The sequence below is a fragment of the Methylobrevis albus genome (genome assembly GCF_015904235.1).
GTDB lineage: Bacteria > Pseudomonadota > Alphaproteobacteria > Rhizobiales > Pleomorphomonadaceae > Methylobrevis_A > Methylobrevis_A albus.
The window spans coordinates 57212-170014 of record NZ_JADZLT010000050.1 but is presented as its reverse complement, the minus strand read 5'-3'; the positions used below and the strand labels follow the sequence as shown (position 1 = coordinate 170014).

Annotated in this window: 102 protein-coding genes (2 of these 102 only partly in view); 47 read left to right on the top strand and 55 right to left on the bottom strand. The window is 70.5% G+C overall.

Annotation, left to right across the window (positions count from 1 at the left end; all coding sequences use genetic code 11):
• The 6 genes from I5731_RS10520 to I5731_RS10495 all read left to right on the top strand — a co-directional run.
• Window positions 1–812 carry the 3' portion of an energy transducer TonB family protein gene (locus I5731_RS10520; RefSeq protein WP_197311345.1) on the top strand. Its footprint begins 199 nt before the window's first position, so the window shows 812 of its 1011 coding nt (coding positions 200–1011); the start codon falls outside the window, past its left edge; its stop codon occupies window positions 810–812.
• A gap of 62 nt (window positions 813–874) precedes the next feature.
• On the top strand, window positions 875–1435 hold the full coding sequence (locus I5731_RS10515) for a sigma-70 family RNA polymerase sigma factor (RefSeq protein ID WP_197311344.1): 561 nt from the start codon (window positions 875–877) through the stop codon (window positions 1433–1435).
• A complete protein-coding gene (locus I5731_RS10510; RefSeq protein ID WP_197311343.1) occupies window positions 1425–2186 on the top strand; it encodes an anti-sigma factor family protein in 762 nt (253 codons plus the stop codon). The genes I5731_RS10515 and I5731_RS10510 overlap by 11 nt, the downstream gene beginning before the upstream one ends.
• Before the next feature lie 72 nt (window positions 2187–2258).
• The gene (locus I5731_RS10505; protein ID WP_197311342.1) at window positions 2259–2981 is read left to right on the top strand and encodes a Bax inhibitor-1/YccA family protein; all 723 of its coding nucleotides are present in this window, start codon (window positions 2259–2261) and stop codon (window positions 2979–2981) included.
• A gap of 108 nt (window positions 2982–3089) precedes the next feature.
• Window positions 3090–3680, top strand: a complete 591-nt coding sequence (locus I5731_RS10500) for a DUF2076 domain-containing protein (RefSeq protein ID WP_197311341.1) — start codon at window positions 3090–3092, stop codon at window positions 3678–3680.
• Between the two features lie 134 nt (window positions 3681–3814).
• Window positions 3815–4735, top strand: coding sequence for a LysR family transcriptional regulator (locus tag I5731_RS10495; RefSeq protein ID WP_197311340.1), 921 nt, complete (start codon window positions 3815–3817; stop codon window positions 4733–4735).
• Here I5731_RS10495 and I5731_RS10490 read toward each other — a convergent pair.
• The 7 genes from I5731_RS10490 to I5731_RS10460 all read right to left on the bottom strand — a co-directional run bounded on the left by I5731_RS10490 (window position 4660) and on the right by I5731_RS10460 (window position 10520).
• Window positions 4660–5883 carry an aminotransferase class III-fold pyridoxal phosphate-dependent enzyme gene (locus tag I5731_RS10490; RefSeq protein ID WP_197311339.1) on the bottom strand — a complete coding sequence of 408 codons (1224 nt, stop codon included), beginning with the start codon at window positions 5881–5883 and terminating at the stop codon, window positions 4660–4662. The two genes, I5731_RS10495 and I5731_RS10490, sit on opposite strands and share 76 nt — an antisense overlap.
• A 5-nt stretch (window positions 5884–5888) precedes the next feature.
• A complete protein-coding gene (locus I5731_RS10485) occupies window positions 5889–7175 on the bottom strand; it encodes a TRAP transporter large permease (RefSeq protein WP_197311338.1) in 1287 nt (428 codons plus the stop codon).
• The gene (locus I5731_RS10480) at window positions 7172–7708 is read right to left on the bottom strand and encodes a TRAP transporter small permease (protein ID WP_235981744.1); all 537 of its coding nucleotides are present in this window, start codon (window positions 7706–7708) and stop codon (window positions 7172–7174) included. Before I5731_RS10480 ends, I5731_RS10485 begins: the two co-directional genes overlap by 4 nt.
• A 92-nt stretch (window positions 7709–7800) precedes the next feature.
• Window positions 7801–8796, bottom strand: a complete 996-nt coding sequence (locus I5731_RS10475; RefSeq protein WP_197311336.1) for a TRAP transporter substrate-binding protein — start codon at window positions 8794–8796, stop codon at window positions 7801–7803.
• Window positions 8797–8911: 115 nt separating this feature from the next.
• Entirely contained in the window at window positions 8912–9586 is a 675-nt protein-coding gene (locus I5731_RS10470) for an SCO family protein (RefSeq protein ID WP_197311335.1), read from the bottom strand.
• The gene (locus I5731_RS10465; protein WP_197311334.1) at window positions 9583–10092 is read right to left on the bottom strand and encodes a hypothetical protein; all 510 of its coding nucleotides are present in this window, start codon (window positions 10090–10092) and stop codon (window positions 9583–9585) included. Before I5731_RS10465 ends, I5731_RS10470 begins: the two co-directional genes overlap by 4 nt.
• 5 nt (window positions 10093–10097) lie before the next feature.
• Entirely contained in the window at window positions 10098–10520 is a 423-nt protein-coding gene (locus tag I5731_RS10460) for a hypothetical protein (protein ID WP_197311333.1), read from the bottom strand.
• A 207-nt stretch (window positions 10521–10727) separates the two neighbouring features.
• Between I5731_RS10460 and I5731_RS10455 the strand changes: the two genes are divergently transcribed.
• Window positions 10728–11042, top strand: coding sequence for a hypothetical protein (locus tag I5731_RS10455; protein ID WP_197311332.1), 315 nt, complete (start codon window positions 10728–10730; stop codon window positions 11040–11042).
• Window positions 11043–11111: 69 nt separating this feature from the next.
• Window positions 11112–12014: a LysR family transcriptional regulator gene (locus tag I5731_RS10450; RefSeq protein ID WP_197311331.1), complete on the top strand. Its 903-nt coding sequence runs from the start codon at window positions 11112–11114 to the stop codon at window positions 12012–12014.
• Between the two features lie 6 nt (window positions 12015–12020).
• Here the strand turns inward: I5731_RS10450 and I5731_RS10445 are convergent, their stop codons facing one another.
• Complete coding sequence (locus I5731_RS10445) at window positions 12021–13967, bottom strand: hypothetical protein (RefSeq protein ID WP_197311330.1); 1947 nt, start codon at window positions 13965–13967, stop codon at window positions 12021–12023.
• 179 nt (window positions 13968–14146) lie between these two features.
• On the opposite strand from I5731_RS10445, the gene I5731_RS10440 reads away from it, so the two are divergent.
• From I5731_RS10440 to I5731_RS10410, 7 genes are all read left to right on the top strand, one after another.
• On the top strand, window positions 14147–14656 hold the full coding sequence (locus I5731_RS10440; RefSeq protein WP_197311329.1) for a formate dehydrogenase subunit gamma: 510 nt from the start codon (window positions 14147–14149) through the stop codon (window positions 14654–14656).
• Window positions 14653–16227, top strand: coding sequence for a formate dehydrogenase beta subunit (locus tag I5731_RS10435; protein WP_197311328.1), 1575 nt, complete (start codon window positions 14653–14655; stop codon window positions 16225–16227). Before I5731_RS10440 ends, I5731_RS10435 begins: the two co-directional genes overlap by 4 nt.
• Window positions 16228–16238: 11 nt before the next feature.
• Complete coding sequence (gene fdhF / locus I5731_RS10430) at window positions 16239–19115, top strand: formate dehydrogenase subunit alpha (protein ID WP_197311327.1); 2877 nt, start codon at window positions 16239–16241, stop codon at window positions 19113–19115.
• A 10-nt stretch (window positions 19116–19125) separates the two neighbouring features.
• Window positions 19126–19977 (top strand): formate dehydrogenase accessory sulfurtransferase FdhD, encoded by an 852-nt coding sequence (gene fdhD, locus I5731_RS10425; protein ID WP_197311326.1) that lies wholly within the window; start codon window positions 19126–19128, stop codon window positions 19975–19977.
• Entirely contained in the window at window positions 19967–20200 is a 234-nt protein-coding gene (locus I5731_RS10420) for a formate dehydrogenase subunit delta (RefSeq protein ID WP_197311325.1), read from the top strand. Before fdhD ends, I5731_RS10420 begins: the two co-directional genes overlap by 11 nt.
• A gap of 124 nt (window positions 20201–20324) precedes the next feature.
• Complete coding sequence (gene amt, locus I5731_RS10415) at window positions 20325–22526, top strand: ammonium transporter (RefSeq protein WP_197311324.1); 2202 nt, start codon at window positions 20325–20327, stop codon at window positions 22524–22526.
• Window positions 22527–22622: 96 nt separating this feature from the next.
• Window positions 22623–24302: a thiamine pyrophosphate-binding protein gene (locus I5731_RS10410; RefSeq protein ID WP_197311323.1), complete on the top strand. Its 1680-nt coding sequence runs from the start codon at window positions 22623–22625 to the stop codon at window positions 24300–24302.
• 13 nt (window positions 24303–24315) lie between these two features.
• On the opposite strand, the gene I5731_RS10405 is transcribed toward I5731_RS10410, so the two are convergent.
• From I5731_RS10405 to xseA, 4 genes are all read right to left on the bottom strand, one after another.
• Window positions 24316–26703, bottom strand: coding sequence for a methyl-accepting chemotaxis protein (locus I5731_RS10405; protein WP_197311322.1), 2388 nt, complete (start codon window positions 26701–26703; stop codon window positions 24316–24318).
• A 125-nt stretch (window positions 26704–26828) separates the two neighbouring features.
• On the bottom strand, window positions 26829–29564 hold the full coding sequence (locus tag I5731_RS10400; protein WP_197311321.1) for a bifunctional acetate--CoA ligase family protein/GNAT family N-acetyltransferase: 2736 nt from the start codon (window positions 29562–29564) through the stop codon (window positions 26829–26831).
• A gap of 113 nt (window positions 29565–29677) precedes the next feature.
• On the bottom strand, window positions 29678–30508 hold the full coding sequence (locus I5731_RS10395; RefSeq protein ID WP_197311320.1) for a universal stress protein: 831 nt from the start codon (window positions 30506–30508) through the stop codon (window positions 29678–29680).
• A 174-nt stretch (window positions 30509–30682) separates the two neighbouring features.
• A complete protein-coding gene (gene xseA / locus I5731_RS10390; RefSeq protein ID WP_197311319.1) occupies window positions 30683–32119 on the bottom strand; it encodes an exodeoxyribonuclease VII large subunit in 1437 nt (478 codons plus the stop codon).
• A 568-nt stretch (window positions 32120–32687) separates the two neighbouring features.
• Here xseA and I5731_RS10385 point away from each other — a divergent pair.
• Window positions 32688–32840 carry a hypothetical protein gene (locus I5731_RS10385; RefSeq protein WP_197311318.1) on the top strand — a complete coding sequence of 51 codons (153 nt, stop codon included), beginning with the start codon at window positions 32688–32690 and terminating at the stop codon, window positions 32838–32840.
• Window positions 32841–32873: 33 nt separating this feature from the next.
• Here the strand turns inward: I5731_RS10385 and I5731_RS10380 are convergent, their stop codons facing one another.
• Entirely contained in the window at window positions 32874–33623 is a 750-nt protein-coding gene (locus I5731_RS10380; protein ID WP_197311317.1) for a type 1 glutamine amidotransferase, read from the bottom strand.
• Window positions 33624–34125: 502 nt separating this feature from the next.
• Here I5731_RS10380 and I5731_RS10375 point away from each other — a divergent pair.
• Window positions 34126–34740, top strand: a complete 615-nt coding sequence (locus I5731_RS10375) for a LysE family translocator (RefSeq protein WP_197311316.1) — start codon at window positions 34126–34128, stop codon at window positions 34738–34740.
• Between the two features lie 178 nt (window positions 34741–34918).
• Entirely contained in the window at window positions 34919–35851 is a 933-nt protein-coding gene (locus I5731_RS10370; RefSeq protein WP_235981702.1) for a DMT family transporter, read from the top strand.
• Between the two features lie 9 nt (window positions 35852–35860).
• Here I5731_RS10370 and I5731_RS10365 read toward each other — a convergent pair whose 3' ends face one another.
• Window positions 35861–36745, bottom strand: coding sequence for a LysR substrate-binding domain-containing protein (locus I5731_RS10365; RefSeq protein ID WP_197311315.1), 885 nt, complete (start codon window positions 36743–36745; stop codon window positions 35861–35863).
• A gap of 170 nt (window positions 36746–36915) precedes the next feature.
• Between I5731_RS10365 and I5731_RS10360 the strand changes: the two genes are divergently transcribed.
• From I5731_RS10360 to I5731_RS10350, 3 genes are all read left to right on the top strand, one after another.
• On the top strand, window positions 36916–37308 hold the full coding sequence (locus tag I5731_RS10360; RefSeq protein ID WP_197311314.1) for a DUF1127 domain-containing protein: 393 nt from the start codon (window positions 36916–36918) through the stop codon (window positions 37306–37308).
• A gap of 245 nt (window positions 37309–37553) precedes the next feature.
• Window positions 37554–37802: a DUF1127 domain-containing protein gene (locus I5731_RS10355; protein ID WP_197311313.1), complete on the top strand. Its 249-nt coding sequence runs from the start codon at window positions 37554–37556 to the stop codon at window positions 37800–37802.
• Complete coding sequence (locus tag I5731_RS10350; protein WP_197311312.1) at window positions 37802–38032, top strand: glutathione S-transferase; 231 nt, start codon at window positions 37802–37804, stop codon at window positions 38030–38032. The genes I5731_RS10355 and I5731_RS10350 overlap by 1 nt, the downstream gene beginning before the upstream one ends.
• A 175-nt stretch (window positions 38033–38207) precedes the next feature.
• Here I5731_RS10350 and I5731_RS10345 read toward each other — a convergent pair whose 3' ends face one another.
• From I5731_RS10345 to I5731_RS10325, 5 genes are all read right to left on the bottom strand, one after another.
• On the bottom strand, window positions 38208–38945 hold the full coding sequence (locus tag I5731_RS10345; RefSeq protein ID WP_197311311.1) for a DUF937 domain-containing protein: 738 nt from the start codon (window positions 38943–38945) through the stop codon (window positions 38208–38210).
• A 126-nt stretch (window positions 38946–39071) separates the two neighbouring features.
• On the bottom strand, window positions 39072–40445 hold the full coding sequence (locus I5731_RS10340) for a glutamate--cysteine ligase (protein ID WP_197311310.1): 1374 nt from the start codon (window positions 40443–40445) through the stop codon (window positions 39072–39074).
• A gap of 150 nt (window positions 40446–40595) precedes the next feature.
• Window positions 40596–41102 (bottom strand): DUF2380 domain-containing protein, encoded by a 507-nt coding sequence (locus I5731_RS10335; protein WP_197311309.1) that lies wholly within the window; start codon window positions 41100–41102, stop codon window positions 40596–40598.
• A 66-nt stretch (window positions 41103–41168) separates the two neighbouring features.
• Window positions 41169–41918, bottom strand: a complete 750-nt coding sequence (locus tag I5731_RS10330; protein ID WP_197311308.1) for a 16S rRNA (uracil(1498)-N(3))-methyltransferase — start codon at window positions 41916–41918, stop codon at window positions 41169–41171.
• A 111-nt stretch (window positions 41919–42029) separates the two neighbouring features.
• Window positions 42030–42968 carry a LysR family transcriptional regulator gene (locus I5731_RS10325; protein WP_197311307.1) on the bottom strand — a complete coding sequence of 313 codons (939 nt, stop codon included), beginning with the start codon at window positions 42966–42968 and terminating at the stop codon, window positions 42030–42032.
• 282 nt (window positions 42969–43250) lie between these two features.
• Here I5731_RS10325 and I5731_RS10320 point away from each other — a divergent pair, with 282 nt between their 5' ends.
• The 4 genes from I5731_RS10320 (at window position 43251) to I5731_RS10305 (ending at window position 48147) form a co-directional block, all read left to right on the top strand.
• Window positions 43251–44747 (top strand): FAD-linked oxidase C-terminal domain-containing protein, encoded by a 1497-nt coding sequence (locus tag I5731_RS10320; protein ID WP_197311306.1) that lies wholly within the window; start codon window positions 43251–43253, stop codon window positions 44745–44747.
• Window positions 44748–44787: 40 nt separating this feature from the next.
• Window positions 44788–46011 carry a glycolate oxidase subunit GlcE gene (gene glcE, locus I5731_RS10315; protein WP_197311305.1) on the top strand — a complete coding sequence of 408 codons (1224 nt, stop codon included), beginning with the start codon at window positions 44788–44790 and terminating at the stop codon, window positions 46009–46011.
• 5 nt (window positions 46012–46016) lie between these two features.
• Window positions 46017–47345 carry a glycolate oxidase subunit GlcF gene (gene glcF, locus I5731_RS10310; protein WP_197311304.1) on the top strand — a complete coding sequence of 443 codons (1329 nt, stop codon included), beginning with the start codon at window positions 46017–46019 and terminating at the stop codon, window positions 47343–47345.
• Between the two features lie 460 nt (window positions 47346–47805).
• Window positions 47806–48147, top strand: coding sequence for a lysozyme inhibitor LprI family protein (locus I5731_RS10305; protein ID WP_197311303.1), 342 nt, complete (start codon window positions 47806–47808; stop codon window positions 48145–48147).
• 134 nt (window positions 48148–48281) lie between these two features.
• Here the strand turns inward: I5731_RS10305 and I5731_RS10300 are convergent, their stop codons facing one another.
• Window positions 48282–49022, bottom strand: coding sequence for a L,D-transpeptidase (locus I5731_RS10300; RefSeq protein ID WP_407941839.1), 741 nt, complete (start codon window positions 49020–49022; stop codon window positions 48282–48284).
• A 554-nt stretch (window positions 49023–49576) separates the two neighbouring features.
• Here I5731_RS10300 and I5731_RS10295 point away from each other — a divergent pair.
• The 4 genes from I5731_RS10295 (at window position 49577) to hisG (ending at window position 53946) form a co-directional block, all read left to right on the top strand.
• Window positions 49577–50143, top strand: a complete 567-nt coding sequence (locus I5731_RS10295; RefSeq protein WP_197311301.1) for an RNA 2'-phosphotransferase — start codon at window positions 49577–49579, stop codon at window positions 50141–50143.
• Window positions 50144–50295: 152 nt separating this feature from the next.
• Complete coding sequence (hisS, locus tag I5731_RS10290) at window positions 50296–51765, top strand: histidine--tRNA ligase (RefSeq protein WP_197311300.1); 1470 nt, start codon at window positions 50296–50298, stop codon at window positions 51763–51765.
• Between the two features lie 4 nt (window positions 51766–51769).
• Entirely contained in the window at window positions 51770–52927 is a 1158-nt protein-coding gene (locus I5731_RS10285) for an ATP phosphoribosyltransferase regulatory subunit (RefSeq protein WP_197311299.1), read from the top strand.
• Window positions 52924–53946, top strand: a complete 1023-nt coding sequence (gene hisG, locus I5731_RS10280) for an ATP phosphoribosyltransferase (RefSeq protein WP_197311298.1) — start codon at window positions 52924–52926, stop codon at window positions 53944–53946. Before I5731_RS10285 ends, hisG begins: the two co-directional genes overlap by 4 nt.
• Window positions 53947–53957: 11 nt before the next feature.
• Here the strand turns inward: hisG and I5731_RS10275 are convergent, their stop codons facing one another.
• From I5731_RS10275 to I5731_RS10260, 4 genes are all read right to left on the bottom strand, one after another.
• Entirely contained in the window at window positions 53958–54593 is a 636-nt protein-coding gene (locus I5731_RS10275; protein WP_197311297.1) for a DNA-3-methyladenine glycosylase I, read from the bottom strand.
• Window positions 54594–54748: 155 nt separating this feature from the next.
• A complete protein-coding gene (locus tag I5731_RS10270) occupies window positions 54749–55204 on the bottom strand; it encodes a hypothetical protein (protein ID WP_197311296.1) in 456 nt (151 codons plus the stop codon).
• Window positions 55205–55254: 50 nt separating this feature from the next.
• Complete coding sequence (locus tag I5731_RS10265; protein WP_197311295.1) at window positions 55255–55698, bottom strand: hypothetical protein; 444 nt, start codon at window positions 55696–55698, stop codon at window positions 55255–55257.
• Window positions 55699–55883: 185 nt separating this feature from the next.
• Window positions 55884–56471 carry a protein phosphatase CheZ gene (locus tag I5731_RS10260; RefSeq protein WP_235981701.1) on the bottom strand — a complete coding sequence of 196 codons (588 nt, stop codon included), beginning with the start codon at window positions 56469–56471 and terminating at the stop codon, window positions 55884–55886.
• Between the two features lie 391 nt (window positions 56472–56862).
• Here I5731_RS10260 and I5731_RS10255 point away from each other — a divergent pair, with 391 nt between their 5' ends.
• Window positions 56863–57630 carry a DUF2927 domain-containing protein gene (locus tag I5731_RS10255; RefSeq protein WP_197311293.1) on the top strand — a complete coding sequence of 256 codons (768 nt, stop codon included), beginning with the start codon at window positions 56863–56865 and terminating at the stop codon, window positions 57628–57630.
• Between the two features lie 150 nt (window positions 57631–57780).
• On the opposite strand, the gene I5731_RS10250 is transcribed toward I5731_RS10255, so the two are convergent.
• The 3 genes from I5731_RS10250 to groES form a co-directional block, all read right to left on the bottom strand.
• Window positions 57781–58242, bottom strand: coding sequence for a DoxX family protein (locus I5731_RS10250; RefSeq protein ID WP_197311292.1), 462 nt, complete (start codon window positions 58240–58242; stop codon window positions 57781–57783).
• A 275-nt stretch (window positions 58243–58517) separates the two neighbouring features.
• The gene (gene groL, locus I5731_RS10245) at window positions 58518–60158 is read right to left on the bottom strand and encodes a chaperonin GroEL (RefSeq protein WP_197311291.1); all 1641 of its coding nucleotides are present in this window, start codon (window positions 60156–60158) and stop codon (window positions 58518–58520) included.
• Window positions 60159–60211: 53 nt separating this feature from the next.
• Complete coding sequence (gene groES, locus I5731_RS10240) at window positions 60212–60499, bottom strand: co-chaperone GroES (protein ID WP_197311290.1); 288 nt, start codon at window positions 60497–60499, stop codon at window positions 60212–60214.
• Between the two features lie 187 nt (window positions 60500–60686).
• Here groES and I5731_RS10235 point away from each other — a divergent pair, with 187 nt between their 5' ends.
• Complete coding sequence (locus I5731_RS10235; RefSeq protein WP_197311289.1) at window positions 60687–61307, top strand: hypothetical protein; 621 nt, start codon at window positions 60687–60689, stop codon at window positions 61305–61307.
• Between the two features lie 31 nt (window positions 61308–61338).
• On the opposite strand, the gene I5731_RS10230 is transcribed toward I5731_RS10235, so the two are convergent.
• The 7 genes from I5731_RS10230 to I5731_RS10200 form a co-directional block, all read right to left on the bottom strand.
• On the bottom strand, window positions 61339–62715 hold the full coding sequence (locus I5731_RS10230; protein ID WP_197311288.1) for an HD-GYP domain-containing protein: 1377 nt from the start codon (window positions 62713–62715) through the stop codon (window positions 61339–61341).
• A gap of 74 nt (window positions 62716–62789) precedes the next feature.
• Window positions 62790–63677: a DMT family transporter gene (locus I5731_RS10225; RefSeq protein ID WP_197311287.1), complete on the bottom strand. Its 888-nt coding sequence runs from the start codon at window positions 63675–63677 to the stop codon at window positions 62790–62792.
• Window positions 63674–64186 (bottom strand): GNAT family N-acetyltransferase, encoded by a 513-nt coding sequence (locus I5731_RS10220; protein ID WP_197311286.1) that lies wholly within the window; start codon window positions 64184–64186, stop codon window positions 63674–63676. Before I5731_RS10220 ends, I5731_RS10225 begins: the two co-directional genes overlap by 4 nt.
• Window positions 64187–64338: 152 nt before the next feature.
• Window positions 64339–65034: a hypothetical protein gene (locus tag I5731_RS10215; protein WP_197311285.1), complete on the bottom strand. Its 696-nt coding sequence runs from the start codon at window positions 65032–65034 to the stop codon at window positions 64339–64341.
• Window positions 65035–65247: 213 nt separating this feature from the next.
• Window positions 65248–66663, bottom strand: coding sequence for a sigma-54-dependent transcriptional regulator (locus I5731_RS10210; protein WP_197311284.1), 1416 nt, complete (start codon window positions 66661–66663; stop codon window positions 65248–65250).
• A gap of 166 nt (window positions 66664–66829) precedes the next feature.
• Window positions 66830–67033, bottom strand: a complete 204-nt coding sequence (locus tag I5731_RS10205; RefSeq protein WP_197311283.1) for a heavy-metal-associated domain-containing protein — start codon at window positions 67031–67033, stop codon at window positions 66830–66832.
• 113 nt (window positions 67034–67146) lie between these two features.
• The gene (locus tag I5731_RS10200) at window positions 67147–67608 is read right to left on the bottom strand and encodes a GNAT family N-acetyltransferase (protein ID WP_197311282.1); all 462 of its coding nucleotides are present in this window, start codon (window positions 67606–67608) and stop codon (window positions 67147–67149) included.
• Between the two features lie 232 nt (window positions 67609–67840).
• Between I5731_RS10200 and I5731_RS10195 the strand changes: the two genes are divergently transcribed.
• Window positions 67841–69244 carry an EAL domain-containing protein gene (locus I5731_RS10195; protein ID WP_197311281.1) on the top strand — a complete coding sequence of 468 codons (1404 nt, stop codon included), beginning with the start codon at window positions 67841–67843 and terminating at the stop codon, window positions 69242–69244.
• Between the two features lie 221 nt (window positions 69245–69465).
• Here the strand turns inward: I5731_RS10195 and I5731_RS10190 are convergent, their stop codons facing one another.
• The 7 genes from I5731_RS10190 to I5731_RS10160 form a co-directional block, all read right to left on the bottom strand.
• Window positions 69466–70824: a M16 family metallopeptidase gene (locus I5731_RS10190; RefSeq protein WP_197311280.1), complete on the bottom strand. Its 1359-nt coding sequence runs from the start codon at window positions 70822–70824 to the stop codon at window positions 69466–69468.
• Between the two features lie 47 nt (window positions 70825–70871).
• Entirely contained in the window at window positions 70872–72272 is a 1401-nt protein-coding gene (locus tag I5731_RS10185; RefSeq protein ID WP_235981699.1) for a M16 family metallopeptidase, read from the bottom strand.
• Window positions 72273–72669: 397 nt separating this feature from the next.
• Window positions 72670–73323 carry a hypothetical protein gene (locus tag I5731_RS10180; protein ID WP_197311279.1) on the bottom strand — a complete coding sequence of 218 codons (654 nt, stop codon included), beginning with the start codon at window positions 73321–73323 and terminating at the stop codon, window positions 72670–72672.
• A gap of 171 nt (window positions 73324–73494) precedes the next feature.
• Window positions 73495–74016 (bottom strand): signal peptidase II, encoded by a 522-nt coding sequence (gene lspA, locus I5731_RS10175; protein WP_197311278.1) that lies wholly within the window; start codon window positions 74014–74016, stop codon window positions 73495–73497.
• Window positions 74013–77039 (bottom strand): isoleucine--tRNA ligase, encoded by a 3027-nt coding sequence (gene ileS, locus I5731_RS10170; RefSeq protein WP_197311277.1) that lies wholly within the window; start codon window positions 77037–77039, stop codon window positions 74013–74015. The genes lspA and ileS overlap by 4 nt, the downstream gene beginning before the upstream one ends.
• Window positions 77040–77258: 219 nt before the next feature.
• The gene (locus I5731_RS10165; RefSeq protein ID WP_197311276.1) at window positions 77259–78251 is read right to left on the bottom strand and encodes a bifunctional riboflavin kinase/FAD synthetase; all 993 of its coding nucleotides are present in this window, start codon (window positions 78249–78251) and stop codon (window positions 77259–77261) included.
• 221 nt (window positions 78252–78472) lie between these two features.
• Window positions 78473–78922, bottom strand: coding sequence for a MaoC family dehydratase (locus tag I5731_RS10160; RefSeq protein ID WP_197311275.1), 450 nt, complete (start codon window positions 78920–78922; stop codon window positions 78473–78475).
• Window positions 78923–79233: 311 nt separating this feature from the next.
• Between I5731_RS10160 and I5731_RS10155 the strand changes: the two genes are divergently transcribed.
• Both I5731_RS10155 and I5731_RS10150 read left to right on the top strand, forming a co-directional pair.
• A complete protein-coding gene (locus I5731_RS10155) occupies window positions 79234–79617 on the top strand; it encodes a response regulator (protein ID WP_197311274.1) in 384 nt (127 codons plus the stop codon).
• Window positions 79618–79820: 203 nt separating this feature from the next.
• Entirely contained in the window at window positions 79821–80462 is a 642-nt protein-coding gene (locus tag I5731_RS10150; protein WP_197311273.1) for a protein phosphatase CheZ, read from the top strand.
• A gap of 93 nt (window positions 80463–80555) precedes the next feature.
• Here I5731_RS10150 and I5731_RS10145 read toward each other — a convergent pair whose 3' ends face one another.
• Window positions 80556–81422, bottom strand: a complete 867-nt coding sequence (locus tag I5731_RS10145) for a TIGR01459 family HAD-type hydrolase (RefSeq protein WP_235981697.1) — start codon at window positions 81420–81422, stop codon at window positions 80556–80558.
• Between the two features lie 191 nt (window positions 81423–81613).
• On the opposite strand from I5731_RS10145, the gene mutL reads away from it, so the two are divergent.
• Window positions 81614–83485: a DNA mismatch repair endonuclease MutL gene (gene mutL / locus I5731_RS10140; RefSeq protein ID WP_197311272.1), complete on the top strand. Its 1872-nt coding sequence runs from the start codon at window positions 81614–81616 to the stop codon at window positions 83483–83485.
• 23 nt (window positions 83486–83508) lie between these two features.
• Here mutL and I5731_RS10135 read toward each other — a convergent pair whose 3' ends face one another.
• The 3 genes from I5731_RS10135 to I5731_RS10125 all read right to left on the bottom strand — a co-directional run bounded on the left by I5731_RS10135 (window position 83509) and on the right by I5731_RS10125 (window position 87215).
• Complete coding sequence (locus I5731_RS10135; RefSeq protein ID WP_197311271.1) at window positions 83509–84417, bottom strand: GGDEF domain-containing protein; 909 nt, start codon at window positions 84415–84417, stop codon at window positions 83509–83511.
• Between the two features lie 133 nt (window positions 84418–84550).
• Window positions 84551–85123, bottom strand: coding sequence for a 16S rRNA (guanine(966)-N(2))-methyltransferase RsmD (rsmD, locus tag I5731_RS10130; protein ID WP_197311270.1), 573 nt, complete (start codon window positions 85121–85123; stop codon window positions 84551–84553).
• A complete protein-coding gene (locus tag I5731_RS10125) occupies window positions 85104–87215 on the bottom strand; it encodes a pseudouridine synthase (protein ID WP_197311269.1) in 2112 nt (703 codons plus the stop codon). Before I5731_RS10125 ends, rsmD begins: the two co-directional genes overlap by 20 nt.
• 103 nt (window positions 87216–87318) lie before the next feature.
• Here I5731_RS10125 and I5731_RS10120 point away from each other — a divergent pair, with 103 nt between their 5' ends.
• On the top strand, window positions 87319–87777 hold the full coding sequence (locus I5731_RS10120) for a nucleoside deaminase (RefSeq protein ID WP_197311268.1): 459 nt from the start codon (window positions 87319–87321) through the stop codon (window positions 87775–87777).
• Here I5731_RS10120 and I5731_RS10115 read toward each other — a convergent pair.
• From I5731_RS10115 to I5731_RS10085, 7 genes are all read right to left on the bottom strand, one after another.
• Entirely contained in the window at window positions 87749–88630 is an 882-nt protein-coding gene (locus tag I5731_RS10115) for a patatin-like phospholipase family protein (protein ID WP_197311267.1), read from the bottom strand. The two genes, I5731_RS10120 and I5731_RS10115, sit on opposite strands and share 29 nt — an antisense overlap.
• A gap of 110 nt (window positions 88631–88740) precedes the next feature.
• A complete protein-coding gene (purD, locus tag I5731_RS10110; protein WP_197311266.1) occupies window positions 88741–90006 on the bottom strand; it encodes a phosphoribosylamine--glycine ligase in 1266 nt (421 codons plus the stop codon).
• A 103-nt stretch (window positions 90007–90109) separates the two neighbouring features.
• Window positions 90110–92914, bottom strand: a complete 2805-nt coding sequence (locus I5731_RS10105) for an EAL domain-containing protein (protein WP_235981741.1) — start codon at window positions 92912–92914, stop codon at window positions 90110–90112.
• A 242-nt stretch (window positions 92915–93156) separates the two neighbouring features.
• Entirely contained in the window at window positions 93157–93747 is a 591-nt protein-coding gene (locus tag I5731_RS10100; RefSeq protein ID WP_197311264.1) for a GNAT family N-acetyltransferase, read from the bottom strand.
• A complete protein-coding gene (locus tag I5731_RS10095; RefSeq protein ID WP_197311263.1) occupies window positions 93744–95072 on the bottom strand; it encodes a M16 family metallopeptidase in 1329 nt (442 codons plus the stop codon). The genes I5731_RS10100 and I5731_RS10095 overlap by 4 nt, the downstream gene beginning before the upstream one ends.
• A gap of 5 nt (window positions 95073–95077) precedes the next feature.
• Window positions 95078–96484, bottom strand: a complete 1407-nt coding sequence (thrC, locus tag I5731_RS10090) for a threonine synthase (protein ID WP_197311262.1) — start codon at window positions 96482–96484, stop codon at window positions 95078–95080.
• Between the two features lie 168 nt (window positions 96485–96652).
• On the bottom strand, window positions 96653–97243 hold the full coding sequence (locus I5731_RS10085) for a YqgE/AlgH family protein (protein WP_197311261.1): 591 nt from the start codon (window positions 97241–97243) through the stop codon (window positions 96653–96655).
• Between the two features lie 250 nt (window positions 97244–97493).
• Here I5731_RS10085 and I5731_RS10080 point away from each other — a divergent pair, with 250 nt between their 5' ends.
• Together I5731_RS10080 and I5731_RS10075 are read left to right on the top strand one after the other, a co-directional pair.
• A complete protein-coding gene (locus tag I5731_RS10080) occupies window positions 97494–98318 on the top strand; it encodes a protein-disulfide reductase DsbD domain-containing protein (protein ID WP_197311260.1) in 825 nt (274 codons plus the stop codon).
• 132 nt (window positions 98319–98450) lie between these two features.
• Window positions 98451–98936, top strand: coding sequence for a peroxiredoxin (locus I5731_RS10075; protein ID WP_197311259.1), 486 nt, complete (start codon window positions 98451–98453; stop codon window positions 98934–98936).
• A gap of 216 nt (window positions 98937–99152) precedes the next feature.
• Here the strand turns inward: I5731_RS10075 and I5731_RS10070 are convergent, their stop codons facing one another.
• On the bottom strand, window positions 99153–99830 hold the full coding sequence (locus I5731_RS10070; protein ID WP_197311258.1) for an HAD family hydrolase: 678 nt from the start codon (window positions 99828–99830) through the stop codon (window positions 99153–99155).
• 150 nt (window positions 99831–99980) lie between these two features.
• The gene (locus I5731_RS10065; RefSeq protein WP_197311703.1) at window positions 99981–101483 is read right to left on the bottom strand and encodes an AMP nucleosidase; all 1503 of its coding nucleotides are present in this window, start codon (window positions 101481–101483) and stop codon (window positions 99981–99983) included.
• 332 nt (window positions 101484–101815) lie between these two features.
• Between I5731_RS10065 and I5731_RS10060 the strand changes: the two genes are divergently transcribed.
• On the top strand, window positions 101816–102955 hold the full coding sequence (locus I5731_RS10060; RefSeq protein WP_328838566.1) for a site-specific DNA-methyltransferase: 1140 nt from the start codon (window positions 101816–101818) through the stop codon (window positions 102953–102955).
• A 186-nt stretch (window positions 102956–103141) separates the two neighbouring features.
• The gene (locus I5731_RS10055; RefSeq protein ID WP_197311256.1) at window positions 103142–104476 is read left to right on the top strand and encodes a globin-coupled sensor protein; all 1335 of its coding nucleotides are present in this window, start codon (window positions 103142–103144) and stop codon (window positions 104474–104476) included.
• A 19-nt stretch (window positions 104477–104495) separates the two neighbouring features.
• Here the strand turns inward: I5731_RS10055 and mutY are convergent, their stop codons facing one another.
• Window positions 104496–105623, bottom strand: a complete 1128-nt coding sequence (mutY, locus tag I5731_RS10050) for an A/G-specific adenine glycosylase (protein WP_197311255.1) — start codon at window positions 105621–105623, stop codon at window positions 104496–104498.
• A gap of 125 nt (window positions 105624–105748) precedes the next feature.
• On the opposite strand from mutY, the gene I5731_RS10045 reads away from it, so the two are divergent.
• The 7 genes from I5731_RS10045 to I5731_RS10015 form a co-directional block, all read left to right on the top strand.
• On the top strand, window positions 105749–106288 hold the full coding sequence (locus tag I5731_RS10045; RefSeq protein WP_197311254.1) for a DUF721 domain-containing protein: 540 nt from the start codon (window positions 105749–105751) through the stop codon (window positions 106286–106288).
• A gap of 145 nt (window positions 106289–106433) precedes the next feature.
• On the top strand, window positions 106434–107075 hold the full coding sequence (locus I5731_RS10040; protein WP_197311253.1) for a DsbA family protein: 642 nt from the start codon (window positions 106434–106436) through the stop codon (window positions 107073–107075).
• A gap of 61 nt (window positions 107076–107136) precedes the next feature.
• Entirely contained in the window at window positions 107137–110595 is a 3459-nt protein-coding gene (locus I5731_RS10035) for a chromosome segregation SMC family protein (RefSeq protein ID WP_197311252.1), read from the top strand.
• A 217-nt stretch (window positions 110596–110812) separates the two neighbouring features.
• Window positions 110813–111154 (top strand): AtpZ/AtpI family protein, encoded by a 342-nt coding sequence (locus I5731_RS10030; protein WP_197311251.1) that lies wholly within the window; start codon window positions 110813–110815, stop codon window positions 111152–111154.
• A 91-nt stretch (window positions 111155–111245) separates the two neighbouring features.
• Window positions 111246–112025 carry a F0F1 ATP synthase subunit A gene (locus I5731_RS10025; RefSeq protein ID WP_197311250.1) on the top strand — a complete coding sequence of 260 codons (780 nt, stop codon included), beginning with the start codon at window positions 111246–111248 and terminating at the stop codon, window positions 112023–112025.
• 104 nt (window positions 112026–112129) lie between these two features.
• Window positions 112130–112351 (top strand): F0F1 ATP synthase subunit C, encoded by a 222-nt coding sequence (locus I5731_RS10020; RefSeq protein WP_197311249.1) that lies wholly within the window; start codon window positions 112130–112132, stop codon window positions 112349–112351.
• 172 nt (window positions 112352–112523) lie between these two features.
• On the top strand, window positions 112524–112803 hold the 5' portion of the coding sequence (locus tag I5731_RS10015) for a F0F1 ATP synthase subunit B (RefSeq protein ID WP_197311248.1). The gene runs 284 nt beyond the window's last position; only the first 280 of its 564 coding nucleotides appear in the window; the start codon lies at window positions 112524–112526; its stop codon lies off the right edge, out of view.

Sequence of the window (112803 nt, the reverse complement as noted above, 5' to 3'; positions counted from 1 at the left end):
TGCCGCCCGCCGAATCGGTGATGAGCATCGCCTCCGAGACCGCCGCCGAAGTGCCGCCCAGCGACGCGCCGAGCGAGACGGTGGAGCAGGCGACACCGGCCGAGACCGTCGAGACGGTGGCGGAGGAAGCGCCGCCCGAGCCGGTCGAGGCGACCGAGCCGCCGCCCGAGGACGCCGTGGAGCCGCCGCCGCCGGACGCCGTCGAACCGCCGCCGCCCGAGACCGTCGAGCCGCCGCCGATCGAGGAGGTCACCGCCGAGCCGATGCCGTCGGAGGTGATCGAGACGCCGCCGGCCGAGGTCGCGCTGGAGACGCCGCCCGAGGTGGAGATCGCCGAGGAGGTCGTTGCGCCGCCAGTGCTGCCGACGGCGAAGCCCCGCCCGCCGCGCGAGCCGGTGCGCCAGACCGCCCAGAAGCGCCCCGAACGCACGGAACGTCCGAAGGCACCCGCGCGCACCGAAACCCGCGCCCCGCCGCCGGCCCCGGCCGCCGTCGCCGGCCGCCAGGCGAGCGGCGCCGGCCAGCCCGACCCCAGCGCCCTGCGCCGCTACATGTCGGCGATGCGCGCCGACATCATGCGCCAGCGCCGGTCGGTGCGTGGTGCGGCCAGCCGGCGGGTCAGCGCGACGGTACAGTTCGTGGTCGCTCCGTCGGGGGCGGTCTCGTCGGTCGCGATCGTCCGCTCGTCGGGCGACAGCGCTGCCGATGCGGCCGTCGCCGACATGGTGCGCCGCGCCTCGCCGCTGCCGCCGATGCCGCCGGCCGTCGGGACGTCGCCGCGGCGCGTCTCGATCCCCATCCGATTCGAATGACGACTTCGAAGATTCTTTGGAACGACCGGGACTAGTCGCCGCGCGGCCGGCGTATATGGGGCATGAGCGAACCCGAGCCTCCCGATGTCGTCAGTCACCTCGAGCCGATGACGCGCTATGCGCGGTCGCTGGCGCGCGGCGATGCGGCCGAAGCCGACGATCTCGTCGGCGAGGCGCTGCTCAAGGCGCTCGAATCCGGGGCGTCGTTCCGGCCCGAGGGCAATCTGCGCGGCTGGCTGCTCTCGATCCTGCACAACACCTTCATCAGCCGCCGCCGCCGCGATGCGGCGGAGGCGCGCCGGCGCTCGGCCCTCGCCGACATGACGACGACGCACCAGCAGCCGCCGTCGCAGGATGGCCAGCTGCGCCTCGCCGAAGTCGGCCGCGCGCTGATGGCGCTCCCCGAGGAGCAGCGCGCCGCGCTGCACCTCGTCGCCGTCGAGGGCCTGTCCTATGCCGAGGCGGCCGTGGTGCTGGGCGTTCCCGTCGGCACGCTGATGTCGCGCCTCGCCCGCGGCCGCGCCGCGCTGCGCGCCTGGGAAGAGACGCGCGACGGGCCGGCCGGCGCCCCGCGCCGCGGCCCCCCCGACCTCAAGCTCGTCGGAGGTTCCGATGCATCCTGATTTCCAGTTCGGCGAGGACGACCTCGTCGCCTTCGTCGACGGCGAACTGCCGCTCGAGCGCCGGGTCGAGGTGGAAGCCTTCCTCGCGCGCAATCCGGCGATCGCCGCCCGGGTGATGGCCGACCTCTCGCTGCGCGACGCCATGCGGGCCGCCTGCGGCGGTCCCGTGGCGGTGACGTCGTCGAACCGCGCCGCCGCCTTCCGCCTCGTCGCCGGCCTGCGCCGCCGCCGCGGCTTCGTCGCCATGCGCCGTGCCGCCTCGATCGGCCTGCTGATCGGCGCCGGCTGGGTCGGCCATGCCGTGTTCCTCACCACCGGCGTCAGCGTCGCCGCCGACGCCCGGCCGGCCTTCATCGAGGACGCGGTGCACGCCTACCACACCGCGGTGCTGCGCGCCGAACTCGACTCGCAGCCGGAAGCCGAAGCCTTCGACCCGGGCGAGCTCGCCGCCGGCACCGGCATCGCGATCCCCGCACTGCCCCAGGGCTGGCAGGTGCGCGACGCGCAGGTGTTCCCGACGCGCAGCGGCCACTCGATCGAGATGATCGTCGAGGACGCCGCCGGTGATCGGCTGTTCCTGTTCGCCGCGCGCTCCGGCAGCTTCGACGTGATCCCGCCCTCGCTCACCATCACCGATGCCGGCCGTACGGCCTACTGGCAGGTGGGCGAGACGGTGTACGCCCTCTCCGGACCCATACCGGACGAGGACATGCGGCGGCAGGCGCAGACGCTCGCCGCCAGCCTCTACTGACCTGAAACCTCGACCGTATCGGCGTCGCCCCCGGGCGGCGCCCGTCCGCAATCCGAACCGACGGGAGTCCTCATGATCGATCGCAACTCCGCCTTCTCGACCGGCGCCTACGGCCGCGAGGCCGGCGCCCTCTTCGACGAGGGCCTGCGCGCACACATGCTGCGCGTCTACAACTACATGGGCCTCGGCCTGGTGATGACCGGCCTCATCGCCTTCATCGTCTCGTCGACGCCGGCGCTCTACATGCCGATCTTCGGCTCGCCGCTGAAGTGGGTGGTGATGCTGGCGCCGCTCGGCTTCGTGATGTTCCTGTCGTTCCGCTTCGACAAGATGTCGACCGGCGCGGTGATGGGCACGTTCTGGGCGTTCTGCGCCGTGATGGGCCTGTCGATGGCCTCGATCTTCCTGGTCTTCACCGGGGCGAGCATCGCGCGCACCTTCTTCATCACCGCCACCATGTTCGGCGCGATGAGCCTCTGGGGCTACACCACCAAGGCCGACCTCTCGAAGATGGGCTCGTTCCTGTTCATGGGCCTGATCGGCATCGTGATCGCGAGCATCGTCAACATCTTCCTCGGCTCGAGCGCGCTGCAGTTCGCCATCTCGGTGATCGGCGTCGTGGTGTTCACCGGCCTCACCGCCTACGACACCCAGCGCATCAAGGAGACCTACGCCGAGCATTACGGCGAGGACGCCAACCAGAAGATCGCGGTGATGGCGGCGCTGTCGCTCTACCTGAACTTCATCAACCTGTTCCAGATGCTGCTGCACCTCACCGGCACGCGCGAGGAATAAGCCGCGGCCCGATCGTCGGCGAACGCGCCGCGATCGTCCGGAACGACGAGCCCCTGCCGCGCGTTGGTGCGGCGGGGCAGTTGACGATCCCAAGGGAGTGAACCCGACATGAATCGCGAAGAGCAGGATCTGATCCGCGGCCTCTTCGGCCGCCTGTCCGAAGTCGAGCGCACCGCCGCGCCGCGCGACCCGGAGGCCGAGGGCTTCATCGGCCAGCAGCTCGCCTCGCAGCCCGGCGCGCCCTACTACATGGCGCAGACCATCATCGTGCAGGAGCAGGCGCTCGAAGCCGCCAAGCAGCGCATCACCGAATTGGAGCAGGAGGCCGAGCGCGGCCGCAGCTCCGGCGGCCTGTTCGGCGGTCTGTTCGGCGGCGGCAGCCGCTCGGCGGCACCGCGCAGCGTGCCCTCGATCGGCGGCGCGAACCGCGGCGGTGCCTATGGCGCCGGTGCCGCGGGCGCCGCGGCCCAGGCCGGTCGCCCGGCCGGCGGCGGCTTTCTCGCCGGCGCGGCGCAGACCGCGGTCGGCGTTGCCGGCGGCATGATGCTCGCCAACATGCTCGGCGGCATGTTCGCCGGCGACGAGGCCCAGGCGGCCGAGACAGCCGACGCCGGCGCGGAAGACGCGGCGGCGACCGAGGACACCGGCGGCGGCTTCGACGACGGTGGCGGGTTCGACTTCGGCGGCGACGAATTCTGACCGCTGCCGCCCGGCTGCGGCCGGGACGCGGATCCCGCGTTGCGAGGACTTCGCGCCGGGGCGCCGCTGATCTAGACTGGCGATCGTGAAACAGGCCGGCCCGGTTCCCTGGGCCGGCCTTTAACGGTCGGACCATGCAGCATCTCGACACCGAAGCCCTTGCCGTCTTCGTCGCCGTCGTCGATGCCGGCGGCTTCACCGCGGCCGCGACGCGGCTCGCCAAGACGCAGTCGGCGGTCAGCGTGGCGCTGTCGCGCTTCGAACAGCGGCTCGGCGAGAAGCTGATCGACCGCTCGCGCCGCGAGCTCCGCCTCACCCCCGCCGGGGAACTGCTGATCGGCCCCGCCCGCGAGATGCTGGCGATCGAGGGCCGGGCCCTCGCCACACTTCAAGGCGACCGGCTGCGCGGGCGCGTGCTGGTCGGCATGCCCGACGACTATCTCGGCGTCTTCGGCCCGAAGCTGATCGAGGGCTTCACCGACGAGAACCCCGGCATCCGCACCGAAATCCTCTGTGACTTTTCCACCCGGCTCGAGAAGCTGGTCGCGACCGGCGAGATCGACATCGCGGTGATCACCCGCGAGCGGGCCGGCGAGACCGGCGACTATCTCCGCCGCGAACGCCTCGTCTGGGTGGCGCCGCCCGATCGCCCGCTCGAGCGCGAGCGGCCGCTGCCCCTCGCCCTCTTCCCCGAGACCTGCCGCGCCCGGCCGCACGTCATCGAGGCGCTGGCGCGCGCCGGGCGAAGCTGGCGCCTCGCCTGGACCTCGTCGCACCTGCCGTCGATCCAGTCGGCGATCGCGCTCGGCAAGGCGGTGACGGCGCTGCCGGCGTCTGTCGTGCCCCCGGGCCTGCGCATCGTCGAGGACGATGCCGGCCTGCCGCCGCTGCCGCCCGTCGAGCTCGCCGTCATCACCGGCGACGCGCCGCGCGCCCCGGTGCGCCGCCTGCGCCGCTTCCTGCTGACCGAATTCTGCGATCAGCCGGCCGCGGCGGCCGCGAACGCCCCCGCGAGTTCCGAGATGACGCCGGCATCGTGGGCCGACGAGAGGTAGAGCCGGCCGTAGGGTGAGGGCATCGTCATCACGCCGTGCCGCCTGAGCGCGGCGTGCAGCGCCGCCGAGCGCTCCGGCCGCAGCCGGGCGTGGGCCTCGGCATAGCTGCGCGGCGCCGCATCCGCGAACCACACCGTGAACACAGTGCCATAGCCGGCGGTGGCGACCTTGGTGCCCGCCTCGGCGAAGCTTCGCTCGATCGCAGCGCGCAGGCCGTCGCCGCGCGCGACGAGGCCGGGATAGTCGATCAGCGGCAACTCGGCGAGCGTCGCGATCACCGCGGCGGCGGCGACCGGGTTGCCGGCGTAGGTGCCGCCGCGCGAGGCGCGGCCGTCCTCGCCGGCGATCATCACCTCGGGCCGGCCGACGACGGCGGCGACCGCGACGCCGCTGCCGATCGCCTTGCCGACGGTCGCGAGATCCGGCTCGAACCCCAGCCGGTGGCTCGCGAGACCGGGCGCGATGCGAAAACCCATCAGCACCTCGTCGGCGATCACCAGCGCGCCGTGGCGGCGGGCGACTTCGGCGACATGGGCGAGATAGCCGGGGTCGGCGACGATGCAGCCGGCGTTCGCCATCATCGGCTCGACGATCACCGCGGCGATGTCCGGCGTCTCGGCGAACAGCGCCTCGACGTCGGTGAAGTCGTTGTAGCGCAGCAGCGTGGTGCGGCCGCGCCGGGGCCGGGTGTTGTCGGTCATCGCCGCCTCGGGCGCGCCGGCGTTGCCGAAGGCGACGTCGTCGTACCAGCCGTCGAAGCCGGCGGCGGCTTTCGCGATCAGCGTCCGGCCGGTGACGGCGCGGGCGATGCGGCAGGCGAGGTGCACCGCCTCGCTGCCGGTGCTGGTGAACACCACCTGCGACAGCGGCCCGGTCAGCGCGGCGAGCGCCGCGGCGGCCTGTTCCTCGCGGTCGTGCGCGAAGGCGGGCGAAGCGCCGTCCGCCATCGCCACTGCCACCGCGGCGACGACGGTCGCCGGCGCATGGCCGAGGATCGTCGCACCGAAGCCGAGCGCGGTGTCGACGTAGCGCCGGCCGCGGTCGTCCCAGAGGTAGGGACCGGCCGCACGGGCGACGATGAAGGGCGTGCCGTCGAGCGCCGGGACGGCGCGTCCGGCGCTGGAGATTCCGCCGACGAGATGGCGCATGGCGTTCAGGTCCTGAGCAGACGCGGCAGCCATTCCGTCAGGAACGGGAACAGCACCAGGAGAATGAGCACGACGACACTGGCGATCCAGAACGGCACCAGCCGCTTGGAGACCGACCACATGTCGACGCGGGCGATGTTGCAGACGACGAAGATGTTGGTCCCGACGGGGGGCGTGTAGAGTCCGATCCCGAGCGCCACCGACATCAGCACGCCCGACTGGAACGGGCCGATGCCCGCCTCGGCGAGGATCGGCGCCAGGATCGGCGCGAGGATGATCAGCGCCGGGCCGAGGTCGAGCCAGAGGCCGGTGAAGAGCAGCAGCAGCACGACGAGCACGATCCGCCCGGCGGTGCCGACGTCGAGGCCGGTGATGAAGGCGGCGGCCTGGGTCGGCAGTTGCTCGACGGTGAGGATCCAGGCGAAGGGCGTCGCGAGCGCCATGATCATCATGATCGCCCCGGTCGCGGTGACCGTTTCCACCGCCGCCGGCCAGAGGTCGCGCAGGCGGAACTCGCGGTAGAGCCCGACGCCGACGGCGAAGGCATAGAGCACCGCCAGCGCGGCCGCCTCGGTCGCGGTAGCGAAGCCGCCGAGGATGCTGCCGAGCACGAACACCGGCATGCCGAGCGCCGGCAAGGCGGCGACAAAATCGCGACGGAAGCTCGCGAACCCGCCGGTCACCTCCATACCGCGCCAGCCGTTGCGACGGCCGACGATGTAGCTCGTCAGCATGAACAGCGCGGCGATCACGATGCCGGGCAGGATGCCGGCGAGGAACAGGCCGGCGATCGAGGTGTTGGTCAGCACCCCGTACATGATGAAGACGACGCTCGGCGGCACGATGATGCCGAGCGTGCCCGAGGCGGCGGTGAGGGCGGCGGAGAAGGCGCGCGGATAGCCGCGCTCCTCCATCTCGTCCACCATCAGCTTGGCGACGGCGCCGGTGTCGGCGGTCGCCGAGCCGCTGATGCCGCCGTAGACGAAGGCGGTGGCGACGTTGACGAGGCCCATGCCGCCGGTGAAGCGGCCGAAGAGGTGTCCCGCGAGGCGCATGATGCGGCCGGTGAGGCCGCCGCGGTTCATGATCTCGCCGGCGAACAGGAACAGCGGGATCGCGGCGAGCGACAGGCTGTCGGCGCCGCGGATCGTCTGCTGCGCGTACCACACCGCCGGCACGGAAAGATCACCGAAGGTGAGCGCCGCGACGCTGGCGATGCCCATGCTCCAGACGACCGGCACCCCGGCGGCGAGCGCGGCGAAGAAGGCGGCAAACAGGATGGCGATGGTCATCGGCCGGTCTCCCCGTCGGCGGGAGCCGCGGACGGCTCGTTGTCATCGCGCAGCGCCGACACGATGCGGCAGCCGGCGATCAGCATCGCGGCCAGCGCGAAGGCGAGCAGCGACAGGCTGATCACCGCGTTCGGCCAGCGCAGCAGCGGGGTGGGCACGTGGCCGGAGCGGTTGACGACGAGGCCGGCGCTCCAGGCGAGCTTGACGGCGAGCACCGCGAGCACGACCGCCGCCCCGATGCGCAGCGCGCGCTTGAGGCCGCCGCGGGCGCGGTCGGAGAACAGCGCGAAGGCGACGTTTTCACCCCGGGTTTCGGCCAGCGCCGCGCCGAGGAAGGTCGTCCAGAGGAAGCCGATCGCGGCGACCTCGAAGGTCCACTCGAGACCGCGGAGGGCGAAGAAGCGGGCGAGCACGCCGAGCACGGTTGACGACAGCGTCACCGCAAAGGCGGCGACGCCGAGCACGGCGAGGAGTTGCCCGGTCCGGCCGACGACGCGCTCGGCGATGTCGGCAGCGCCGGGCGTTGGCGGCATATGGGTCACGGGCGAGGGTTCCGGCATCGTCGGTCGAAGGGCCGCCACGGCGCCAAAGCAGCGCCGCGGCGGGCTGGGCGATCGTTCCGGGATCAGGAGCCGGACGCGGCGGCGCGCACTTCGGCGACGAAGTCCGTGCCCCACTCGGCGCCGAACTGCTCGTAGACCGGGTCGACCATCGCGCGGAACGGGCCGGTGTCGACGGTGTTGACGGCGACGCCGTTCGCCTCGAGTTCGGCGGTCACCTTGGCATAGGCGCCGTCGAGGGCGGTGCGATACCAGGCGATCGTCTCGGTGGCGGCCGTCTTCACCGCGGCCTGCTGCTCTTCCGTCAGGGCGTCGAAGCGGTCCTTGTTCATGAACCAGTAGTTCGGCGTCCAGATGTAGTTGGAGACCGAGAGATACTTCGTCGATTCATACCACTTCTGGTCGTAGAAATCGCGGATCTCCGGCTCGACGCCGTCGACGACGTTCGACTGCAGCGCGGTATAGACCTCGCCGAACGGGATCGACTGCGGCAGCGCGCCGAGCGCCTTCATGGTGGCGAGGATCACCGGGTTCGGCGGCGTGCGCAGCTTCATGCCCGCGATGTCGGCCGGCGTCGCGATCGCCTTCGAGGTGGTGGCGAACTGGCGGAAGCCGCTGTCGAGCGCGCCGAGCATCAGGAAGCCGTTGTCGGCGCCGGTGGCGAACACCTTCTGGCCGACCGGGCCGTCGAGGAAGGCGTGCGCCGCGGTCGCATCGCTGAACAGGAACGGCAGCGTCACGACGTTGAGCTTCGGGTCGATCGGGTCGGCGACGCCGCCGAGGCCGATGTCGATCGAGCCGCCGCCGACGCCCTCGGCGATCGGGCCCTCGTCGCCGAGCTGGGCGTCGGGGAAGATCTGCACGGTGACGTCGCCGCCTGTCGCCGCCGACAGCTTGTCGGCGAACATCACCACGGCGTCCTGGATCAGGCTCTGCGAGCTCGAAGCGTGGGCGAGCCGCAGCGTCTCGGCGGCGAGCGCGCTGCCCGACAGCAGCGACGCGGCGAGCGCGCCGAGGAGGGTGGCGGCGATCGTGGTCCTGGAATTTCTGTTGCTGGTCATTTTGTTGTTCCCCGCTGGTTCGGTGTCACCGAGTTCATCCCTCGGAGCCGCCGGACGCAACGCCGGAACCGCACCGAACCATGACAGTCTGTCATGATCCGATGCGTGGCCGCCGCTACGCCTTCGCGGCATAACCGGCGAGCAGGGTCGCCAGCCGGTCGATGCCGGCGCCGTGCGGGACGAGCGTCAGGAAACGCCCGTCGGGGCCCATCAGGAACGTCAGCGCGCCGTGGTCGACGATGTAGGCCCCCGCCGCGTCGCGCAGGTGCTCGGCCTCCGGCCCGTCCAGCGGCACCCGGCGGCGATGCACCCGGTAGGCTTTCGCCACCGCGGCGATCTCCGCTTCCGTTCCCGTCAGCCCGAGCGTCGCGGGATGAAACGGGGCGAGATAGCTGGCCAGCACCTCGGGCGTGTCGCGGGCCGGGTCGACCGTGATGAACAGCGGCTGGATCCGGGAGGCGAGGTCGCCGATTTCGGCGAGCGCCCCCTGCTGCACGGCGAGGTCGACCGGGCAGACGTCGACGCAGTGGGTGAAGCCGAAGTAGACCAGCATGAGCGCGCCGCGAAAGTCGGTGTCGCTCACCCGCGTGCCGCGGTGGCTCGTCAGCGTGAACGGCCCGCCGAAGCGGCCGGCGAGCGGATCGACCGGCACGGCCGCCGCCCCATGGGCCTCGTGCGCTGCGGCAGGCCTGAGACCGGCGAGGCCGCAGGCGGTGGCAAATCCGAGCCCGGACAGCACCGACCGCCGCGACGGCAGCGGCCGCGGCCCGGTGGCGAAGCCCGCCGTCACGGATCCACCGCCAGTCCCGGGATGCCGAACACGCCGTTCGCTTCGATCGTCGCCTGCACCTGCGGGTCGGCGCGGTACCACTCGTCGGTGGCGCCGTTTTTCGCGGTCCAGTCCGTGATGAAGGCATCGGCCGGCTTCAGCTCGGCGTCGGCGGCGGTCTTCAGGTTCTGCACGAAGAGCAGCGACATCGCGGGGTTGGCGATCAGCAGCCCGTCGACCGTGACGGTCTGGCCGCAGAGCGGCGCGAGATCGACGACGGCGCCGGCGAAGAACACGTTGCCCTTGGCGGCGGCGAGCAGCTTGCCGTCGCCGGTGAGCAGGCCGAGCTGGCGCTTGCCGCCGCCGCAGTCTGGCGCGCAGTCGCCCTTCAGCGTGCACAGCAGGTCGACGACCGTGCCGTCGAGGGTGACGAGTTCCTCGTGCTCGATGCCCCAGCCGTCGGCGGCAAGAACAGGCGTCGCGAGAAGCAGGGGGAGGGCCGCGAGGGCGGCGAAAGCACGCTGCATGGCGATCACTCCCCGAACGGCACGATGCCGTTCTCGTCGTGGGTGAGGTTGACGATGCCCTTGTCGTCGGCGACGGCGTCGACGAGCAGGTACTTGACCCCGTCGCGCTCGAGCAGTTCGCCGTCCACGGTCACCTGATGGCTCTGGATCGTCACCAGCTTCGGGTTCGCCACCGAGACGTCGTCGTCACCGAGCCTGAGCACCATGTAGAAGTTGCCGTCGGCATCGCGGATGCTGACCGGAATGCCGCCGACCGCGCACCAGACCGCGCACTGGTGGTGCGCCGTGCCATAGGCGAACATGATGCCGGTCACCGCGCACCAGGTGTCGACCAGTTCCCCCGTCACCTGCACACGCGTCTCGGCAACGGCCGGCGCGGCCGGCCACATCGCCGCAGCCGCCAAGGCTGCGAGCCATCGGTACTTCATCGTCCCCTCCCTATTCTTCCCGGATAGAATACATCTTCCAGCCGGACGACAATTGCATGTCTTCGCGCGGACCGAATTCAAATCGCGACCCGCCTGTTGTCACCGCTTCGTGAAGCGCGCCGCCGAAAATGCTTCGCTGCGCAAGCAGTGCGTCAATGAACATTTAAGTGTGCGAGATCAGCATGGCGGAGGGGTCGGAGCCGCCACGTGTTCAAGGTCGTCAACGGATTTGCCTGCACGAGCGGATGCGACGTCGCGGTCGCCAAGAAGGGTGTCGACCCGCGCAATCCGCGCAACGACCCCGTCAAGCAGGAGATGCTCGACGCCAAGGACCCGGCCAAGGCCGCCCGCAAGGCGGTGGAGGAGGCCCGCGAGGCGCGTCTCGACCCGCGCCGCAGCGACGACCCGGCGGTCGTCTACGGCGGCGCGCTCGCCGGCCGGGCAACAGCCGCCACCTCCACCGCACCCGCCGGCGTCGGCACCGCGTCGCCCCTCGGCAGCCGCCTCGACATACTCGTCTGAGGCGCCGCCGCCCGGGTTGCGACCCTTGGCCGTTTGACCGCGCCGCAGCCCGCGTGCTTAGGCTTCGTCATGCTCGACAAGCTGGAACTTCTCCTTGCGCTCGCCCGGGAACGGCACTTCGGCCGGGCCGCGGAAAGCGCCGGGGTCAGCCAGCCGACGCTGTCGTCGGCGGTCAAAAGCCTCGAGGAGCAGCTCGGCGTCTTGCTGGTCGAGCGCGGCTCGCGCTTCCAGGGCTTCACGCCGGAAGGCGAGCGCATTCTCGACTGGGCCCGCCGCCTCGTCTCCGACGCCCGCGCCATGCGCATGGAGGTGCAGGCGCTGAAGAAAGGCCCGGCCGGCAACCTCAGGCTCGGCGTCATCCCGACCGCGCTGCCCTTCGTCAGCGAACTGATCAACCCGATCGCGATCCGCCACCAGGAGGTGCGCTTCTCGGTGCACTCGATGACCTCGGACCAGATCCTGAAGGGCATCGAGAACCTCGAACTCGACGCCGGCGTCTCCTATCTCGACCCGTCGCTGCCCGCCCGCTTCTCCACCGTGATGCTCTACGAGGAGCGCTATTCGCTGCTCGTCGCGCCCGGCGGCCCCTTGAAGGACCGCACCGAGATCCGGTGGACCGAAGCGGCGTCGATCCCGCTCTGCCTGCTGACGCCCGACATGCAGAACCGCCGCATCGTCGAGCGCCATCTGCGCGATGCCGGCGTCGAGGTCGCGCCGCGCCTCGAATCGAATTCGCTGATCGTGTTGCATACCCATGTGCGCTCGGGGCTCTGGGCGACGATCATGCCGGCCCGGCTGCTCGAAAGCATGGACCAGCCCGGCATGATGCAGGCGATCCCGATCGTCGAGCCGACCGTGTCGCACGCGATCGGCCTGATCATGACCCGGCGCGAGCCCCTGCCGGCCCTCGTCGGCGTGCTGCTCGCCGAAGCGCGCAAGAACGCCCAGCGCTCCGGCCACCGGCCGACCTGAACGCCGTTAGCCGGGGCCGGCCGCCGCCTCGGCCTCGGCCCGCAGGAACACCGGGCTGCGCGCGCCGAGCGCCTCGACCTCACCGTAGTCGAACGACCCGAACGGCAGCGCCGCATCCTCGACGTTGCCGATGCGGCAGGGGCCGGCGGCGATCCGGCGGTAGCTGTAGAACAGCGCGTTCTGGTCGATCCACCAGGCCCGGTTGCCGGCCTCGATCGCGTGGTCGAGATGCTGCGCGATGTCGCGCGCGATCCGCTCCGCCGCGGTGATCCCGGCGGGCGTCGCGCGCAGCACGACGCAGGCGGCGTTGATCTGCGCCCAGGGGTGCAGCCGCGGATAGCGCATGATCGGCCGCTTCTCGCCCTGCGACGCGCGCACTATCCGCACCCGGTCGTACATCCGGAGCCCGAGGTCGGCGTCCGCGAAGGCAGCCGCCAGCGCTTCGGGCGCGGCGCGGAACCGGACGTCGATGTCGGTGAGGATCACCGTGTCGGCGACGACGCCGAGGAACTCCGGCCCGCGCAGGAAGCGCATGCTGGCGTAGTAGGCCGGCAGCGTCAGCGGCGGCGTCTCGAAGGAGAGGCCGACGTTGCCGTCGCTCTCCGCGAGGGTGCGCGCCTCCTCCTCGATGCCGGGACGCGTCGCGGCGATATGGAAATGCACCCGCATCGTGCTGCCGTGCCGGCGCAGCGAGGCAAGATAGGCCGCCGCATAGCGCCGGAAATAGCCGGCGTCGGCGCAGCAGACGAGGGCGGCGGGGGCGCGGATCGCCGGCCCAGCCAGCCGCATCGGCGTGTCGAACCGGGTGGTGACCGCGCCATCGGGCAGCGCGACATGGAAAGTCGCCCCGGCATCGCGAAAGGCCTTCGCCCGAAGTTGCCACCGGCCCGAGCGCGCCAGCCGGCGCGCCGCCCCCGCGAGATCGCCACGCAGGAACGCGACGGTCGCCGTCACATAGCGGCGGTTGCCGCCGACGGGCACGAAGGCGAGCCGCTCGGCGCGGGCGAGCTGCGCCGCCCGGAAGTCGGCGTCGTCCCAGAAGCTCCGCGTCTGGGAGAGCCGCGCCAGCCAGGTCGCGACCCGCAGGTTGGAGATCCGCGGCACGCGGGCGAGCCGCCGGGCGAAGGCGGCGAGCGCGAGCTGCTTCATCGCCTCGGCCTCCGGCACGGCGGCGAGGAACAGCTCCTTGCGGCGGAGAAAATCGCCGAGCTCGAAGTAGCCGGCGCTCGCCGTGAAGACGCGGAACTCGGCCTCGTCCACGGGCTGCAGCCCGAACAGCGCCAGCCGGTCGGCCGCGTGCGCGAAGCGGAAGCGGAAATCGAGCAGCGCGACCCGGTTCGCCCGCGCGACGAGCGCCGGCCGGGCCGCCAGCGCGGCGTGAGCGGCGGCGTCGCCGTGCTGCCGCCAGTCGGCGCGGGCGAGCACGGTCTCGGCGACCGACAGGAACTCCGCCATCGCATCGCGGCCGCGGCGGGCGTTTTCGCCGGCGATCACCAGCGCCGTCCCCGTGTCGCGGCGGATCAGCGCGGCATGGAAGCGCAGCCGATCGCGCAGGCCCCGCGCGGGGCAGGCGGCGCCGATGCCGTCGAGGCGGTCGGCCGCCGTGCCGTCGCCCCGCTCGAGCCGCGCCCCGCGGCGTCCGGCGAGCGCCAGGGCGGCGTAGGCGGCGAGCAATGCGGCAATCCGGCCGCGTCCGGCGGCCGCCGCAAGCCGGGCGAGCGCGAGCGGGCCGTCGTCGGTCGCGGCGGCAAACTCGGCGGCGGCGAGGTGGATCAGGCCGAACCGGTCGCGCCGGCGCCCGAGCAGCGCCGCATAGTCGGCGCGCAGCCGCGCTACCGCGGCGGTGCGGGGATTGCGCTTCGAATGCCGCAGCAGCACCACCTGCTGCAGCACCGCCATCCGCGCGAGCCGGGCGTAGTCGGCGACAGGTCCCAGCCAGCGGTCGAAGCTCATCGGTCTCGGGGGTTCCTGCGTCGGTCGCCGAAAGCTATAGCCGCCGGTTGCCGTTGGCGACAACCAGGCGCGCGTCGTCGGCATGGTCCCGAGGAGCGTTTCAAAAAAACTATCGAACCAATTCGATTTCTCTATCGTCGCACGGAAGCGCTTTATTGATCCGAAGCGCTTCGGCGCCCATGATTGGAATAACTAAAAAATGGGAGGCGTCGGCTTTGTCGCGTCACGAGACATTCAGTGCTGCCCGGACGCGGGACATCGTGTCCGCTCACCTCGATCTGGAAGGCCCGCTGCTGCCGATCCTGCATGCGGTGCAGGAAGCCTTCGGTTTCGTGCCCGAGGCCGCCGTGCCGGTGATCGCCGAGGAGCTGAATCTCTCCCGCGCCGAAGTGCATGGTGTCGTCACCTTCTACCACGACTTCCACCGCGCCCCGCAGGGCCGCCACGTGCTGAAGCTGTGCCAGGCCGAGGCCTGCCAGTCGCTCGGCTGCCGCGAGCTCACCGCCCAGGCCGAGCGCGCGCTCGGCGTCGGGATCGGCGAGACGTCGCCGGACGGCCGCGTCACGCTGGAGGCGATCTACTGCCTCGGCCTCTGCGCCACCGGCCCCGCCGCGATGATCGACGGCCGCCTCGTCGGCCGGCTGACGCCGGCGAAGATCGACGGTCTCTGCGCGGAGGTCGATCGATGAGCGCCGCCATCCGCGTCTTCGTCCCCAGCGACGCCGCCGCCCGCGCCTGCGGCGCCGACGAGGTCGCCATCGCGCTCCGCGCCGAGGCGCAGCGGATCGGCGTCGACATCGACCTCGTGCGCAACGGCTCGCGCGGCATGCTCTGGCTCGAGCCGCTGGTCGAGGTGGAAAGCGCCGGCGTGCGCTACGGCTTCGGCCCGGTCGAGGCGTCGGACGTGCCGGGGCTGGTCGCCGCCGGCCTCTTCACCGCGCCGGCGTCCGTTTCGGGGCCGCTGGCGATCGGTCCGGTCGCCGAGCACCCGTTCCTCGCCGCCCAGCAGCGCCTCACCTTCGCCCGTTGCGGCGTCACCGATCCGCTGTCGCTCGACGATTACATCGCCTACGGCGGCTACAAGGGCCTGCAGCGTGCGCTGGCGCTCGGGCCGCTCGGCATCGTCGAGGAAGTCACCAAATCGGGCCTGCGCGGCCGCGGCGGCGCGGGCTTCCCGACCGGCATCAAGTGGAAGACCGTCCACGACACCCCCGGCGCGCAGAAGTACATCGTCTGCAACGCCGACGAGGGTGACAGCGGCACCTTCGCCGACCGCATGATCATGGAAGGCGACCCCTTCCAGCTGATCGAAGGCATGACGATCGCCGGCATCGCCGTCGGCGCCACCCGCGGCTACATCTACTGTCGCTCGGAGTATCCCGACGCCATCGCCACCATGCGCGCGGCGATCGTCACCGCCCGGCGCGCCGGCTTCCTTGGCGCGCGCGTCTACGGCACCGACCACGCCTTCGAGCTCGAGATCCGCGAGGGCGCCGGCGCCTATGTCTGCGGCGAGGAAACCTCGCTGCTGGAATCGCTGGAAGGCAAGCGCGGCCTGGTGCGCGCCAAGCCGCCGCTGCCCGCCCACAAGGGGCTGTTCGGCCGGCCGACCGTCATCAACAACGTGCTGTCGCTGACCGCCGTGCCGCACATCCTCGCCGACGGCGCCGCCTTCTACGCCGACTACGGCATGGGCCGCTCGCGCGGCACCATGCCGGTGCAGCTCGCCGGCAACATCCGCTACGGCGGCCTGTTCGAGATCGCCTTCGGCATCACGCTCGGCGAGCTCGTCGAGAAGATCGGCGGCGGCACCGCCTCGGGGCGGCCGGTGAAGGCCGTGCAGGTCGGCGGCCCGCTCGGCGCCTACTTCCCGCCGGCTTTGTTCGATACACCCTTCGACTACGAGTCGTTCGCCAAGCGCGACGGGCTCATCGGCCACGGCGGCATCGTGGTGTTCGACGACACCGCCGACATGGCGCTGCAGGCGCGCTTCGCCTTCGAGTTCTGCGCCATCGAGAGTTGCGGCAAGTGCACGCCCTGCCGCATCGGCTCGACCCGCGGCAAGGAGACGGTCGAGAAGATCATCGCCGGCGAGGATGTCGATCGCAACCTCGAGGTGATCGCGGATCTCTCGAACACGATGAAGTTCGGCTCGCTGTGCGCGCTGGGCGGCTTCACCCCATATCCGGTGACGAGCGCGATCGCGCATTTCCCGGATGACTTCCGTCGGTCGGCGCGCTTGCCCGCCGCCGCCGAATGAGGAGAAACGAGATGGGCCTGATCAAGGAAATCGACTTCGGCACCCCGGCCTCCAAGGCCGTGAAGATGGTGACGCTGACCATCGACGGCGTCGCGGTGACGGTGCCCGAGGGCACCTCGATCATGCGTGCCGCGATGGAGATGGGCACGGCCATCCCGAAGCTCTGCGCCACCGACATGCTGGACGCCTTCGGCTCCTGCCGGCTCTGCCTGATCGAGGTCGAGGGCCGCAACGGCACGCCGGCGTCCTGCACCACGCCGGTGGCCGAGGGCATCGTCGTCCATACGCAGACCGAGCGACTTAAATCGATCCGCAAGGGCGTGATGGAGCTCTACATCTCCGATCACCCGCTCGACTGCCTGACCTGCGCCGCCAACGGCGACTGCGAACTGCAGGACATGGCCGGCGCCGTCGGCCTGCGCGAGGTCCGCTACGGCTACGAGGGCGACAACCACGTCTTCGCCAAGCAGGGCGGCGCGGCCAACGACCAGTGGCTGCCGAAGGACGAGTCGAACCCCTATTTCAGCTACGACCCCTCGAAGTGCATCGTCTGCAACCGCTGTGTCCGCGCCTGTGAAGAGGTCCAGGGCACCTTCGCGCTGACGATCTCCGGCCGCGGCTTCGACAGCCGCGTCTCGCCGGGCATGTCGGAAGCCTTCTTCGAGAGCGAGTGCGTCTCCTGCGGCGCCTGCGTGCAGGCCTGCCCGACCGCGACGCTGACCGAGAAGAAGGTGATCGAGGTCGGCCAGCCCGAGCATTCGGTCATCACCACCTGCGCCTATTGCGGCGTCGGCTGCACCTTCAAGGCCGAGATGCGCGGCGAGGAACTCGTGCGCATGGTGCCGTGGAAGGATGGCAAGGCCAACCGCGGCCACTCCTGCGTCAAGGGCCGCTTCGCCTGGGGCTATGCCTCGCACCGCGACCGCATCACCAAGCCGATGGTGCGCGACAAGATCACCGATCCGTGGCGCGAGACGACCTGGGAAGAGGCGATCGGCCGCGTCGCGTCCGAGTTCAACCGCATCCAGGACAAGTACGGCCGCACCGCCGTCGGCGGCATCACCTCGTCGCGCTGCACCAACGAGGAGACCTTCCTCGTCCAGAAGCTGATCCGCGCCGGCTTCGGCACCAACAACGTCGACACCTGCGCCCGCGTCTGCCATTCGCCGACCGGCTACGGCCTGAAGACCACCTTCGGCACTTCGGCCGGCACCCAGGACTTCGACAGCGTCGAGGACACCGACGTCATCCTCGTCATCGGTGCCAACCCGACCGACGGTCACCCGGTGTTCGGCAGCCGCATGAAGAAGCGCCTGCGGGAAGGCGCCCGGCTGATCGTCGTCGATCCGCGCCGCATCGACCTCGTCCGCACGCCGCACGTCAAGGCCGACCACCACCTCGCGCTGCGCCCCGGCACCAACGTCGCCGTCGTCACCTCGATGGCGCACGTCATCGTCACCGAGGGCCTGGCCGACGAGGCGTTCATCGCCGAGCGCTGCGACCTGCTCGAATACCGCGAGTGGGCCGCCTTCGTCGCCGACCCGCGCCACGCGCCGGAAACCACCCAGGCCTTCACCGGCGTGCCCGCCGAGGAACTGCGCCGCGCCGCCCGGCTCTACGCCACCGGCGGCAACGGCGCGATCTACTACGGCCTCGGCGTCACCGAGCACAGCCAGGGCTCGACCACCGTGATGGCGATCGCCAACCTCGCGATGGCGACCGGCAACATCGGCCGGCCGGGCGTCGGCGTGAACCCGCTGCGCGGCCAGAACAACGTGCAGGGCGCGTGCGACATGGGCTCGTTCCCGCACGAGCTGACCGGCTACCGCCATGTCAACGACGACGCCACCCGCGCGATCTTCGAGACGCTGTGGGGCCGGCCGCTCGACAAGGAGCCGGGCCTGCGCATCCCGAACATGCTGGACGCCGCCGTCGACGGGACCTTCAAGGCGATCTACATCCAGGGCGAGGACATCCTCCAGTCCGACCCGAACACCACCCACGTCGCCGCCGGCCTAGAGGCGATGGAATGCGTCGTCGTGCAGGACCTGTTCCTGAACGAGACCGCGAACTACGCCCACGTCTTCCTGCCGGGCTCGACCTTCCTCGAGAAGGACGGCACCTTCACCAACGCCGAGCGCCGCATCCAGCGCGTCCGCCGCGTGATGAGCCCGAAGAACGGCTACGCCGACTGGGAGATCACCCAGCTGATCGCCAACGCGCTCGGCCTCGGCTGGGCCTACGCGCATCCGTCCGAGATCATGGACGAGATCGCCTACCTGACCCCGACGTTCACCGGCGTCAGCTTCGAGACGCTGGAGCGCCTCGGCTCGGTGCAGTGGCCGTGCAACGAAGAGCATCCCGAGGGGACGCCGATCATGCACGTCGACCGCTTCGTGCGCGGCCGCGGCCAGTTCGTGCTGACCGAATACGTGCCGACCGACGAGCGCACCGGCGCGCGCTTCCCGCTGATCCTCACCACGGGCCGCATCCTCAGCCAGTACAACGTCGGCGCCCAGACCCGGCGCACCGACAACTCGCTCTGGCATGAGGAAGACCGGCTCGAGATCCATCCGCACGACGCCGAGCAGCGCGGCGTCAACGACGGCGAATGGGTCAAGATCCAGAGCCGCGCCGGCGAGACGGCGCTGCGCGCCGTCGTCACCGACCGCGTGGCGCCGGGCGTGGTCTACACCACGTTCCACCACCCGCTGACCCAGGCGAACGTCATCACCACCGACTTCTCCGACTGGGCCACCAACTGCCCCGAGTACAAGGTGACCGCGGTGCAGGTCTCGCCGTCGAACGGCCCGACCCGCTACCAGGAGGACTACGACGCCTTCACCAAGCAGTCGCGCCGCATCGCGACCGCCGAGGCGGCGGAGTAAGGCAAACGCGATGGTCGATCCCGTCGCCCGCGTCCGCGCCGTCCGCGTGCCCCTCACCGGGCCCGCGGAGGCGCTGGAGCGCGCGGTGCCGGAGGAGGTGCCCGTCGCGCTGGTGCACGACGGCACCACCTATGCGGTCATGCTGGCGACGCCGTCCGACCTCGAGGACTTCGCCGTCGGCTTCAGCCTCACCGAGAAGGTGATCGCCGCGCCGGACGAGATCCGCGAGTTCGAGGTCGTCGAGCACGACGAGGGCATCGAACTGCGGATGTGGCTGACGCCGGAAGCGGGCGGCCGGGTACGCGAGCGGCGCCGCCTCACCGTCGGCGGCACCGCCTGCGGCCTCTGCGGCGTCGAGAGCCTCGCCGTCGCCGTCGCGCCGGCGACGCGCGTTGCCGGCGAACTTCATGTCCCCCCGGATGCCATCCACCGCCTGCTCACCGCGCTCGGTCCCGCCCAGGAGCTGAGCCGCGCCACCCGCGCGACCCACGCCGCCGGGTTCTGGACGCCCGCCGACGGTCTCGTCGCGGTGCGCGAGGACGTCGGCCGCCACAACGCGCTCGACAAGCTGGTCGGCGCCGTCGCCCGTTCAGGGATCCGCGGCGCCGACGGCGTCGTCGTCGTCACCAGCCGTGTCTCGGTCGAGATGGTGCAAAAGACGGCGGCACTGGGCGCCACCATTCTCGTCGCGGTCTCGGCGCCGACGGCGCTTGCCCTGCGGGCGGCCGAGGCGGCGGGGCTTACCCTTGTCGCGGTGGCGCGCAGCGATTCCTTCGAGTTATTCACTCACCCCGGCCGCATCCTGGCCGACGCCGACGCAGATGCCGCCGGCGCTCCGGAGACCCTGGTTCATGTCGCATAAGACGCTCGATACGCTGGTGATGATGGCGAACCAGATCGCCCGCAACATGATGATCCAGGGCGAGGAGCGCGCCCTGCCGCAGATCTCCGAGCACATCCGGCTCTATTGGGATCCGCGCATGCGCAAGGCGATCGACGCGCATCTCGATGCCGGCGGCGAAGGCCTCGACGATCTCGCGCGCCGTGCGCTCACGGCCCTGCGCGACGAGCGCGCAGCAAGCTGAATCAAATGGTTCGCGGCAGGTGATACAATTTGGAAAAGATCAGGACATTCCTTGATTTAACGTGATTGTAAGGCCCCGCTCGGCATGGTCGGTGCTGGATATTGGCATTGGCATCGGAAGCTGAATGGGCCAGGTCACCCTCGACACGCTCTGGTTGATCTTGTGCGGAACACTCGTGTTGTTCATGCAGCCGGGCTTCCTCGGCCTCGAAAGCGGGGCCGTTCGCGCCAAGAACAACGTCAACGTCGCCGCGAAGAATCTCGCCGATTTCTGCATTGCCGCGCTCGCCTTCTGGGCGGTCGGCTACGGCATGATGTTCGGCTCGACGCATCTCGGCCTGATCGGACAGGGGCCGTGGCTGGCGAGCGGGACGAACGGCTACACCACGGCCTTCATCTACTTCCAGGTGATGTTCTGCTCGACGGCCGCCACCATCGTCTCGGGTGCCGTCGCCGAGCGCATCACCTTCGTCGCCTATCTCTGCTTCGCGCTCCTGCTCGCGGGCTTCGTCTACCCTGTGTTCGGGCACTGGGCCTGGGGCTCGGGTCCGGCGGGGGAGGGGGCCGGGTGGCTGAAGGCGCTCGGCTTCCGTGACTTCGCCGGATCGACGGTGGTGCACTCCGTCGGCGGCTGGTCGGCACTCGCGGCGATGATCGCGATCGGCCCGCGCATCGGCCGCTTCGGCGGCAACCGGTTCCCGGTGCAGGCGCAAGGCGTGCCGTTCTCGATGCTCGGCGTCTTCCTGATCTTCATCGGCTGGATCGGCTTCAACGGCGGCAGCCTGCTCGGCTTCACCGACCGGGTGCCGCAGATCATCCTGTGCACCCTGCTCGCGGGCGCGACCGGTGGTGCCGTGACCTTGCTGCTGCATGTGATTCCCGGTCGCCCGGCCGGCGTCTTCGACATCGGGAACGGCGTCATCGGCGGCCTCGTCGCCGTCACCGCCTCCGCCGACATCGTCTCGCCCATTGCTGCCGTCGCGCTCGGCCTGCTCGGCGGCGCCGTGGTCATTCCGGTCCGCAGCTGGCTCGAAAAGGCCGAGATCGACGACGCCATCGGCGCGGTGCCCGCCCACCTCGCGCCCGGCGTGCTCGGCACGCTGGCGGTGCCCTTCGTCAACATCGCCGACGTTCCCCCCTCGCTCGACGGCCTGCTGCACGCGGTCGGCGTCCAGTTCACCGGCGTCGTCGTCTGCGCGGCCTGGAGCTTCGGCGTCGTCTACACCGCGGTCCGTCTCGCGGCCGTCGTCATCCGCGTCCGCGTCGATCCCGACGTCGAGCGCCGCGGCCTCAACGTCGCCGAGCACGGCGTCACCACCGACATGGCGCACCTCATCGGCCGCTTCAGCGCGACGACGCCGCGCAACCGGCTCGGCGACCTGTTCGACCAGGCCGACGAGGTGATCTCGGTCGACGTGCTCGACCCCGCGGTCGAATCGCTGACCGGTTTCCGCGACGTGCTCTCCGCCCGGCGCTGGCAGTTGACCACCGCCCGCGAAGGCGGCTCGACCGAGGAGCGCCGCGACATGGCCGCGGTGATCGAGCGCCTCGACCAGGATCTGCGCTTTGCGATGGAGGAGGCTTGCCTGATCGTCTCGCAGACGGTCGGCTCCGATCTCTTCACCCTCGGCGCCGAGGGCGACCGGCTCGGCGCGGCGCGTCGGCTCAACCAGCTCGTCGGCCGCCTCGTGCGCGATCTCGACAGCCTCACCGCGCGGCTGCGCCTCGAAACCGACGTCGACATGATCCTCGGTTTCGTCGAGACCGCGCGCGACAAGACCCACACCTTCTGCCGCAAGGTGGAGACGGTATCGGACTACTGCGCCGCCCTGACCTCGACCGAGGACACCCGCGAGGTCGCGACCGACCTGCGCGCCGCCGTGCGCGAAGTCGTCGACAGCTTCCGCTCGCAGGCCTCGGTCTACAACGTGCTGATGGCGACGGAGATCGCCCCCGACGTCGGCGCGGCGGGGGTGGCCGCCAGCGTGCTGCGGCGCGTCCTGAAGGTCGTGATCGAGAACGCCATCGTCTTCAACCGCGACGGCGGCGTCGTCCAGATCGCCGTGTCGCGCGACCACGCCATGGCGACGATCGAGGTGACGGATTCCGGCATCGGCATGTCCGACGCCGAGATCGCCCTGGTCGAGGATCCGTTCCGCACCCCCGAGGACGGCCGCGAGACCTTCGGTCTTTCGCTGGCGCTCGTCTCGCGGCTGATGCGCCAGGCCGGCGGCGAACTGGTGATCCGCAGCGAGAAGGGCGTCGGCACCCGCGTCACGGCCAGGCTGCCCACCGCCGGCCGCCGCGCCCTGCGCGCCGTCGCCTGACCTTTCCTTGGCGGTCCCGGCTGACTATGGTCGCGCGAAACGGACGCCGGTGGCGTCCCGCCGCGATGCCGCCCAGCCGAGGACTTCACCCCCGCCATGTCCGCTTCCCCCGCCGCCAGCCGCAGCGCCGCGCGCCTGATTGTCGACCTGCTCGAAGCCCAGGGCGTCAGCCGCGTCTTCTGCGTGCCCGGCGAGAGCTATCTCGCGGTGCTCGACGCGCTGCATGATTCGCCGATCCGGACCATCGTCTGCCGCCAGGAAGGCGGCGCCGCGATGATGGCCGAGGCGACCGGCAAGCTCACCGGCGAGGTCGGCGTTGCCTTCGTGACACGCGGCCCCGGCGCCACCAACGCCGCCGCCGGTCTGCACGTCGCGGCGCAGGATTCCTCACCCATGGTCCTGTTCGTCGGCCAGGTCGGCCGCGACATGAAGGAGCGCGAGGCCTTCCAGGAACTCGACTACAAGGCCGTGTTCGGCACGATCGCCAAATGGGTGGTCGAGATCGACGACCCGGCGCGCACCGCCGAGCTCGTCGGCCGCGCCTTCCAGGTCGCGCTCGCCGGCCGGCCCGGGCCGGTGGTGGTGGCGCTGCCCGAGGACATGCTGCACGAGGCGGTCGCCGCGGGCCCGCTGCGGCCGCGCCTGCCCGTCGCCGTCAGCCCCGGGCTCAACCTGATGGTGCAGTTGCAGAAGCGCCTCTGGGCGGCCGAGCGACCCATCGCCGTGCTCGGCGGCGCCGGCTGGACGCCGGCCGCGACCGCCGCCTTCCAGCGCTTCGCCGAGCGCTTCGACCTGCCCGTGACCTGCTCGTTCCGCCGCCAGATGCTGTTCGACAACGGTCATGCGAACTACGCCGGCGACCTCGGCATCGGCGCCAACCCGGCGCTGCTCGCCCGCATCAAGAGCTCCGACCTCGTGCTGCTGGTCGGCGGCCGGCTCTCGGAGATGCCCTCGCAGGGCTATTCGCTGTTCGGCATTCCCGATGCCGGCGTGCCGCTGGTGCACGTCCACGCCGACGTCGAGGAACTCGGCCGCGTCTACCACGCCGACCTCTCGATTCTCGCCAGCCCGCAGGGCTTTGCCGCAGCCGCCGAAGGGCTGCAGCCGCCGAACCGGATCGTCTGGGGCGCCGAAACGCGCGCGGCCAATGCCGATTATCACGCCTGGAGCGACGAGCCGCCGGCGACGCCGGGCGCTGTGCAGATGGGCGACGTCATCCGCGTGCTGCGCGACCGTCTGCCGGACGACGCCGTGCTCACCAACGGCGCCGGCAACTATGCCACCTGGGTGCACCGCTTCTGGCGCTTCCGCCGCTTCGGCACGCAGGCCGCGCCGACCTCGGGTTCGATGGGCTACGGCCTGCCGGCCGCGATCGCGGCGAAGCTCGCCCGCCCGGAGGCGCCGGTGATCGCCTTTGCCGGCGACGGCTGTTTCCAGATGACCTGCCAGGAATTCGGCACGGCGATGCAGGCGGAGGCGGCGGTCATCGTCATCGTCGTCGACAACGGCATCTACGGCACGATCCGCATGCACCAGGAGCGCAATTACCCGGCCCGGGTCGTCGCGACCGACCTCGTCAATCCGGATTTCGCGGCGCTCGCCCGCGCCTACGGCGGCTTCGGCGAGACCGTGGAGCGGACGGAGGAGTTCGCGCCGGCCTTCGAAAGGGCGCTGGCGGCGGGCCGGCCGGCCCTGCTGCACCTCAAGGTCGACCCCGAGGCGATCACCCCGACGACGACGATCACGGCCCTGCGCGCCGCCGCCAGCCGGGGCTGACGCCGGCGCGGCGTCAGGCTGCGCGGACGCTGGTCAGGAAGCGGTCGACGACGGTGCGCAGCGCGGCGGCCTGGCTGTTGACGTCCTGCGAGACGTCGAGCACCTGGGCGGCCGACTGGGTGGTCTCGGCCACCACCCGGTGCAGCGCGCCGGTCTCGGTGACGACGGCGCCGGTTCCGGCGGCGGCGCGCTGGGCGTTCTCGGAGATCTCGCTGGTCGCGTGGCCCTGCTCGATGATCGAGTCGGCGATCGCCGAGGTGGCGCGGTCGACATCGGTCATCGTGGCGGTGATAGCCCGGATCGCCTCGACGGCCTCGGCCGTGCCCGTCTGGATCGCGGCGATCTGGGTCGCGATGTCCTCGGTCGCCTTGGCGGTCTGGCTCGCGAGGCTCTTCACTTCGGAGGCGACCACGGCGAAGCCGCGCCCGGATTCGCCGGCCCGCGCCGCCTCGATGGTGGCGTTGAGGGCGAGCAGGTTGGTCTGCTCGGCGATCGCCTTGATCAGCGCGACGACATTGCCGATCCGCTCCGCACCGGCGGCGAGGCTGGCGATCTTGTCGTCGGTGGTTTTCGCGGTCGCGCTGGCGCGGGTCACCGTCGCGGTCGCGATCTCCACCTGCCGGCCGATCTCGCCGATGCTGGCGGCGAGTTCCTCCGCCGCCGCGGCGACGGTCTGCACATTGCCCGATGCCTCGTCCGAGGCGCGGGTGGCGCTCGACGTGCGGTCGACCGCCTCGTTGGCGATTTCCGACAGCGCCCGGGCGGTCGCTTCCATCTGGTCGGCATTGTTGCCGACGGCGTCGACCAGCGTTTCGATCTCGGAGCGGAACGCGCCGATCATCGCCTCGATCCGGGCCTGGCGATCGGCGCGGGCGTGGTTCTCGCGCTCGGCGGCGGCGCTGAGGCGACGGCGCTCCACGGCGTTGTCGCGGAACACGCGGACGGCGGCGAGCATGCCGCCGATCTCGTCGCGCCGTTCCTTGGTGTCGATCACGACGTCGGTGTCGCCGTCGGCGAGCCGGCGCATCGCCCCGGTGATCCCGGCGATCGGGCCGGCGATCAGGCGGCTGAGCAGCGCGGCGACCGCGAGCGCCAGCACCAGCGCGCCGGCGATGGTGACGATCATGGTCCAGGAGGTCGAGGATTCGCTGGCGCTCGCCGAACTGGCGCGGCTGGCGACGACCTGCTCGATCGCCGAGATCGCCTCGGCCGCCTGGGCGCGCGCCGATTCGCGGGCGGCGGCGTAGGCGCCGGTCGCGGCGACGAGCTGGTCGAAGCTCGCCGTGGTGGCGGCGAGGGTGTCGGTCGGGTCGGCGATGCCGGTCTTCTTCACTTCGGCGCCCATCACGCCGAGCATGCGGAAGCGCGCGGTGACGCTCTTCGCCACCGGCTCGGTCGGCGTCAGGCGATAGCGGATCAGGTCGATGGCGAGATGGTTGACGGCGTTGCCGAACGAGCGGCCGGCCTCGACACCGGCGATGCTGGTGACGCGGTCGCCGTCGTTGGAGCTGACTTCCGCCTCGGCGGCCCGCAGCGTCGCCGTCAGGATCGAGCGCAGCGTGCCGACCCGCTGCGTCATCCGCGCGGTGGCGGCGACGGCGGTGCCGCGGTGCTGCTCGATCTCGGTGAGGTTGGAGGCCTCGACCATCGCCTTCAGCACGGCCTCGAGCATGGCGAGGTCGTTGGCGATGCCGGTCGCGTGGGATTTCGTCTGCAGGATCAGCGTGCTGGCGGCGAGGTCGCGGACCTGGGTCTGCATGTCGCGGATCGCGTCGCGCGCCGTGCGCAGTTCCATCGGGTCGGAGGTGATGACGTAGGTGGTGAGCGCGAGGCTGGTGCGCAGCGCGCCCGCCTCGACGCCGGCCGCCATGCGGCCGAGCTCGTCGATCTGGCGCATGCGGGTGCGGATCTCGTCGGTGCCGGTCGAGAGCGCGTCCGCCCTGGCCGTCAGCATCGAGACGACCTTCAGCGTCGCCTTGCCGAGGTCCTTGGTCGCGGCCTCGATCGCCGCGACGGCCGCGTCGATGCGGCCCGTCGCGGTTTCCAGCGTGCCGATTTCCACCGCGAAGCCGTCGAGCGCATCATAGGCGGTGGCGAGGCCCGGTTCGCCGCGGCCGCCGAGCGCGTCGAGCTTGCCCGCTATCGCCTGCAGCTTCGCCTGCGCGTCGGCGCTGGTCGCCGGGTCGCGCGTCTCGACGAAGCGGTCGACGGCGTTGCCGGCGTTGTTGACGTCGGCGAGGATCGAGGCGGAGCGGGAGGTCTGGTCGACGGCGAGGCCGAGCGTGCGGATGCCGAGCAGGCCGACACCGCCGACGAGCCCGCCGAGCAAGGTGACGGCCACAACGCCCGCGGCAATCTTCACGCCGATCGAACGGTTGCTGGCAAACGAGACTGCCGACATCGGATTCCCCCCTCGACCTTGGTCGGTCGTAGAGGGCAACGATATTCAGAAATGATAAACAAATTCTGCAAATCGCCGAAACCTGCACTTAACCATGCGACATCTCGACGCTGGCCGAGCGCGATTCAGACCGTCACGCCTTCGGCGACCATGGCGCTGCGCACGTCGAGCGTCACCATCATGATCTCCTGCGCGTCGGGCTCGGGCACCGCGACGAAGCCGAGCGCCTCGCACATCGCCAGCATGGTGCGGTTCTCGCGCAGCACCTCGCCGCGGATGCGGCCGTAGCCCTCCTTGGCGGCAAAGGCGATGATCCGCCGCATCAGCGCCCAGCCGAGCCCGGCGCCCTTGAGGTCGGAGCGGACCGCGATGGCATACTCGCCGGTGACACCGTCCGGATCGCCGTGCAGCCGCACCGCGCCGAGCATCTCGCCGGTCGCCTCGTCGATGGCGATGAAGGCCATGGCGCGAGCGTAGTCGATCTGGGTCAGGCGGGCGATGAAGGCGTGGCCGAACTCCCGCACCCGGGCAAAGAAGCGCAGCCGCATGTCCTCGGCGCTCATCCGCGCGAAGAACGGCGGATAGAGCCGTTCGTCCTCTGGCCGCAGCGGCCGCATCAGCACGGCCATGCCGTTCTTCAGCGTGATCCGGCTCTCCCACTCGCTGGGATAGGGGCGGATGGCGAGGCGCGGGTGCCCGGCTGGCCGTGCCTCGTGCACGATGGTCGGGCTGGTGTCGGCGGCGACCGAGATGCGGGCGTCGACGACGACGATCCGCTCGGCGTCCGCGATGATCGGGTTGAGGTCGATCTCGCGGATTTCGGGATGTTCGGCGACCAGCAGCGACAGCCGCACCAGCAGGATCGCCAGCGCCTCGCGGTCGACGGGCTTGCGGTCGCGGTAGCCGGCGATCTGGCGCGAGACGCGGGTGCGCGCGACGAGGTCGAGCGCGAGGTTGACGTCGAGCGGCGGCAGCGCCAGCGCCTTGTCGTCGATCACCTCCACCGCCGTGCCGCCGCGGCCGAACACCACCACCGGGCCGAACAGCGGATCGTCGGCGACGCCGGCGATGAGCTCGACCGCCTTCGGCGCGATCACCATCGGATGCAGGGTGATGCCGTCGATGCGGGCCTCGGGGCGCATGTCGCGCGCCCGGCCGACGATCCGGCGCATGGCGTGGATCACCGCCTCCGGCGTGCTGAGCTCTAGCTCGACGCCGCCGACGTCGGATTTGTGGATGATGTCGGGCGAGGCGATCTTCGCCACCACCGCCTTGTAGCTCGCGAGCAGCGTCTTCGCCGCGTCCACCGCCTCGAAGGCATCGGCGCACAGGATCGCCGGCAGGGCCGGGATCTCGTAGGCGGCGAGCACGTCGGCGACTTCGCTCGCCGTCAGCCAGGTGCGCTCATCCTCGAGCGCCCGTCGGATCGTGCGCCGCGCCGTCTCGCGGTCGGGCGCAAACCCGGCGAGCAGATCGGGCGGCGTCGCGGTCAGCGCCTCCTGCGCCTCGTTGTAGCGCACGAGATGCATCACGCCCTGGATGGCGCGGTTGGGCGAGGAGAGGCAGGGAATGTGCGCGGCGGTGAACAGTGCTTCGGAGCCGTCGTCGCTGCCTAGCCACGCCGCCATCACCGGCTTCTTGACGAAGGCGTTGGCGCGATGCGCCGTGACGGCCTGCACCACCGCCTCGGCAGCTTCGCGCGAGGAGGCGAGGGCGGTCGGGCAGTTGATCGCGACGATGGCGTCGACGCCGCGGTCGGCGAGCAGGGCGGTGGTCGCCGCCGCATAGCGCTCCGGACCGGCGTCGCCGATGATGTCGATCGGATTGGCGCCCGACCACGTCGCCGGCAGCGCCGCGTCGAGCGCGGCTAGGGTGTCGGGCGAGAGCTCCGCGAGGCTGCCGCCGAGGTCGACGAGCGTATCGACCGCCATCACGCCGGCGCCGCCGCCATTGGTGAGGATCGCGATCCGCCGGCCGCTGAGGCGCGGCACGTGGGTCAGCGTCTCGGCGGCGGCGAACAGCTCGTCGAGGCTGCGCACGCGGAGCAGGCCGGCGCGGCGGAAGGCGGCGTCATAGACCGCGTCGACGCCGGCGAGCGCCCCGGTGTGCGAGGCGGCGGCCCGCGCCGCGGCTTCGTGACGACCGGACTTGATGACGACGACCGGCTTCATGCGCGCCGCCGCCCGCGCCGCCGACATGAAGGCCCGCGCATCGCGGATCGCCTCGACGTAGAGCAGGATCGCCCGGGTGCGGTGGTCGAGGGCGAAATGGTCGAGCAGGTCGGCGAAGCCGACGTCGAGCGCGTCGCCGATCGACACCAGCCCGGTGAAGCCGACGCCGTTGACCTCGGCCCAGTCGAGCACGCTGGTGATGATGGCGCCCGACTGCGAGATCAGCGCAAGGTCGCCCGGACGGCCCGGGCGCTGCGCGAAACTCGCGTTGAGCCCGGCGGGCGGCGCGATCAGGCCGATCGAGTTCGGCCCGATCAGGCGCATGCCGTGCCGCCGCGCCGTGGCGAGCACGGCCTCGGCGATCGAGCCCGGCCCGCGGCCGAGCCCCGCCGTTATGATCACCGCGCCGCGCGCGCCGCGCCGGCCGAGCGCGTCGACCGCCTCCTCGACGGCGGCGGGCGGAACCGCAACGACGCCGAGGTCGGGGGCGACGGGCAGTTCCGCGACCGAGCCGAACACGAAGTTGCCGTCGATGCGGCCGCCGTGCGGGTTGACGAACAGCACCCGCGCCTTGGCGGTGGCGGCGAGGTTTGCCGCCGTCACCGCACCGACGCTTCCGGACGTCCGGCTGGCGCCGATCAGCGCCACCGCCTTCGGATTGAAGAAGACGTCGATCTGCTCCTGGCTCATTGGTCCGCCATCCGGCCGTCGCACCATCGAAAGTCGTCGGCAGCATAGCCGCTGCGCCACATCGCCGACACTCGCCATTCGGACGGCGCCGGCGCCGGTGGTCTACAGGGCCGTCAATGCACCATTGCGACCGGAACGGTCATCGTCTCCAGCATGGCGCTGGTGGTGCCGCCGAGGAAGAACTGGCGCAGGCGGCTGTGACCGTAGCCGCCCATGACCAGAAGGTCGGCGCCGCTTTCGCGGGCATAGTTGTCGAGCGTCGCGGCAATGCCGCCCGGCTCGTTGTTGATCGTATTCACCGACACGCTGAGCCCGTGCCGGGCGAGGAAGGTGGCGACGTCCTGGCCCGGCGCGCCGAACCAGGTCCGATCGGTGGCGACGATCACGATCTCCACCTCGGCGGCTGTCCGCAGCAGCGGCAGGGCGGCGTGCACCGCCCGCGCGGCGTTGGAACTGCCGTCCCAGGCGATGACGACGCGCTTGATGACGAGGTCGCCGGTGTAGCGCCGCGGCACGATCACCAGCGGCACCCCGGCGTCGAACAGCATCGCCTCGATCAGGGCGGTGCGCATCGGCTCGGGCCGGTCGGGGTCTTCCTGGCCGATGAGCACGAGGTCGCTGAGATGCGCCTGCGCCAGCACGGGGGCGATGTTGCCGGCGAGCGTGGTCAGGGTGCGCGCCTCGAAGGCGACGCCGTTGCGGCTGGCGAGCGCCTCGAAGCGCCCGGCCGCCGCCTTCGCCTGTCGCTCGGCTTCCTCGATCGCCCCGGCGAGAAACTCGGCCGGCAGCGGCACCGACAGGTAGCCCGGCGTTATCGGCTCCATCGCCAGCGCAAGGCCGGTGACGTGCGAGGAGTGTGCGGCGGCCAGCGCCACCGCGGCGCGGGCGGCCGGCAGCGTATCGTCGAACACGTCGACGACGGTGAAGATGTCCTTGATCGCCATGATGCGTCTCCTGCCCGGCACGGCGGCGTGGCGCCATGCGCTGTTGAGGGGAAGCAGACCACGCTACTGCCGCAGGCTCGTTGATCCAGCGCAACGGCCGCGGATCGGCCACCCCCTTCTCCCGGAACATGGCGTCGCCCCTGCCCGATTGCGACCCGCCGGGGGCGGGAGCCGTCAGAAGAGATCGCCCTGGCTCTCGGATGGCTTCGCCCGGCCCGAGCGGCGCACCGACGGCCGCGCGGCGGCCTCGGCCTGTGCCGGCGTCGCGCCGTCGGCGGTGGCCGCGATCCGCCCGTCGGCGAACTCGATCGCCAGCGCCGCCCCCGGCATCACCGCGGCGGCGCTGCGCAGCGGCTGGCCGCTAGCATCGCGGACGAGGGCGAAGCCGCGCGCGAGCACCGCCGTGTAGCTGACGACGCCAAGCAGCCGCGCCTGTCGCTCGAGCGCCTCGCGCCGCCGCTCGGCGAGGATGCCGAGCGCCCGCCCGGCGCGCCGGTGCAGCCCGTCGAGCCGCTCGGCCGCCGTGCCGAGCCGGACCGCGAGGCTCGCCGGCGAGAGGCGCGCGGCGGCGCGGTCGAGCCGGGCGCGGTGCGCGGCGGTGTTCGCCCGCAGTGACTGGCCGAGGTTGCTCGCCGCGCTGTCGAAGCGCTGGCGCGGCAGGGCGAGGATGTCGCGCGGGCGGGGCAGCCCGCGCGCGGCGGCCGACAGCGAGCGTCGGTTGGTCTCGATGTAGCGGGCTAGCGCCGCGCGGTGGCGGCGGTCGAGCCCGGCGACGACGTCCATGAGCTCGCTGCGCACCGGCACGGCCATTTCCGCGGCCGCCGTCGGCGTCGGCGCGCGCACGTCGGCGGCGAGATCGATCAGCGTCCAGTCGGTCTCGTGCCCGACCGCCGAGACGAGGGGAATCTCCGACGCGGCGGCGGCGCGCACCACCACCTCGTCGTTGAAGCCCCAAAGGTCCTCGAGGCTGCCGCCGCCGCGCGCGACGATGATGACGTCGGGCCGCGGGATCGGCCCGCCCGGTGCGATCAGGTTGAAGCCGGCGATCGCCATCGCGACCTCGGTGCCGCTGGTCTCGCCCTGCACCCGCACCGGCCACACCAGCACGCGCACCGGAAACCGGTCGGCGATGCGGTGCAGGATGTCGCGGATGACGGCGCCGGTCGGCGAGGTGACGACGCCGATCACCCGCGGCATGTAGGGCAGCGGTCGCTTGGCCTCGGGCGCGAACAGGCCCTCGGCGGCGAGCCGCGCCTTGCGCTCCTCCAGCAGCGCCATCAGCGCGCCGACGCCCGCGGGCTCCAGCGCGTCGATGACGATCTGATACTTCGACGAGCCGGGATAGGTGGTGAGCTTGCCGGTGGCGATCACCTCCATGCCCTCCTCGGGCCGGAAGCGCAGCCGCTGCATCGTCGGCCGCCAGACCACCGCCTCGATCCGCGCCTTGTCGTCCTTCAGCGCGAAATAGGCGTGGCCCGACGAATGCGGCCCCCGGTAGCCGGAGATCTCGCCGCGCACGCGCACGAACCCGAACACGTCCTCCACCGTCCGCTTCAGCGCGAAGGAGATCTCGGAGACGGTGAACTCGGCGGCATTGGTCGGTTCGGACATGGCCCCTCGGCTGCCGGAATGGGTGGCGAAGATGGCCACGCGGGACGGGCGGCGTCAACGGAGGGGATGGGGAGAGTTGGCGGTAGAGGAATGGGCAGGCTTTTCGGCCGCGATGGATTGGATCGATCGCGGTCGTGCGGTCCGCAGTCTGGAAGAACGTCAAACCCCGGGCTTTTCCCTCGTCCTTCGAGACAGGCGCTTCGCGCCTTCCTCAGGAGAGGGAAAAGCATAAGCATCTGAATGACAAGCAGAAATCCCTCGAAGGCCTCATCCTGAGGAGGCCCGGAACGGGCCGTCTCGAAGGGCGAGGCCGGGCACGCCGGCCCATGCCGTCGTGCTGAACCGGACAGCAGCGGGTCAAGCCCGGCAATGACGATGGAAGGGTTCGAGCACGGGAATTCGGCCGACGTCATCTCCACGCGCGGTGAGACGTTGCCGAGACCGAGGTCGCCGCCGCCGTCACCCCCGTTTCAACGATGCGAGACGGGCTTACATCCGATGGAACATATGACGACTGGTGCCGTTGAGCGGCGGGGCCGGCTGTTGCGCCGGAGGACAGGAGACCCGCATGACCGGTAACAGGACACCGCTTTTCTACGGCGTGATCGCCCTTCTCGTCGTTGCCGTCGTGGTACTGGGCTACCAGCTCTACGAGACGGAGCGGCAAGACGGCGTCGAGATCAGCGTCGACGAGGGCGGCATCGCGATCGAGCCGAACTGATCGGATTAACCATTTCGGAGCGCCGCCGCCGGATCAGGCGGACGCCGCGTCCGGTACCATGGCGGCGGGCACGGCGCCCGACGGGCGCACCTGCGCCACCCACGCCCGCGCCAGTGCGAGGCCGACCTCGTCGGCGCGCTTGCCCAGCGTTTCGGCTTCGGCCGGGAATCGCTCGTTCCAGTCCGGTGCCTGGTCGGCGAGCAGGCCGGCATAGTCGACCGTCCAGTCGGCGACCACGGAAGTATCCGCCTCGAAGTGGAACTGGATCGCGTAGACCGCCCGCCCGATTCGCACCGCCTGGTGCCGCGTCAGGTCGCTTTCGGCGAGATGCACCCCGCCCGGCGGCAGTTCGAACGTATCGTTGTGCCAATGAAACAGCGGCGCGCCGTCGCCGAGCGCCGCGATCACCGGGTCGGCCCGGCCGGCGGCGGTGGGGCGCACCTCCTGCCAGCCGAATTCCAGCGGCCGGCCGATGATGTTCGCGCCGCCATGGCCGCGCGCAACGAGCTGCGACCCGAGGCAGATCCCGAGCACCGCCTTGTCCGCCGCGCCGAACCGCCGTGTCAGCTCGGCGAGCTGCGGCAGATGCGGATAGGCCTCGTCCGCCAGCGCGTTCTGGCCGCCGCCGAAGGTGATCAGCCCGTCATAGGGCGCGTGATCGTCCGGCACGGTCTCGCCGAGGTCCGCCCGGACGAGGTCGAAGCTCGCGCCGGCTTCCTCGAGCGCGCGGCCCACGGTGCCGAGGCGGGTGTGCGCATAGTTGACGACGATCAGGATGTGCATGGGGCCACCGGCGCGGGAACACGACCATTCGTGATTACCATGGCCGGCGCTGGCCCGGGTAGCACCCGCCGGCATCGCTGCCGTGCGACGCGGCACTGCTGTCCGGTTCGTGCCGTGTCGCCCTGCGCGGACAAGGTGTTGAATCTCGACCCGCCGGGCGTCAGTTCCGATGAACCCCTCTCGATCGTCATCGCCGGGCTTGACCCGGCGACCCAATAGCCGCGCCGCATCGATCGAGACAAGGTATTGATTATAGCAATATTTCACATTGCGAACACCATTCCGTACCGGACAGCGAGTGGGTCACCGGCTCAAGGCCGGTGATGACGGTCGCGAGGCTGAGCAACCCGACGTCCGCCGGGACTTGCCGAACCGGGCAGCAGTGGCGACGTGGGGGGATTCGACGATCAGCCGGCTCCCGCGGCGGCTTTTCGGGTGGCAAGGTCCGGCGCCAGGCGTATGAGTGCGGTCCTCTTCCGCATCAGCCGGCCGGACCGCACCCATGGATCCCCTCAGCCTCGCCGCCTTCACCGCCGCCCTCGCGCTCGCCGTCGCCTCGCCAGGGCCGGGCATCACCGCCGTCGTCGCCCGGGCGCTCGGCGTCGGCTTCCGCCGCACGCTGCCGATGGTCGCCGGGCTCGTCGCCGGCGATCTCTGTTATCTCAGCTTCGCCGCCTTCGGCCTCGCCGCGCTCGCCCAGTCGTTCGGGATGGTGTTCGTCGTCGTGAAGTATCTCGGCGCCGCCTATCTGCTCTACCTCGCGGTCAAGCTGTGGCGTGCGCCGGGCACGATCGGGCCGGTCGACGCCGACGGGCGCGCCGGCGATCCGCTGCGCGCCTTCCTCGCGGGCTTTGCCATCACCCTCGGCAACCCGAAGGTGATCGTGTTCTATCTCGCGCTGCTGCCGTCGATCGTCGATCTCGAAAACCTGACTCTGCTCGGGTTCGCCGAACTCGCCGCCGTCGTCGTCACCGTGCTCACCGCGATCGCCGTCGCCTATGCCGCGGCGGCCGACCGGGCGCGGCTGTTCTTCCGCTCGCCAAGGGCGATGCGGCTGCTCAACCGCGGCGCGGGCACCATGATGGCGGGTGCGGCGGTGGCGGTCGCCGCGCGCTGAGGGGCCGGGAGCGCGGCGTGCGGCTCAAGGCGTGAACGAAACGGAACATCCGCGCCTCGCATCACGAGAACCGATCGGTTCCATCACCAGCGTCAATTGGATCGCGTCGCCGCGGCATGCGAGACACGGAAGTTCGGGCGGCAGTGCGGCTGCGCCCCGCGGCAGCGAGGGCCGATCGATGGCGAGCATGGCGGACGAGGCGAAGGGCGGCAGGCCCGGGGCCGGCGGGCTCACGGCGGTCGACGCCGGGCTCTATGCCGTCACCGTCTTCGCCTGGAGCACGAGCTGGTTCGCGATGAAGCTGCAGGCGGTCGGCGGTGTCGCCGCCGACGTCTCGGTGGTCTGGCGCTTCCTGATCTCCGCCTCGCTGATGCTCGGCTGGGTCGTCGTCTCGCACCGGCCGCTGCGCTTTGCCCTGCGCGACCACCTCCGCTTCGCCGCGATGGGCGTCGCGATGTTCTCGTCGAACTTCTTCCTCTATTACATCGGCAGCCACTCGCTGCCCTCCGGGCTGCTCTCCGTCGTCTTCTCGCTCGCCTCGGTGTTCAACCTCGTGCTCGGCGCGCTGCTGCTCGGCCAGAAGATCTCGGCCGGCGTCGCGCTTGGCGCCGTGGTCGGCTCCACCGGCATCGCGCTGATCTTCTGGCCCGAAATCGCCGGCACCGAGTTCAACCACGATGCGCTGATCGCGCTCTGCCTCTGCATCGGCGGCACGCTGCTGTTCTGCCTCGGCAACATGATCTCGTCGACGCTGCAGCGGCGCGGGATCTCGGTGATCTCGGCGAGCGCCTGGTCGATGGCCTATGGCGCGGCGTTCATGGCGACGGTGGCGCTGATCCGCGGCAGCCGGTTCGAATTGCCGCTCGACGCGGTCTATCTCGGCTCGCTCGGCTGGCTCTCGGTGGTCTCCACCGTGATCGCCTTCGCCTGCTACCTGACGCTGCTCGGGCGCATCGGTTCGGCCCGCGCCGGTTATTCGGCGGTGGTGTTCCCGGTGTTCGCGCTGATGATCTCGACGGTCGCCGAGGGCTACGTCTGGACGCCGCTCGCCGTCGCCGGGCTCGGCGCCGTGATGCTCGGCAACATCATCGTGCTGACGCGCCGGCGCTGAGCCCGCCGCTCATTCCGCCGCCGCGACGAAGCTCTCCGGGGCGAGGTTGCCGAGCGAGCAGCGGATGTGGCCGGCGAGGGCGTCGTGCACCGGGTGGCTGGCGTTTTCCGAGCGGATCATCGCGATCTCGCACATCGGCAGGTCCGGCAGGCCGTCGCGGCTGCCGAGGATGCGCATGGTCGGCCGCAGCGTGCTCTCGGCCATCACGGTGACGGCGAGGCCGGCGAGCACCGCGCCCGACAGCGCCGCGGCCGAACCGCTGGTGTAGCTGATCCGGAAGCGCCGGCCTTCGCGGTCGAGCGCGCGCACGGCGGCGTGGCGCCAGGCACAGGTCTCCGAGCCGAGCGCCAGCGGCAGCGGGTCGAGCTCGTGCACGAAATGGTCGCGCGAGCCGACCCAGAACAAGGGTTCGCGCCGGATAACCTCGCCGCCGACGACGTTGTCGCACAGCGTGACGATGCCGAGATCGAGCTTGTCCTCGCGGATCATCGTCGCGATCACGTTGCTCGGCTGGCAGTCGACGGCGATCTCGATCGACGGATTGATGCGCGAGAAGCCGGCGAGCACCGTGGGCAGCAGCCGGTCGGCGTAGTCGTCGGGCAGGCCGAGCCGGATGGTGCCGGCGAGACCCGGATCGGCGAAGGCGATCAGCGTCTCGTCGTTGAGCCGGATCAGCCGGCGGGCATATTCGAGCAGCCGCCGGCCGTCCTCGGTCAGCCGGCTCTGGCGGCCGTCGCGCATGAAGATGGCGCGGCCGACCCGTTCCTCCAGCCGTCGCATCTGCATGGAGACGGCCGACTGGGTCTTGTGCACCACGTCGGCGGCGGCGGTGAAGCTGCCCATTTCGGCGATGGCGACGAAGGTGCGGAGCTGATCGAGGTCGAGGACGTTCATGGCGGCGATCCATCACGACGATTGATGCATTACATTACAAACATTCGTTGGAATGATCAATAGAGCGCTGGCATGGTGGCGACATACCAGAAGGCTCCCGAGCCAAGCCGCCGGACCCCGAGAAACCCCTCGGCCGGCGATGGGAGTCGCTTGCCCGAAGGAGGGCCGTCATGACCATCGAAACCGCCCCGTCCCGGCCGTCATATCCCGTCCGTATCGCGGCCGCCGCCGGCGTGCCGCTGCTCGGCCTCGCCCGCCGCATCGTCGCCGGCTTCGTCGCCTGGCAGGACCGCCGCGCCATCGCCAGCCTGCATGGCCTCGACGACGCGATGCTGTCCGACATCGGCATCAGCCGCGCCGACGTCTACGGCGCGCTCGACGTGCCGTTCGGCGAGCAGCCGAGCCGGCATCTCGTCGCCCGCGTCGAGGAGCGCCGCAGTGCCGAGCGGGAACTCTCCCGCGAGGCCCGGCGCGCCGCCCGCCTGATCGCCTCGGCCGAGCCCCGCACCGCGGCCGACGCCGCGGCCAGCGTGGTGCCGCTGCGCGGCCGCGACGCGGCCTGAGGATCAAAAGCAAGCCTCGCCGTGCCGGGCACCCCGGCATGGCGCCTCTCTCGAGCTCCAATGCATCAACAGGACGAATGGATCCCATCAGGAACATTCGCTTGTTCAATCAGTCGGACGGCGGCATGGTTGCCTCGTCCCCACCCACCACCAACCCGATCCCCCGCCCCGGACATTGGCGGGTTTCCGGCGACCGCCGCCCAGAGAGGCGTTGCGGCACGCGCATGCCTTGCGGAGTGACGACCATGACGACGATCATCAGGACCACGGCAACCCGCCCCGTCGCGGGCTTCCAGGCCGGCGCCTTCGTGGCGACGCTCCTGCGCACCGCCGGCGGCGTGGTCGCAAACTGGTCGTCGCACGCGCAAATGCGCCGCACCAAACGCGCGCTGCACGAGCTCGACGACCGGCTTCTGCAGGATATCGGCCTGACGCGGGACGAAATCGGCCCGGCGCCGAGCCAGCCGACCCTGCCCAGCTACGGCTGGTGGTGATGGCGACGCTGCGGATCGACGACTGCATCAACGACGTCTGCCCGCTCACCGGCCGGCTCGTCGCCCCCGATGCGTTGACGCTCTACCGCGGCTCCGTCGTCGGTTTCGCCACCCCGGCACGCCGTGATGCGTTCCTGGCGGCGATCCTGATGTTCGAATCGGCGCGTATCGTCCCGGTCCCGGCGCGCTCCTGCCCGGCAGACCGCACCCCCGGCCGGGTCGCCGCCTGACCCGGCGTCCTGGTCCGGGGCGGCGCCTTCGCGGCGCCGCCCCCAAGTTCGGCGGCCGTTCCCGCACCACCCCGCGGGACCGACCCGCCCCGCCTTACCGGCCCCCTGCCGGTCGACTTGGCGGCCCGCTCCGGTGGGCCGCCTTTTTTCTGTTCCGATCACGGATCCCGCGCCGTCACTTCGGCAGGTAGCTCTCCATGATCCGCTCGAACGCCTTGCGGTTCGTCTCCTGCATCTCGAGGCCGGCGTCGAACAGCTTGCCGAGCGCGGCGGTGCCCTCGGTGAGCGGGGAGGGGGGCGGTTCGGGGGGCTTTGCCGGGGCCGGGCCGTCGCTGTAGCCCTTCCAGAACGCGCTGACGGCGTCCGCGAAGGGATTGCCCGGCACGGCGAAGGGATTTTCCGGCGCCGCCGACGGCTTGGCGGCGGGCATGCCGGCCTGGAAGCCCGCCGGCATCGCCTTCGCCCACTGATCCATCATCGCCGCGAGCGGCGTCTTCTCCACTTCGCGCCCGACGCCGCCGAGCAGCGTCGTCGTCAGCATCGGCATCATGCGGTTGACGAGTTCGGTGGTGAGGCCGGTCATCAGCGCCGCCTGGTCGGCGACGGCTTTCGCGATTTCCTTCGAGCCGAAAATGCGCTCCAGCGCCTCGCGGCCCGCTTCCTGCGCCACCTTCGAGGCGGCGGCCTCCCAGCTTTCGAAGGCGAGCTTGAACGGGCCCTGCCGCAGCGCGGCGACGAAGCCGAACGGGTCGGCGGCCGGCGCCACGTTACGCTGCAGGCCCATCGCATAGACCGGCAGCAGCGTCGCCATCAGCTTCTCGACATCGCCCGGCGTCACGCCGAACTGGCCGGCGAAATTTTCGACCGCGCGCCCGCCTTGCGCCTGCCGCATCAGATCCGTGAAGGTATACAACCGAGCCGTCCTCCGCCCCAACGATCCCGCTTGCCGCGATGATCGGCCGGCGCAAGGCCAACGTCAAACGGCGTTTTCGGTGCACGCGCAAAAGCTTGCCGCAGGCCGGCGCCGCAGGGCGACCGCTCAGTAGGCGTAGGCGGCGAACACCGGGTCGATCTCGCCCTTCCATTCGCCGTGGAAGCGCTCGAGCATCACTTCGGCCGGGGTCTTGCCGGTGGCGAGCGTCTCGGCGACCGGGTCGAGATACTGCGTCTCGTCGTAGCCGCCGCTGTTGAGCCGGGCGCGGCGGGCAAGGCCGGCGCGTGCGATCTGCACGGCGCGGCGGGCGACGTCGCGGGCGGTGCCGCCGCGGAACGGCGTGTTCAGCGCCGACTTCGGCACGCCGTCGCGCAACGCCTGCATCTCCTCGGTCGTCCAGTCGGCGACCAGTTCGCCGGCGGCCGCGAGCGAATCGGCGTCGTAGAGCAGCCCGACCCAGAAGGCGGGCAGGGCGCAGATCCGCCGCCACGGGCCGCCGTCGGCGCCGCGCATCTCGAGGAAGCGCTTCAGCCGCACTTCGGGGAAGAGGGTCGAGAGATGGTTGTCCCAGTCGCCGATCGACGGCACCACGCCGGGAATCCGGTGGCGGAAGCCGCCGGCGAGGAACTCGCGGAAGGTGATCTCGGTCGCGTCGTGATAGGTGTCGCCGCGCTTCACGAAATACATCGGGATGTCGAGCGCCCAGTCGACGTAATGCTCGAAGCCGAAGCCCTCGTCGAACACGAACGGGATCATGCCGGAGCGGGCGTTGTCGGTGTCGCGCCAGATCTCGGAGCGCTCCGAAAGGTTGCCGTTCGGCTTGCCCTCGGTGAACGGGGAATTGGCGAACAGCGCGGTCGCGATCGGCTGCAGCGCCACCGAGACGCGCATCTTCGCCACCATGTCGGCTTCGCTGGCGAAATCGAGGTTCACCTGCACGGTGCAGGTGCGGAACATCATGTCGAGCCCGCGCGTGCCGACCTTCGGCATGTAGGCCTTCATGATGTCGTAGCGCGATTTGGGCATGTGCGGCGTTTCGGCGAACGTCCACTTCGGGCTCATGCCGAGGCCGAGGAAGCCGATGCCGAGCGGTTCGGCGACCTGGCGCACCTGCGCGAGATGGCCGAACGTCTCCTTGCAGGTCTGGTGCAGGTTCTCGACCGGCGCCCCGGAGAGCTCGAACTGGCCGCCGGGCTCGAGGCTGATCGCGCCGCCGCCGGCGTTGTCGGCGAGGCCGATGATCAGGCCGCGATCGACGATCGGCTCCCAGCCACACAGGCGCTCCATGCCCTCGAGCAGCGCCTTGACGCCGCGCTCGCCCTCGTAGGGCACTGGGGAATGGTCGGCGAGGTAGAAGCCGAACTTCTCGTGCTCGGTGCCGATCCGCCATTGCTCCGGCGGCTTGCTGCCCGATTCGAGGCGCGCGGCGAGCTGGTCGCGGCTTTCGAGTGCGGTATCGTCCGACGTGTCGCGCGCCATGCGGAAGCCTTCGTGCCCAGGTCCTGCCGCCGGTCGCGCGGCCGGAGGCATCCCGGCGCGCCGGGGGCCGGCGGAGCGGGACACTAGCCCCCGGCCGATCCGCGATCAATCGGGAGAAACGATCACATTCCCGCTGCCCGCCGCCGGGGCTTACTGCGTCAGTTCGGGCAGGTCGTTCATTTCCCGCGCGATGAACGCGCCGGCGCGGTCGAAGGCCTCGTCGGTGTCGCCGCGGAAGCTGATCTTGCGGCTCATCACGATCTTGCCGTCGCCGAGCGCCAGCACGTCGACCTGGCCGTTCTGGATCAGCGAGCTCATCTTGTGGATGCCGCCGAAGACGAGATAGTCGGCGCCGGCCGCCGACGCCGCGGCCGCCAGCACGTCCGGCGCCACCGTCTCGGCGCTGCACGCCTCGCTGCCGCAGGAAAGCTGCACCACCGAAAAGCGCCCGGTCTCGCCGAGATCCGATTCGATGCGCTCGCGGAAGAGGTCGAGCCGGACGAGATGCTCGGCGGCTTGGTCACGCGGTTCGCCGGAGGTGTCGAGGTAGACGAAGTCGGCGACGGCGACGCGGACATCCGCCGCCGCGAGGGCCGCGCCGGGCAGCAGGCAGGCCGCGAGGCCTCCCGCGGCGGCGAGGAGAGCGATGCGCTTCATGGTCGGTCCTTCCGGTTCATGCCGCGGGGAGTATAGCCCCTCGCGCCTGTTCCGCGGCGCCTTGTCTCAGCGCCAGTCCCCGATCGTCGCCTGCACCACCGCGAGCGCCGCGACCGCGGCGGTGTCGGCGCGCAGGATGCGGGGGCCGAGCGGGATCGGCGTCACGAAGGCGAGGCCGCGCAGCCGCGCGCGCTCGTCGTCGGCAAAACCGCCTTCCGGGCCGATCAGCACCGCGAGCGGGCCTGGCCCGAGGCTGGTGAGCGCCGGCACCGGGTTGGTGGTGTCCTCGCCCTCGTCGCAGAACAGCAGCCGCCGTCCGGGCTCGGCGGTCTCCCAACTGTCGAGCAGCCGGGAGAGCGTCGTGTCCGCGTCGACGGACGGCACGTGCAGCACGCCGCATTGCTCGGCCGCCTCGACCACGTTGGCGCGCATCCGCTCGAGGTTGACCCGGCTCGCCTGGGTGTGCCGCGTCATCACCGGCCTGAGCCGGCCGACGCCCATCTCCACCGCCTTCTGCACCATGTAGTCGAGCCGGGCGTGCTTCAGCGGGGCGAACAGGTAGAGCAGGTCGGGCGCCGGCGGCTGCGGCCGGATGAACGCCTCCGGCACCAGCGCCGCCGCCTTGCGGCCGAGCAGGGTGAGCTTGCAGCGCGCCTCGCCGTCACGCCCGTTGAAGGCGAGCACGGCGGCGCCGTCTTCGAGCCTGAGCACGTTGAGGAGATAGTTCGAGGCGTCCCGGGCGAGTGCGATCGCCGTGCCCGGCACGATCGGGACCTCGACGAAGAGTCGCGGCGTGCGGAAATCGGAATGGGCCATGGCAACTGCGTCTTCGGATGGGATCGTGAGATGGGGCCGGGGGCGATTGGCCCCCGTTCACGTCCCCTTCCCATACGGCGCGACCCTGCGCAAGGCGCGCAAGGCCCGGCCTCACTCGGCGGCGTTGCGCACCGTCAGCACCTCGTCGAGCCCGTGGTCCCAGTAGGGCGAGGGGCCGTAGAGGCTGGCGAGATAGTCGATGAAGACGCGTACCTTGGCCGGCAGGAAGCGCCGGCTCGGGTAGACCGCATAGACGCCGACGTGCCGCGAGGCGCGGTACTGCGGCAGCACCACCTGCAGCCGGCCCGCCGAAAGATCGGGGCCGATGTCCCAGGTCGAGCGCAGCGCGATACCGACACCGGCGAGGGTCAGTTCGCGCACGACCTCGCTGGAATTCGTCTGCACCGGCCCGCTCGCCCGCACCGCGACCGGCCCGTGCGGCCCCTCGAGGCGCCAGGGGTCCTGGTGGCTCGCGGCGAGGCAGACATGGTGGGCGAGTTCGTCGACGTCGAGCGGCATGCCATGCTGCTCGATGTAGCCGGGCGCCGCGCACAGCACCCGGTGCGCCGGCGCGAGCCGGCGGACGACGAGGCTGGAATCCTGCAGTTCGGCAATGCGGATCGCAAGGTCGAAGCCGTCGCCGACCACGTCGACGAAATCGTCCGAGAGCAGCAGGTTGACCGCGAGATCGGGGTTCTTCTCGAGGAAGGTGCCGAGATAGGGCGCGATGTGCAGGCGGCCGAACGAGGTCGGCGCCGAGACCTTCAGCGTACCGCGCGCCTGCGCCGAGCGGCGCGACACGAAGGCTTCCGCATCCTCGATCGAGGCGAGCACCGCGACGATGCGCTCGTAGAAGCCCTGGCCGGCCTCGGTGAGCGCGATCTGGCGGGTCGTGCGTTGCAAGAGCCGGGTGCCGAGGCGGTCTTCCAGCCGGCGAATCCGTTTGGAGACCACGGCCGGGGAGAGCGACATTTCGCGGCCCGCCGCCGACATGCTGCCGGCGGTCACGACACGGGCGAAGATTTCCAGATCGGCAATATCCGACATCACGGTGGGTCCCGCAGGCTCAAGAGGCACTCGATCCCGTCAGGGCCGAGACATAAGGCTTTGCCGGCTTTCGTCCAGTGCCCCGGCCGGTGCAGCCGGACGGTCCCCTCCTGTTGCCCGAGTGGATTCCGCAATGCCATCCGCATTTGCGTGCAACACTTGCGACCTTAGTGCAACCATCGGTGCTCTCCTCAATATTGCACCGGAGGCGCCGGCGTGATTTGACGAATCGTCGCGACCGGCGCCGCCGGGCGGACCAAGAATTCCACGACGAGGGAGCGCCGCGTGTCCGGTCTCATGATGCCCGTCCCCGACGCGGCCGTGCTCGGCCGTCGCGGCGAGATTGTCGCCGCGCTCACCCGCATCGTCGGCGCCGAGGGCGTGGTGGAGAGCTCCGTCGGCCTGAAGCCCTACGAGAGCGACGGGCTCACCGCCTATCGCCAGCCGCCGCTCGTCGTCGTGCTGCCTCGCACCACGGCGGAGGTCGCGGCCGTCCTCGCCTATTGTCACCGTGAAGGCGTCAAGCTGGTGCCGCGCGGCGCCGGCACCTCGCTGTCAGGCGGCGCGCTGCCGCTCGAGGACGGCGTGCTGATGTCGATGATGCGCTTCAACCGCATCCTCGACGTCGATTTCGAGGACCGTGTCGCCGTGGTGCAGCCCGGCGTCACCAACCTCGCCATCACCCGCGCCGTCGAGCACCGCGGCTTCTACTACGCCCCGGACCCGTCGTCGCAGATCGCCTGCTCGATCGGCGGCAACGTCGCGGAGAACTCCGGCGGGGTGCACTGCCTGAAATACGGCCTCACCGCCAACAACGTGCTCGGCGTCGAGCTGGTGCTGATCACCGGCGAGGTCGTCCGCCTCGGCGGCCGCCACCTCGACCCCGAGGGCTATGACCTGCTCGGCCTCGTCATCGGCTCGGAGGGCCTGCTCGGCGTCGTCACCGAAGTCACCGTGCGCATCCTGCGCGCGCCGGAAACCGCGCGGGCGCTGCTGGTCGGCTTTTCCAGCTCCGAAGACGCCGGCCGCGCCGTCGCCGCGGTGATCGCCGCCGGCATCATCCCCGGCGGCATGGAGATGATGGACCGGCCGGCGATCAATGCCGCCGAGGATTTCGTCGCCGTCGGCTATCCGCGCGACGCCGAGGCGCTGCTGATCGTCGAGCTCGACGGGCCGGAGGTCGAGGTCGACCACCTGATCGGCGAGGTCGAGGCGATCGTCCGGGAGAACGGCGCCACCACGATCCGCATCTCTGTGACGCCCGAGGAACGCCTCGCCTTCTGGGCCGGCCGCAAGGCGGCGTTCCCGGCGGCGGGCCGCATCTCGCCCGACTACCTCTGCATGGACGGCACCATTCCGCGGAAAAAGCTGCCCGAGGTGCTGACCGGGATGCAGGAGATGTCGGCGCGCTACGGCCTGCGCGTCGCCAACGTCTTCCACGCCGGCGACGGCAACCTGCACCCGCTGATCCTCTACGACGCCAACATCCCCGGCGAACTCGACCGCGCCGAGTCGTTTGGCGCCGATATCCTGCGGCTCTGCGTCAAGGTCGGCGGCGTGCTCACCGGCGAGCACGGCGTCGGCATCGAGAAGCGCGACCTGATGCCGGTGATGTTCAGCGAGGCCGACCTCGACCACCAGATGCGGGTGAAATGCGCCTTCGACGCCGATCATCTGCTCAACCCCGGCAAGGTCTTCCCGCAACTGCGCCGCTGCGCCGAACTCGGCCGGATGCACGTCCACGCCGGCCGGCTGCCGTTCGCGGACATCCCGCGGTTCTGAGCGGCGGCACCTGAAAGCTGGAAAAACGACGGATGGCGCGATGACGGAGCGGATCGAGACGAGAAGCGCGGCGGAGGTGCTCGCCGCCGTCGCCGGCGCGGTCGCCGCCGGCACGACGCTGGAAGTCGTGTCCGGCGCCAGCAAGCGCGGGCTCGGTCGCCCCGTGACGGCCGACGCCGTTCTCGACACAGCCGCGCTGAACGACATCGTGCTCTACGAGCCGGACGAACTCGTGCTGACCGTGCAGCCCGGCGCCGGCATGGCGGAACTGGAAGCGCTGCTCGCCAATGAAGGCCAGGCCTTCGCCTTCGAGCCGCCGGACTTCGGCCCGCTGCTCGGCCGGCCGGCGGGGGAGGGCAGCATCGGCGGCATCGTCTCCACCGGCCTTTCCGGCCCGCGCCGGATCAAGGCCGGGGCCGCACGCGACCATGTGCTCGGCGTCCACGCTGTCTCGGGGCGCGGCGAGGCGTTCAAGTCGGGCGGGCGCGTCGTCAAGAACGTCACCGGCTACGACCTCTCCAAGGGCCTCACCGGCGCCTACGGCACGCTCGCCGTCTTCACCGAACTCAGCCTCAAGGTGCTGCCGGCGGCCGCGACCGAGGCGACGCTGCTGCTCGCCGGCCTCGATGCCGGGCGCGCCGTCGCGGCGATGTCGGCGGCGCTGGGCGCGCCGGTCGATGTCTCCGGCGCCGCGCACCTGCCGGCGGCCCTGGCGAAGACGCTCGGCCTTCCCGGCGCCGCGACGCTGATCCGCCTCGACGGCATCGCGCCCTCGGTGCACGACCGCTTCGACCGGTTGACTGCAAACCTCCGCGCCTTCGGCCATGCCGAGAAGCTGGACGCGGAGCCGAGCACCGCGCTCTGGCGCGGCATCCGTGACGTCGTACCCTTCGTCGGCAGCGACGCCGCCGTCTGGCGCGTCTCGGTCGCGCCCAGCGCCGGACCGGCGATTACCGCGGCAGCGGACGCGCTCGGCGCCGCGAGCTTCCTAGACTGGGGCGGCGGCCTCGTCTGGGTGGCGGTTCCCGAAGCCGCGGCGCCGGATCTCGGCGCAACCGTCCTCCGTGCAGCCGTCGCCACCGCCGGCGGCGGCCACGCCACGCTGGTGCGTGCCTCGGCCGATGCGAGGTTGCGCATCCCGGTGTTCGAGCCGCAGCCGCCGGCGCTCGCGGCGCTCGCCGCCCGCCTCAAGGCGCAGTTCGACCCGCTCGGCATCCTCAACCCCGGCCGCCTCGTCCCGGCCCATCCGGCGCCGGAGGCCTGACGACCATGCAGACCAATTTCAGCCTCGCCCAGCTCGCCGATCCGCATGTCGCGAGTTCCGAAAAGATCCTGCGCACCTGCGTCCACTGCGGTTTCTGCACGGCGACCTGCCCGACCTTCGTGCTGCTCGGCGACGAACTCGACAGCCCGCGCGGCCGCATCTACCTGATCAAGGACATGCTGGAGGCCGGCCGCGCCGCCGACGAGGTGACGGTGCGCCACGTCGACCGCTGCCTCTCCTGCCTCTCCTGCATGACGACCTGCCCGTCCGGCGTCGACTACATGCACCTCGTCGACCACGCCCGCGTCCACATCGAGGCGACCTACCGGCGCCCGCTGCCCGAGCGCGCCTTCCGCGCCGTGCTCGCCGCCGTGCTGCCCTATCCGGGGCGGATGCGGCTGGCGCTCGCCGCGGCGCTGTTCGGCAAGCCACTGGCGCCGCTGCTCGCCCGGCTCGGCCGCGACGGCGCCCGCCTCGGCGCGATGCTGGCGCTGTCGCCGGCGAAAGCCGCGCCCGCCTCGCGCCATCGCCCGGGTGACCGCATCGCCCCCGCCGGCCCGCGCCGCCGCCGCGTCGCCATGCTGACCGGCTGCGCTCAGCCGGTGCTGCGCCCGGAGATCAACGACGCGGCGATCCGCCTGCTCGGCCGCTTCGGCGTCGAGGTGGTGCTGCCGAAGGGGGAGGGCTGCTGCGGCGCGTTGGTGCACCACATGGGCCGCGAGGACGACGCGCTCGCCGCCGCCCGCCGCAACATCGACACCTGGATCGCCGAGATCGACGGCGAGGGCCTCGACGCCATCCTGATCACCGCCTCCGGCTGCGGCACCACGATCAAGGACTACGGCACCATGCTGAAGCTCGACCCGGCCTATGCCGAGAAGGCCGCACGGGTCGCAGCGCTCGCAAAGGACGTGACCGAGTTCCTCACCACGGAAGCCCTGCCGCCCGTCGCGCCGGCCCGGGATGCGGCGCCGATGATCGTCGCCTACCACTCCGCCTGCTCGATGCAGCACGGCCAGAAGATCCGCACGGAGCCGAAGCGCCTGCTCGCCGCCGCCGGCTTCGAGGTGCGCGACGTGCCCGAGGGCCACCTCTGCTGCGGCTCCGCCGGCACCTACAACATCATGCAGCCGGCGATTGCCCGGCAGCTGCGCGATCGCAAGGTCGCCAACATCGAGCGCACCGCACCCGACGTGATCGCCACCGGCAACATCGGCTGCATCACGCAGATCCGCTCGGGAACGACGGTGCCGATCGTCCATACCGTCGAACTGCTCGACTGGGCCTATGGCGGCCCGCGGCCGGCCGAGCTAGGCGCGCCGCGCGGGGCGTAAGCCGGGACGTCATCCGCAATTGCATTGCTGGCGGCTTTTCAGCGCGCGCCGCGTCGGCTATTCTTGATCTGTGTTTTGATCGCGTGGTTCAGGCCGTTTTCGTCAAATATTTGCAGCGTCATCGATTTTCGTTGTTCTATCGGCCTGCCGGCACGGCGGGCGGCGACCCGGCCGCAAGGCGCGTCGCCGAGGACGCCGGGTTTCTCCGGCGTTTGCGGGGTTCGGCCATCACTTCTCGGTGTCCCGCCTTAACGCGGACGCAGTGACGGGCGACATAAGGTCAACTGATCGGTTCGAAGATCGCCGATCGTGGAAATGCTTTCACCGGCTCGTCTTTCCGAAGGAACATCCTCTGGACGACAGGCCGACCGGAGACCGGACGATGCTTTCGGAACCGGATGGCGGATGCGTTGGTTGGGGCTCCGGACGGCAGCGCCGGAACGAAGCAGGACGGGGTGCGATGGGCGGCAGGGCGTTGAAGCTCCTTCTGGTGAGTTGTCTCTTCGGGGGCCTCGTGGTGCACAGCGCCGGCGGCGCCGTGGCCGCCGGCCCGAGCTTCGACTGTGACAAGGCACGCGGCGATGTCGAGCGCCTGATCTGCGCCGACGCCGAACTCTCGGACCTCGATGCCCGCTTCGCCCGCTCGTTCGCGGCGGCCCTCGCGCGCGCGCCGGCCGGTGCGGTGCGCGACCTCACCGCGAGCGAAAAGGACTGGCGCCGCATCCGCAACAACTGCGCCCGTGCCAGCGACCCGCGCCAGTGCACCATGGACGCCTACCAGAGCTTCATGAGCCAGCTCTGACGGGGCGCGGGGTCGACCGCTCCGGCTGAACCCAGGGTGCACCAGAGAAAAGCGGTCCACCAACACCACAGAGCGCCAAACAAAAAGGCCGTCTCCCGCAGGAGACGGCCTTTTGCTTTGCAGACTTCGCCCGCTCAGCGCACCACGACGACCCGCGCCCCGACCGGCACGCGTTCGTAGAGGTCGGTGACGTCCTCGTTGCGCATGCGGATGCAGCCGGACGACACGGCGTGGCCGATCGTCCACGGCTCCGACGTGCCGTGGATGCGGTAGAGCGTCGAGCCGAGGTAGAGCGCGCGGGCGCCGAGCGGATTGCGCGGCCCGCCTTCCATGAACACCGGCAGGTAGGGCTGGCGCTTGCGCATTTCCGCCGGCGGCCGCCACGACGGCCATTCCGCCTTGCGGGTGACGCGGTGCGTGCCGGCCCACTGGAAGCCCGGCCGGCCGACGCCGACGCCGTAGCGCCGGGCGCGGCCGTCGCGCTCGACGAGGAACAGGTGGCGGGCTTCCGTGTCGATGATGATCGTGCCCGGCCCATGCGGGCCGCTGTAGTCGACCACGGTGGGCAGGAAGCGCGGATCGATCTGGCCGCGCGGATCGGCGCGCTTCGCCGTCTGCCCGGGCGGCTGCACCGGCATCGTCTCGAGCTGGCGGCTCGGGTCGGGCAGGCGCATCGTGGCGGTCGTCGCCTTCGGCGGCGGCGCACGGTAGATCGGCTGCGTGCCGGGGCGCAGCTGCATCACCCACGGCTCGGTGAGGTCGGGGCTGAGCACGATCGGCGGCGGCGAGGCATAGCGGCTGTTCTGGGCGGACGCCGGACCGGCGAGAACCGCCAGCGCCAGCGTGGTGGCGAGAACCATGTGTTTCATCGACAGACTCGAGACGCGACAGTCGTTGACGGGACCCCGGAGTGCGAGGCGGCGACGGCGCGCGAAACGCGCCCGATGCCCGCGATGCTAGGCGCCGACCCGCGACCGAATGGTGAATCGAATCCGCCCGTTAAGCCTCCAATTGCCGCGATCGCCGGGCGTGGTAAACGAAGCGTCCACGGAGAGGGTTAATGGCCCTCGCTGGATGTGACGTTGCCGACGTGCCCCGGGGTGGTCGGGGTGGGCTGATGGTAGAGTTGTTCGCTCCAGCCAACGGCGGGGCCCGGCGCACCCGGCCTCGTCCTTCGAGACGGCCCTGCGGGCCTCCTCAGGATGAGGCCTCAGCGATTTCTCTGTTTTTGCTGCAGGCGGTTACCCTTTTCCCTCATCCTGAGGAAGGCGCGAAGCGCCTGTCTCGAAGGGCGAGAGAAAAAGCCGGGGCGCCGGCAGACCGCAGGCCCCGACCCTCAGGAGCTATCGCAGTCTTGACAAGGACTTCGATTACTTGCCCAAGGTCGACGCGAACTGAATTGGACAGCAGTGGCACGACGGGGAGCGGAATGGTCGCCAAACAATCCGATTTGACCCGGGCGAGCCGCTTCATGGCGCTGGTGCTGCGTCATGATCCGGCGTCCGCGGGGCTCGTACTCGACGCGGAGGGCTGGACCGCCGTGACGGAACTCTTGCGAGCCCTCGGGCAGGCGGGTCATTCGCTGACGGCCGAGGATCTCGTCGCCCTCGTCGCCGCCGACGGCAAGGGGCGCTATGCAATCTCGTCGGACGGCACGCGCATCCGCGCCAACCAGGGCCATTCCACGGCCGATGTGGCGATCGCCTTCGCCGAGGCCGAGCCGCCTGCACGGCTCTTTCACGGCACCGTGCCGGCCGCACTGCCGGCGATCCTCGCCGACGGCCTTCGCCGGATGCAGCGCCACCACGTGCATCTCAGCGGCGACATCGAGACGGCCGTGAAGGTCGGCGCGCGGCGGGGCAGACCGGTCGTGCTCGCCGTCGACGCCGCCGGCATGCGGGTGGCGGGGCATGTCTTTTTCCGCAGCGACAACGGCGTCTGGCTCGTCGATGCGGTGCCGCCTGCGTTCCTGAGCCTCACGCCGGACACCGCCTGACACCGGCCGCGGCCCGGGCGTCGGCCTCGGCCGGGAGACGCCGCCCGCCGCCCATCCGCCATCCTTGCCCTCGCCCCCCCGTTCCGCTAGGAAACGGCACCGAAAAGCGGCCGTGCCCGGCCGTTGTCCCGTTGTCTTCAAGGCCGAAATTCATGTCCGCTGGTATCACCGAGGCGCGGTTGCCGCGCGGGTTCGTCGATCGCACGCCGGACGAGATCCGCGCGTCCGAGGCGATGATGCGGGTGATCCGCGAGACCTACGAGCGCTACGGCTTCGAGCCGGTGGAAACGCCGCTCGTCGAGTTCACCGATGCGCTGGGAAAATTCCTGCCCGACCAGGACCGGCCGAACGAGGGCGTGTTCTCGTTCCAGGACGACGACGAGCAGTGGCTGTCGCTGCGCTACGACCTCACCGCGCCGCTCGCCCGCTTATTCGCCGAGAACCACGAGCGCCTGCCGAAGCCCTATCGCAGCTACCGCGCCGGCTGGGTGTTCCGCAACGAGAAGCCCGGCCCCGGCCGCTTCCGTCAGTTCATGCAGTTCGACGCCGACACGGTGGGCGCCGCCTCCGTCGCGGCCGACGCCGAGATGTGCATGATGATGGCCGACACGCTGGAAGCGCTCGGCATTCCACGCGGCCAGTATGTGGTGCGGGTGAACAACCGCAAGGTGCTGGACGGCGCCATGGAGGCGGCGGGCCTCGCCGCACCGGAGCAGGCCGCCGTTCGCCTCAACGCCATGCGCGCCCTCGACAAGTTCGACAAGTTCGGGCTCGAGGGCGTCGCGCTGCTGCTCGGCCCCGGCCGGCGCGACGAGTCCGGCGACTTCACCAAGGGCTGCGGCCTCGATGCCGGCCAGATCGAACTGCTGCTCGCCGTGCTGGACGGCAAGGGGCTGGAGAGCCTTTCGGGCGTGCTCGCCGCCTCGCCGCGCGGCCAGGAAGGCGTCGCCGAACTCGTCGAGATCGGCGCGCTGATCCGGGCTGCCGGCTATCGCGACGACCGCATCCGCATCGACACCTCGGTCGTCCGCGGCCTCGAATATTATACCGGCCCGGTCTACGAGGCCGAACTCCTGTTCGAGACCAAGAACGACGACGGCCAGCCGGTCCGTTTCGGCTCGGTCGGCGGCGGCGGGCGCTATGACGGGCTGGTCGGGCGGTTCCTGAAGGAGAACGTGCCGGCGACGGGCTTCTCCATCGGCGTCTCGCGCCTCACCGCCGCGCTGAAGGCGCTCGGCAAGCTCTCGTCGGCGGACGCGCGCGGCCCCGTGGTGGTGCTGGTGATGGACCGCTCGGCGATCGCCTCCTACCAGACGATGGTCGCGGAACTCCGCAAGGCCGGTATCCGCGCCGAGATGTACCTCGGCTCCTCCGGCATGAAGCCGCAGATGAAATACGCCGACCGCCGCGGCGCCCCGATCGTCGTGATCGAGGGCTCCAACGAGCGCGAGGCGCACGAGGTGCAGCTGAAAGACCTCGCCCTCGGCAAGGAAATGTCGAAGGACATCAGCGACAACGAGATCTGGCGCGCCAGCCGCCCGGCGCAGGTGACCGTGAAGCGCGCCGACCTCGTCGCCGAGGTCAAGCGCATGCTCGGCGCGGCCGGCGGGCGGACGGAGTGACCCGATGAGCCGCGAGGCGCTCGACGCCGCCATCGCCCGCGCCGGGGCCGCCTTTGCCGCCGCCGGCTTCCAGCCGGTGGAAGTGCCGGTGCTGCTGCCGATGGAGGACTTCGTCCGGATTTCGGGCGAGGAATTCCGCCGCCGCATTCTCGTCGTGGTCGACGGCCGCGGCACCGAGCGCTGCCTGCGGCCGGAGTTCACAATCCCCGTCTGCCGTCAGGTGCTCGGCGACGCGGCGTCACGCGACGGCGGCCGCTTCTCCTATTCCGGCAAGATTTTTCGCAATGGCCGCCCGGGCGAGGGCGACGAAGTCTGGCAGATGGGCGGCGAGGTGATCGGCCGCCACGACATCGCCGCCACCGACGCCGAAGTGCTCGGCCTCGCGCTGGGCATCGCCCGTGGCTCGGGGCTGGCGGCGCCGGCGATCCTCGCCGGCGACGTCGGCCTGTTCGCCCGCCTGCTCGGCGCGCTCGCCGTGCCGCCGGCCTGGAAACGCCGGCTGATGACGCAGTTCGGCGATCCGGCCAAGGTCAACGAGACGGTCGCGCGGATGACGGCGCCGCGGGCGAGCTTCGCCCAGTTCGCGCCGCACGCGGAAGTCATCGGCGCCCTCGCCGCCTTTCCGCCGGAAAAGGTCGGCGAGCTCTTCGCCGACATCCTCTCGATCGCCGGCATCCAGACGGTGGGCGGCCGCTCCACCTCCGAGATCGCCGAGCGCGTGCTGGAGCAGGCGAGCCTCGCCGCCGAGGACGTGATGCCGGCCGAGCACGCCGCCCTGATCGCCGACTTCCTCGCCATCGAGGCGCCGCTGCGACGCGCCGAGGACCGGCTCGCCGCGCTGCTGCCGCGCATTCCCGGCGGGGCAGGGGCGTTTGCCACCGCGCTCGACCTGTTCTCGGCCCGCACCGCGGCGCTGCGCGATGCCGGCGTCGCGATCGACGACGTCGTGTTCTCCGCCCGCTTCGGCCGCCGGCTCGGCTACTACGACGGCTTCGTCTTCGACATCGCCGACCGCCGCGCCCCGGCGCTCGGCCAGGTCTGCGGCGGCGGCCGCTACGACGGGCTGATGCCGAGCTTCGGCGCGGCCCCCGGAACCCGGGCCGTCGGCTTTGCGGTCTGGACCGAACGGCTCGCCGCCCTCGCCGGGGAGGCGACATCGTGACCACATCGCCCAGCACCGCACCGCTGATCGTCGCCGTTCCTTCGAAGGGCCGCCTGCAGGAGCAGACGCTCGCCTTCTTCGAGCGCTCCGGCCTGCAGGTCCGCCAGGCGCGCGGCAGCCGCGACTACTTCGGCACCATCGCCGGCGTCGCCGGCGCCGAGGTCCAGTTCCGCTCGGCCTCCGAAATTGCGCGCGAAGTCGGCGCCGGCAACGTCCACCTCGCCGTCACCGGCCTCGACCTGCTGCACGAGACGCTCGGCGCCGCGCAGGACGAGATCCATCCCGGCACCAGCCTCGACGCCGACGCGCCCGCCCCGGCGCACCTCGTCACCAAGCTCGGCTTCGGCCACGCCAACGTCGTCGCGGCGGTGCCGCAGGCGTGGCTCGACGTCGTCTCGATGGCGGACCTCGCCGACGTCGCGGCGCGCTTCCGCCTGAAGCACCACCGGCCGATGCGGGTCGCGACCAAATACGTCTCGCTGACGCGCCGCTTCCTCACCGGCCACGGCATCTCCGACTACCTGATCGTCGAGAGCCCCGGTGCCACCGAGGGCGCGCCGGCCGCGGGCACCGCCGAACTCATCGTCGACATCACCTCGACCGGCCGGACCCTCGCCGACAACGGCCTGAAGGTCGTCGACGACGCGACGATCATGCGCTCCGAGGCCTGCCTCGTCGCCGCGACCGGCGCCGACTGGTCGCCGACCGCCCGCAAGGCCGCGCGCATCATGCTGACGCGCATCGCGGCCGATGCTCGCGCCCGCGCGGTCCGCCGCGTCGAGGCGGCGATCGGCGGCGCCGACCGTTTCGCCGCCATCGCCGGCAACCGCTTCGGCGCGACGCTGCCGCTGCCGCCCGAGAACGACCGCCTCGTGCTGCTCTGCCCGGTGAAGGCAATCCACGACCTCTCGTCGTGGCTGATCGAGGAGGGCGCCCGCACCGTCGCGGTCTCGGCGGTCGACTACGTGTTCGAGGCGGAGAACCGGCTCTACGACGCGCTTGCAAAACGCATCGGCTGAGGCGGCAACGCCTACCGCGGCCGCACGAAGTCCGCGCGCAGTTTTTCAACAGGCGCGCGGCAGCAGCAGCCTTCGAGGTGGTCGTTGACGACGCCCATCGATTGCATGAACGCATAGACAGTGGTCGGGCCGACGAAACTCCAGCCCCGCTTCAGCAGCGCCTTCGACAGCGCTATCGACTCCGGCGTCTTCGTCAGTCCCCGGGCGGCGCCGAGCGTCATCACCGGCGGCCGCGTCGCCGGGTCGGGCTCGTGGCGCCAGACGAAGGCGGCGAGCGACCCGGTCTCGTCGATGAGGTCGCGGGCGCGGCGGGCGTTGTTGATCACCGACAGGATCTTGGCGCGGTGGCGGACGATACCGGCATCGCCGAGCAGCCGCTCGACATCGGCGTCGCCGAAGGCCGCGACGCGGTCGATGTCGAACTCCGCAAAGCCGCGCCGGAAATTCTCGCGCTTGCGCAGGATCGTCAGCCAGGAGAGCCCGGACTGGAATCCTTCGAGGCAGAGCTTTTCGAACAGCTTTGTGTCATCGCCGACCGGCCGCCCCCACTCCTCGTCGTGATAGCGCCGATAGTCGTCCTTCTCGCCGTGCCACCAGCAGCGGGCGGCACCGTCGGGTCCGATCGAGAGGCCATCGGGAAGGGTCATGGGATCCGTCGCGAAAAATGTTCGTTATTTGTTCTAGCAAGCGGCATCCTGGCTTTGCAAGCCGGATTCGCACCGTGCGGCGGCGGCCATGGTCGGACGACGCCGCCCGGTCCAGCGCGTCGCGCGCAACGGAGCCGAGCCACGGCAAGCTCCGCTCACGGGATTTGCACGAGGTTGGCCTGCAGGCTCACCGTGCAGCCCGAGACGGCGAAGAAGTTTGCAAGGCGGGCGGTGAGTGACGCGCGCGTTGTCGAGGTCGCCAGCACCGCCGGGCTCAGCGTCCAGCCCAGGATGCCGCCGGTCCGCGTCGTGACGGTCACCTGCGAACTGATCGCCTGGCCCGAGTAGTTGATGTTCGCCCGGAAGGTATTGTTGGGCACGAACATCGTCACGCTGGCGCGGGAGGTGACGTAGGCGAGCGTGCTGTCGGCGTCGTTGCCGAGGGCGGTGCCGGCGGGGCGATAGATCAGCCGGCCGAAATCGCCGACCGTGGCGGCCGAACCGCAGACGCTGGTCGCCTCGGTGACGAAGGCCGTGCCGACCCAGAGCGATTCCGCCCGCGCCGGCTGGATGGTCGCGGCGAGGACGAGGGCGAGAAGCAACGTGCGCATCGGCTTGAGGTCCCTCGAATTCGAACTGGCGTTACCGGGCCGGCCGGCGGCTACCCGACCCGCTTGCTGTAGACGCCGCGGAGCCCGGCCCGGCAGCCCGGAATGAACAGGAAGTTCTGCAGCCGGATCGTCAGCGTCACGAAGGTCGCCGCCGAGGTGATGGTCGCCGGCGTCTGGACATAGCTGGTGTAAGTGCTGCCGATGTTGGCGATCAGCTTGCCTTCGTGCGAGACGCCGTAAGTCGTCATCGTGCCGTCGGGCATGGCGCCGCCGGCGAGGATGGTCGCGTAGACCGCCTGGAGGTCGTGAAAGAAACTGATGCGGGTGTCGTTGCCGTTGTTCGACACCAGCTTCGGCCGCAGCACGCTGCGCAGGATCGAACCGACCGCGATCGACTTGCGCGGACTGGCGCTATTTGCGCAGGCCGGCGTGACGCTCGTCACCACCACGTCGCCCTGCCAGACCTCGAGGGCCGAGGCGGGCGACAAAGTCATCGAAAATGCAAGCAAGACAACGACGGCAGCAAAAAACTTGCGCATGTCGCACCCCGGCGGCCGAACAACTTCGAAACAGCAATCCGCGCAAGATAGCGCAAGATTTCACGCCTGTCGCGGGGGTGACGCGACCGGCGTGAGGGTTCTGCTTCGAAGCGCCAGGGGCGATGCTTCGGCGGTGTCGCTCAGGCGAACAGCGCGTCGATGTCGTCCTGGCTGGCAATGTCGTCGTCGGTGACGAGGGAGGGGCCGTTGAGCAGGGCGGCGTCGCCCTCGGCCTTGGCGCGGGTTTCGGCCTCGACGCTGGCGAAGCTCTCCATGCCGCCCCAGATCTCGATCATCCGGCTGACGCGATCCTCGATGAAGCGCAGCGCATTGACGACCTTGGTGATGCGCTGGCCGGTGAGGTCCTGGAAGTTGCACGCCTCGAAGATCGTGACGACGCGCTCCTGGATATCGGCGGCGAGGGCGTTGTCCTGGCCCTTGGTGCGCGCGGCGAGCGTGTTGGCGGCGTCGTCGATGTGCTCGGCAGCGGCGAGGATCGCTTCGGTCGCCGCTTCGGTGCCGTTCACCACCGCGTCGAGCTCGTCGGTGACGCGCGTCATCTCGCGTCCCTCGAAGTTGTTGACGTGCAGCGTCGCGATCTCGCGCTTGGTCTGCAGGATCGCCTGCTGGATCTCGTCCAGCTCGTCCTTCAGCTTCATCGCTTCGGCGAATTGCCGGCGATAGTCGTCGAGAACGGCCTGGCTCACCTCCTGAGTCGGCTGGATCATGCGCCGTAACTCGCTGATCTCCTTCAGGATCTGACCGGAGCGATCAGAGTCGCCGGTCGTTGCCGCTTGCTGGGCTCCACCGTTGAGAAGAGCCTCGATCCTGAATGCCCGCCGGCTCGTCATGTCTTGTCAGTCCCCGACCCAAATCCGACGGACAGCCTAGCCGGGGACGGTTAACAAGCGGTTCTGGACGTCCCGAACGCCGCAGGCAGAAATTCCCGGATCGCCGCTCACGCAATGTTGACCGGACCGTTAATTTCAGCGATGCTCACGACCGTGTGATCGATGATCACAGTTTAGGGCGCGCCAGATTCCAGGCACGCCGGGACTGCCCGAGCCGGCGGGCATCCCCTTGGACAAGAACCGGATCGCAACATTGTTGGAGACGGGAATGTCGCTTGTCCGGGGCGCGATGGCGCACGCTTGTTCGGTCCTACGTCGTGTCCGCATCGCCGGCCTGCTCGCCCTCGGCGTGATGGTGGCCACCGTCCCCGTCGCCGCCGCCGGCGGCCTCAAGAGCATCGCCGATGCGGAACTCGCCGCCGGCTTCGCGCGCACCGTGTTCGGTCTCGAGCATGGCGGGGGCAACTGGCGCGGCAAGGTCGTGAAGAAGTTCGCCGGCCCGGTCCGCTTCTCGGTCGAGGATCACTCCTCGATCGGTCGCCATGCCGCCGTCACCGGCTTCATCCGCACGCTGCCGAAGCTCGTCGCCGGCGTCGATGCGCGCCTCGCCGCTCCCGGCGAAGCCGCGAATTTCCGGGTCGTGATCGTCGACCGCAAGAACTACGTCAAGCAGGTGCGCGCCGACGTCTGGGGCGGCCACGGCCGAGCCGTGCCGGGCCAGTGCCTCGCCGCGATGGACTTCGACCGCAGCTCGATCACCCGCACCACCGTGTTCATCGTCTCCGACGACGGTGAGGCGCTGTTCCGCCGCTGCATGGTCGAGGAGATCCTGCAGGGGCTCGGGCCGCTCAACGATCATTCGAGCCTCGTCCACTCGATGTTCAACGACCGCAGCCCGTTTACCCGCATCACCGCCTTCGACCGCGCCATCGTCAGCATGCTCTATGATCCGCGTGTGCGGCACGGCATGACGATGGCCGATGTGCAGCCGATCATGGGCGACCTGATCGCCGCCGCCCGCAAGCGCGTGCGCTAGGACAGGTCGTCCGGCCGATTCCGCAGCGGGGGTTCGCGGTACCGGCGCTCTTCGGACGGGGACAGCAAGAAGGGGCGCGACCGGCTCGGGTCGCGCCCCTTTTTTGTCGTCAGCCGGACCGGCACGGGGTCGGCCGGGCGAAGATGTCGCTCAGAACTCGCGGCCGAGCTTGGCATCGACCGAGTAGCGGCCGCCGCCGCGAACCGCGAAGTAGAGCGCGGCGATCGTCCAGAGCCCGGCGAACTCCCAGCCACCGGCCTGGTTGAAGAAGCCGTTGGCGAGGTGCACCGACACCGCGGCGACGAACAGCACGCCGGTCGCGGCGAGGGCGAACGGGCGGGTCAGGAAGCCGATCGCGATGGCGATGCCGCCGAAGAACTCGACGAAGCCGACGAGGAAGGCGAACAGCACGCCCGGCGTGAAGCCGAGGCTTTCCATGAAGCCGCCGGTGCCGGCGAGGCCGTAGCCGCCGAAGGCGCCGAACAGCTTCTGCGCGCCGTGCGGCACCAGGAAGCCGCCGACGACGACGCGCAGCAGCGCCTCGGCGAGCGGGGTCAGCCCGGCATAGACCGAGGCGAGGGCGGGGATGTAGTAGCGGGTCGGCTGGCTCATCACGATGTCTCCGGTAGGACCGCAGACATCAGACGTCCGCGTCGTATGGCCCCTGTCTACGTGTCTCTTCGCACCTGCGATAGCCACGCCGTCAGAGACTTATTGTCGTCGCCTTGCGAACAATCACGCGCCCGTGAGCAGGATCGTCGCCGATTTCCCGGCGAAAGCGACCCGAAGCCGGTTGTCACCACGCCTTGACGCACAAAGGGCGCGGCTTGCGCCGCGCCCTTCGCGATGTCGTCCGGATGGAACGAGGTCCTTCCGATCCTGTCGGATCAGAAGTCCATGCCGCCCATGCCGCCCATGCCGCCGCCGCCCGGCATCGACGGGCCGTCGCGCTTCGGGATCTCGGCGACCATCGCTTCGGTGGTGACCAGCAGGCCGGCGATCGAGGCCGCGTCCTGCAGCGCCGTGCGCACGACCTTGGTCGGGTCGATGATGCCGGCGACGATCATGTCGACGTAGGTCTCGTTCTGGGCGTCGAAGCCCATGGTGTCGGCGGAGTCGAGCACCTTGCCGACCACGATCGAGCCTTCGACGCCGGAGTTCTCGGCGATCTGACGGATCGGCGCCTCGAGCGCGCGGAGCACGATCTTGATGCCGGCCTGGATGTCCGGATTGTCGGAGGTGATCTTCTCGACCGCCTTCTTGGCGCGGAGCAGGGCGGTGCCGCCGCCCGGGACGATGCCTTCCTCGACCGCGGCGCGGGTGGCGTTCAGGGCGTCGTCGACGCGATCCTTGCGCTCCTTGACCTCGACCTCGGTCGCACCGCCGACGCGGATGACGGCGACGCCGCCTGCGAGCTTGGCGAGACGCTCCTGCAGCTTCTCACGGTCGTAGTCCGAGGTGGTCTCCTCGATCTGCGCCTTGATCTGCGCGACGCGGGCCTCGATGTCGGCCTTGGCGCCGACGCCGTCGACGATCGTCGTGTTCTCCTTGGAGATCGAGATCTTCTTGGCGCGGCCGAGCATCGCGAGCGTGACGCTCTCGAGCTTGATGCCGAGGTCTTCCGAGATCACCTGGCCGCCGGTCAGGATCGCGATGTCCTCGAGCATCGCCTTGCGGCGATCACCGAAGCCCGGCGCCTTGACGGCTGCGACCTTGAGGCCGCCGCGCAGCTTGTTCACGACGAGCGTGGCGAGAGCCTCGCCCTCGACGTCTTCGGCGACGATCACCAGCGGACGCGACGACTGCACGACGGCTTCGAGCACCGGCAGCAGCGCCTGCAGGTTCGAGAGCTTCTTCTCGTGGATCAGGATGTACGGGTCTTCGAGATCCGCGACCATCTTCTCGGCGTTGGTCACGAAGTACGGCGACAGGTAGCCGCGGTCGAACTGCATGCCCTCGACGACGTCGAGCTCGGTCTCGGCGGTCTTGGCTTCCTCGACGGTGATGACACCCTCGTTGCCGACCTTCTGCATCGCCTGGGCGATCATCTCGCCGATCGACTTCTCGCCGTTCGCCGAGATCGTGCCGACCTGCGCGACTTCGTCGGAGGTCGAGATCTTCTTCGAGCGGGCGATCAGGTCCTTGATGGCCTCGGCGACGGCGAGATCGATGCCGCGCTTGACGTCCATCGGGTTCATGCCGGCGGCAACCGCCTTGGCACCTTCCTTGACGATCGACTGGGCGAGCACGGTCGCCGTGGTCGTGCCGTCACCGGCGATGTCGTTGGTCTTCGAGGCCACTTCGCGCACCATCTGGGCGCCCATGTTCTCGAACTTGTCCTCGAGCTCGATCTCTTTTGCGACCGTCACGCCGTCCTTGGTGATGCGCGGGGCACCGAACGACTTGTCGATGACGACGTTGCGGCCCTTCGGGCCGAGCGTGACCTTCACCGCGTTGGCGAGAATGTCGACGCCGCGCAGCATCCGATCGCGGGCGTCGCCGCCGAACTTAACTTCCTTGGCTGCCATGGTCGTAGTGTCCTTGAGTTGATTGAATCAGGAAAGGCAAGCAGGGCAGGTCGTCAGCCGACGATACCCATGATGTCGCTTTCCTTCATGATCAGGACGTCCTGACCATCGATCTTGACTTCGGTGCCCGACCACTTGCCGAACAGAACCTTGTCGCCGGCCTTGACGTCGAGCGCCACGACCTTGCCGCTTTCATCGCGGGCACCCGGGCCGACGGCGATGATCTCACCCTGCTGCGGCTTTTCCTTCGCCGTATCGGGGATGATGATGCCGCCGGCCGTGCGCTCTTCGGACTCGAGGCGACGGACGACCACGCGATCGTGCAGCGGACGGAAATTCATGGGGTGGCTCCTCTCGGACGCGCCTGCGCTGAACGCGCGGCACGAAGGGTAAACTCGTTGGCCTGTTAGCACTCCGCCTTGGCGAGTGCTACGGCGTGGTTGAGATAGGCCCAAGGGCGGATGGTGTCAATGGAATAGAGGGTTCTATGATTTGACTTGCCGCCAGCGTCGGTTGAGGGAGGGGAACTTGAGCGCCATTTCCATAAGCCGAAAACCGGGCTCGACAATCGAGTTAGACAACAAGAATCAAGCGTATATATATAGTTATCCTATTGTATTGTCAGCTATGGCGAAGACGAAATCTGGAAATTTCGATGATATAAGAAACGAAATACGTGTTGTAAAATCGTTTGTTTACTTGTGGATGGGGCGAAATCAGGGAGGTATTGGTTTCAACGATATTTCATCTGAGTTCATAAATTCAACAATACGTCTTTGCAATCTAGATGAGATAGAAAATAAATCAGTACCACAATTGAAATCAATCATCGATATAATATTTAGAGGATTCAACGGCCTCGGCATCCCATCTTCAAAGTATTTACACTTTATCTGTCCAGAAGTTTTTCCAATGTGGGATACAAATATTGGAAACTTAACAGGATGCGCAGAAAAGTACCATCAATTTCAGAATACAAAAAACTATATAAAATATATTGATTATATAAATGAAAATGTCTTTATCTGCGATAATACGAGAGAGTTAATTCTCTCAATAAACAATGGTTTGTATATTAGTGAAGTGAGGACTAAGGAGCTGGCTCTATTCTTGCAAAAGAAAAATGGCGACAAATTCATTCTAGGATAATTTTTGTCGATAATGATCGGATTTTGTCTACTCACGCCGCCGCGGCGTCCAGCCGGGCGAGGCCGGCCTCCAGCGCGGCGAAGCAGACCGGGTCGATGGCGATGCCGAGGTCGGCGCGCATGATGGCGAGCGCCTTCGAGATCGGCAGCGGGCCGCGGTAGGGGCGTTCGGCGGTGAGGGCGTCGAAGATGTCGGCGGCCATCAGGATGCGGCTTTCGAGGGCGATCGCGGCTCCGGCGAGGCCGCGCGGATAGCCGCGGCCGTCGAGCCGCTCGTGATGGGCGGCGGCGACGGCCGCCATGTCGCCGAAGGCGGCAATGCGCAAAAGGATGGTTTCGGTCAGGGCGGCGTGGCTGCGCAGCGCCGTCCATTCCTCCTCGTCCGGCTTGCCGGGCTTGTCGAGGATCGCGTTGCTGACGCCGAGCTTGCCGATGTCGTGCAGCAGCGCCGCGCGGCGCAGCCAGCGGCGGTGGTCGTCGGCAAGGCCGAGCTCTTCCGCGATCATGTCGGAAAACAGCGCCACCCGGCGGCTGTGCCCGGCGGTGAACGGGCTCTTCGCGTCGATCACCTCGGAAAAGGCGGTGGCGATCTCGTCGAGATAATCGTCGTCGACCGACTGCACCTCGTGCGCCGGCGGCAGGCTGAAGAGCTGTGCCTCGAGCGCGGCCGCGTCGCCGGCCGGCCAGAAGCCGTCCCGCCGGGCGGCGCGCGCGAAGGCATCGACGACGGCGGGATCGAACCAGTCGCCGCGCCGGCCCTTGATCTCGCGCAGCGCCGCGTCCGGGCCGGCGCTGGTGAAGAACACGTCGGCGACCTGGGCGAGCAGGGCGACGCGGGCATAGGGGTGGATCGCCGCACCCGCGAGGCCCGACGGCTTGCCGCCGCCGTTCCAGTGCTCGTCGAGGTCGCGGATGCCGATGGCGACGGCTTCCGAGAAGCGCATCTTGCGCGCGATCGCCGCGCCGCGCTCGCAGCGCGTCTCGATCAGTTCGCGCGCGATCTCGCCGCCGTTCTGCAGGATGTGGATGATGGCGCGGAAGCGCTCGGCGAGGCCGGATTTGAGGCCCGTGTGGCCGAGCACGAAGCGCAGCGCCGCCGGCAGGCTGCCGTCGATCTGCTTGAAGTCGCGCTTGAAGGCGAGATCGTCGACGAGATAGAGGCTGCAGATGCGCGCCGCATTGCTGCTGCAGCCGAGATCCTTCAGCAGGATCGCATAATAGAGCTCGCCGAGTTCCGCCGCCGGCATGCCGAGTTCGCGCCCGACGTGGTAGCCGATCCAGCACGCCCGCATGCAGTGCCCGGCCGGCTGGCCCTCGGTGAGGTCGAGCGCGTGGCTGAACGCGCCGAGGATTTCAGCGAGCCCGAGCCCGCCCTCCTGCCGCCGCCGCCGATCATAGGACTGCCACATGCCGCGCCGCCACCCCCGCCATGACCGGTGGCATCAGACACCGCGGGGACTTAAGGGCGGGTTATGCGCAACTCTCATGCGGCGGCGCGCGTCGGCCGCGCGACGATGAGGCAGGCGACGACGATGAGCAGGGCACCGGCGATCGTCGGCGGCGCGGGCACTTCGGCGAAGAAGGCGAAGCCGAACAGCGGCGCCCAGAGGAGGCCGGTGAACTCGATCGGCGCCAGCCGCGCCGCCGGTGCGTTGGCGTAGGCCCAGGCGAGGGCGAGGTGGCCGGTGGTGCCGAGCAGGCCGATCAGCGCCACCAGCCCCCAGTCGGCGGCCGCCGGCATGACGAACACCCCGGCGGCGAGCGGCGCGGCGAACACCGCCGCACAGAGGTTCTGCACCGAGACCAGGGTGATCACGCCGTCGGTGGCGGAATCGCGCCGCGTCAGGATCATCGCCAGCGAATAGGTGAGCGAGCCGCCGAGCGCGAGCAGGTAGCCGAGCGCCGCCCCCTCGCCGAAGGCGCCGCCGCCGAGACGGCCGGACGCCATGATGAGGAGCCCGAGGAAGCCCGTCGCGATCGCGGTCGCCGCCCGCTTGCCCACCGGCTCCTTCAGCACCAGCCGCCCGAGCAGCGCCATGAACAGCGGCGCCGTGAACACGATCGCCACGGCTTCCGCCAGCGGCAGCCGCGTCAGCGCCTCGAAGAACATCGCCGCCGTGGCGAGGATGATCAGCGCCCGCGTCGCCGAGCGCACCAGCGTGCCGCGGCTGGGCGGATTGGTGCGACGGCGGACAAGCGCCCAGGCGAACACCGGCAGGCACCAGAGCGCGCCGGCGCCATAGCGCAGGAACACGATCTCCAGCGTCGGGAAGCGCCCGCCGAGCTCCTTGATGCCGGCGTCGAGACAGGAGAGGGCGAAGATCGCGGCGACGGCCGCGATCACCGGCATCGGCGATGAAAGGGTCTTCATGGCGCGGGCGCGTCGCCGCCGAGATCGAGCCGGTAGGCGTATTCCCAGGCATTGGTCGCGTCGGCGAGGAAGCGGGTCGTGGGCTGGCGGCGGAAGCCGAGGCGCTCGTAGAAGCGGTGTCCGCTTTCGAAGCGGGTGTCGGTCCAGAGCCGGATCGCGCCGACGTCGCTGCCGGCGAGCGCCGCCGTCACCTCTGAAAACAGCCGGCCGGCGAGGCCACGGCCGCGCAGCTCCTTGACGAGGTAGAGCTTGTGCAACTCGGCGACACCGGGCTCGGGGCGGCTGTAGCCGACGCTGCCGACGACGCGGTCCGCCGCCGTGACGAGCAGGAACAGCGCCCCGCCGTGCGCCGCAAAATGGCTGGCGGGGGCGACGAGTTCGGGGAACTCGTCGAAGACGAACGGACAGCCGTCGTATTCGGCGAAAACGCCCGCGATCAGATGCGCGACGGCGTTGCCGTCGGCGTCGGTCGCGGGGCGGATGGCGAGATGGTCCGGGTCGATGTGCATGGCGATCGTCGAGAGCGGCGCGCGGCGAGCGCGAACCGTTGCCGCACGAATGCCGGAAGCGGGAATCGGCCGCGCGGGTCGACACCGGCGCGCGTTGCAAGCTTTAGTCCGTCTGCCGGCGCGGTGCCAGTGGCTCGGGCGCCGGTTCGCCGTCAGGGTGCCGGGGCAGGGGCGTCCGGCGCGGTCTCCGCCGCGTCCGGCTGCGCCGGCGGGGTGGCGCCGGCCGCGGGCGGCGTCGCCGGGGTGCCGGGCGGCGTCGGCGCGGCGATGGTGAAGGGCAGCTCGAAGGCGCCGGTCTTGCCCGAATGCAGGTCGTGCAGCCGGGTGACGAGCACATAGTCGCCCGGCTTCAGCCCGTTGAAATTATAGGTGATGAAGACCTGGAACTCCTTGTTCCGGCGCCGGCTCTTCATTGTCAGGTCGGCAAAGTCCGCCTGCTTGTGCAGGATCTGGCCGGTCGGCGTGCGCAGCTCGAAGTCGGCCTTGAAGTCGATCAGGAACAGCTCGTTCTCGCGGCCGTAGCCGAAGCCGAACGGCTCGGCGTAGACGAGCATGTCCTCGCCCTCCTTGAACACCGCGGCCGGGCGCGCGTCGTAGATGCCGAAGCCGGCGGGCCGGGCGGCGACGAACAGCGCTTCGGAAAAGCCCAGCGGCGCGCGCTCCCAGGCGGCGTTGAAGGCCGCTTCCATTTCGGCCAGCGCCTGCACGGGCTTGTTGTCGGTGAGCAGGCCCTCCGCCACGCGGGCGCGATCGGCGAGCTCCGCGGCGGCCGCGCCGGCGACAGGGGCCGCAGCCAGCACAAGGCCGGCGAGAAGTGCGACGCGGGAGAAGGTACGCAGCACACGCATCGGACAACGCCCTCGACGGCCGACGGTCGGCAGGACCGGCGGACATGAGCCCGAACAAGCTCGCCCGGCCCGAAATCGGCCGGTGCGTCTCATACTAGAAGGCTTCGGGCGCCGATGGAATCGCAGAACCGCGGAATCGACATCGGATTCAAGGCGATGTCAGCCGCCACGGCAAAGCTTCGCGATCAGGGCCCGAACGCGCCGAGACCTCTATCAGCCGACACGGGTCTGGGGCAAGCCGTCGCGTGCACCGCCGTCCTCGGCCGGGCCACCGCGGCGCTTGCGATAGATCGTCGACGGGCTGATCTCGAGCGCCGCTGCGGCGCGCGCGATGTTGCCCTCGAACGCGTCGATCGCCGCCTCGATCACTTCCGCCTCGACCATCCACAGCGGCCGGATCGCGCGGGCGGCGGCCGGCTCGTCCTCGAACACCGGCGTGCCGAGCACCGGTGCGGGCTCGGCTGCAACCCGCGGCACGCTGCCGCGGCGGGCGCCGAAGCCCGCGTCGGCGAGGTGTTCGGGCGTCAGCGTCTCGCCGTCGCAGAGCAGGGCGATCCGCTGCACCAGCGTTTCGAGTTCGCGCACGTTGCCCGGCCAGTCGTGCCCGGTGAGCAGCCGCTCCGCGGCGGGGGCGAGGCGCAGGAAGCGCCGTCCGGCGTCGGCGGCGGAGCGGCGCAGCACCGATTCGGCGATCGGCGCGACGTCGTCCGGCCGCTCGCGCAGCGGCGGCACGGCGAGGCCGAGCACGTTGAGGCGATAGAAGAGGTCCGAGCGCATGGCGCCGCTGCGCACGAGCTCGTCCGGGCGATGCTCGGTGAGCGCGATCAGGCGCACGTCGGCGCGTGGCGGCACGTCCTGGTAGACCGCGCCGACGACCTCGCCGGTGGAGACGAAACGCACCAGTGCGGCCTGCACGGCGGCCGGCAGGCGGCCGACCTCGGCGAGCACGAGACTGCCGCCGTGGGCGCGGCGCAGCGCGCCGTTGCTGCCGGCGATCTGGTCGAGCAGGCGGTCGCCGTCGATGCCGTCGCAATCGACCACCACCAGCGGCCCTTCGCTGCGGCGCGAGCGGGCGTGCAGGGCGGCGGCGATCGCCTTGCGGCCGCTGCCGGCCTCGCCGGAGACGAACACCGGCGCCTCGGCCGGCGCGATGCGCCCGACCTGGTCGAACAGCGTGCGCATCGCCGCGGAGCGGCCGACGAGGCCCTCGAAGGTCGCGGCTTCCGGCGCCGGGGTGGCGGCGACGGCGAAATGGCGTTCGACGCGCCGGGCGAAGGCGGCGCCGTCCAGCGGCTTGGTGAGATAATCGGCGGCCCCGGCCCGCACCACGGCGACGGCATCGCCGATCTGCGAGGCATCACCCGCGGCATAGATCAGCGTCGCGCGCGCCACTTCGGTCAGGGCGGTGAAGCCGTCGATGCCGCCGACGGTGTCGAGGTCGAGGCTGAGCACGGCGAAGGACTGTTCGCCGAGCATCATCCGCGCCGCTTCCGGAGACGCGGTCTCGAGGATCATCAGGGGTCGGGCGATCCGCTGCTCGAGGGCGCGCTTCAGGACCGTGCGGGCTGCGGGATCGGCGTCGACGAGGAGGATGCGAAGCGCCGCGGAGGGGCGCAGGGCGAAACCCATACCAGTGCAGTCCTTGCAAGCGGGCGCGATTTTCTATCGCGGTATGACCCGATCATGCGAAGCACAGGGTAAAGAAAGCGTTGACGGAGGCCCGCCGTCGATGCGGCGGCGCCGTTTAAGATGCGATCCCGGCTACGGATTCGGGCGCCGGGATCGAACGCCGGCGTCAGGCCGCGGCGTCGTAGCCGGCGGCGGTCAGCGCCGTGGCGATCTCGCCGGCCTTGGCCGCGCCGTCCGCACCCTCGATGGTCACGATCCCCGTCGCACGATCGACCTGCACCGTCGCGCCCGGCGCCTTGCGCTCGACGACGCGGGTGACGGTGCGCACGCAGCCGTCGCAGGTGATGCCGGAAACCTTGAGCTCGATCATCGCGGGACCCTTCTGGCGCGAACACTGTGCCTGATGTCGGGGGTGCGGCCCGCCCGGTCAAGTCCGCAGCGCTGCGGAGGCGCGCATGCCAGCCGCCCGGTCACGGCCGACGGTCAGGCGCCGGTCGGCCGGGTGTATTCGGTGAAGCCGGAACGTTCCGCCAGCTTGTCATAGAGCACCATCGCCGTGGTGTTGGTCTCGTGCGTCAGCCAGTAGACCCGGGCGCAGCCGGCGGCGATCGCGGCTGCCTGGACGTGGTCGATCAGCCGGCGGCCGATGCCGCCGCCGCGGCGGGCGGGTTCGACGAAGAGGTCCTGCAGATAGCAGTCGTCGCCGGTGGTCCAGCAGGAACGGTGCCGGATGAAATGCACGAGGCCGACGACCGCGCCGACGCGCCGGGCAAGCGCGCCGTGCATCGGCTCGGCCGGATCGAGCAGCCGCCGCCAGGTCGTCGCGGTGACGTCGTCCGGAATGTCGACGCCGTAGAAGGTCTGGTAGGCGCGCCAGAGAGGCAGCCAGGCGGCGTGGTCGCCGGGCCCGAGCGGCTGGATGTCGATCGCGTCGTCGTCGGGCATCGGTCGCTCCTGCGTCGAGGCGGCGCGGAACCCCGGCGACGCTTCGGCGCAACCTTCGGGCCGGACCGCCGGTTTCTCAAGCACCATACCGGCAAAAGTTCTGGACGCCGGCCGGCATCGCGCGGCGCAAGATGCGCGGGCGCAGCAAATTGCGCATTATCGTGGTTGATTCGGGTTCCGGCAGCCCGCCGCAGCCCGCGGGCCTGCAGCCGACCCGAGCGGCGGACATGAGATGAACCGACTTGCGAGCGTCCTGATCGTCACCGCCATGGGGGTGATCGCCCTTTCGGCCGCCGCCGTGCTGCGGGTGCTGTTCGATTTCACGCTCGGCCAGTCGATGATCCTCGGCGGCGCCGTGCTGTTCGGCCTCGTCTTCCTGCAATCGCACCTGCAGCGCGCCCGCGACCGGCGCTGGGTGGAGACGCGCATCGCCGAGATCGCGGCGGTCGCCTCCGACGTCAACAACGACATGGCGCGCTTCGGCGAGCGCATCCTGCGCTTCGACAGCCATCTCGGCGAACGGATCCGCCGCGAGGGCGAGCCGCTCGCCGCCGAGGTCGAGGTGCTCGGCAGCCTGCTGAAGCAGGTGACCGACGCCCTCGCCGAGACCGAGCAACGGCTCGACCGGCTGGAGCGGCAGGTGCGCGAGCAGGCCGAGGCCGTCCGCGCCGCGCCGCCGGTTCAGATCGCCGCCACCCCGCCGCCTGCGGCCGCCGTGCCGGCCCCACCGGCCCAGACCATTCCGGTCGCCTTCGCCCCGCCGCCACCACCACCGCCCGCCGAGCCGGCACCGTCCGGCTTCGGCGTCGCGCTGCCGGAGCGGCTGCCGAGTGCCTTCGAGCGCGAGGTCGAGGCGGCGATCCGGGCCGAGCAGATCGAAATCCATTTGCAGCCGGTCGTCTCGCTGCCGCAGCGCAAGGTGCGCCTCTACGAGGCGCAGCGCATCCTGCGCACCGAAAGCGGCATGACGCTGCCGGCCGGCGACTTCCATGGCGTCGCCGAGAGCGCCCGCCTGCTGCCGCGGGTCGACACCTTCATCGTGGTGCGCGCGTTCCAGATCCTGAAGCGGCTGCATACCCGCAACCGCGAGGTCGGCATGCTGATCGGGCTGTCGCTGCCCTCGATCGCCGACAACGGCTTCTTCCGCGAGTTCCAGAGCTTCTGCGCCCAGAACAAGCCGCTCGCCGAACTCGTCGTGTTCGAGCTGTCGCAGGACGACGTCCGCCGCATGGGGCCGATCGAGCAGGAAAGCGTCGCCGCCGTCGCCGACCTCGGCTTCCGCTTCGCGATCGGCATGCTCACCGACCTGCGCACCGACTTCCACCGCCTCGGCACCCAGGGATTCCGCTACGCCCGCGTCAGCGCCGGCCGCCTGCTCAGCCGTGCGCCGGGCTTCGTCGGCGACATCGACCCGGTCGACCTCTCCGGCCACCTCGCCCGGCAGGGCATCGAGCTGATCGTGGACGGCATCGAGACCGAGGCGCAGGTGCTGGAACTGCTCGATTTCAACATCCGCTTCGCGCAGGGCAACCTGTTCGCCGCGCCAAGGCTGGTGCGGCCGGAGACGCTGCAAGGGGCGCCGAGCGCGGCGGATCAGGTGCGTGCGGCGCCGGCGGCGCGGACGGCGCGGGGGTAGGGCCGGCTGGCCCTTGCCGTGCGGCCTCCCCCCTCCCTGTCCCTCCCCCGCTTCGCAGGAGAGGGGACGATGGGCGATGGGTTTTTCGCTCAACGAAGGCTACGCCGGATGGAAGTGCCGATAAGACGAGCGCCCTAACCTCCTGCGTCCCCTCTCCTGCGAAGCGGGGGAGGGACAGGGAGGGGGCAGCGGCCTCTCGACGACCACCGCCCCATCAACCCTCAGCTCGACGACGGCCCCACCGTCACCACCGTCAGCGGCGCCTCGCCGAGCACACGCTTGGCCGCGCGCTTGACGTCGTCGAGCGTCAGCGCCTCGATCTGGGCGTTGCGGGTGTTGAAGTAGTCGATCGGCATGTCGTCGAGCTGCAGCGAGACGAGCTGGGCCGCGATCTTGCCCGAGCCGTCGAAGCGCAGCGCGTAGGAGCCGGTGAGGAAGCGCTTGGCGTCGGCGAATTCCTTGTCGGTCGGGCCCCCGTCCGCCATCCGCTTGAACTCGGCGGTGAGGATCTCGAGCGTCTCGCTGGCACGGTCGGCGCGCGTCGCGGTGCCGCCGAGGAACACGCCGGCGTAGCTGTAGGGCACGACGGCGCTCCAGACCGAATAGGCGAGCCCGCGCGTCTCGCGGACCTCCCGGTAGAGCCGCGACGAGAAGCTGCCGCCGCCGAGGATGTGGTTCATCACATAGGCGGCCATGTAGTCGGGGTCGTGGCGCTTCAGGCCGACGGTGCCGACGCGGATCGTCGTCTGCGGGTTCGGCAGGGCGGCGGTCTCTGTGGCGCCGAAGGTCGGCGTCGCCTCCGGCACGTCCACGAGTTCCGCCTCGGCCGGCAGCGGCCCGAACGCCTTGTCGAGCAGCGGCTTCAGCTCCTCCGCCGAGATCGCGCCGACGACGCCGACGACGAGGTTGGAGCGGGCGAAGGTGCGGCGATGATAGTCGGCGATGTCGTCCCGGGTGATCGCCGCCACCGTCTCGGCGGTGCCGTCGACCGGGCGGGCGTAGGGATGGTCGCCGAACACCGAGGTGCTCCAGAGCCGGCTCGCGATCGCTTCCGGGTCGGTGGCGTCGCGGTTGATGCCCGAGATCAGCTGCGCCCGCATCCGCTCGATCGGATCGGCGTCGAAGCGCGGCTGGTTGAGGGCGAGCGACAGCAGCTCGAACGCGACCTCCTTGCGGTCGGAAATCAGCCGCAGGCTGCCGTTGAAGGCATCGCGGCCGGCCGAGAACGACAGCCGGACGGCCTCTTCCTCGAGCTTCTGCTGGAAGGCCGCCGAGTCGAGCTCGCCGGCGCCTTCGTCGAGCAGCGTCGACAGCATGTTGGCGACGCCGGGACGCTCCTTCGGATCCTGCGCGGCGCCGCCGTCGAAGGCGAAGTCGACCGCGACGAGCGGCACGGCGTCGTCCTCGACCAGCCAGGCGACGATGCCGCCGTCGGACACGACGCGCTGCACCTCGGCCGCGGCCACGGGCAGGGCGGAGGCGGCGAGGAAGGAGACGACGGCGACCGCGCGGGCCAGCCGGCCAGACAGGCCTCTGACGAGGCCGGCGGCGGTGCGGTCGGACGATTGATGTTCGGTCATCGGACGGGATGCTCCGGCGAGGCGGATGAAAGGGGGCGGCAGCGGGATCAGGATGGCTGTTCGCCGGCCGGCTTGCGCAGGTAGCCGGTGACGGCGCGCGGCGCGGGCAGCAGCGCCGCGGCGGCGGCGACGGCCTCCGCCGGCACCGCCTCGATCCGCGACGGCCACTGCTGCACGTCGGCGATCGTGCCGCCGGTGGCGAGCGTCGCCCCGAAGATCCGCGCCATCGTCGTCTGGCTGTCCTGGGCGTAGATGGTGTCGGCGAGCAGCCGGTTCTTCGCCCGCGCCACCTCGTCGGCCGTCGGCGGCTTGTCGCCGGCCGTCGCCGCAATGATCTCGAAGATCGCCTGGCGCAGCGTTTCGAGCGAAACACCCTCGCGCGGCACGCCGTAGGCCATGAAGCTGGTGGCGTCGAGCGCCGAGCCGCGGTAGTAGGCCCCGGCCGAAACGGCGAGGCGCTGTTCGATCACGAGTTCCCGGTAGAGCCGGCTGCTGATGCCGCCGCCGAGCACCTCGGCGAGCACGTCGAGCGCCTCGGCGGCGCCCGGCTCGGCGGTCAGGTAGCTCGGCACCAGCCACGACGCGCGGACGCTCTCCTGGGAGACCCGCGGGTCGGCGAGGTCGACCTGGCGCGGCGTGTCGAGCACACCGGCGCGTGCCCGGACCCGGGCCGGCGGCTCGGCGCGGCGCGCCACCTTGCCGTAGGTCTCCTCGGCGAGCTTGCGGACCTCGTCGGCCTCGATGTCGCCGGCGACGACCAGCACCGCGTTGTTCGGCGTGTAGAAGCGGTCGTAGAAGGCGATGGCGTCGGTCCGGTCGAGCGTCTCGATCTCGTCCTTCCAGCCGATGATCGGCACGCCGTAGGGATGCTGCAGGAACAGCGTCGCGTCCATCGCGGTGGCGAGAATGGCCGACGGCTCGTTGTCGAGCCGCATCGAGCGCTCCTCGAGCACCACCTGTCGCTCCGGCACCACATTGGCGTCGGTGAGCACGAGGTGGGCCATGCGGTCGGCCTCGTAGGACATCATCGTCGCGAGGTGCTCCCTGGCGACGCGCTGGTAATAGGCGGTGTAGTCGCTGGAGGTGAAGGCGTTCTCCTCGCCGCCGTTCTCGGAGACGATCCGGGAGAACTCGCCCTCGGGGTGGGTGATCGTGCCCTTGAACATCAGGTGTTCGAGGAAATGCGCGATGCCGGACTTGCCGACCGGCTCGTCGGCGGAGCCGACCTTGTACCAGACCATGTGAGTGACGACGGGAGCCCGGTGGTCGGGGATCACGACGACCTCAAGGCCGTTGTCGAGGGTGAAGGATGCGGCGTTCGCCCCGATCACGGGGGCTTCGGTGGTGCCCGTCTCGTCATCGGCGGCCAGTGCCGCCCCGACCGCGAGGCTCATGCCGAACACCGAGGCTACAGTCAGCCGGCGCGCAGCCTGCTGGATCGCTTTCATCACTCGCGTCGCTCCCTCATCCGCCGCGACCGCCGCGCGGGCGGCCGCCACCTCATGCGCCATTTGCGGCGATAATAGGTTGCCGCGCGCCAGCGACCAGCGGGCGCGTGGTCACAAGCGTGTCAGGGAGGCGAAAGGGGGGATGGGGAGGGGGGAGCCTGGAAGAGCGCCTTGCCGGCGCCTCGGCTTTTCCCTCGCCCTTCGAGACAGCCGCTGCGCGGCTTCCTCAGGATGAGGGAAAAGAACGAGCGACTGCAATTAAACGAAAATTCTCGGAGGCCTCATCCTGAGGAAGCCGCACAGCGGCTGTCTCGAAGGACGAGGCCGGGGGCGTCGGCGCCTGCGGGTCGCTAGGCCCGGACCCCCGCGAGATCCACGCCCGGCTGCCAGCTCTGGCTTACTTCCAGAGCCAGCCCATAAGGCCCTCGTTCGGGGCCTCTTCCGGGATCGCGACCGGGTAGGCGTCCGAGGGGGTCATGTATTCGCTCGGCGGCTGCGTCAGCGCGCGGCGCACCGGGCGGCCTTCGGAATCGTAGAGCGTGGCGTCGGTCTGGCGCAGGTCCGCGGCGTTGAGCTCGCGGGTGCTGAGCCGCCGCGACGGGTCGCGGGCGAGTTCCTTCTGGCGCCGGCTCAGGATCTCCTGCTCCTGCGTGCGCGGCACACGCACGTCGAGGAGTTCCGAGGAGGAGACGACAGGGTTGTCGCCGCGCCGGGCATCGCGCGCGGCGGCATTGCGCAGGACCTGGCGCTGCTGCTCGTCCGGATCGACCGGCCAGTTGCCGGTCGCCGCGACCTGGTTGCGATCTTCGGGCGGCGGCAGCGTCGATGCGTTCGACGGCATCACCAGCGGTCCGCGCGGCTGATAGTTGATCGCGGTCTGGCGGGCGGGAACGGCGCCGAGCCCTTCCATCATGCCGCGCACGAGGCCACTGGAGGGCACCTCGGTGTCGGGGTCGTCGTCCTCGACGAAGCTCGAGCTGGCGGAACAGGCCCCGAGCGCCGCCGTGCTGAGCAGGACGATGAGGAGGCGGCGCAGCAGATCGTGGGTCATGTCGTCTTCCGCTTCCGGTCTTCGTGCGCGGCAGCCGCGCCACCTGGAACCGCCGCCCCGGAAGATGTCCCGGCGGATCCCGCAAAAGCTCATTAGGCGCCGTTTGCGGCGCCGCTGTGGCCGTCCGCAACCCCCTCCGGTGTCGCCCCCGGCCGGCGTCGCCGCCCGGGTTCAGGCCCGGTCGGCCGGGTCAGAACCGCTGCCGGAATTTGCAAAGGAGTCATACAGGAGCGCCAGCACCCCCGCAACGATCCACGCATCGGCGGCGTTGAACACGTACCAGGAATAGCCGAAGGCGTGCAGGTGCACGAAGTCGACCACCGCGCCGTAGGCGATGCGGTCGATCGTGTTGCCGACGGCGCCGCCGAGAATCAGTCCGAGCGCCAGCGCCGTCGTCATCGTGTCGGTCCGCGTCAGCCAGCGGCCGAGGAACGCGACGGCGGCGATCGAGAGGCCGATCAGCAGCCAGCGGCCGAGGTCGGCGTCCTGCTGGAACAGGCCGTAGGAAATCCCCCGGTTCCAGACCAGCACGAAGTCCATGAACGGCGTCAGCACCAGCCGCTCGCCGGCCGAGATCGTCGGCTCGGCGAGCACCCAGAGCTTCGAGGCCTGGTCGATGACGAGCCCGGCCACGGCGACGATCAGGCCGGCCCTGAGCGGCCGGCCCTTCACCTGTTCCGCCGCCACGCTCATGCCGCCGCCTGCCGCGCGTCGAACTCGCGCATCGCCTGCGCGTCGCGCGGCGAGAGGTCGGGATAGTCCGGCTCGGAGCCGACCTCGGGCAGCACCTTCCACGAGCGGGCGCATTTGCGCCCCTCGGCCTTCGCCGGCACCACCGCAACCCCCGCCACCTCGTCGAGGCGGAAGGCGTCGTCCGGCGCCGGGGCGTCGGTGACGGTGATCTGGCTGACGATCGAGATGTCGGCGAGGTCGAGCCCGGCGAGCGCCGTGCGCAAGTCCGCGTCCGTGATGTGCACGATCGGGGCGGCCTCCAGCGACGAGCCGATCCGCTTGTCGCGCCGCTCGACTTCCAGCGCGCCGGTGACGACGCGGCGCACCCGCTTCACCTTGTCCCACTTCGCTTCCAGCGCGTCGTCGCGCCACGCGGCCGGGATCTCGGGGAAGAGCTCGAGGTGCACCGAGGCGTCCGCGCCGGGGTTCCGGGCGAGGAAAGACTCTTCCATCGTGAAGGGCAGCAGCGGCGCCAGCCACTTCACCAGCGCGTCGAACAGCCGGTCGACCACGTAGAGCGCCGCCTTGCGCCGGACCGAGGAGATCGGGTCGCAGTAGAGCGCATCCTTGCGGATGTCGAAGTAGAACGCCGACAGCTCAACGTTCATGAACGTCGCCAGCGTCGCCGCCACGCGCTTGAAGTCGTAGGCCTCGTAGGCGTCGGTCACCGTCTGCGACAGCTCGGCGAGCCGGTGCAGCATCAGCCGCTCGATCTCGGGCATCTCGGCGAGCGGCACGGTCTCGCCCTCGAAATGCGCGAGCGTGCCGAGCATCCAGCGCAGCGTGTTGCGGATCTTGCGATAGGCGTCGGTGTTGGTGTCGAGGATCTTCTTGCCGAGGCGGAGATCGTCGGAATAGTCCGACGACACCACCCAGAGCCTGAGGATGTCGGCACCCGATTTCGCGATCACCTCCTGCGGCGTCACGATGTTGCCGATCGACTTCGACATCTTGCGCCCGTCCTCGGCCATGACGAAGCCGTGCGTCAGAAGGGCGTCGTAGGGCGCGCGGCCACGCGTGCCGCAGCTCTCCAGCAGCGACGAGTGGAACCAGCCGCGGTGCTGGTCCGAGCCTTCGAGGTACATGTCGGCCGGCCACTTCAGGTCCGGCCGGTTTTCCAGCACGAAGGCGTGCGTCGAGCCGGAATCGAACCAGACATCGAGAATGTCGCGCACCTGGTCCCAGGCTTCGACGTCGTCGACCAGCCCGCCGAGGAAGCGCTGCTTGGCGCCTGCCGCGAACCAGGCGTCGGCGCCCTCGGCCTTGAACGCCGCGGTGATGCGGCCGACGAGTTCGTCGTTCGACGCGAACTCGAGGCCGGGCGCCAGTTCGCCGGTTTCCTTGTTGCGGAACACGGCGATCGGCACGCCCCAGGCGCGCTGGCGCGACACGACCCAGTCGGGCCGGTTGGCGATCATGCCGTTGAGCCGGTTCTTGCCCTGCGGCGGATAGAACGCGGTCTCCTCGATCGCGCGCAGCGCCCTGTCGCGCAGGGTGTCGCCCTGGCTGCCGTCGATCGGCCGGTCCATGTGGATGAACCACTGCGGCGTGTTGCGGAAGATGATCGGCTTCTTCGAGCGCCAGGAGTGCGGATACTGGTGCTTCAGCCGGCCGCGCGCCACCATCATGCCGCGCTCGGCGAGCGCCTTGATCACCTCGTCGTTGGCGTTGCCCTTCTTGCCCTCGCTGTCGAGCACGCGCGCCGCCCCGCCCTCGCGGTCCGGCCCGAAGCCCGGCGCCTCGCGGGTGAAGAAGCCGTCGTCGTCGACGGTGAACGGGATCGCCGTGTCGATGCCGCGGGCGGCGAGCGCCCGGCCCATCGCCATCCAGATCTCGAAGTCGTCGGCGCCGTGGCCGGGCGCCGTGTGCACGAAGCCGGTGCCCGCGTCGTCGGTGACATGGTCGCCGTCGAGCAGGGGAACGTCGAAGGTGTAGCCGCCGGCGAGGTCGCGGAGAGGGTGATGGCAGGTCATGCCTTCGAGCAGTTCAGCGGTGATATCAAATCGATGTTCGAAACCGGTTGACGCTATCTTGGCTGCTTTGAAAACACTCTCGGCCAAATTCTTGGCGAGAATGTATTTTTCGCCAACCTTCGCCCAGTTGCCTTCCGGTGCAACGGTCACTTCGTAGAGACCATAGCCGATCTTGTGGGAGAAGCTGATCGCCCGGTTGCCCGGCATGGTCCAAGGGGTGGTCGTCCAGATTACCACGCTCGCCCCCTCGAGGGCTTTGATCGCAGCCTTGGCTTCTTCGAGCTCATTCTCCCAGACGGCTACAGCGCCCGGGACCTTCACCGGGAACTTCACGAAAATCGTGTCGCTCTGATAGTCCTCGTACTCGATCTCCGCTTCCGCCAGCGCGGTCTTCTCGACCACCGACCACATCACCGGCTTCGAGCCGCGGTAGAGCTGGCCGCTGGTGGCGAACTTCAGGAGCTCGCCGGCGATCACCGCCTCGGAGGCATAGGCCATCGTGGTGTAGGGGTTGGCGAAATCGCCCTCGACGCCGAGGCGGCGGAACTCGGCCGCCTGCACGCCGATCCAGTGCTCGGCGAACTGTCGGCACTCGAGGCGGAATTCGTTGACCGGTACCTCGTCCTTGTTCTTGCCGGCGGCGCGGTACTTTTCCTCGATCTTCCACTCGATGGGCAGGCCGTGGCAGTCCCAGCCGGGCACGTAGTTGCTGTCGTAGCCGCGCATCTGCGCCGACCGCGTCACCACGTCCTTCAGGATCTTGTTGAGGGCATGCCCGATGTGCAGGTTGCCGTTGGCATAGGGCGGGCCGTCGTGCAGCACGAACTGCGGCCGGCCCTTGGCGCTGGCGCGCAGCTTCTCGTAGAGCTGCATGCCGTCCCAGCGCGCGATCAGCTCGGGCTCCTTCTGCGGCAGGCCCGCGCGCATCGGGAAGTCGGTCTGGGGCAGGAACAGCGTGTCGGAATAGTCGCGGGCCGTGGTCTCGGGCGCCGGCGCGGTCGTCTCGGTCATGGCAAATCGCTCGTGTCGTCGAACGTCAGGGGACGGAGCGCCGCGGCGCTCCGGGCAGCAGTCACCCGGCCGCGACCCGCCGCATCAGCGGACGGTCGGAGCCGGGCCGGTAATTCGCACCGGCGACGGTATCGGGAGCGGAAAGGGCTGCCACGGGGTTCGCATCGCGGCTTAATACCCTCTGGACCGGCGGAAATAAAGCCGTTCGCGCGAGCCGCGTCAGGCGTCGGCGAGCGCGAGGTCCAGCCCCGAGACCGGGGTGGTGGCGGCGAGCACGGCGCGGGCTTCGGCGCTGTCGCGGTCCATCTGGGCGACGAGGGCGTCGACGCCGTCGAATTTGAGTTCCGGGCGGAGGTAGCTCACCGGCGTCACCTGCAGCGCCTTGCCGTAGAGGTCGCCGGCAAAATCGAACAGGAAGGTCTCGAACACAGGCGCGCCGTTGTCGAAGGTCGGCCGGCGGCCGAAGCTCGCGACGCCGGGCAGCCGCGCGCCGTCCAGCTGGACGAACACGGCGTAGATGCCGTGCGCGAGGCCGAAGTCGGGCGCAGTGCGGATGTTGGCGGTGGGATAGCCGATGGTGCGGCCGCGCTTGTCGCCGTGGGCGACCGTGCCGTCGAAGAACCAGCGGTAGCCGAGCAGTCCGGCCGCGCCGCCGACGTCGCCGGCGGCGAGGGCCGCCCGGACACGGCTCGACGACACCACCGCGCCGCCCTCGTCCTCGAACGGGCCGACGACCGTGACGCCGAAGCCGGCGGCGGCGCCCGCCGCCTGCAGGCTGTCCACCGTGCCGCTGCGGCGGTGGCCGTAATGAAAATCCCAGCCGACGACGACGTGGCGGGCGGCGAAGCTGCCGACGATCACCTCTTCGACGAACTGCGCCGGGCTCTCGGCCGCAAATTCGCGCGTGAAGGCGTTGACGATCATGCCGTCGAGGCCGAACGCCGCGGTGAGCCGTGCCTTCGCCGCCGGCGGCGTCAGCCGGAACACCGGCTGGTCGGGCTGGAACACGCTGCGGGGATGCGGTTCGAACGTCAGCATCAGGCAGGGAACGCCGGCCGCCTCCGCCTGCGCCAGCGCTGCGGCGAGCACGGCCTGGTGGCCGCGGTGCATGCCGTCGAAATTGCCGATCGCGACCACCGCGCCGCGCAGATCGGCGGGCAGGTCCTCGACCAGGCCGGTCAGGAAGGGCTTGCGGACGGGATGTTCGGTCATCGGCGGGCCCGGCCTCGGCGGAACCCGCAGTGCAGGGCGCGGCCGTGGAGGGGCGCGGCGTCGACAGGCGGGCGTCGGAAAACTGGCATCGGAAGGCGGGTCGCGTCCTGATCACTGCGGCGGTGCCTCGCCGCGTCGGGCGGGAACCGGAACGGCCGCGACCGTGCCCCGGGGGCGGCCCGGGGTCAAGCGCTGCGATGCGAAGCGTGGATCGCCGCCGGTCAGAACCCGGGCTGGTCGGCGCGCCGTGGCACCATCACCATCGCCTCGCCGTCGAGCACCAGCGTGTTGTCGACGCGCGCCTCGCAGGTGAGCCGGGCGCGCGAGCCCTTCTCGATCAGTTCGGCGACCTCGACGCTGACGGCGATCACGTCGCCGATCCGCACCGGCGCGCGGAACTTCAGCGTCTGCGAGAGGTACACCGCGCCCGGGCCGGGCAGGCGCATGCCGAGCACCGCGGAAATCAGGCTGGCGGTGTAGAGGCCGTGCGCGATGCGCCCGCCGAACCGGGTACGGGCCGCAAAATGCTCCGAAAGATGGATCGGGTTGTGGTCGCCGGAAATCTGCGCGAAGCCGATCACGTCGGAATCGAGCACCGTCTTCAGGTAGGTCTCGCGCATGCCGACGCTGAGATCCTCGTAGAAATGCGACGTGGCTTCCTGAAACGACATCAGCTTGTCCTCGGCCTCGATCCGGCCGCAAGGCGACCCTTGCGCGGTCGAATAGCAGGTCGGCGGCCGGGCGGGAACGCGGCACCTTGACCGATCGCCGCCGCCGGGCCCGGGCCACGACCGCAGCATCCGGACCCCCGCATCGCCATCTGCGAGTCGTCGGATCAACCGCGCGGGCGATTAACTGACTTTCAAGGTCCCGCGGTTATGACTTGAGGGGACAGGAATACCGGAGCCGCGCTGGAGATACGTGTTTTCCCGCTGCGGCATCCGCCCCGACGAAGGCCTTCTGGTAGAGTTTGGAGTAGACGATGGCCCTGGACACCTCGATGTCTGTACTCGTGGTCGACGATTACAAGACGATGATCCGTATCATCAGGAACCTGCTGAAGCAGCTCGGTTTCGAGGACGTCGACGAAGCGGCTGACGGCACCGAGGCCCTCGGCAAGATGAAGGAGCGCCGCTATGGCCTCGTCATCTCCGACTGGAACATGGAGCCCATGACGGGCTACGAGCTCCTGAAGCAGGTCCGCGCCGATTCCTCGCTGGCGAAGACGCCCTTCATCATGGTCACGGCCGAATCCAAGACCGAGAACGTGATCGCGGCGAAGAAGGCCGGCGTGAACAACTACATCGTGAAGCCGTTCAACGCGCAGACGTTGAAGGGCAAGATCGAGGCGGTGTTCGGCGTCTGACGCCGGGCATCCGTTGCGATACCGGGCAAGACGCCCGGGTCTCGTGCGGCCGGATCACGGCCGGACGGCACGACGGCCGCGTGGTGCGGTCGCAACAACAATGGTTCCGACAGTCCGATGGCCCGCCAAGAGGCCTCCGACGCCGCGCAAGCGGCGATGGGCAATGCAATCGACATAAAGGGCCGCGGAATGAGGAGCGCCGCATGACCTTGCTGACCGAGAAGGAAGTCTCGAACGTCGTCGACTATCTGAAGCGCACCCGCCTCAGCGAGGACGTGTCGCTCGACGACGTGATGGGGCTCGCCGAGGTGATGGCCGAATCGCTGCGGCCGGCGCTGTCCGGCCTCGACGCCACGGTGCATCGCGATCTCGGCGACATGGCTCGCGAGATCGCCGCGATGAAGCGCGAGCTCGCCGAAATGCGACTCGGCGAAGTCCGCACCGACAAGATCGGCACCGCCGGCCGCGAACTCGACGCCGTGGTCGAGGCGACGGAAGAGGCGACCAACATCATCATGACCGCCGCCGAGGCGATCATGGGGGCCGATCCGGCCGACGTCGACGGCTTCCAGGCCGTCGTCAACGACCGCGTCATCGAGATCTTCGAGGCCTGTTCGTTCCAGGACATCACCGGCCAGCGCATCGGCAAGGTGGTCTCGACGCTGAGCCTGATCGACGACCGGCTCAACCGCCTCGTCGAGCGCCTGAAGCTCAACGTCGACGCGCCGACCGAGCCGGCCGAGGAAACCGCGGCCGAGCGCCGGGCGCGCGAACTGATCCTGCACGGGCCGCAGGCGAAGGGCGAGGGCGTCAGCCAGAACGACATCGACGACATGTTCCCCTGAACGGCCGTCACCGTCACCGATACGAAAACGGGCGCCCCTGGGGCGCCCGTTTTCGTATCGGCCATCAAGATCCGGCGCCGCGGCGCCGGCCGCTCACCACTTCAGGCGCGGGATCGCGGCCTTGGCGACGATGCCCTCGATGGCGAGGCGCTTGGCGACCAGCACCGGATCGGGCTCGTCGGCCGGGCCGAAGTCGGCGGCGTGGATGCCGGCGGTGACCATCAGCACGTCCATGCCCTGGCCCCAGCCGCCGCGCACGTCGGTCGGCAGCGCGTCGCCGATGGCGAGCACGTCCTTCGCCACCACCGGCTTGCCGGCGAGGGTCGACAGCGTCTCGAGCGCGACGTCGTAGACCGGCTTGTACGGCTTGCCGTAGAGCTCGGTCCGGCCGCCCATCTCGGCATAGAGCTGGGCGAGGGCACCGGCGCAGAAGATCAGCCGGTGGCCGCGCTCCACGACGATGTCGGGGTTGGCGCAGATCATCGGCACGTCCGCCGCGACGAGGCGCTCGAACGAGGCGCGGTAGCTCTCCGGCGTCTCGGTGTCGTCGTCGAACAGGCCGGTGCAGATCAGGAGCTTGGCGTCGCCCTCGCCGACCAGCGTGATGCCGAGGTCGCCGAGCATCGGGATGTCGCGCTCCGGCCCGATGAAATAGGACGGCAGGTGCACCTCGCGGCGCAGCCGCTCGGTCGTCACGTCGCCCGAGGTGACGATCGCGTCGTAGGCGTCGCGCGGGATCTGGAATTTGTCCAGCATCGTCGCGATGTGCGGCGCCGGGCGCGGCGCGTTGGTGAGCAGCACCACCGGCTTGCCGGTGGTCTCCCGGAACTTGCGCAGCGCCTCGCCGGCGTCCGCGTAGCCGACCACGCCGTTGTGGAGCACCCCCCACACGTCGCAGACGATGCCTTCGTAATTCGGGGCGAGGTGGGCAAGGCCCGGGATCATGGTGATGCTGTCCATGGCCCACGGCGTAGAGGGGACGCGGCGGCCCGTCAAGCGGCGAAACGGCGGATTTCGGCGCGATCGGCGCGATCGCCACCCCGCCATGCACAGGCTGCAGGACGGACGCCGCCGCGGTGGCGGCCGGGTCGCGAATCCGGCAAGGTGCCCGCTTGCGCTCCGTTGCCGTCCCGCGCCGAAATCAGATTGCCATGCTCGTCCGCCAGCTCAGCCCCGTCACCATCAACCGCATCGCCGCCGGCGAAGTGGTGGAACGGCCGGCGAGCGTCGTCAAGGAACTGGTCGAGAACGCCATCGACGCCGGCGCCTCGCGCATCGAGATCGTCACCGCCGGCGGCGGCAAGACGCTGGTCCGCGTCACCGACGACGGCAGCGGCATGGTCCGCGCCGACCTCGCCCTCAGCGTCGAGCGCCACTGCACCTCGAAGCTCATCGAGGACGACCTGCTCGACATCCGCCACCTCGGCTTTCGCGGCGAGGCGCTGCCCTCGATCGGCTCGGTCGCCGAACTCGTGATCGAGACGCGCCATGCCGATGAGCCGCACGGCTGGGGCCTCGCCGTGATCGGCGGCGCGAAGGACGAGCCGCGCCCGGTCGGCGTCTCGGCCGGCACCCGGATCGAGGTGCGCAACCTTTTCTTCGCGACGCCGGCGCGGCTCAAGTTCCTGAAGAGCGAGCGGGCCGAGGCGGCCGCCGTCACCGACATGGTGAAGCGCCTCGCGCTCGCCGCCCCGGCGATCCGCTTCACCCTCGCCGGCGCCGACCGCTCCACGCTCGAACTGCCCGCCGTGTCGGGGGAGGGCGCCCGCGACGCGCGCATCGGCCAGATCCTCGGCCGCGACTTTGCGGCCAACGCGATCCCGATCGCCGCTGAGCGCGAAGGCGTCCGGCTCGAGGGGCTCGCCGGGCTCGGCACCTTTCACAAGGCGAACTCGCTGTCGCAGTTCCTGTTCGTCAACGGCCGGCCGGTGCGCGACAAGGCGCTGCTCGGCGCGGTGCGGGCCGGCTATGCCGACGTGATGGCCGGCGACCGCTACCCCGCCGTGGCGCTGTTCCTCAGCCTCGATCCGCACGAGGTCGACGTCAACGTGCACCCGACCAAGGCCGAGGTGCGCTTCCGCGACCCGGGTCTCGTGCGCGGCCTCGTCGTCGGCGCGCTGCGCGCCGCTCATCTCGCGGCCGGCCACCGCACCTCGTCGACCCACGGCAGCGCGACGCTCGCCGCCCTCGCCCAGTCGATGGACCGCGCTCGCAGTGCTTCCGCGGGCAGCGGCATCGCGATGCGCGCGGCCTATCCCGCGGGCGTCTACGACTGGCGCAGCGCCCCCGAGCGGCCGCTCGCCGCCGACGCCGGCGGCCCGGCGGGGGCCGGTGCAGTGGGCATCCCGGCCGACCTCGGCCGCGACCAGTCCCGGTTCGCGGATTTCGCCGCCCCCTCGGCCGACGCCCGGCCGCATCTCGCGGAACCGTCGGAGGACCGCCTCGCCCGGCCGCTCGGCGCCCCGCGCGCGCAGATCCACGCCACCTACATCGTGGCGCAGACCACCGACGGCCTCGTCATCGTCGACCAGCACGCCGCGCACGAGCGCCTCGTCTACGAGCGGCTGAAGGCGCAGCTCGCCGGCCGCCCGGCGTCGCAGCTGCTGCTGATTCCGGAGATCGTCGACCTGCCCGAGGAGGACGCGGCGCGCCTGCTCGAGCGTGCGGACGAGTTCGAGCGGCTCGGCCTCGTCATCGAGAGCTTCGGCCCCGGCGCGGTCGCGGTGCGCGAGACGCCCGCGCTGCTCGGCAAGGTCGATGCCGCGACGCTGGTGCGCGATCTCGCCGACCACATCGCCGAATGGGACCGGGCGACGACGCTCGCCGAACGCCTCGACCACGTCGCGGCGACGATGGCCTGCCACGGCTCGGTGCGCGCCGGTCGCCGCCTGCGCGTCGAGGAGATGGACGCGCTGCTGCGCGACATGGAGGCGACGCCGGCGTCGGGCCAGTGCAACCACGGCCGGCCGACCTTCGTGGAACTGAAGCTCGCCGACATCGAGCGCCTGTTCGGCCGGCGCTGACCGATCCGCCGGACGGCGCGAGGTCAGGTCGCGGCGAGGGCACTCAGCACGGCCGCGGGGCGGTGCAGCTCGGCGCGGTTGCGGCCGTTCTGCTTGGCCCGGTACAGCGCGAGGTCGGCCTGCTTCAGCGTCGCGTCGACGGAGGTGTCGTGGTCGAGCGCGGTGACCCCGAAACTCGCCGTGACCGGGATGCGGTGGCCGTCGTGCAGCAGCGGCTCGCCGGCGATGGCGCAGCGGAGCCGGTCGACGATCTCGAGCCCGTCGTCGATCGTCTGCCCCGGCAGCACCCAGCCGAACTCCTCGCCGCCGAGCCGGCCGAACGCGCCCTGGCCGTGCCGGCGCACCACGTCGCAGACCATCAGGATCGCCGCGTCGCCGGCATCGTGACCGTAGGTGTCGTTGATCTTCTTGAAGCGGTCGAGGTCCATCATCACGAAGACGCCGGGAGCCGCCTGCGGACTGTCGCGCACGCTGCGGTCGACCTCGGTGAGGAAGGCGCGGCGGTTGAGGCAGCCGGTGAGCGGATCGGTCGCCGCGAGACGAACGATCTCGCGCCGGTCGCGGATCGAGCGCTCGGCGTTGCGCAGCCGTGCCTGCAGTTCCGCGGTTTCCACCGGCTTGCGCATGAAATCGTCGGCGCCCGAATCCAGCGCCTCGACCAGCTTGCTGCCGCTGCCGGCGGACGACATCACGATGATGTGGAGGCACTGGTCGTCGAGGCGCAGCGTGCGCGCCGCCCAGCAGAGGTCGAGCCCGCCGAGGCCGGGCAGTTCCAGCCCGGTGATCAGGACGTCGACGTCCTTGTGCTCCTGCATGTGCGCGAGCGCCTTGGCGCCGTCGTCGTAGGCGACGCAACGATCCCCGCGTTCGGTGACCATCGCACCCACGATCTTGAGCGTCACTCGCGATGCATCGACAAGCAGCACGTTCATCCGTCCGCCTCCGGAGAACAACTATAAGTCAGCTTCCGAAATAAATCGTTTCCGCGCGCCCCGGATTATACGGCAAACAACGTACATCGCGTGGTTGTGGGTGCGTCGCGGCATGCCCGTCACGGCTGGTCTGCTACGGCGGCGATCCGGCCGCAAACCGGCAGATCAGCACCTGGGTGTCGCCGACTACCCGCCGGTCGAGCGTGACGATCCCGGCGGGCAGCGCGACCGCCGCCCGCGCGCTCTCCTCGACCACGACGAGCGCGTCGGGGGCGAGCCAGCCGCCGGCAACGAGGCTGTCCAGCGCCGCGTCGGCGTGGCCATGGCCGTAGGGGGGATCGAGGAAGGCGAGGCCGTAGGGCGGGCCGGCGGTGCCGAGCGGCCCCATGCGGCGCGCGTCGCGGCGATAGAGGCGCGTCGCCGCGATCAGCCCGAGGCTTTCCTGGTTGCGGCGGATCAGGCCGCGCGCCTCGACGCCGTCGTCGACGAAGAGGCAGGTCGCGGCGCCACGGCTCATCGCCTCGAAGCCGAGCGCGCCGGTGCCGGCGAAGAGGTCGAGCACCCGGGCGCCGGGCACGGGGTCGCCGTGGCCGTGCTCGAGGATGTTGAACAGGCTCTCGCGAAGCCGGTCGCTGGTCGGGCGGATCGCCTGCGACGACGGAGCCGCGAGCGTATGGCCGCGCGACTTACCGCCGACGATCCGCATCGCCCTTGCGTCCCTTTCCGCCGCCCGGCGCCCCGTCGCCCGGCGTCTTCGCCGGCGGCTTGCGCCGCGGCTCGACCGTCACGGCCGGCCCCTTGGCCGCCCGCGCGCCGGCCCGGGTCGGAGCGCCCGGGTTGACGATCTTCGCCTTGGCGGAGCCGCGTCCCGGCTCGCCCGCCGCCGGCTTGCTCGCGGCGCCGCCGGCGGCCTTGCCATCCGCCGGCCTGGCGCCAGCCGTCTTGGCGGGCGGCCGTGACTTGCCCTTGGCCGTCCGCATCGTGGCGTCGCCGGACGAGCGCCGCTCGCCGCGGCCCTCGCCGCCCTCAGACCGGGCCCGCGGCGCACGGCCGGCATCCGCCGGGCCTGCGGCGGCGCTGCGACCCCGGGTCGGGGCGCGGTCGCGCGGCGCGGCGTCCCGCTCGGGCCTGCCGCGGCCTTCGGACGGCCGGGCCTCGCGGCCGCGTTCGTCCCGTCCACGATCATCGCGGACCCGCTCGTCGGCGCGGCGCGGCGGCCGGGCGGCGGCAGCGCCGCTCCGCTCGGGCCGGCCCTCGCTGCGCGCCGGGGCGCCGGCGGGACGCTCGAAGCTGCGTCCCTCGCGTCCCCGCTCGGGCCGCGGCCGCTCCTCGCCGCGCGGCGCCGGCCGGTCGGAACCGGCCCGATCGTCGCGGCGCGGACGCGCGGCGCCGGCACCCGCCTGGTCGTCGCGGCGCGGCCGGCCGAAGCCTGCGCCGGCCTGGTCGTCCCGGCGGGGCCGGTCAACACCACCGCCGGCCGTCTCCTCACGGCGCGGCCGGGCGTAGCCGCTGCCGGCCGCCTCTTCCCGGCGCGGCCGGGCGAACCCGCCGCCCGCCTGGTCGTCGCGGCGCGGGCGGTCGTCGCGGCCCGCCGGGCGGGCGCCCCCGGTCGCCGGGCGCTCACCCGGGCGGTCGCTGCGGCCGCGCTCGTCGCGCTGGTTGAACTTCTTGGTGCCGATGCGGCGCAGCGCGCCCGTCTTCGGGCCGTCGTCACTGGCGGACCGGGCGCCGCGGTCGTCGCGGCTGCCGGTGCGGCCGCCGGCGGCCGGGCGCTCGCTGCGCCCGCCGTGGTCGAGGTCGGCGGCGTGGCGCTTGGCGTTGGCGCGCGCATCCGGCCGGCGTGCCGGGCGGCTGTCGCCGCCGCGCGGGGCGCCGCGGCCGGCACCGGCGTCGTCGAAGCCGCGTTCACGCGGACGCGGCGCGAGTTCCGGCGCGTCGAGATCGGCGCCGGCGGCGGCGGCGAGCCGGGCGCCGAGCTGCTCCTTCAACGCCCGGCGCGGCACCTCGACGACGGCACCGTCGGCGAGTTCGTTGAGCTGGAACGGTCCGAACGAGACGCGGATCAGCCGGTTCACCGTCAGCCCGAGATGGCCGAGGATGTTCTTCACCTCGCGGTTCTTGCCCTCGCGCAGGCCGATCGACAGCCAGACGTTGTCGCCCTGCTGGCGCTCCAGCACCGCCTCGATCGCGCCGTAGAGCACGCCGTCGATGGCGAGGCCGTCCTTCAGCGCATCGAGCTGCCCCTGCTCGACGGTGCCGAAGCAGCGCACGCGGTAGCGCCGCAGCCAGCCGGTCGACGGCAGCTCCAGCACGCGGGCGAGGCCGCCGTCGTTGGTGAGGAGCAGCAGCCCCTCGGTGTTGATGTCGAGCCGGCCGACCGACATCACGCGCGGCAGGTCCGGCGGCAACCGCTCGAACACCGTCGTGCGGCCTTCGGGATCGCGGTTGGTGGTCACGAGGCCGCGCGGCTTGTGGTAGAGCCAGAGCCGGGTGCGCTCCTTCAGCGGCAGCGGCTCGCCGTCGACCAGCACCGTGTCGCCGGGGCCGACCACGGCGGCCGGCGTCTCCAGCACGCGGCCGTTGACCGAGACGCGGCCCTCGGCGATCCAGGCTTCGGCGTCGCGGCGCGAGCAGAGGCCGGCGCGCGCCATCGCCTTGGCGATGCGCTCGGGCGCGGCAGGGTCTTCGGCAACGGCCTCGGCGCCGGGCTCGGCGTCGCCGGCCTCGGAGGTCGTCTGGTCGGGGCGGCGGGCGCCGGACTTGGCCCCGCCGCGGGAGGGTGTCTTGGATTTCGTCATGCGACGCGTGATATCAGACCCGCGGGCGCGGCGGAACAAAGCATCGGCGTCGAACCAGCGGGATTTCGGCCCTGCAGCACGGGATTTTGGGGGAAAGGCGCCGATGACGGGGGCAACGACCGTTTCCGGCTTCATGGACCTCGCCCTCGCCGAGGCGCGGGCCGCCGCCGCGCGCGGCGAGGTGCCGGTCGGCGCGGTGCTCGTCCGCGACGGGATCGTGCTCGCCAGCGCCGGCAACCGCACCCTCGAACTCTGCGATCCGACCGCCCACGCCGAGATCCTCGTGATCCGTGCGGCCTGCGCCGCCACCGGCTCCGAGCGCCTGCCGGGCGCCGACCTTTACGTCACGCTGGAGCCGTGCCCGATGTGCGCCGGGGCGATCTCGTTCGCCCGCCTCCGCCGGCTCTACTACGGCGCGCCGGACGAGAAGGGCGGCGCCGTCGACCACGGCCCGCGGCTCTTTGCGAGCCCGGTCTGCCATCACGCGCCGGAGGTCTACGCCGGCCTCGGCGAGCGCGACGGCGCGGCGCTGCTCAGGGAGTTCTTTCGCGCCCGGCGCTGACGAGTTCGGCCGCGGCGTCACCGGCGACGCGCGCCTCCAGCGCCGCCTCGACCTTGCGCTTCACCTCGTCCTTCACCGCGGCGGTCGATTTCAGGATCGCCGCGGCCTTCATGAAGTCGAGCACCCGGAAGGCGTCGATCGGCGGGCGCACCAGCACGTCCGGCTGCCGGCTCTTCAGCTTCTCGGTCATCAGCGACTGCATCAGGATCTGGCTCGCGCCGAACACCGCCTCGCTCGCCGAGGGATAGGCGCGCGCTGCATTGCGCAGCGGCTCGCCGACGACGTCGACGGCGATCACGAGGTCGACGTCGGCGGGCAGCCGGTCGAAGGGGAGCGGATTGACCACGCCGCCGTCGATGTAGACCGTGCCGTCGATCTCCACGGGGCGGAACAGCACCGGGATCGCGATCGACGCGGCGATCCCCGCCCGCAGCGGGCCACTGGCGATCTCGACCTCGCGGCAGCCGTAGAAGTCGGCCGCGACCACCGAGAACGGGATCGACAGCGCCTCGAAGGTCTCGGGGATCTCCGGCGGCAGGAAGATCTCGACCGTGTGCAGCGCGTCGAACTGGGTGAGGCCGGTGCCGAGCAGGTCGGCGATGCGCTTCGGGCGCAGCTGCCACAGCCGGCCCCAGACCTCGCCGGAATTGCGGAAGGTCGCCGTCACCACCTCGCGCACGCCGCGTCCGCCGAGCCCGGCGGCATAGGCGGCACCGATGATTGCGCCGATCGAGCAGCCAGTGATCGCCACCGGCGGCAGGCCGAGCTCGTCGAGCGCTTCCAGCACGTGGATATGGGCGAGCCCGCGGGCGCCGCCGCCGCCGAGCGCAAGGCCGATGCGCGGAGTGGACATGGGAATTTCCGTTCGTCCTCTCGGGCACGCGGCGTGCCCTCTCGCTGGCAGCTAAGCCTGCCGGGCCCGCCGTTCAAGGCGCGGGACCCATGACGCGCGGCGCCCGAGGCTCAGCCGAGCGCGCGCCAGCCGATGTCGCGGCGGCAGAAGCCATCGGGCCAGTCGATGGCGTCGACGGCGGCATAGGCCCGTTCCTGCGCGGCGGCGACGGTGCGCCCGAGCCCGGTGACGGCGAGCACCCGGCCGCCGCTCGCCAGCACCCGCGCGCCGTCGGCCACCGTGCCGGCGTGGAAGACCATCGTATCGGGTACCGCGGCGGCCGCGACGAGGCCGCCGATCTCGCTGCCCTTGCCGTAGCTGCCGGGATAGCCGCGCGTCGCCATCACCACGGTGAGGGCGGCGTCGTCCGAGAAGGTCGCCGTCTCGCCGGCGAGCCGGCCCTCGGCGGCCGCCAGCATCAGCGCCAAAAGATCCCCTTCGAGCCGCGGCAGGATCACCTGCGTTTCCGGGTCGCCGAAGCGGACGTTGTATTCGATCAGCTTCGGCCCGGCCTCGGTGATCATCAGCCCGGCGAACAGGATGCCGGAAAACGGCGTGCCGCGGCGGGCGAGGCAGGCGATCGACGGGGTGATGATCTCGGCCATGACGCGGGCGTCCATCGCCTCGGTCATGATCGGGGCGGGCGAATAGGCGCCCATGCCGCCGGTGTTCGGGCCGGCGTCGCCGTCGAAGGCGCGCTTGTGGTCCTGCGCAGAGCCGAAGGCGAGCACGGTCTCGCCGTCGGCGAGCGCAAAGAAGCTGACCTCCTCGCCGACCAGCATCTCCTCGATTACCACCTCGGCGCCCGCGGCCCCGAACGCGCCGGAGAAGCACGCCTCGACGGCGAGCAGCGCCTCGTCGACGCTGGTCGCCACCACGACGCCCTTGCCGGCGGCGAGGCCGTCGGCCTTGACCACGATCGGTGCGCCGCGGGCGCGGATATAGTCGGCGGCGCCGGCGGCGTCGGAAAAGCGGCCGTAGGCGGCGGTGGGAACCCCCGCCTCGTCGCACAGCGCCTTGGTGAAGGCTTTCGAGCCCTCCAGCCGGGCGGCTTCCTTCGACGGGCCGAACGCCTTGATCCCGGCGGCGGCGAGGTCGTCGACCAGCCCGGCGACCAGCGGCGCCTCGGGGCCGACCACCACGAAGTCGACGCCCTCGCGCCGGCAGAACTCGATCACCGCGCCGTGGTCCTCGACGCGCAAGGCCGCGGTGTCGGCGATCGCCGCGATGCCGGCGTTGCCGGGGGCGACGGTGAGGCGGGTCAGCAGCGGCGAGGCGCGGAGCTTCCAGGCGAGCGCATGTTCACGCCCGCCGGAGCCGATCAGAAGCACATGCATCCAGCAATCCCGGTGCGGCAGTCATCAAGGGTCGGGTCTGCGGGTAGCACGGCGGGGCAGGCGCGTAAATGCGCCGACCGTGCCGCGAACCGCGTTCCCGCCCTCAGGCCCGCGCCTTCGCCGGCTTCTTCTCGAACTGCTTGCGGACGTCGTCGGCGCTCATCGGCGCGCCGAAGAAGTAGCCCTGGACGTAGTCGCAGCCGAGGTTGGTGAGTTCGGTCGCGTCGTCCTCGCTCTCGGCGCCTTCCGCGACGATCTCGAGGCCGAGGTCGTGGGCGAGGGCGACGATGGCGCGCAGGATCGTCATGCGGTTGCGCCCGCCGCCTTTCAGGAAGCTCTGGTCGATCTTCAGCGTGTCGATCGGCAGCCGCTGCAGGTAGGACAGCGACGAGTATCCGGTGCCGAAGTCGTCGAGCGAAATGCCGGCGCCGAGTTCGCGCAGCCGCGCCAGCATCTGGGCGGCGAACTCCGGGTTCTCCATCACCAGCGATTCGGTGAGTTCCAGCTTCAGCGAGCCCTTGGCGAGCGAGGTGCGCGACAGCACGCCCTTGACGTCGTTGAGCAGGTCGTGGCGCAGCAGCTGCCGGCTGGAGACGTTGACGCTCATGAACAGCGCCTCGCCGCCCGGCAGGCTCTGCTGCCACTGGCCGAGCTGGCGCGCGGCGCGGTCGAGCGCGAACAGGCCGAGTTGCACGATCAAGCCGGACCGCTCGGCGGCGGGGATGAAGTCGAGCGGCGAGATGCGGCCGCGCTTCGGGTGATCCCAGCGCAGCAGTGCCTCGAAACCGGCGATCTCGCGCGTCTCGATGCGCACGATCGGCTGGTAGAACACCTGCATCTCCTCGCGCTCCAGCGCGCGGCGGAGGTCGCTTTCCAGCGTGAAGGCGTCGTTGGCGCCCGAGCGCAGCGACGGCCGGAACGTCTCGATGCGGTCGCCGCCGAGGCGCTTGGCGTAGGCGGTGGCGATCTCGGCGTCCTTCAGGAATTCGAGCGGATCGCGCGACTCGCGGTCGTGCATCGCGATGCCGATCGAGGAGGTCAGGAACACCTCCTGCTCGTGGAAGGCGATCGCGGCGCGGATCGCGCGGCGCACGGCGTCGGCGAACGCCGCGACGCGGTCGGGCGTCTGCTCGGAGAGCAGGATGATGCCGAAATGGTCGCCGTCGATGCGCGCGAGGCTGTCGATCGGCTGCAGCAGCCGGCCGAGCCGGCGCGCCACCGTGAGCAGGATCGAATCGCCGACGGCGAGGCCGAGGCTCTCGTTGACCTGGCGGAAGCGGTCGATGTCGATCAGGAACACCGCGGCGCGCGGCGAGCCGTCGAGCTGCGCCCGCGTCATCGCGGCGCCGAGCCGGTCGAGGAACAGCTCGCGGTTGGGCAGGCCGGTCAGATTGTCGTGCACGGCATCGTGCAGCAGCCGCTCCTGCGCGGTCTTGGCGTCGGTGATGTCGAGCAGCGTGCCGACGCAGCGGATCACCTCGCCGTCGCCGCCGAGGATCGGCCGCGCGCGCAGGCGGAACCAGAGGTAGTGCCCGTCCTGCGCCCGGAGCCGGAAGCTCTGGCCGATGCGGCCGCGGCGCTGCTCGACGACGGCGTCGAGCGTCGCGCGGAAGCGGTCGCGGTCCTGCGGGTGCAGGATCTCGAGCCAGTCGCGCGCCGGGCCTTCCAGCGTGCCGCGCTTCAGCCCGAGCGACACCTCCGCCTCGGCGCTGGTGTAGATGCGGTCGCGCGCGACGTCCCAGTCCCAGATCACGTCGCCGGCGCCGGTCAGTGCCAGCGCCCGGCGCTCGGCGTCGTTGATCAGGCCGTCGGCGATCGGCCCGCCGGCGAAGGCGTGCTGCATCACGGTGAAGCCGAGCAGCAGGACGAGCAGCACGAGGCCGCCCGACAGCGCCGGCTGCACGATGTCGTTGGCGAGTTCGCCCGAAACGGTGAGCCCGGTGCCGACCAGCCAGGCGATGAAGATCAGCCAGGTCGGGATCAGCATGATGGCGCGGTCGTAGCCGTGGAAGGCGAGGCCGACGATCAGCAGCAGCCCGAGCACGCCGAGCACGGCGAGCGCCATGCGGGCGATACCCGACGCGATCGAGGGGTCGTAGAACGCCACCGCGAGCAGCGCACCGAGTACGGTGAGCGTGATCAGCACCACCTGGCTATAGCGAAAATGCCATCGGTTAAGGTTGAGATAGGCGTAGAGGAAGATGACCAGCGTCACCGCGATCATCACCTCGCTGCCCGCCCGGTAGATCTGATCGTTGCCGAGCTGGACGTTGAACACCTTGTTCCAGAAGCCGAAATCGATGCAGAGATAGGCGAGCACCGTCCAGGCGAGCGCGGCCGTGGCCGGGAACATCATCGAGCCCTTGACCACGAACAGGATGGTCAGGAACAGCGCCAAAAGGCCGGAGATCCCGAGCACGATGCCGCGGTAGAGCGTGTAGGAGTTGACGTTGTCCTTGTAGGCGTTCGGCGTCCACAGCGTGATCTGCGGCAGCTGCTCGGTCCTGAGTTCGGCGACGAAGGTGACGACGGTGCCCGGGTCGAGCGTGATCAGGAACACGTCGGCGTCGGGGCTGGTCTGCCGCTCCGGCGCAAAGCCCTGGCTCGGCGTGATCGCCGCGATGCGCGAGGCGCCGAGGTCCGGCCAGATCAGGCCGGAACCGGACAGCCGGAAATGCGGCGCGACGACGAGGCGGTCGAGCTGTTCGTCGGTGTTGTTGGCGAGGGCGAACACGGCCCAGGTCGGTGCCGTCTCGGCGCCGCGGGCACGCACCTCGATCCGGCGGACGATGCCGTCGGGGCCGGGGGCGGTCGAGACCTGGATGCGGTCGCTGCCCTCGCGGTAGAACTCGACGGCGCGGGTCAGTTCGAGCGCGTCGATGTCCGTCGGCACCGCGATCGGCTCCATCGCGGCGGCGGGCACCGCCGCGGCGATCGCCGAGACCAGGGCGACGAACAGCGCCAGCACCAGCCCGAGCAGCGCCGCAGGCGCCGATCGCCGGCCTCGTGTCCCGCCGTCCCTGATGTCCCCGTCTGCCATGTCTCTTCCAGGTTCATTCCATGCGGCATGCATGCGCCGGCCGCCTCGCGGCTGCAGGGCCGGCCCGCGGTCCCTGCCCATCCCTGTGGCCGTCGCTGTCGGCGTCGCCGTCACCGCGGCCGTCCCGCGTCGTCCGCCACCATGCCGAACAGGATGTGATCCTGCCAGCGGCCGTCGATCAGCAGGTAGCGTCGCGCCATGCCTTCGCGGACGAATCCGGCGCTTTCGAGGAGGGCGATGGAGCGGGCGTTGTGCGGCATGCTCGCCGCTTCCAGCCGGTGCAGCCGGAGTTCGTCGAAGACGAACGGAATCAGCGCCCGCACCGCCTCGGTCATGTAGCCGCGCCCGGAGTGCTCGGCGCCCATCCAGTAGCCGAGCGAGCAGCACTGCGACACGCCGCGGCGGACATTGGAGAGCGTCGCGCCGCCGATGATGCGCCCGTCGGTGGCGCGGAACAGGAAGAAGGGATAGCCGGTGTCCTCGCGGGTCTCGCGCTGGTAGCGCTTGATCCGGCGGCGGAAGGCGGCGCGGGTCAGGTCGTCCTCGGCCCAGGTCGGCTCCCAGGGCTTCAGGAAATCGCGGCTCGCCGCGCGCAGTTCGGCCCAGGCGGCATGGTCCGACATGATCGGCGCCCGGAGAAAGGTCCGCTGGGTGCGCAGCACCGGGCCGGCGTCGCCGGTGACGACGCGCAGCAGGGTCATTGGGCGCGCCTTGCGCCGCGCACCCGCCGCTTCGGCGCCGCCGCGACGGCCGAGGGCGGCAGCGGCGCGCCGAGCCGGCCGGCGATCTCGTCGAGCCCCTGCAGCCGGCCGATCGGGCCGATCGCCGACAGCGTCGGCGCCGCGGTGGTGATCGTGTGGCCGATGTAATCGCGCACCGATTCGGCCGTCACGGCGTTGATCCGCTGCACGACCTCGTCGAGCGGCAACGGCCGGCCGTGGAACATCACGTGGCGGGCGATCTGGGCGGCGCGGCCGGCGGGGCTTTCCAACGTCATCAACAGGCCGGCGCGCAGCTGCGCCCGGGCGCGGGCGACCTCGACCTCGGTGATGCCGTCGGCGGCGCGCTGCAACTCGTCGATGATCGCGCTGGTCAGCGTCGCGGCATCTTCCTCGCCGGTGGCGGCGTGGATGCCGAACAGGCCGTCGTCCTCGAAGCTCCAGTGGAACGAATACACCGAGTAGCAGAGGCCGCGCTTCTCGCGGATTTCCTGGAAGAGGCGCGAGGACATGCCCCCGCCGAGCACCGAAGCGGCGATCTGCGCCGTGGTGAAGTCGCCGCCGTGGTAGGACGAACCGCGGAAGCCGAGCACGAGCTGCGCCTCCATCAGGTCACGCTCCTCGCGGTGCTCGCCGCCGACGTAGACGGCGGGCGCGTCCTTCGGCGGCAGCGCGTCCGGATAGGCCGCGAACTTCTCGCGGCTGAGCGCGACGAGTTCGTCGTGGTCGACCTTGCCGGCCGCGGCGACGACGGTGCGCGGGCCGACGTATTGCCGCGCGAGATAGCCGCGCAGCGCCGCCGGATCGAAACCGGACACCGTGTCGACCGAGCCGAGGATCGGCCGGCCGATCGGCTGGCCGGGGAAGGCGGCTTCCTGGAAGCAGTCGAAGACGAGATCCTCGGGCGTATCCTGGGTCGCGCCGATCTCTTGCGTGATGACGTGCTTCTCGCGGCCGAGTTCGTCCGGGTCGAAGGTCGAATCCTGCAGGATGTCGGCGAGGATATCGAGCGCCAGCGGCACGTCGCCTGCGAGCACGCGGGCGTAGTAGCTGGTGCTCTCGATCGAGGTCGCGGCGTTCACCTCGCCGCCGACGTTCTCGATCTCCTCGGCGATGCCGGCCGCGGTGCGCCGGCTGGTGCCCTTGAACGCCATGTGCTCGAGCAGATGCGAGATGCCGCTCTCCGTCGGCAGCTCGGTGCGCGAGCCCGCCGCCACCCACACGCCGAGCGCGGACGAGGCGAGATGCGGCATGGCGTGCGAGACGACGGTGATTCCATTCGGCAGTGTCGTTGTCTCGACAACCATTCTTGTCAGACCTCCTGGGTCGCGGCCCGGGCGCGCGTCCCGATGAAATTCTCGACTGCCGCGAGATCGTTGGCAAGCACGCTCTGGCGCTCGGCCCGCGCGAGCAGATCGCCGAGCCGCTCCGGCAGGCCGGGACGGATGCCGGACGCGGCTTCGACGGCATCGGGGAACTTCGCCGGATGCGCGGTCGCCAGCGTCACCATCGGCACCGGCGCGGCGATCTCGTGCTCGGCGACGGCGACGGCGGTGGCCGTGTGCGGGTCGAGCAGGTAGCCGGCGTCGGCCAGCACCCGGCCGATCGTGGCGGCGGTCGCGGCTTCGTCGGTGCGGCCGGCGGCAAAGCCGTCGCGGATCGCGGCGATGGTCGCGGCCGGCACGGTGAAGGCGCCCGACTGGCCGAGGCCGTTCATCAGCGCGGTGACGCCCTCGGCGTCGCGCCCGCCCGCCTCGAACAGCAACCGCTCGAAATTGGAGGACACCTGGATGTCCATCGACGGCGAGATCGTCGGCATCACGCCGCGCGTCTCGTAGCGACCGGTCTCCAGCGTGCGGACGATGATGTCGTTGACGTTGGTCGCAACGACGAGGCGCTCGATCGGCAGGCCCATCGATTTCGCGACCCAGCCGGCGAAGATGTCGCCGAAGTTGCCGGTCGGCACCGTGAAGCTGACCGGCCGGTGCGGCGCGCCGAGCGCCACGGCGGCGACGAAATAGTAGACCACCTGCGCGACGATACGGCCCCAGTTGATCGAGTTGACACCCGACAGGCCGACCCGGTCGCGGAAGGGCAGGTCGTTGAACATCGCCTTCACCAGCGCCTGGCAGTCATCGAAGGTGCCTTCAACGGCGAGCGCGTGCACGTTGGCGTCGGCGACCGTGGTCATCTGCCGGCGCTGCACGTCGGAGACGCGGCCGTGCGGGAAAAGCACGAAGATGTCGGTGTTGTCGCGGCCGCGGAACGCTTCGATCGCCGCGCCGCCGGTGTCGCCGGAGGTCGCGGCGACGATGGTGGCGCGCTGGCCGCGCTCGGCGAGGACATGGTCCATCAGCCGGGCGAGCAACTGCATCGCCACGTCCTTGAAGGCGATCGTTGGTCCGTGGAACAGTTCGAGCAGGAAGTGGCCGGGGCCGAGCTGCACCAGCGGCGTCACCGCCGGATGCACGAAGCTCGCATAGGCGCCGTCGATCATCCGGCGCAGCGCGGCGGGCGGGATGTCGTCGCCGACGAACGGCGCGATCACCGCCTCGGCGACGTCCGCGTAGGAGCGTCCGGCAAAGCCGGCGATCGTCGCGGCCGAAAGCTGGGGATAGGTTTCCGGCACATAGAGGCCGCCGTCGCGGGCGAGGCCGGTGACGACGACGTCCGAAAAGGAGAGGGCCGGCGCACGGCCCCGCGTACTGACATATCGCACGGAAGCTCGAACCCTTCTGCCGCTTCGCCCGCTCACCACGGCCGACGCAAGGTGCACCGCGGGTCGCGCGAACCTATCGGTGATGGCCGGTGGTCGCAAGGCTGCCGCCGCCGCGGCCCGGCGCGCCCGTTCAAGCGGGAATCGGGCGGGATTGTTCCGGCGGCGCGCTCAGGCGCGCCCGAAACTGTGCGACAGATGGCCGGGCTCCAGCCCGAGCACGGCGAGCGCCCGGGCGTAGCGCAGGTCCGGGGCGACCTCGAAGATCACCTCCATCGGGGCGTCGGCGGTGAGCCAGCCGTTGGTCTGGATCTCGGCCTCGAGCTGCCCCGGCGCCCAGCCGGCATAGCCGAGTGCGAGCAGCGCATGCTCGGGCCCGCGGCCCTCGGCGATCGCCTTCAGCACCTCCAGCGTCGCGGTCAGCGAGATGTCCTCGTTGATCGGCAAGGTCGAGTTCTCCAGGTGGTAGTCGGAGCTGTGCAGCACGAAGCCGCGACCGGTCTCGACCGGCCCGCCCTGCAGCACCATCATCGCCTGTGCCGACCTCGGAAGGCGGATCTCGTCGCCATCGGGCACGACGTCGAGCTGGACCAGGAGGTCCTTCAGCGAGATCTCGGGCGCCGGCTTGTTGATGATCAGGCCCATCGCGCCGTCGGCGGAATGGGCACAGAGGTAAACGACGGCGCGGGCGAAGCTGCCGTCTTCGATCGTTGGCATCGCGATCAGGAACTGCCCGTCGAGATACGTGGGGCTGAGCGGCATACGGTTCAGGGTCCATTGCGAGAGGCTGGCGGGCTCTCATCCGTTCCCCGTCTCGGCGCGAGGGTTGCGGAGAGACGACGATACCCCTGTTCGCGCCGCAAGGGAATCGACGCACTTCAATTGAATTGTGGCGCCGCGGCCTCCGCCGCTCGGCTTCACGGGCTCGTGTCGCGGCCGCGCGCGGTTTTCTCTCGTCGTGGCCCGCGCCGCTGTCGTAAGAGGGGCGGTCCCCGTCAGGCAGGAACATCCGGTGCAGGCACTTTCGGTTTCGGCGCGGTCGCTCTGCGGGTCTCTCTTCGCCCTGCTCTTCGGCATGGCCGTCGCCGCGGCCGGCCCCGTGGTGCCGACGCCCGAGGTCCGGCTGCTCGTCGCAGGCACCAATGATGCCGGCTACGAGGTCGGCCTCGCGATCGGCCTGCCGCCCGACTGGCACACCTACTGGCGCTATCCCGGCGAGGCCGGCCTGCCGCCGGTGATCTCGACCGAAGGCAGCCGCAATCTCGAAAAGCTCGTCATCGCCTGGCCGGCACCGAGCCGCCATTACGACGGCTACGCCAGTTCCATCGTCTATCCGGGCGGCGTGGTGCTGCCGATCACCGTGGTGCCGGTCGATCCGGCCGTGCCGGTGTCGCTCTCCATCGACCTCTTCTTCGGCTTCTGCGACATGATTTGCGTGCCCGGTCACGCGCGGCTCGACAAGCTGCTGTTGCCGGGGGCGCGCGGCGACGAGGCCGGCCGCGCCGCGGTCGCGGCCGCCCGGGCGGCGGTGCCGCGGGCCGAGGCGCCGGGCGTTCATCCGGCAATCCTCGGCGTCAGCCGCCTCGCGCCGGGCGAGGGACCGCCCGTGCTCGCGATCGAAACCACCCCGGCGCCGGGCGGTGGTCCGGTCGACCTCTTCGCCGTCGGGCCGGAGGGCTGGGCGCTGCCGCTGCCGCAGCCGGATCCGTCGGCCCCCGGCCGCTTCCTGCTGGCCCTGCGCGGCCTGCCGAAGGGTACCGACCCGGCCGGCGGGGCGATCACCTTGGTCGCGGTGCAGGACGGCCGCGCCACCGAGGCCGAGCGCCGCGTTCCCTGATCTTCGATCCCGCCCGGATCCGTGCGGCGCGCGCTTGTCGCCGGCCGCTGCCTTGGCCTATCAAGGACAGGTCTTTTTCCATCCGGCCGCACCGCGCATTGCGGCGACCGGATGCCCCCCAAGGAGAGTTTGATGACGATTGCCGTTGGCGACACGCTGCCCGATGCGAAGTTCAAGATCTCGACGGCCGACGGCCCGGCCGAAGTGACGACGGCCGACGTCTTCGCCGGCAAGAAGGTGGTGCTGTTCGCCGTGCCCGGCGCCTTCACGCCGACCTGCCACATGAACCACCTGCCGGGCTTCCTCGAGAACGCCGACGCGTTCAAGGCGAAGGGCGTCGACACCATCGCCTGCGTCGCGGTCAACGACGTCTTCGTCATGAAGGCCTGGGCCGCCGCCACCGGCGCCGACGGCAAGATCACCTTCCTCGCCGACGGCTCGGCCGACTTCGCCAAGGCGACCGGCCTCGATATCGACCTCTCCGGCGGCGGCCTCGGCCTCCGCTCCAAGCGCTACGCGATGATCGTCGACGACGGCGTCGTCACCTCGCTGGATATCGAGGAAGCGCCGGGCAAGGCAACGGTCTCGGGTGCGGCCGCGGTGCTCGAGAAGCTCTGAGGTTTTTTTGGGGGGAGGGGGCGTCTCGCCGTGGGGCGGCCCCCTCCCTGTCCCTCCCCCGCTTCGCAGGAGAGGGGACGCAGGAGGTGAGGGCGCTCGCCTCACTGATGCGTCGGTTCGGCGAAGGCTTCGTGTTGTGAAGGCCCTGTCGCCCATCGTCCCCTCTCCCGCGAAGCGGGGGAGGGACAGGGAGGGGGGAAGCCCCACGGCACGGACTTACCCCTGCACGCCGCCCCAGCTCCGCACCGCGTCGATCGTCGGCGCGACGTCGGTGAGGCGTTTCACGACCGTCTCCGCGCCCGCTTCGGTGAGCGCGTCGGCGTGGCCGCTCCAGGTGTGGGCGCCGCCGGTGAAGCCGATCACGCGCATGCCGGCGGCGACCGCAGCGATCACGCCGTGCGTTGAATCCTCGATCACCACCGCATCGCGCGGGTCGACCCCGAACACCTCGGCGGCGTGCAGGAACACGTCCGGCGCCGGCTTGCCGCGGCCCTGACGCACGTCGCGGGCGGAGAAGACATAAGGCTTGAAGCGGTCGTAGAGCCCGGTCGCGCCGAGCGAGATCGCGAGGCGGGCCGAGGATGAGTTCGAGCAGATGCAGCGCGGCCCCTCGAGCACGTCGAGCAGTTCGTGGATGCCGGCGATCGCCTTGACGGTGGCGAGGCGGCGATCGATCTCGGCGTCGATCTTCGGCTTCATGTCCTCGGGCAGCAGGCGGCCGATCTCGCGCTCGATGGTGGCGGCGATCTCGTCGCCGGTGAGCCCGGCGAAGCGGATGATCAGCTCGGCCGGCGTCAGGTCGTAGCCGACGTCCTTGAAGAATTCGGCGTTGACTTCCGCGGCCAGCAACTCGGAATCCACCAGAACGCCGTCGCAATCGAAAATGGTCAGCATGAGAAACTTTCGGTCGGGTCAAGGCCGCGCCCGGCCCTTACCGGCTCGGCAGCGGGCTGAGATGTAGCAGAGCCGGCGCCAGGAAGCACCCCGGGCGCACCGCAGGGCCGGCCTGCGCGGCGCGGCCTGCGCCGCGCCGCCGCCGGATCGCTACTGGAACGCCGTCTCCATGAAGCTGCGCAGCTTGCGCGAATGCAGCCGTTCGGGCGGCATCGCGCGCAGCGCCTCCATGGCGCGGATGCCGATCTCGAGGTGCTGGTTGACCTGGGTCCGGTAGAAGGTGCTCGCCATGCCCGGCAGCTTGAGTTCGCCGTGCAGCGGCTTGTCCGAGACGCAGAGCAGGGTGCCGTAGGGCACGCGGAAACGAAAACCGTTCGCCGCGATCGTCGCCGATTCCATGTCGAGCGCCACCGCGCGCGACTGCGAAAAACGCTGCACCGGCTCGCGGTGGTCGCGCAGTTCCCAGTTGCGGTTGTCGATGGTGGCGACCGTGCCGGTGCGCATGATCCGCTTCAGCTCCCAGCCCTCCAGCCCCGTCACCTCCTCGACCGCCTCCTCCAGCGCCACCTGCACCTCGGCGAGCGGTGGGATCGGCACCCAGGGCGGCAGGTCGGCGTCGAGCACGTGGTCCTCGCGCACATAGCCGTGCGCGAGCACATAGTCGCCGAGCTTCTGGCTGTTGCGCAGGCCGGCGCAGTGGCCGAGCATCAGCCAGGCGTGCGGCCGCAGAACGGCGATGTGGTCGGTGATCGTCTTGGCGTTCGACGGGCCGACGCCGATGTTGACGAGGGTGATGCCCGAGCTGTCCGGCCGGATCAGGTGGTAGGCCGGCATCTGCGGCAGCCGGGCCAGCGGCGTGCCGCTCGACGGCGCGCTTTCGCCCGACAGCGTCAGCACGTTGCCGGGCTCGGCGAAGGCCGAATAGGCGCTGTCGCCGCGCGCCATCAATTCGCGCGCCCGGATCGCGAACTCGTCGACGTAGAACTGGTAGTTCGTGAACAGCACGAAGTTCTGGAAATGGCGCGGGTCGGTCGCCGTGTAGTGTTGCAGCCGGTGCAGCGAATAGTCGATGCGCGGCGCCGTGAAGGGGGCGAGCGGCATCACGTCGCCGGGCTTGTATTCGGCGGTGCCGTTGGCGATCGCATCGTCGGTGATCGCGAGATCCGGCACGTCGAAGATGTCTCGCAGCGGCCGCGCCATCGCCTCGACCGCCGACCCGTCGACGTGCGCGCCCTCGAAGAAGGCGAAGTGCAGCGGGATCGGCACGTCGGATTCGCCGACTTCGACCGCGACGCCGTGATTACGCATCAGGAGGCCGAACTGGTCGATCAGGTAGTCGCGAAACAGCTCGGGCCGCGAGATCGTCGTCGCATAGACGCCGGGGCCAGGAACGTGGCCGTAGGAGAGGCGCGAGTCGATCTGCGTGAAGGTGGTCGTGGTCAGGCGCACCATCGGATAGCAGGCGCGGTAGCGCCCCTCGCCGCCGCCGGACGCCACCGTCTGGTCGAAGGCGTTGCGCAGGAAGCCGGTGTTGCGCAGGTAGAGCTCCTGCAGCCGGTCGACGGCCGCGACCGGATCGGTGAAGTCCTCGAAGGGCACGTGCGGCGGCTGTCCCACTTCGCCGGCCATCGGCGCCGGGGGGGCCTGCACCATGCCGCCGAGCGGCGTCGCTCCGGTCTCGTCACTCATCGGCGCTCCTGTCGCTGATTCGGCCGCCGCGCGCTGCCGATCGTCGAAGAAATAGCACAAGCCGCCGAACGCGTATGCGACGCCCGCGCCCGCTCCGCGATCCGCCCGGCGGGCGGCATGGTAAACAAATCATTGACAACACTGCGAAATCAGTCGCGGCACCTTAACCGGCGATTTACCATGCCGAGCCCAGAATCCACCCCGAGGCCACAAGGCCGCCGCCAGTATCGCGTAAGGGTGAGACCATGAGTGTTGTGCGTCGACGGGCGACGATGTCGTCCGGGTCCGTTCCCGCCGTGGCCGCCGCAGACGCGGCGGCCGGGCACCCTTCTTCGGTCGCGGCGGACAGCCGGTCCGGTTGGCTCGACACCATCTTCACCGGCGACTGCGTCGCGGCGCTCGAGCGCCTGCCGAAGGCGTCGGTCGATGCGATCTTCGCCGATCCGCCCTACAACCTGCAGCTCGAAGGCGCGCTGATGCGCCCGGACCAGTCGAAGGTCGACGCCGTCGACGACGACTGGGACAAGTTCGCGAGCTTCGAGGCCTACGACGCCTTCACCCGCGCCTGGCTGCTCGCCTGCCGCCGCGTGCTGAAGCCGAACGGCACCATCTGGGTGATCGGCTCCTACCACAACATCTTCCGCGTCGGCACGATCCTGCAGGACCTCGGCTACTGGACGCTGAACGACATCGTCTGGCGCAAGTCGAATCCGATGCCGAACTTCCGCGGCAAGCGCTTCACCAACGCCCATGAGACGATGATCTGGGCGTCGCGCTCGCGCGAGGTTCGCAATTACACCTTCAACTACGAAGCCATGAAAGCCTTCAACGACGATCTGCAGATGCGCTCCGACTGGCTGCTGCCGATCTGCACCGGCGGCGAGCGGTTGAAGAACGGCGAAGGCGACAAGCTGCACCCGACCCAGAAGCCCGAGGCGCTGCTCTACCGGGTACTGCTGTCCTCGACCAACCCGGGCGACGTGGTGCTCGACCCGTTCACCGGCACCGGCACCACCGCCGCCGTCGCCCGCCGGCTCGGCCGGCATTTCGTCGGCGTCGAGCGCGATCCCGCCTATGCCGAGGCCGCCCGGGCGCGCGTCGCCGCGGTGGAGCCCGCGCCGTCCGAAGGCCTGGTGCTGCAGCGTCCGAAGCGGGCGGAACCGCGGATTCCCTTCGGGGCGCTGCTCGAGGCCGGCCTGCTGGCGCCGGGCACGGTGTTGACCGACGCGCGGGGCCGTCACCGCGCGATCGTGCGCGCGGATGCGACGCTCGAGTCGGACGGGGTCGTCGCATCGATCCACCGCATGGGCGCGATCGCGCAGGGCCTAGACGCCTGTAATGGTTGGACCTTCTGGCATGCACACGTTGACGGCGAATTGCAGGCAATCGATGTGTTGCGTACTATTGTGCGGCGCGAGATCGCTGCTGCGTCATGAGAATTTCCGCCGGGGAGTCGGTCCGATCACTTCCCGGCAAATTGTTAGACTTTGAATTTATTTGTTTCAGAAGTGGAGAACGTAAGTCTAATTCCGCATATGTGATTAAGATAACAAATTTTTTAGATTTCGAGAGCTTCGATGTTAATGCGAACCGTCGCAAAATTAAGTTCTCGGAGCTAAACTATGCAGATCGACGATGGCTTGGCCGTCCGTCTCTCGTTTCTTGATGTAAATGACGAGGTAAGGCGGTTGCTCCCGCTCGCCTGGGCCGATCTTTCCACCGATCTCCCGACGATCCTGCAAGGCTTCTACCAGCATTTGACCAAGGTGCCGGCGCTCGCTGCAATGGTTGGTACGCAGCAGGGCCGCCTGATCGGCGCACAGTCGAAGCATTGGCAGCGTCTTTTCGACGGTCGCTTCGACGAAGACTACGTCAAGAGCATCCGTACCATCGGCCTGACGCATCACCGCATCGGCCTCGAGCCGCGCTGGTACATCGGCGCCTACGCCTACGTGATGAAGCGGATTACGCTGGTCCTCGTGTCGCGCAACAAGCTGCGGCCATCGCTGCTCGCCGCAAAGCTCGCCGCCGTTCAGACCGCGATCATGCTCGACATGGATTTCGCGATCTCCGTCTATCAGGACAGCCTGCTCGAAGAACGCCAGCGCCGCGGTGAATCGCTCGGCCGCGCGATCACCCAGTTCTCCGAAGCCGTTCAGGTGACGCTCGGCATCTCCGCCGACGCGAGCCTCGCCCTCGACAGCAGCGCCCGCAACCTCGCCGGGGCGACCGCCGACGCCACGACCCGGGTCGACAAGATCGCCGATGCCGCCGCGACCACGGCCACCAACGTGCAGACCGGCGCCGCCGCCACGGAAGAGCTCGCCGCCTCGATCGCCGAGATCGGCACCCAGTCGATCCGCTCCGCCGAAATCGCCCGCCTCGCCGCCTCCAGCACCGCAAAGGTCAGCGACGCGGTGATCGGCCTCGCCGAACGGGCCAAGGAGATCGGCGCCGTCGTGCAACTCATCAACGACATCGCCGGCCAGACCAATCTGCTGGCGCTCAACGCCACCATCGAGGCGGCGCGCGCCGGCGAGGCGGGCCGCGGCTTCGCCGTGGTCGCGTCGGAAGTGAAGGCGCTCGCCGGGCAGACCGCCAAGGCGACCACCGAGATCGCCAACCGCATCGGCGCGATGCAGCAGGCGACGCACGGCAACGTCGAGCAGATCAAGGAAATCTCGGCGGTGATCGGCGAGGTCAGCGAGATCGCCACCTCGATCGCCGCCGCGGTCGAAGAGCAGACGGCCGCGACCTCGGACATCGCCCGCACCGTGCAGAGCACGGCCGAGAACACCAACAGCATCGCCCACGGCATGGACCTGCTGCGCGGCACGGTCGCGACCTCGAGCCGCACCGCGGCCGACGTCGCCGCGGCCCGGTCGAAGCTCGACGATCAGCTCGCGCGGCTGAAGAGCGAGATCGACTCGTTCCTCGCCCAGGCCAAGGCCGCCTGATCCGGCGACGCCCGCGGCCTCACGGCCGCCGGCGCCCCGCGCCGGGCACCGCCGCCTCCACCACCTTGCGCATCAGGCTCGGCAGCGCCTCGCTGCCGAGCTTGTCCGGTTCCGACCACCAGTGCCCGTCGGGCGCCGGCGCCGCCCCGCCCACCGCCGCGTGCCAGACGTGCAGCACGAGGTGGAAGTGGGTGAAGGTGTGCTCCACCGGCACCGCCAGCCGCCGCCAGGCCGCGGCGAACGGTGGCGGCGCGGCGGGCCGCTCCGTGGTCCAGTCCGTCCCCGGCACCTCGGCCATGCCGCCGAGCAGCCCCTTGTCGGCGCGCCGGCGCAAGAGCACCGCCCCGTCCTCCCGCACCGCAACGAAGGCATGGCCGTGCCGGATCGGCCGCACGGCCTTCGGGGCCTTCACCGGAAACCCGTCCGGGTCGCCGACGGCGGCGGCGGCGCACACGGTGTTGACCGGGCAGAGGCTGCAGGCCGGCCGCTTCGGGGTGCAGATCGTCGCGCCGAGATCCATCATCGCCTGCGCATAGTCGCCGGGCCGCGCGGCGGGCGTCAGCCGCTCGGCGAGCACGCGGATCTCGGCCTTCGCCAGCGGCAGCGGCGTCAGGATGCGGTAGAGCCGCGAGACGACGCGCTCTACGTTGCCGTCGACGACGGTGGCGACCTCGTCGAAGGCGATCGCGGCGATCGCCGCGGCGGTGTAGGGGCCGATGCCGGGCAGGGCGCGCAAGCCCGCCTCGCTGGCCGGAAACACGCCGCCGTGCGCCTGCGCCACCGTCTCGGCGCACGCCTTGAGGTTGCGGGCGCGGGAATAGTAGCCGAGCCCCGCCCAGGCGCTCATCACCTCGTCTCGCGTCGCGGCGGCGAGATCGACCAGCCGGGGCCAGCGCAAGGTGAAGGCCTCGAAATAGCTCTTCACCGCGGCGACCGTGGTCTGCTGCAGCATGATCTCCGACAGCCAGACCCGGTAGGGATCCGGCCGCACGCCCGCGGCCCGGTCCGCCGGCGCCACGCGCCACGGCAGCACCCGGGCATGGCGGTCGTACCAGGCGAGGAGATCGGCGGCGAAAGCCCGAGGTTCGGGCTCGGGTTGGCCGGGGGGCGGGTCGAGGGGGAATCCGGGAGGAATATCTAGCGGCATCGGCCGACATGTGTCCGGTTCGGGCGTCGAGGCAACCCCCGGAAAACACGCGGGTACAGCCCCGGCGTTGACAAGCCGGGCCGCATCGCGCTCAGTCGGCCGCGACAGCAGCGGGCCGAACGACGATGTCCACCACCTCGAAGCCGCCGCAGGGCGATCCATCCGCCGCCGCCCGCCGCCGCGGCGCGCGTCCGCTCGCCGACATCATCGGCGCGGCGCTGGCGCCCGCCTGCCGCAAGCGCGGCTTCACCACGGTCGATCTCGTCGCCCACTGGCCCGACATCATCGGCGGCGTCTACGCCGGCACCACCCAGCCCGACAAGCTCGCCTGGCCGCGCCTGCCGAAGGGAGTCGAGAGCGAGACCTCCGAGCCGGCGACACTGACGTTGCGCTGCGCGCCGTCGGTGGCGCTGCGGTTGCAGCACGAGCTGCCGGTGGTGATGGAGCGGATCAACATGTTCTTCGGCTGGAAGGCCGTCGGCCGCATCAAGCTGGTGCAGACGCCGCTACGCCGGCCGGCGAAGCATGCAAGGCCGCGCCCCGGCCCGCTGCTGCCCGCCGATGCGGCGCGGGTGACGGCGACCTGCGCGCCGATCGCCGACGACGGCCTCAGGGCGGCCGTCGAGCGGCTCGGCCGTGCCGTCGCGCAGCGCGATCGCCGCTGATCCCGGCCCGGCTTTCACGAAAAGCTGAACGCGCCGCCGCGTCGTGGCCGAAATAGGTTTTGGCGCGGGCGTTCTCCGGCCATAATTACCGCATGAGATCGCACGAACAGACCCCGCACCGGCGGGCAAGGAAGAGGAAACCGAGATGCTGACCCGTAGAGACCTCCTCGCCGGCACTGCCGTCGGCATCGGCCTCCTGATGCTGCCGGGCTTCGTCAGGGCGAGCTTCGCCCAGACCGTGGACGGCGTGAAGCTGATGGTGCCCGGCCCGCTCGGCGAGATGAGCCTCGGCGAGGAGACCGCGCCGGTGACCGTCATCGAGTACGCCTCGATGACCTGCGGCCACTGCGCCCGCTTCCACGCCGATACCTATGAGGCGTTCAAGACCAAGTACGTCGACACCGGGCAGGCGCGCTTCATCCTGCGCGAGTTCCCGCTCGACCCGCTCGCCGCCGCCGGCTTCATGCTGGCGCGCGCCGCTCCCGGCGACCGCTATTTCGAGATGGTGTCGCTGCTGTTCGAGACGCAGCGCCAGTGGGCCTACACCGACGATCCGGTCACGGCGCTGCTCGGAATCGCCCGCCAGGTCGGTTTCACACAGGAAAGCTTCGAGGCGGCCTTGAAAAACCAGGAGCTGCTCGATGGAGTGAACTGGGTGCGCAATCGCGCGGCGCAGGAATTCGGCGTCGACGCGACGCCGACCTTCTTCATCAACGGCGAGAAGAAGAGCGGCGCGCTCTCGATGGACGAACTCGACGCCGCGATCACGCCGCTGCTGAAGAGCTGATCCCGACCGGAACGACCGGCCGGGCGAAACACGCCCGGCTGGCGCCGGCCCGGATTGACGGATGAGATTCAGGAAACTCCGCATTCTCGGCTTCAAGTCCTTCGTGGAGCCGATCGAATTCGTCATCGAGCCCGGCCTCACCGGCGTGGTCGGGCCGAACGGCTGCGGCAAGTCCAATCTCGTCGAGGCCCTGCGCTGGGTCATGGGCGAGAATTCCTACAAGAACATGCGCGCGTCCGGCATGGACGACGTGATCTTCTCCGGCTCCGGCCACCGCCCGGCGCGCAACAGCGCCGAGGTGACGCTGTTCCTCGGCAACGAGGACCGCCGCGCCCCCGCCGCCTTCAACGATGCCGACATGCTGGAGGTCTCGCGCCGGATCGAGCGCGCCGCCGGCTCGGTCTACCGCATCAACGGCCGCGAGGTGCGCGCCCGCGACGTCCAGCTGCTGTTCGCGGACGCCTCCACCGGCGCCCGCTCGCCGGCGATGGTGCGCCAGGGCCAGATCGGCGAGCTGATCGCGGCAAAGCCCACCGCGCGCCGGATGATCCTCGAGGAGGCCGCCGGCATTTCCGGCCTGCACAGCCGCCGCAACGAGGCCGAGATCCGCCTGCGCGCCGCCGAGCAGAACCTCGACCGGCTGGAAGACGTGCTGCGCGAGATCGACCTGCGGCTCGACGCGCTGCGCCGCCAGTCGCGCCAGGCCGGCCGTTACCGCAACCTCTCCGCCGATATCCGCAAGCACGAGGCGCTCGCCGCCTGGCTGCGCTGGCGCGCGGCCGTGTCGGCGGAGGCGGACGCCGCCGCCGCCTTCGACGCGGCGGTGCTGGCGCTGGCCGACGCCCAGGCCGCGCAAGGCGAGGCCGCGCGGGCCGAGGCCGTTGCCGCCCTGCACCTGCCTGACTTGCGCGAGGCGGCGACCGCGAGCGCCGCCGGCCTGCAGCGGCTGCGCTTCGCCCTCGCCGACGCCGCGGCCGAGGCGGAGCGGGTCCGCGTCCGCCTCGCCGACCTCACCCGCCGCGGCGAGGAAGCCGCCCGCGACCTCGCCCGCGAAGCCGCGCTGGTCGCGGAAAACGACGACCGCCTCGGCGGCCTCGACGCCGAGATCGCCGCAATCCGCGCCGCGTCCGAAGGGGAGGGCGCCCGCCGCGCCGCGGCCACCGCCGCCCACGATGCCGCCGCCACCGACCTCGGCCTCGCCGAAGCCGCGCTCGCCGCCGCCACGGGACGCCACGCCGATGCCGTCGCCCGCCGCGCCGCCGCCGAGCGCGCCGCCCGCGACACCACCGACCGGGCGGCCAGGGCGCGCCAGGACCTCGCCCGCGCCGACGGCGAGATCGCCGCGCTCGACGGCCGACTCGCCGAGACCGACGCCCGGGTGTCCGCCCGTGCAGACCTCGAGACCGCCGAGCAGCGCCTCGGTACCGCCGAGGCGGCCGCCGCCGCGGCCGAGGCCGCACTGGAGGGCGCCGTCCGCGCCGAGCGCAGCGCCCGCGGGCCCCTCGCCGAAGCCGAACGCGAGGCCGGCCGCCTCGACACCGAGGCCCGCACGCTCGCCCGCATCCTCAACGTCGAGAACGGCCAGCTCTTTCCGCCGCTCGTCGACCGCCTCACCGCCCAGCGCGGCTACGAGACGGCGCTGGGGGTGGCCCTCGGCGACGACATCGAGGCGCCGGTCGACGCCCGCGCGCCGGCGCATTGGGCGATGCCGGGCGAGCCCGACGGCGACGCGCCGTTGCCCGAGGGTGCCGAGCCGCTCGGCGCCCGGGTGAACGGCCCGCCGGAACTCGTCCGCCGCCTCGCCCAGATCGGCCTCGTCGCGCGGGAGGACGGTCCCCGGCTGCGGCTCGCCCTGAAGCCCGGCCAGAGCCTCGTCTCCCGCGAGGGCGATCTCTGGCGCTGGGACGGCTACCTCGCCGCCGCCGAGGCGCCGACCCCGGCCGCCCAGCGCCTCGCCGGCCGCAACCGCCTCGCCGAGCTCGACGTGCAGCGCCGCGAGGCGCAGGCGCGCCTCGCCGAGCGCCGGCGCGTGCTGCAGGAGGCGCAAGCCCGCCAGCGCGGCGCGGCGGAGGCCGAGCGCGTCGCCCGCGAGGCGGTGCGCACCGCCAACCGCGGCCTCGGCGACGCCCGCGACCGCCTCGCCCGCGCCGAGCGCGCCGTCGCCGAACTCGCCAGCCGCCGCACCGCGCTCTTGGAATCGCGGGCGCGCCTCGCCGCGGCCAGCGACGAGGCGGCGACCGCCGAGCGCCGCGCGGCAGACGCCCTCGCCGCCGTTCCCGACGTCGCCGATCTCGTCGCCGAGCTGCAGGGCCAGCGGATGCTGGTCGCCGAACAGCGCGCCCGGGTCGCCGAGCAGCGCGTCGCCGTGGAGGCGCTCGCCCGCGAAGCCGCCGAGCGGACCCGCCGCCTCGACCAGCTCGTCCGCGACCGCGACGGCTGGGCCAGGCGGCTCGCCGATGCGCGTGCCCAGACCGCCGTGCTCGCCGGCCGCCAGCAGGACATCACCGCCGAACGCGCCACCCTCGACAGCCGCCCCGACGAGATCGCCGCCGAGCGCCGCCGGCTGGAAAGCGGCATCGCCGCCGCCGAGCGCGACGCGCGCGTCGCCGCCGAGGCGCTCGCGGCCGGGGAGAAGACCGCGGCGGAGGCGGACCGGGCGGCGAAGGCCGCGCTGCAACTGCTTTCCGATATGCGCGAGCGCCGCGCGCGGGCCGAGGAGCGCCGCGAATCGGTCGCCGGCCGCCGCGCCGAGCTCGAGGCGGCGATCGCCGAGCAGTTCGAGATGCAGCCGGCCGGGCTGGCAAGCCTCGCCGAGCTGAAGCCGGAGGCGCCGCTGCCGGACCTCGCCGGCATCGAACAGCGGCTCGACCGCCTGCGCCAGGAGCGCGAGCGGCTCGGCGGCGTCAACCTGCAGGCCGACGACGAGGCGACCGAGGTCGACGCGCGGCGCACCGCGCTGATCGCCGAGCGCGATGATCTCGTCGAGGCGATCCGCCGCCTGCGCGGGGCGATCCAGAGTCTCAACAAGGAGGCGCGCGAGCGCCTGCTCGCCGCCTTCGGCGTCGTCGACGGGCATTTCCGCCGGCTGTTCACCCATCTCTTCGGCGGCGGCACCGCCGAATTGCAGCTCGTCGATTCGGAGGATCCGCTCGAGGCCGGGCTGGAAATCCTCGCCCGGCCGCCGGGCAAGAAGCCGCAGACGATGACGCTGCTCTCGGGCGGCGAGCAGGCGCTGACCGCGATGGCGCTGATCTTCGCGGTGTTCCTCACCAACCCCGCCCCGATCTGCGTCCTCGACGAGGTCGATGCCCCGCTCGACGACGCCAACGTCGAGCGCTACTGCGACCTGCTCGACGAGATGGCACGCCAGACCGAGACCCGCTTCGTCGTCATCACCCACAACCCGATCACCATGGCCCGGATGAGTCGCCTGTTCGGCGTCACCATGGCCGAACGCGGCGTCTCGCAGCTCGTCTCGGTCGATCTCGAAACCGCCGAATCCTTCCGCGAGGCGGTCTGAACGGGCCAAGCCGCCGGTTCCCATGCGGCACTGCGGCAATCCGGCGCCGTCCCCGGGCTGCTCCGAAAGCCGTACAAGCGAAGAAATCGCAATAAAAACAAATGCATATCTCTTTCCCTGCTCGCCTTGACAGCATTTGGACCGCTGACTATTGTGCGCCCGACTTCGAAGGGGCGGCGGTGCGAGCCGGGCGTGCGGGGCAGTCGGGGGATTCTCCATGACGAGCGACGGACGCGGTGACGGAGAGGGCGGCCCGGAACGGCCGATCTCCGATGCCGAGCTTGCATCCCGCCGGGCACAGCTCGACCAGAGCCTCGCCCGGGTGAAAGCCCAGCGCGAACAGGCCGAAAAGCCTGCTGTGGCAACCTTCGGCACGAACTACAGCAAGGCCTTTCGCCTTGCGAGCGAGTTCACGGGCTGCGTGCTGGTCGGTGCGCTTCTCGGTTGGGGCGTCGATAGCCTCGCCGGAACGTCGCCGATCGGCCTGATCGTGCTCTTGCTGCTCGGCTTCGCCGCCGGTGTCATGGCGATGATCCGCAGCAGCCGGATGCCGGACTGATCGGCGGACCGGAGCCCGGACGGGCGAACGGTCCACGGAATGCGGCGCAGGACGCGCGCCGGTCGTTAGCTTCTGGCCTCTTGGCCTGGAAATGGGGAGTGAGCAGGTGGCAACGGCCGACAGGGTGGATCCGGTACATCAGTTCATCGTCAACGATCTGGTTCCGCTTGGCCGCATCGCGGACATGAAGCTGGCGTTCCAGAACTCCTCGCTGTTCATGTTTGTCGCCGTCGCCATCATCGTCGGGCTGCTGCTGCTGGGCACGAGCTCGCGCAAGCTGGTCCCGGGCCGGGTGCAGTCGGTGGTGGAACTGCTCTACGAGTTCATTGCCGGCACGGTGCGGCAGGTGCTCGGCGAAGAGGGGATGCGCTTTTTCCCCTTCGTCTTCTCGCTGTTCACCTTCATCCTGACGCTCAATCTGCTCGGCATGGTGCCGTACTTCTTCACGGTGACCAGCCAGATCGTCGTGACCGCCTCGCTGGCGCTGCTGGTGATCGGCGTCGTCATCGTCGTCGGCTTCGTCAAGAACGGCGTCGGTTTCCTAAAGCTGTTCGTGCCGCACGGCGTGCCGATCGTGCTGCTGCCGCTGATCAGCGTGATCGAGTTCATCTCGTTCTTCGCCCGGCCGGTGTCGCTCTCGCTGCGTCTGTTCGGCAACATGCTCGCCGGCCACATCGTGCTGAAGGTCTTCGCCGGCTTCATCGGCACGCTCGGCGCCTTCGGCTTCTTCGGCGCCATCGGCGCGATCGCCCCGTTCCTGATGACGGTGGCCATCACGGCGCTCGAGTTCCTCGTGTCTTTCCTGCAGGCCTTCGTGTTCGCGGTTCTCACCTGCGTCTATCTCAAGGACGCCCTGCACCCGCACCACTGATAGCCGGCAACGTCACCGGCGCCTGGCCCGCAACAGATCGGGTCCGGTGCTGTCCCCTCTGGTCAGATCGCAGATCGCCACGGTTAAACTGAAGGAGAATGAATATGGACGCGGAAGCCTCGAAGCTGCTCGGTGCCGGTATCGCCTGTCTCGGCATGGGCCTCGCCGCCATCGGCGTCGGCAACATCTTCGGCAACTTCCTCTCGGGCGCCCTGCGCAACCCGTCGGCGGCCAAGGAGCAGTTCACCAACGCGCTCATCGGCGCGGCGCTCGCGGAAGGCCTCGGCATCTTCGCGCTCGTCATCGCGTTCCTGCTCGTCCTCTGATCCTGCGGATCCGGCGCCCGCTGCCCGTGCCGGGCGGCGGGCGCCGGATCGACGTTTCGATCCCGCAGGCGATGCCCGCGAGGGTGTCACCCGGTGGGGCAACGCTTCGGAGCCGCCGCGCCGCGCGTGCCCGCCACGGGATATGCAGGTTTCCAGCTGACGGATTGACGACATGGACGAGACGTCTCAGCCGACGACAGAATTGACCGAGGCGCTCGATCATCAGGCGCACGGCGAGCATTCGAACGTCTTCCCGCCGTTCGACACCGAGCATTTCGCCTCCCAGATCCTCTGGCTGGCGATCAGCTTCGGCCTGCTCTACTACCTCGTCTCGAAGGTGGCGTTGCCGCGCATCGCCGGCATCCTCGAGGATCGCCACGACCGCATCGCCTGGGACCGCTCCGAGGCCGAACGCCTGAAGCAGGAAAGCGACGACGCCGTCGCTGCCTACG

Coding starts and splice junctions, on each gene's coding strand:
- hisS (WP_197311300.1), top strand. CDS start 50,296: ATGTCCGCTGGTATCACCGAGGCGCGGTTGCCGCGCGGGTTCGTCGAT.
- I5731_RS10095 (WP_197311263.1), bottom strand. CDS start 95,072: ATGGTTGTCGAGACAACGACACTGCCGAATGGAATCACCGTCGTCTCG.
- I5731_RS10465 (WP_197311334.1), bottom strand. CDS start 10,092: ATGCAGCGTGCTTTCGCCGCCCTCGCGGCCCTCCCCCTGCTTCTCGCG.
- I5731_RS10185 (WP_235981699.1), bottom strand. CDS start 72,272: ATGAAAGCGATCCAGCAGGCTGCGCGCCGGCTGACTGTAGCCTCGGTG.
- I5731_RS10210 (WP_197311284.1), bottom strand. CDS start 66,663: ATGGGTTTCGCCCTGCGCCCCTCCGCGGCGCTTCGCATCCTCCTCGTC.
- I5731_RS10275 (WP_197311297.1), bottom strand. CDS start 54,593: ATGACCCTTCCCGATGGCCTCTCGATCGGACCCGACGGTGCCGCCCGC.
- I5731_RS10475 (WP_197311336.1), bottom strand. CDS start 8,796: ATGACCAGCAACAGAAATTCCAGGACCACGATCGCCGCCACCCTCCTC.
- I5731_RS10490 (WP_197311339.1), bottom strand. CDS start 5,883: ATGCGCCATCTCGTCGGCGGAATCTCCAGCGCCGGACGCGCCGTCCCG.
- I5731_RS10510 (WP_197311343.1), top strand. CDS start 1,425: ATGCATCCTGATTTCCAGTTCGGCGAGGACGACCTCGTCGCCTTCGTC.
- I5731_RS10450 (WP_197311331.1), top strand. CDS start 11,112: ATGCTCGACAAGCTGGAACTTCTCCTTGCGCTCGCCCGGGAACGGCAC.
- I5731_RS10480 (WP_235981744.1), bottom strand. CDS start 7,708: ATGCCGCCAACGCCCGGCGCTGCCGACATCGCCGAGCGCGTCGTCGGC.
- I5731_RS10440 (WP_197311329.1), top strand. CDS start 14,147: ATGATTGGAATAACTAAAAAATGGGAGGCGTCGGCTTTGTCGCGTCAC.
- lspA (WP_197311278.1), bottom strand. CDS start 74,016: ATGAGCGTGGCGGCGGAACAGGTGAAGGGCCGGCCGCTCAGGGCCGGC.
- I5731_RS10330 (WP_197311308.1), bottom strand. CDS start 41,918: ATGGCCCATTCCGATTTCCGCACGCCGCGACTCTTCGTCGAGGTCCCG.
- fdhD (WP_197311326.1), top strand. CDS start 19,126: ATGGTCGATCCCGTCGCCCGCGTCCGCGCCGTCCGCGTGCCCCTCACC.
- I5731_RS10335 (WP_197311309.1), bottom strand. CDS start 41,102: ATGAAGCGCATCGCTCTCCTCGCCGCCGCGGGAGGCCTCGCGGCCTGC.
- I5731_RS10295 (WP_197311301.1), top strand. CDS start 49,577: ATGGTCGCCAAACAATCCGATTTGACCCGGGCGAGCCGCTTCATGGCG.
- I5731_RS10020 (WP_197311249.1), top strand. CDS start 112,130: ATGGACGCGGAAGCCTCGAAGCTGCTCGGTGCCGGTATCGCCTGTCTC.
- glcF (WP_197311304.1), top strand. CDS start 46,017: ATGCAGACCAATTTCAGCCTCGCCCAGCTCGCCGATCCGCATGTCGCG.
- I5731_RS10070 (WP_197311258.1), bottom strand. CDS start 99,830: ATGCTGACCATTTTCGATTGCGACGGCGTTCTGGTGGATTCCGAGTTG.
- glcE (WP_197311305.1), top strand. CDS start 44,788: ATGACGGAGCGGATCGAGACGAGAAGCGCGGCGGAGGTGCTCGCCGCC.
- groES (WP_197311290.1), bottom strand. CDS start 60,499: ATGAATTTCCGTCCGCTGCACGATCGCGTGGTCGTCCGTCGCCTCGAG.
- xseA (WP_197311319.1), bottom strand. CDS start 32,119: ATGTCCGAACCGACCAATGCCGCCGAGTTCACCGTCTCCGAGATCTCC.
- I5731_RS10355 (WP_197311313.1), top strand. CDS start 37,554: ATGACGACGATCATCAGGACCACGGCAACCCGCCCCGTCGCGGGCTTC.
- I5731_RS10215 (WP_197311285.1), bottom strand. CDS start 65,034: ATGCGTGTGCTGCGTACCTTCTCCCGCGTCGCACTTCTCGCCGGCCTT.
- I5731_RS10165 (WP_197311276.1), bottom strand. CDS start 78,251: ATGACCGAACATCCCGTCCGCAAGCCCTTCCTGACCGGCCTGGTCGAG.
- I5731_RS10395 (WP_197311320.1), bottom strand. CDS start 30,508: ATGGCGATCAAGGACATCTTCACCGTCGTCGACGTGTTCGACGATACG.
- I5731_RS10400 (WP_197311321.1), bottom strand. CDS start 29,564: ATGAGCCAGGAGCAGATCGACGTCTTCTTCAATCCGAAGGCGGTGGCG.
- I5731_RS10265 (WP_197311295.1), bottom strand. CDS start 55,698: ATGACTTTGTCGCCCGCCTCGGCCCTCGAGGTCTGGCAGGGCGACGTG.
- I5731_RS10055 (WP_197311256.1), top strand. CDS start 103,142: ATGCAGATCGACGATGGCTTGGCCGTCCGTCTCTCGTTTCTTGATGTA.
- I5731_RS10340 (WP_197311310.1), bottom strand. CDS start 40,445: ATGGCGCGCGACACGTCGGACGATACCGCACTCGAAAGCCGCGACCAG.
- I5731_RS10200 (WP_197311282.1), bottom strand. CDS start 67,608: ATGCCCGACGACGACGCGATCGACATCCAGCCGCTCGGGCCCGGCGAC.
- I5731_RS10375 (WP_197311316.1), top strand. CDS start 34,126: ATGGATCCCCTCAGCCTCGCCGCCTTCACCGCCGCCCTCGCGCTCGCC.
- I5731_RS10260 (WP_235981701.1), bottom strand. CDS start 56,471: ATGATCCAGCCGACTCAGGAGGTGAGCCAGGCCGTTCTCGACGACTAT.
- I5731_RS10485 (WP_197311338.1), bottom strand. CDS start 7,175: ATGACCATCGCCATCCTGTTTGCCGCCTTCTTCGCCGCGCTCGCCGCC.
- I5731_RS10135 (WP_197311271.1), bottom strand. CDS start 84,417: ATGAACGTGCTGCTTGTCGATGCATCGCGAGTGACGCTCAAGATCGTG.
- I5731_RS10205 (WP_197311283.1), bottom strand. CDS start 67,033: ATGATCGAGCTCAAGGTTTCCGGCATCACCTGCGACGGCTGCGTGCGC.
- I5731_RS10460 (WP_197311333.1), bottom strand. CDS start 10,520: ATGAAGTACCGATGGCTCGCAGCCTTGGCGGCTGCGGCGATGTGGCCG.
- I5731_RS10035 (WP_197311252.1), top strand. CDS start 107,137: ATGAGATTCAGGAAACTCCGCATTCTCGGCTTCAAGTCCTTCGTGGAG.
- I5731_RS10225 (WP_197311287.1), bottom strand. CDS start 63,677: ATGAAGACCCTTTCATCGCCGATGCCGGTGATCGCGGCCGTCGCCGCG.
- I5731_RS10115 (WP_197311267.1), bottom strand. CDS start 88,630: ATGTCCACTCCGCGCATCGGCCTTGCGCTCGGCGGCGGCGGCGCCCGC.
- I5731_RS10270 (WP_197311296.1), bottom strand. CDS start 55,204: ATGCGCACGTTGCTTCTCGCCCTCGTCCTCGCCGCGACCATCCAGCCG.
- I5731_RS10515 (WP_197311344.1), top strand. CDS start 875: ATGAGCGAACCCGAGCCTCCCGATGTCGTCAGTCACCTCGAGCCGATG.
- I5731_RS10385 (WP_197311318.1), top strand. CDS start 32,688: ATGACCGGTAACAGGACACCGCTTTTCTACGGCGTGATCGCCCTTCTC.
- I5731_RS10120 (WP_197311268.1), top strand. CDS start 87,319: ATGACGGGGGCAACGACCGTTTCCGGCTTCATGGACCTCGCCCTCGCC.
- I5731_RS10085 (WP_197311261.1), bottom strand. CDS start 97,243: ATGCCGCTCAGCCCCACGTATCTCGACGGGCAGTTCCTGATCGCGATG.
- I5731_RS10030 (WP_197311251.1), top strand. CDS start 110,813: ATGACGAGCGACGGACGCGGTGACGGAGAGGGCGGCCCGGAACGGCCG.
- I5731_RS10180 (WP_197311279.1), bottom strand. CDS start 73,323: ATGACCCACGATCTGCTGCGCCGCCTCCTCATCGTCCTGCTCAGCACG.
- I5731_RS10305 (WP_197311303.1), top strand. CDS start 47,806: ATGGGCGGCAGGGCGTTGAAGCTCCTTCTGGTGAGTTGTCTCTTCGGG.
- I5731_RS10365 (WP_197311315.1), bottom strand. CDS start 36,745: ATGAACGTCCTCGACCTCGATCAGCTCCGCACCTTCGTCGCCATCGCC.
- I5731_RS10065 (WP_197311703.1), bottom strand. CDS start 101,483: ATGGTGCAGGCCCCCCCGGCGCCGATGGCCGGCGAAGTGGGACAGCCG.
- I5731_RS10500 (WP_197311341.1), top strand. CDS start 3,090: ATGAATCGCGAAGAGCAGGATCTGATCCGCGGCCTCTTCGGCCGCCTG.
- I5731_RS10150 (WP_197311273.1), top strand. CDS start 79,821: ATGACCTTGCTGACCGAGAAGGAAGTCTCGAACGTCGTCGACTATCTG.
- I5731_RS10495 (WP_197311340.1), top strand. CDS start 3,815: ATGCAGCATCTCGACACCGAAGCCCTTGCCGTCTTCGTCGCCGTCGTC.
- I5731_RS10250 (WP_197311292.1), bottom strand. CDS start 58,242: ATGAGCCAGCCGACCCGCTACTACATCCCCGCCCTCGCCTCGGTCTAT.
- purD (WP_197311266.1), bottom strand. CDS start 90,006: ATGCATGTGCTTCTGATCGGCTCCGGCGGGCGTGAACATGCGCTCGCC.
- I5731_RS10360 (WP_197311314.1), top strand. CDS start 36,916: ATGACCATCGAAACCGCCCCGTCCCGGCCGTCATATCCCGTCCGTATC.
- I5731_RS10405 (WP_197311322.1), bottom strand. CDS start 26,703: ATGTCGGCAGTCTCGTTTGCCAGCAACCGTTCGATCGGCGTGAAGATT.
- I5731_RS10410 (WP_197311323.1), top strand. CDS start 22,623: ATGTCCGCTTCCCCCGCCGCCAGCCGCAGCGCCGCGCGCCTGATTGTC.
- I5731_RS10370 (WP_235981702.1), top strand. CDS start 34,919: ATGGCGAGCATGGCGGACGAGGCGAAGGGCGGCAGGCCCGGGGCCGGC.
- I5731_RS10075 (WP_197311259.1), top strand. CDS start 98,451: ATGACGATTGCCGTTGGCGACACGCTGCCCGATGCGAAGTTCAAGATC.
- I5731_RS10040 (WP_197311253.1), top strand. CDS start 106,434: ATGCTGACCCGTAGAGACCTCCTCGCCGGCACTGCCGTCGGCATCGGC.
- I5731_RS10420 (WP_197311325.1), top strand. CDS start 19,967: ATGTCGCATAAGACGCTCGATACGCTGGTGATGATGGCGAACCAGATC.
- fdhF (WP_197311327.1), top strand. CDS start 16,239: ATGGGCCTGATCAAGGAAATCGACTTCGGCACCCCGGCCTCCAAGGCC.
- I5731_RS10195 (WP_197311281.1), top strand. CDS start 67,841: ATGAACCGACTTGCGAGCGTCCTGATCGTCACCGCCATGGGGGTGATC.
- mutY (WP_197311255.1), bottom strand. CDS start 105,623: ATGCCGCTAGATATTCCTCCCGGATTCCCCCTCGACCCGCCCCCCGGC.
- I5731_RS10145 (WP_235981697.1), bottom strand. CDS start 81,422: ATGGACAGCATCACCATGATCCCGGGCCTTGCCCACCTCGCCCCGAAT.
- I5731_RS10155 (WP_197311274.1), top strand. CDS start 79,234: ATGGCCCTGGACACCTCGATGTCTGTACTCGTGGTCGACGATTACAAG.
- I5731_RS10125 (WP_197311269.1), bottom strand. CDS start 87,215: ATGACGAAATCCAAGACACCCTCCCGCGGCGGGGCCAAGTCCGGCGCC.
- I5731_RS10220 (WP_197311286.1), bottom strand. CDS start 64,186: ATGCACATCGACCCGGACCATCTCGCCATCCGCCCCGCGACCGACGCC.
- I5731_RS10105 (WP_235981741.1), bottom strand. CDS start 92,914: ATGGAGCCGATCGCGGTGCCGACGGACATCGACGCGCTCGAACTGACC.
- mutL (WP_197311272.1), top strand. CDS start 81,614: ATGCTCGTCCGCCAGCTCAGCCCCGTCACCATCAACCGCATCGCCGCC.
- groL (WP_197311291.1), bottom strand. CDS start 60,158: ATGGCAGCCAAGGAAGTTAAGTTCGGCGGCGACGCCCGCGATCGGATG.
- I5731_RS10435 (WP_197311328.1), top strand. CDS start 14,653: ATGAGCGCCGCCATCCGCGTCTTCGTCCCCAGCGACGCCGCCGCCCGC.
- I5731_RS10190 (WP_197311280.1), bottom strand. CDS start 70,824: ATGACCGAACATCAATCGTCCGACCGCACCGCCGCCGGCCTCGTCAGA.
- I5731_RS10255 (WP_197311293.1), top strand. CDS start 56,863: ATGTCGCTTGTCCGGGGCGCGATGGCGCACGCTTGTTCGGTCCTACGT.
- I5731_RS10445 (WP_197311330.1), bottom strand. CDS start 13,967: ATGAGCTTCGACCGCTGGCTGGGACCTGTCGCCGACTACGCCCGGCTC.
- I5731_RS10230 (WP_197311288.1), bottom strand. CDS start 62,715: ATGTGGCAGTCCTATGATCGGCGGCGGCGGCAGGAGGGCGGGCTCGGG.
- I5731_RS10505 (WP_197311342.1), top strand. CDS start 2,259: ATGATCGATCGCAACTCCGCCTTCTCGACCGGCGCCTACGGCCGCGAG.
- I5731_RS10045 (WP_197311254.1), top strand. CDS start 105,749: ATGTCCACCACCTCGAAGCCGCCGCAGGGCGATCCATCCGCCGCCGCC.
- I5731_RS10160 (WP_197311275.1), bottom strand. CDS start 78,922: ATGTCGTTTCAGGAAGCCACGTCGCATTTCTACGAGGATCTCAGCGTC.
- I5731_RS10025 (WP_197311250.1), top strand. CDS start 111,246: ATGGGGAGTGAGCAGGTGGCAACGGCCGACAGGGTGGATCCGGTACAT.
- I5731_RS10380 (WP_197311317.1), bottom strand. CDS start 33,623: ATGCACATCCTGATCGTCGTCAACTATGCGCACACCCGCCTCGGCACC.
- I5731_RS10100 (WP_197311264.1), bottom strand. CDS start 93,747: ATGACCCTGCTGCGCGTCGTCACCGGCGACGCCGGCCCGGTGCTGCGC.
- rsmD (WP_197311270.1), bottom strand. CDS start 85,123: ATGCGGATCGTCGGCGGTAAGTCGCGCGGCCATACGCTCGCGGCTCCG.
- I5731_RS10350 (WP_197311312.1), top strand. CDS start 37,802: ATGGCGACGCTGCGGATCGACGACTGCATCAACGACGTCTGCCCGCTC.
- ileS (WP_197311277.1), bottom strand. CDS start 77,039: ATGACCGAGACGACCGCGCCGGCGCCCGAGACCACGGCCCGCGACTAT.
- I5731_RS10285 (WP_197311299.1), top strand. CDS start 51,770: ATGAGCCGCGAGGCGCTCGACGCCGCCATCGCCCGCGCCGGGGCCGCC.
- amt (WP_197311324.1), top strand. CDS start 20,325: ATGGGCCAGGTCACCCTCGACACGCTCTGGTTGATCTTGTGCGGAACA.